The organism is Pseudomonas sp. BN414, from assembly GCF_029871275.1.
Lineage (GTDB): Bacteria > Pseudomonadota > Gammaproteobacteria > Pseudomonadales > Pseudomonadaceae > Metapseudomonas > Metapseudomonas resinovorans_C.
In genome coordinates this window covers 170,308-282,130 of the sequence record NZ_SSOL01000073.1, presented here as the reverse complement: position 1 = coordinate 282,130, position 111,823 = coordinate 170,308, and the positions used below count along the sequence as shown (strand labels likewise).

Genomic DNA, 111,823 nt, shown 5'->3' with positions numbered 1-111,823 from the left:
CAGGGACGGCGACTTTGGGCAGAGTGCGCGCTTTTTTTTGCGGCAGAAGCCTTGGCTGGCAAGGCTCGCAGGACCGAGGAGCGGCGATGAATGCGGTAGTGGCGGCGGTGGGGATCATGCTGGTCCTCAGCCTGTGCCGGGTACATGTGGTGGTGGCCCTGATCATTGGTGCGCTGGCAGGCGGCATGTTCGGGGGACTGGGAATCGACGGTGCCCTGGCGGCCTTCAACAAGGGGCTCGGTGGTGGTGCCACAGTGGCGCTGTCCTACGCGCTGCTGGGCGCTTTCGCCGTGGCCATCGCGCGTTCCGGCCTGGCCCACGCACTGGCCGACAAGGCCCTGACGCTGGTGGGCAGGCAGGAGGCCAATGGGGGCAACGCACTGAAATGGGTGCTGGTGGCACTGCTGCTGTGCGTGGCGATTTCCTCGCAGAACATCCTGCCGATCCATATCGCGTTCATTCCGCTGTTGGTACCGCCTCTTCTATATGTACTGACACGCCTGGCCATCGACCGCCGGCTGATCGCCTGCGTGATCACGTTTGGTCTGATCACGCCCTACATGTTCTTGCCGGTGGGGTTCGGGAACATCTTCCTGAATGAAATTCTGCTGGCGAATGTGGTGAAAAGTGGCGTGGACGTTACCGGTGTGAATGTCACCGAGGCGATGTTGATACCGGCCCTGGGTATGGTCGCCGGTTTGCTCATCGCGGTGTTCATCAGCTATCGCGGCAAGCGCACCTATGACCTGGAGCGTATCGCCCAGGCCGAGCAGGTGAGCGTCGCCTACAACCCGTTGAGCCTGGGTGTCGCCGGCGTGGCGATCGTGGCTGCCTTCGTGGTGCAGCTGCTGCTGGACTCGATGATCATCGGCGCGCTGCTGGGCTTCGTGATCTTCTCGCTGTCCGGTGTGGTGCGCTGGAAGGAGACGGACGACCTGTTCACCGAAGGCATGAAGATGATGGCGATGATCGGCTTCATCATGATTGCCGCCTCGGGCTTCGCCGAGGTGATGCGTGAGACCGGCCACGTCGCGACCCTGGTGGACACCTCGGCGGCCTGGATCGGCCACAGCAAGGCGCTCGGTGCGCTGCTGATGCTGTTGGTGGGCCTGCTGGTGACCATGGGCATTGGATCGTCCTTCTCCACGGTGCCGATCATCGCGGCCATCTTCGTGCCGCTGTGCGTGCAACTGGGCTTCAGCCCGCTGGCCATCGTCAGCATCGTCGGTACTGCGGGTGCGCTGGGCGATGCGGGTTCTCCCGCTTCCGATTCCACCTTGGGGCCCACCGCTGGCCTGAACGTCGACGGCCAGCACAACCACATCTGGGACACCGTGGTGCCGACGTTCCTGCACTACAACCTGCCGCTGCTTGCCTTCGGCTGGGTCGCGGCGATGGTGCTGTAGGGTCGCTGGACGCCATTGCCGGTGTGATCTTCCCCGTAGGAGCGAGCTTCCTCGCGAAGAGTCCGCGCGCTATTTCGCGAGCAAGCTCGCTCCTACACACCCTGCAGTTGCCTAAAAACACTTAGCACTTTCCCCGATTCGCCGCGGACTAACCAGTAGGTCCTCTACACCCCGTGGCATTGCTATGGCTTCTCAGCGGCAACTGCACAACCGCACGCTGATCCTCCTCCTGGTGGTGGTATCGCTCGCGTTCTGCTGGATTCTGGTGCCGTTCTATGGAGCCGTATTCTGGGCTGTGGTGCTGGCGGTGATCTTCAGTCCCCTGCAGCGTGACCTGGCATTGCGTCTGGGCGGGCGGGGCAATCTGTCGGCGATGATCACGCTGTCGATCTGCCTGCTCGTTGCAGTGATGCCGGTGCTGCTCATTGCCCTGATGCTGGTGCAGGAGGGCGCCGATTTCTACCACCGGCTCGAATCCGGCGAGCTGGACATCGGCGGCTATGTCGAACAGTTCAAGAACCTGTTGCCGAATTTTATCCAGCGCCAACTCGATCGCCTCGGCATGGGCAACCTGAACGGCCTGCGCGATCGCATCGTCAGCGGCATGCTGCAAGGCAGCCAGTTCCTCGCCACCAAGGCGTTCGCCATCGGACAGAACACCTTCGAGGTCCTGGTCGGTTTCTTCGTCATGATCTACCTGCTGTACTTCTTCCTCCGCGACGGCTACGAAGTGGCGCGCAACGTGCGCATGGCGTTCCCTCTCGGCGAGCAGCACAAGCGCCGGTTGCAGATCAAGTTCACCCGCGTGGTACGCGCAACGGTCAAGGGAAACATCGTTGTCGCCATCGTCCAGGGGGCGTTGGGCGGGGCGGTGTTCTGGTTCCTGGGCATTCCCAGTCCGGTGTTCTGGGGGGTGATGATGGCGTTCCTTTCGCTGCTGCCCCTGGTGGGGGCAGGCATGATCTGGGGACCGGTCGCGCTGTTCTTCATGATCAACGACGAGCTCTGGAAGGGTGTTGGGCTGGCGCTGTTCGGCATTCTGGTGATTGGGCTGGTGGACAATCTTCTCCGGCCCATGCTGGTGGGCAAGGACACGCGGATGCCGGACTACCTGGTGCTGATTTCCACCCTGGGCGGGCTGTCGCTGTTCGGTCTCAACGGCTTCGTCATCGGTCCGTTGATCGCGGCGCTGTTCGTGGCGAGTTGGGACCTGTTCACCGAGACGGGCAAGAAGGTGATGCTGCCCTAGACGCACACTCTCCCCAAAAAGAAAAACCCGGCACATGGCCGGGTTTTCGTTTCTCGGGTTCCGCTTAGTGGGCGAGGGCCACCAGACCGGAGTGCTGGACCAGGTCCAGCAGCGGCTGCGGGTAGACGCCGAGGAAGAACGCCAGCAGGGCGACGAACAGCAGCATGATGCCGCCGGCGCGTTGCGCCCAGTGCAGGTCGGCGTCGTGGCGACGCAGGTTCGGCTCGACCAGGAACAGGGTGACCATGACGCGCAGGTAGTAGAACACGCCGATGGCGCTACCCAGGACCATGGCGCCCAGCAGCCACCAGAGGCCGGATTCGACACCGGCGGCGATCACGAAGAACTTGCCGATGAAGCCTGCGGTGAGCGGAATGCCGGCCAGGGACAGCATCATCACGGTGAGCACGGCGGTCAGGTACGGACGGCGCCAGAACAGGCCGCGGTACTCGTACAGGGCATCGCAGTCACGGCCGCTGTAGGGGGTGGACATCAGCGTCACAACACCGAAGGCGCCCAGGCTGGTGAGCACGTAGGTGGCCAGGTAGACACCGATGGCTTCCACGGCCAGACCCTTGCTCGCGATCAGGGCCACCAGCAGGTAGCCGAAGTGCGCGATGGAGGAGTAGCCCAGCAGACGCTTGATGTTGTTCTGCACCAGGGCCAGCAGGTTGCCGAAGAGGATGGAGGCGATGGCGATGACGGTCAGCAGGTCGTTCAGCCAGCCGCCGGCGGTGGCCGGAGACAGCTGATAGAGACGCAGCAGCACGGCGAACACGGCAACCTTGCTGGCGGTGGCCAGGAAGGCGGCCACCGGCGCCGGGGCGCCTTCGTACACGTCCGGGGTCCAGAGGTGGAATGGAACCAGGGACAGCTTGAACGCAAGGCCGATCAGCATCATGCCGATGCCGAGCTGGGACAGCACGCTGGAGGTCCCGGCGGCGGCCAGTTGGCTGAAGCTCAGGCTGCCGGCGTCGGCATAGAGCAGCGCCATGCCGAACAGCAGGAAGGCGGAGCCGGCGGCGGACAGCACCATGTACTTGATGCCGGCTTCCAGGGAGCGCTTGTTGAAGAAGGCGTACGCCACCAGGCCGTAGACCGGCACGGACAGCAGCTCCAGGCCGATGAACAGGCCGGCCAGGTGCTGCGCGGTGACCAGCACCAGACCGCCAGCGGCGGACAGGAGGATCAGCAGGTACATCTCTTCGCGGTTGCCCGGGTAGCCCTTGCCCGATTCACCGCCCAGGTAGGCGTGGATCAGAGTGACGCAGGCGAGGGTGCCGGCCAGTACCAGCGCCATGTAATAGGCACCGAAGTTGTCGATCACCATCAGCGGGGTCACTTCCAGGGGAGCGACCTTGAGTGCCGGGATGATAGAGAGCAGGGCGAGGTTCAGACCGATGACCGACAGGCCGAAGGTCCAGGAGTGGTGCCGCTTCCAGGCGATGGCCAGCATGACCACGACGATGGTGGCGCAGGTGACCAGCAGCGGTAGCAGGGCAATCAGGTGTTGAGTCGTGAATTCCATAACCTACTTACCGGGCAACGAGTTGATTGACGGCGGAATCCAGCCACTGGTGCACGCCATGCATGGTCGCAGCGGAGGTATCCAGTACCGGTTGCGGGTAAACGCCGAGCAGGATCAGCAGGGCAGCGAGGCCCAGGACCATGGTCAGCTCGCGATAGCGCAGGCCTTCGTAGGCGTTTTCGTTCTTCGCCGGACCGAAGTAGGCGCGGTGGATCATGATCAGCGAGTAGACCGAACCGAACACCAGGCCGGTAGACGCCAGGACGGCGATCCACGGTACTTGCTGGAAGGAGCCGACCAGGATCAGGAACTCGCCGACGAAGTTGCCGGTGCCTGGCAGGCCCAGTGCGGCGGCAGCGAAGAACAGGCTGATGGCCGGCAGGTAGGGCATGCGGTTCCAGATACCGCCCATCTCGCGCATGTCACGGGTGTGCAGGCGCTCGTACAGCTGGCCGCACAGGATGAAGAGCGCGGCGGCGGAGAGGCCGTGGGCGATCATCTGCACGATGGCGCCCTGCAGGGCGATCTGGCTGCTGGAGTAGATGGCGATCAGTACGAAGCCCATGTGGGACACGCTGGAGTAGGCCACCAGGCGCTTGATGTCAGTCTGGGCGAAGGACAGGAAGGCACCGTAGACGATGGCGAACACACCGAGCCACTGGGCGATCGGTGCGAACTCGGCCGAGGCATTGGGGAACAGCGGCAGGGCGAAGCGGATCATGCCGTAGGCGGCGGTCTTCAGCAGGATGCCGGCGAGGTCCACGGAACCCGCGGTCGGGGCCTGGGCGTGGGCATCGGGCAGCCAGGAGTGGAACGGCACCACCGGGAACTTCACCGCGAAGGCGATGAAGAAGCCGAGCATCAGCAGGTACTCGGTGCCCGGGGCGAGCTGGGCCTTCAGCAGGTCGGCGTAGTTGAAGGTCAGCACGCCGGTATTGCTGTAGTTCACCAGCACCAGGCCGAGGATGGCCACCAGCATGATCAGGCCGCTGGCCTGGGTGTAGATGAAGAACTTGGTGGCGGCGGTGATACGGGTCTTGCCCTTGCTGCCGCTATGACCCCAGAGCGCGATGAGGAAGTACATCGGCACCAGCATCATTTCCCAGAAGAAGAAGAACAGGAACAGGTCGATGGCGAGGAACACGCCGACCACGCCGCCAAGGATCCACATCAGGTTGAGGTGGAAGAAGCCGACGCGGTTCTGGATTTCACGCCAGGAGCAGAGCACGGACAGCACACCGAGCAGGCCGGTGAGGACGATCATCAGGATGGAGATGCCGTCCAGGGCCAGGTGGATGGTGACGCCGAAACGCTCGATCCACTGCACCTTGAACTCTTGCGCCCATACCGGATCGGTGCCGGGAGCGGGTGCCAGGGTGAAGTCGCCGGTCGCCCACAGCCAGAGGCCGAGACCGAACAGCAGGGTCATGGTGAGCAGGGCGATCCAGCGGGGCAGGGTGGCGCCGAAGCGCTCACCTTGCCAGCAGAGCAGGCCGCCGATGAAGGGAATCAGGATTAGCCAGGGCAGAATCATGACGGGCTCAATTCCTTAATAAGATTCAGGTCAGCAGCACGGCGCCGAGCACGAGCACGGCTCCGCCGACGATGGATACGGCGTACCAGCGCAGCTGGCCGGTCTGGCTACGGCTGAGGGCGAAGTTGCCACCCTTCACTACACGCGGGACCAGGCCGATGGTGCCGTCGATGGGATCGCGACGGAGCAGGCGGCAGACCAGCAGGTAGGGTTTGACGAACAGCAGGTCATAGAGCCAGTCGAAGCCCCAGGCGGCGAACCACCAGGCACCGAGGAAGCGGCCAGGAGCGCTCTGGGCAACGGCGCTGACGAAGCGGCGCTTGCCGAGGAAGAGCAGGGCGGCCAGCAGGATACCTGCCAGGGCGATGGCGCCCGAGGCGATTTCCAGGCTGTGCTTCGCTTCGCCACCGGCATGGCCGACGCTTTCCGGCAGCACGCCGGCCAGCGGCGGGGTGATCAGTGCGCCGACGAAGGTGGAGAGGACGATCAGCACGCTCAGCGGCAGCCAGTGGGCAACGCCATGGCCAGCGTGGGCTTCGGTCTGCGCTTCACCGTGGAAGGCGATGAAGATCAGGCGGAAGGTGTAGATCGAGGTCAGGAAGGCACCCGCCAGGCCCGCGTAGAGCAGACCGGCGTGACCGCTGGCGAAGGCTTCCCAGAGGATCTCGTCCTTGGAGTAGAAGCCCGCGGTAACCAGCGGCAGGGCCGCCAGGGCCGCACCACCGACGATGAAGCTCGCGTAGGCCAGCGGCAGCTTCTTCCACAGACCGCCCATCTTGAAGATGTTCTGCTCGTGGTGGCAGGCGTTGATCACCGCACCGGAGGCAAGGAACAGCAGGGCCTTGAAGAAGGCGTGGGTCATCAGGTGGAAGATCGCCGCGTCCCAGGCACCCACGCCAAGGGCGAGGAACATGTAGCCGATCTGGCTCATGGTGGAGTAGGCGAGGATACGCTTGATGTCGGTCTGCACCAGGGCGGCGAAGCCGGCCAGGACCAGGGTCACGCCGCCGACGATGCCGACCAGCTCGAGGATTTCCGGGGTCAGCAGGAACAGGCCGTGGGTACGGGCGATCAGGTAGACGCCCGCGGTCACCATGGTCGCCGCGTGGATCAGCGCGGAGACCGGAGTCGGACCCGCCATCGCGTCCGCCAGCCAGGTCTGCAGCGGCAGCTGGGCGGATTTGCCCACGGCGCCGCCGAGCAGCATCAGGGTCGCGACCCAGAGCCAGGCGTCACCGGCCACGTACTTCTCAGGGGCCAGCTTCATCAGCTCCTGGATGTTCAGGGTGCCCAGGTGGAAGAACAGGATGAACAGGCCGATGGCCATGAACACGTCGCCCACGCGGGTAACGATGAAGGCCTTGAGCGCTGCGTTGCCGTTGGGCGTGTGCTTGAAGTAGAAGCCGATCAGGAGGTACGAGCACAGACCCACGCCTTCCCAACCGAAGTAGAGGAACAGCAGGTTATCGCCCAGCACCAGGAACAGCATGCTGGCGATGAACAGGTTGGTGTAGGCGAAGAAGCGGGAGTAACCCTCTTCACCGCGCATGTACCAGGAGGCGAACAGGTGGATCAGGAAGCCGACGCCAGTGACCACGCCAAGCATGGTCAGCGACAGGCCGTCCAGGTAGAGGGTGAAGCTGGGCGCGAAGCCCGCCACGCTCATCCACTGCCAGAGCACCTGGGTGTACACGCCGCCTTCCGGCGGGGCCACGTTGAATTGCCAGATGATCGAGGCGGCTACCAGGGCCGAGAGGCCCACGGAGCCAACGCCGATGACGGCGGAGGTGTTTTCGGAGAGACGCCCGCGGGAGAAGGCCAGGATGAACCAGCCAAGCAGCGGGAACAGGCAAGTGAGGAATAGAAGGTTCATCCGCGCATCTCGCTGGCAGCGTCGATATCGAGGGTATGGAAGCGGCGGTACAGCTGCAGCAGGATCGCCAGGCCGATGGAGGCTTCGGCGGCCGCAAGGCTGATCACCAGAATGAACATGATCTGGCCGTCAGGCTGGGCCCAACGGGCGCCGGCGACCACGAAGGCCAGCGCGGCGGCGTTCATCATGACTTCCAGGCTCATGAGCACGAAGAGGATGTTGCGGCGCACCATCAGGCCGGTGAGGCCCAGGCAGAAGAGCACGCCGGCGACCGCGAGGCCATGTTCCAGTGGGATTGCATTCATGGCTTATTCCTTAGCTTCGTGGCGGCCGAGGTGGAAGGCGGCGACCAGGGCTGCGAGCAGCAGCATGGACGCCAGTTCCACGGCCAGCAGGTACGGGCCGAAGAGGGCGATGCCGACTGCCTTGGAGTCCACCGTGGTGTGACCGATGGTGGCGCCAGTGGTGTTGCCGAACAGCACGTACAGCAGCTCGGCCAGCAGAACCAGGGAGAGCAGGGCAGGGCCGGTCCAGATACCGGGCTTGAGCCACTTCTTCTCCTGCTCGGCAATCGCCGGTCCGAGGTTCAGCATCATCACCACGAAGACGAACAGCACCATGATGGCGCCGGCGTAGACGATGATTTCCAGGGCGCCGGCGAAGGGTGCACCGAGGGCGAAGAAGCACATCGACACCGCCAGCAGCGAGACGATGAGGTACAGCAGGGCATGCACCGGATTGGTGTTGGTGACCACACGCAGGGTGGAGACAACGGCCACACCGGCGGCGAAATAGAAGGCGAATTCCACGCGCGTCTCCTTAGGGCAGCAGGCTCTTCACGTTGATCGGCTCGGCCTCGTTCTGCGCGGCGCCTTTCGGCTTGCCGGCAATGGCCATACCCGCCACGCGATAGAAGTTGTAGTCCGGGTTTTTGCCGGGACCGGAGATCAGCAGGTCTTCCTTCTCGTACACCAGGTCCTGGCGCTTGAACTCGCCCATCTCGAAATCCGGGGTCAGCTGGATCGCGGTGGTGGGGCAGGCTTCCTCGCACAGGCCGCAGAAGATGCAGCGGGAGAAGTTGATGCGGAAGAACTCGGGGTACCAGCGGCCATCGTCGGTCTCGGCCTTCTGCAGGGAGATGCAGCCGACCGGGCAGGCAACGGCGCACAGGTTGCAGGCTACGCAACGCTCTTCGCCGTCGGGATCGCGGGTGAGGACGATGCGGCCACGGTAGCGCGGCGGCAGGTATACGGGCTCTTCCGGGTACTGCAGGGTGTCACGCTTGCGGAAGGCATGGCCGAAGATCATCACCAGGCTGCGAAGCTGGGTGAAGGTGCCATGCACGACGTGGATGATTTCTTTGATCATGGCATTACTCCTTACTGGGCCGAGGCCAGCACCAGGGCGCCGGTCACCAGCAGGTTGATCAGGGTCAGCGGCAGGCACACCTTCCAGCTGAAGGCCATCACCTGGTCATAGCGCGGGCGCGGGATGGATGCGCGCAGCAGGATGAACAGCATGATGAAGAAGCCGGTCTTCAGTGCGAACCAGATGAAGGGGATCTGCGGCAGGATGCCGAACGGGCCGTGCCAGCCGCCGAAGAACAGGGTCACGAGCAGGGCGGAGATCAGCACGATGCCGATGTACTCGCCCACGAAGAACATGCCCCATTTCATGCCGGCGTATTCGATGTGGTAACCGTCGGCCAGTTCCTGTTCCGCTTCCGGCTGGTCGAACGGGTGACGGTGAGTCACGGCGACGCCAGCGATGAAGAAGGTACAGAAGCCGAAGAACTGCGGAATGATGAACCACAGGTGCTGGGCCTGGTATTCAACGATGTCGCGCATGTTGAACGAACCCACCTGCGCCACGATGCCCATCAGCGACAGGGCCAGGAACACCTCGTAGGAGATGGTCTGGGCCGAGGCGCGCAGGCTGCCGAGCAGGGCGAACTTGTTGTTGCTCGACCAGCCGGCGAAGAGCACCGCGTACACCGCGATGCCCGCCATGGCAAAGAAGAACAGCACGCCGATGTTCAGGTCGGCCACGCCCCAGGTGGGGGTGACCGGGACCACGGCAAACGCGATCAACAGGGCGCTCATCGCGATGATGGGCGCCAGGGTGAAGATCAGTTTGTCGGCGAACGGCGGAGTCCAGTCTTCCTTGAAGAACATCTTGATCATGTCGGCGCCCAGCTGGAAGGCGCCGAACGGACCTACGCGGTTCGGACCGTAGCGGTCCTGCCACAGGCCGAGCAGACGACGTTCCACCCAGGAGAGCAGCGCACCAGTCACGACCACACCGAGCAGGATGACGATGGACTTGAGGACGGTGACGACGATGTCGATCAGTTCGGGCGTCAGCCAGCTCATTGCGCGGACTCCTGTACGGCAGTGACGACAGCACCGGCGAAGACGGCCGGGATGCCCGGCAGGCCGGCGGGCAGACCGACCAGGCCGATGCCCATTTCTTCCTTGATGGCCAGCGGCAGACGCAGGGTCTGGCCGTTGACGGTCAGGGCGAGCAGGGCACCGTCGTTGACGCCGAGGCGGTCAGCTTCGTCCTTGGCCAGGGCCACGTAAGGCTGCGGAATGCGCTCTTGCACTGGCGCGGCGCGGGAGCTGTTCTCCTCGCTGCCGAACAGGTGGTGCAGCGGCACCGCCTGCCAGGTGCCCTGGGTCGGGTTGAAGGCAGCGTTGATGCCGAACCAGGGCAGGGCCTGGCCCTTGGCCTCGATCAGGCGCACGCCCGGGTCGCCGGCGCGCAGGTGGCCACCGACTTCGTCCTGGAACTTGTTCCAGGCCTGCGGGGAGTTCCAGCCCGGGGACCAGGCGAACGGAATCTGCTGACGGTCTTCCTTGGAGCCGGCATAGCCTTCCATGGAGAAGGCGAATGCGGAGTCCTTGTCCTGGGGCTGACGCGGTTCGTGCACGCTGATATTGGCGCGCATGGCGGTACGACCGCTGTAGCGGTGCGGCTCGCGAGCGAGCTTCATGCCCTTGATGCGGAAGGAGGCAGTCGGCGCGGCATCGCGGATGCCAGCCAGCAGCGGGCTGCTGTCGGCACAGGCGGAAGTCACCTGGTCCAGCTGGGTCCAGTCGACGGTCTTGCCCAGCAGGGTGCTGTGCAGCGCATGCAGCCAGCGCCAGCCTTCGCGAACGAGGATGTTGGCGTCGTAGTAGGTTGGGTCGAAGACCTGGAAGAAGCGCTGGGCGCGGCCTTCCAGGCTGACCAGGGTGCCATCGCCTTCGGCGAAGCTGGCAGCCGGCAGCACCAGGTGGGCGCGCTCGACAGTAGCGGTCTGCTGGTGGTCGGCGACGATCACGACCTTGGCGGCTGCCAGGGCGGCATCGACCTTGGCGGCGTCGGCGCGGCGGTACAGGTCGTTCTCGAGAACGACGACGGCATCGGCCTTGCCTGCGGTCAGGGCTTCCAGGGCGGCATCGACGGACTCGCCACCGAACAGGGCCAGGCCCATGCTGTTGGCTTCCGGCACCACCAGGCTGAGGGAACCGTTCTTCTCACGGTTCTTCAGCGCGCTGGCGATGTTCGCGGCGGCTTCGATCAGGGCCTTCTCGCCCAGGGAGGCGCCGGAGATGACCAGCGGACGCTTGGCAGCGAGCAGGGCATCGGCGATGCGCTTGACCAGCTCAGCAGCTTCGCTTTCCAGGCCTTCCACGGCCGGGGCGCTCGGGTCGATGGCGTGGGCCACGGCGAAACCGATGCGGGCGAGGTCGGCCGGTGCGGCATGGACGCTTTCGGCGGCGACGTCATCCAGGCGGGTGGCGGCGACGCTGGCGATGAACAGCGGATTCAGCGCGTCCTGGGCGACGTTCTGCACGGCGGCCATGTGCCAATCCTGGATCTTCATCGAGGCGGCAATTTCGGTGGCCTTGCCTTTGACCGCCTGACGCAGGGCCAGGGCCATGCGGGCTGCAGTCTGGGTCAGGTCTTCGCCGAGGACGAAGATGGCGTCGTGCTTCTCGACGTCGCGCAGGGTGGGCACGGGCAGCGGGCCGTTCTGCAGGATGTCGCGGATCAGGCGCAGGTTTGCGAGTTCCTGGGCGGCGATACCGGAGTAGTAGTTCTCGGCGCCGACCAGCTCACGCAGGGCGAAGTTGCCTTCGAGGCTGGCGCGGGGCGAGCCGATGCCGATGACGCGCTTGCCTTTGAGCAGCTCGGCGGCTTTGTCCAGCGCAGCGTCCAGACCAAGGTGCTGGTTGCCCAGCAGCGGCTGGCGCGGACGGTCTTCGCGGTTGACGTAGCCATAGCCGAAGCGGCCACGGTCGCACAGGAAGTACTGGTTCACCGAGCCGTTGAAGCGGTTCTCGATGCGGCGAATCTCGCCGTAGCGTTCGCCGGGGCTGATGTTGCAGCCACTGGAGCAGCCTTGGCAGATGCTCGGGGCGAACTGCATGTCCCACTTGCGGTTGTAGCGCTCGGAGTGGGTCTTGTCGGTGAACACGCCGGTCGGGCAGACCTCGACCAGGTTGCCGGAGAACTCGCTCTCCAGCACGCCGTCTTCGACGCGGCCGAAGTAGACGTTGTCGTGGGCGCCATAGACACCGAGGTCGGTGCCGCCCGCGTAGTCCTTGTAGTAGCGCACGCAGCGATAGCAGGCGATGCAGCGGTTCATCTCGTGGGAAATGAACGGGCCGAGCTGCTGGTTCTGGTGGGTACGCTTGGTGAAGCGGTAGCGACGGGCGTTGTGGCCGGTCATTACCGTCATGTCCTGCAGGTGGCAGTGACCGCCTTCCTCGCACACCGGGCAGTCGTGCGGGTGGTTGGTCATCAGCCATTCGACGACGCTGGCGCGGAACTGCTTGGCCTCTTCGTCGTCGATGGAAATCCAGCTGTTATCGGTGGCGGGAGTCATGCAGGACATGACGAGGCGACCACGCTTGTCGTTCTCGTCGGTGTACTGCTTGACCGCGCACTGGCGGCAGGCGCCGACGCTACCGAGCGCCGGGTGCCAGCAGAAGTAGGGGATGTCGAGTCCGAGGGACAGACAGGCCTGCAGGAGGTTGTCTGCACCATCGACTTCGAGCGTCTTGCCGTCTACGTGGATAGTGGCCATGGTTCAGTCTTCATCTGCCCGTGTGACCGGGCTTTGGCTAATGGAATCAGCGTGCGCGCGGGGCCGGGTGAGCGGCCGCCGCTGCGCGAATTCTTCTGTTCAGGCGCCGACGGGAATCGGACGCGCTGCCGGAATCTGGCTGGCGATGCCTGCCTCGAACTCCGGACGGAAATACTTCATCGCACTGCCCAGTGGCTCGACGGCGCCCGGTGCGTGGGCGCAGAAGGTCTTGCCTGGGCCGAGGAAGCTGACGAGCTGCTCCAGTGTCTCCAGGTCACCCGCCTGGCCTTCGCCGCGCTCCAGGGCACGGAGGACTTTGACGCTCCAGGGCAGGCCGTCGCGGCAAGGTGTGCACCAGCCGCACGACTCGCGGGCGAAGAACTCCTCCATGTTGCGGAGCAGGGAGACCATGTTGATGCTGTCGTCCACGGCCAACGCGAGGCCGGTACCCATACGGGTGCCCACCTTGGCGATGCCTGCGGCGTACATGGGTGCATCCAGGTGCTCGGGGAGCAGGAAGCCGGTACCGGCACCGCCGGGTTGCCAAGCTTTCAGCTTGAAGCCGTCGCGCATCCCACCAGCGTAGTCTTCGAACAGCTCGCGAGCGGGAACGCCGAAGGGCAGTTCCCAGAGGCCGGGGTTCTTCACCTTGCCGGAGAAGCCCATGAGCTTGGTGCCCATGTCTTCGCTGCCTGGGCGGGCGAGGGTCTTGTACCAGTCCACACCGTTGGCGACGATCGCCGGCACGTTGCACAGGGTCTCGACGTTGTTGACGCAGGTGGGCTTGCCCCAGACGCCGACGGCGGCAGGGAAGGGCGGCTTGGAACGCGGGTTGGCGCGACGGCCTTCCAGCGAGTTGATCAGGGCGGTCTCTTCACCACAGATGTAGCGACCGGCGCCGGTGTGGACGAACAGCTCGAAATCGAAACCGCTGCCGAGGATGTTCTTGCCCAGCAGGCCGGCGGCCTTGGCTTCATCGATGGCGCGATTGAGATTGCGCGCCGCGTCGACGTACTCGCCGCGCAGGAAGATGTAGCCGCGATAGGCCTTGAGGGCGCGCGCGGAAATCAGCATGCCTTCCACCAGCAGGTGCGGCAGCTGCTCCATCAGCATGCGGTCCTTCCAGGTGTTGGGCTCCATTTCGTCCGCGTTGCACAGCAGGTAGCGGATGTTCATGGATTCGTCGGCCGGCATCAGGCCCCATTTCACGCCGGTGGGGAAGCCCGCACCGCCACGACCCTTGAGGCCGGAGTCCTTGACCTGCTGAACGATGTCGGCCTGGGCCATCTCGGTCAGGGCCTTGCGAGCAGCTGCGTAGCCGTTCTTCTGCTGGTATTCGTCGAGCCATACCGGCTGCGCGTCTTCACGCAGGCGCCAGGTCAGCGGATGGGTTTCTTCGCTGCGGGCGATGCGGTTGGCCGGGCCAATGGAGGTGAGGGTCTTCATTGGTAGGCCTCCAGCAGCTTGGCAACGCCATCAGGTTGTACGTCGCCGAAGGTGTCGTCGTCGATCATCACGGCCGGGGCCTTGTCGCAGTTGCCGAGGCAGCAGACCGGCAGCAGGGTGAAGCGGCTGTCGGTGGTGGTCTGGCCGAGGCCGATGCCGAGCTGCTTTTGCATTTCGGCAACGACGGACTCATGGCCGCCGACGTAGCAGGTCATGCTGTCGCACACGCGGATGACGTGGCGGCCGACCGGCTGGCGGAAGATCTGGCTATAGAAGGTGGCCACGCCTTCGACGTCGCTGGCGGGAATGCCGAGGATCGCGCCGATGGCGTCAGCGGCGCCATCCGGCACCCAGCCACGCTCTTTCTGGACGATCTTCAGGGCTTCGATGGACGCCGCGCGCGGGTCCTCGTAGTGATGCATTTCGTGCTCGATGGCCGAGCGCTCGGTTTCGCTGAGTACGAAACGGTCGGTCTGGATAAGGGTGCTCATGATCAGCGGTCCACGTCAGCCATTACGAAGTCGATACTGCCCAGGTAGGCGATCAGGTCTGCCACCATGCTGCCGCGGATCACCGAGGGGATCTGCTGCAGGTGGGGGAAGCTGGGCGTCCGGATCCGGGTGCGGTAGCTCATGGTGCTGCCGTCGCTGGTCAGGTAGTAACTGTTGATGCCCTTGGTCGCCTCGATCATCTGGAAGGCTTCGTTGGCCGGCATGACCGGGCCCCAGGAAACCTGCAGGAAGTGGGTGATCAGGGTCTCGATGTGCTGCAGCGTGCGCTCTTTCGGCGGCGGCGTGGTCAGCGGGTGGTCCGCCTTGTACGGGCCTTCCGGCATGTTCTTGAGGCACTGGTCGATGATGCGGATGCTCTGGCGCATCTCTTCGACGCGGACCATGCAGCGATCGTAGGCGTCACCGTTGTGGGCCAGCGGCACTTCGAACTCGAAGTTTTCGTAGCCGGAGTACGGGCGTGCCTTGCGCAGGTCGAAGTCACAACCGGTGGAGCGCAGACCAGCACCGGTGACGCCCCATTCGAGGGCTTCCTTGGTGTTGTACTGGGCGACGCCGACGGTACGGCCACGCAGAATGCTGTTTTTCAGGGCAGCCTTTTCGTACTCGTCGAGGCGCTTGGGCAGCCATTCGACGAATTCCTTGACCAAGCCATCCCAGCCGCGCGGCAGGTCGTGGGCGACGCCACCGATGCGGTACCAGGCCGGGTGCAGGCGGAAGCCGGTCACGGCCTCGATCACCTTGTAGGCACGCTGGCGGTCGGTGAAGGTGAAGAACACCGGAGTCATGGCACCCACGTCCTGGATGTAGGTACCCAGGAACAGCAGGTGGCTGGTGATCCGGAAGAACTCGGCCATCATCACGCGGATGACGTCGACGCGCTGCGGCACCTTGATGCCGGCGAGCTTCTCGACCGCGAGGACGTACGGCAGGTTGTTCATCACGCCACCGAGGTAGTCGATACGGTCGGTGTACGGAATGAAGCTGTGCCAGGACTGGCGCTCGGCCATTTTCTCGGCGCCGCGGTGGTGGTAACCGACTTCCGGCACGCAGTCGACGATCTCTTCGCCGTCCAGTTGCAGGATGATGCGGAAGGCACCGTGAGCGGAGGGGTGGTTCGGGCCGAGGTTGAGGAACATGTAGTCCTCGTTCTCGCCGTGGCGTTTCATGCCCCAGTCTTCCGGGCGGAAGCGCGCAGCTTCTTCTTCAAGCTGGTGCTTGGCCAGGGTCAGGCTGAAGGGGTCGAATTCGGTGGCGCGCGCCGGATAGTCCTTGCGCAGCGGGTGACCTTCCCAGGTGTTGGGCATCATGATCCGCGACAGGTGCGGATGGCCGGCGAAGGTGATGCCGTACATGTCCCAGACTTCCCGCTCGTACCAGTTGGCGTTCGGCCAGATACCGGTGACGGTAGGCAGGTTGAGGTCGCCCTCGGACAAGGCCACCTTGATCATCACGTCACTATTACGCTCCAGCGACATGAGGTGGTAGAACACCGTGAAGTCGGCGTTCGGCAGGCCGCGGCGCTGGGTGCGCAGGCGCTCGTCGACGCCATGCAGGTCGTACAGCATGACGTAGGGGCGCGGCAGGTTGCGCAGGAACTTGAGGACGTCGATCAGCTTGTCACGGGTGACCCAGATCACCGGCATGCCGGTACGGGTCGACTGGATGGTCAGGCTTTCGGCGCCAAAGCGGGAATTCAGCTCTACGACGACGTCTTGGTCGTCTGCCTTGTAAGGCGGAATAGACAGAACGGTGTCTGCAGTCATGGTCTCGGTCGCTATCGGTCAACGTAAAGAATGAGCCTGGGGTCTTCCGGGGAAGAACAGGCTCAGACTTCGTCGGGGCTGCGCAGGTTGGTGACCTGAATACGCTGTTCGCGGCGCTTTTCTCGCTCGGAGGGCATATCGGCACGATAGACGCCTTGGTCCCCCACGACCCAGGATAGCGGGCGGCGCTCCTGGCCGATGGATTCCTGCAGCAGCATCAGGCCTTGCAGGAACGCCTCCGGACGGGGCGGGCAGCCGGGAATGTAGACGTCCACGGGAAGGAACTTGTCCACGCCCTGAACGACCGAGTAAATATCGTACATGCCGCCGGAGTTCGCGCACGAACCCATGGAAATTACCCACTTCGGCTCCAGCATCTGCTCATAGAGGCGCTGGATGACCGGCGCCATCTTGATGAAGCAGGTGCCGGCGATGACCATGAAGTCGGCCTGGCGTGGTGATGCACGAATGACCTCCGCACCGAATCGCGCGATATCGTGCGGTGCGGTGAAGGCAGTGGTCATTTCCACGTAGCAGCAGGAGAGACCGAAGTTATACGGCCACAGGGAGTTCTTGCGACCCCAGTTGACTGCTCCGTTGAGAACATCCTCGAGCTTGCCCAGGAAGATGTTCTTGTGCACCTGATCTTCTAGCAGCGGGTCGGAAACGGTCTCCCGTTCGCCGATCGGATACTGCTCGTAAGTGGCATCCGGATCGATCCGAGTAAGTTTGTATTGCATTGCCAAAGCCTCATTGTTTTAGCTTCGCCTGCCGCTTGCGACGACCTTCGGGAGCCCAATCGAGCGCCCCGATGCGCCAAAGGTAGACAAGACCTGCCAACAGAATTGCTATGAAAATGGTTGCTTCGATAAAACCGGCCCAACCGCTTTCACGGACGGAGACGGACCAAGCGAAGAGAAAGAGGGCTTCGACGTCGAAGATCACGAAGAGCATCGCGACCAGATAGAACTTTGCGGAGAGGCGGAGGCGGGCCGTGCCGGTGGGGAGCATGCCGGATTCGAAGGGGTCGTTCTTGCTACGACCGATGGCCTTGCTGCCGAGCAGGCTGGAGACACCGATCATGAAGGCACAGAGGCCGACGACACCCAACAGGAAAACAGCGAAACCCCAGTTGTGGGAGATGATGGCAGTAGCTTCCGACATGCCGGAACTCCTTAGTCAAGGAACGGCGTTCACTTGCGTTTAATAGGTTTAGTGCCGGGTTTCATTGAGACCCTGGCAATCGATTCGGACAATTTTATGCCCGACCGGGTGTGCAAGTAAATTTTTCACGTCAAAAAATTGCCCGCGCAGCCGGATTTTTGACCGTCTGCTGCTCTGCAGGCCACTGTTCATCAATGTTTCAGCGTTTTCTTAGGCCTTGGTCGGATTGCGGCCTTATGTCGCAGCGGGGGGTGCTTTTGGTGGGCAAATGATAGTCATTAGCGTTTGATTGGTGGTTAATTAATCACTACACGAGAGTTGCTCCGGAGAACTTGTAAATGGCCTCGGAAAATATGCTGAGAACGTTCGTAAGTTGCTCTTCCAGCAGTTTTCATATTGCGACAATTCCATTTGTTTTTGTTCATATTGAATTGCAGAAGAGGAAAAAGAGGCCGGCCCAGATGAGCCGGCCGAAATCCTTGAGGGGATTCAGAGCAGTCGACGGCCGTCTTCGCGCGTGATGATCACGGTGGAGGAGCGCGGCCGCTTGCCCGGGCCGTCTGGCCAGGTGCTGAGCAGGTTGGTGGCGGTAGAGCCTTCGCCGGGGTGCTGAATGTTGATGAACAAGGTGCGGAAGTCGGGCGTCGCGCTTATGCCGGTCACTTCGGCGCCCAGGGGGCCGACCAGGAAGCGTTTGAACTCACCACTGCGCGGGTCCGCCACCAGCATCTGGTTGTTGCCGAAGGGGCCGGCGCTGAGCTGGCTGCCACTCATGTCGGTCTGGATCCACAGACGTCCCTCGTCGTCGAACCAGAGCCCGTCCGGGCTGGCCAGGATGTTCTGCGCGCCGAGCGGCTTGCCGTCCGGGCCACGGCTGTCCGCCTCGGGACCGGCGAGCAGGAAGATGTTCCAGTCGAAACGGCGTCCGGCATGGTCGCGACTGTCTTCGCGCCAGCGAATGATATGCCCGTAGGCGTTGGCTGGGCGCGGGTTGGCGGCGTCGGCCGCAGTGCGGGCGGTGTTGTTGGTGAGGGTGAAGTAGACCTCGCCATTGTCCGGGTTGACTGCGCCCCACTCCGGTCGGTCCATTCGGGTCGCGCCAACAGCGTCGGCAGCCAGGCGCGTGTTGATCAGCACTTCGCCCTGGTCGGCAAAGGTGACGCCCGCTGCCAGGCAGGCCTTGAGGAAGTTGCGGTCGTTGATGTCCAGTGGCAGCCAGTCGCCACTGCCGTCGGCGTTGAAGCGGCCGACGTAGAGCGTGCCGTCGTCCAGCAGGCGGCCGTTGGCCTGGCCGGGGCGGTACTTGTCGCGGCTGACGTACTTGTAGATGTATTCGTTCTGCGAGTCGTCACCGGAGTAGCAGACTACCGGGCGACCGGGTTTCACCGGGGCGAAGATCAGGCCTTCGTGAGCGAAGCGGCCCAGAGCGGTGTGTTTCACCGGGGTGGAATCCGGGTCGAAGGGATCGATCTCGACGATCCAGCCGAAGTGGTTCGGCTCGTTGCGGTAGTCGCCCTTGGCATCGGCCGACTTGCGAGTGGCATCGAAGCGTTCGAACTCGTCGCCCGGTAGGGTCTCCCAACCGAAGCGGCTGCTACTGCGCAGGCCATAGCGCTTGAGTTCGCGCGGGAGGTCGGTGTCGCGGGTGGCGAAGTAGCCGGCCCAGTTCTCTTCGCAGGTCAGATAGGTGCCCCAGGGGGTGAAGCCGTTGGAGCAGTTGTTCTGGGTGCCGCGAGTGGCGGTGCCCTGAGGGCTGTGACGGGTTTTCAGCAAGGTGTGGCCGCGCGCCGGCCCGGTGATCTGCATCGGCGTGGCGGCAGTGATACGGCGGTTGCGGCGGCTCGGCACCACTTCCCATTCGCCATTTACATTGCGGCGGATCTCGACCACGGAAACGCCGTGGGCATTGATCTCCTTGCGAACCTCGTCGGCAACGGTGCGCTTGCCGTCGACGATGGTCGGGCCATTGGGGTGCAGCAGCGGGGCGTCTATGTATTCGTGGTTGAGAACCAGCAGACCGTGGTCGGAACGCTTGCCTGGACCGCGACGGGCGTCGATGGGGAAGAAGTGCATGCCGTCATGGTGCATGCCGATCTGCTCGGCCTGATCCTGGGCGCTGTTGCTGGCATCCTCTGCGAAGGCCGGGTAGCGGCCCGTGATTGGCGTGCCCCACGGAATGAACGGTGTGGCCTTGTAGCCCGGCGGCACGCTGATGGTGTCGGCGCGGCCGGTGGGGATGGCATCGAAGGGCAGGCGCGAGCGCGGCTTGAAGGGGAAGCCCTTTGCCTGCGAGTCGGCAGCCATCGCATCACCTGGAATAGCTGCGCCAAGGAAGGCCAGGGCACTCGCGGCGGCGCCACCGATCAGCACCTGGCGGCGATTGAGGCCACCGATCAGGTCGTTGATGTGCGGGTTGTTGGAGGTGTTGCTGGGTAGTTCGTCGCCGCTACCAAAGAGCACGGCGTTGTCGTTGTGTTCGTTCAAGGCGGGTCTCCACGCAGGCGAATCGACGGAGACCTGACGCTAAATGTCGAAGGCGACGGAACGGTTACAGCGAGATGGTAATACTGTTGCGCGGGATTTGGCGCACGTTTTCAGTTGCGCGCCATGGCCCGCTCTTTCTGCTGGATGGCGAAGATCAGCGCGCCACCTGCGAGTTGTTGGATCACCTGATCGCGATCGGCGCTGGACAGGACCAGGCAGCCGAAGCTCCGTCCCGGTACGCCGTGCTGGCGGATGAAGTCTTCTTCCATGTAGGCGTTGGCGTGGATGACGATGGCGCGCTCTTCAGCGTTGCTGTTGCTTGGCGAAAGTCCCATCAGGCGCATCGAGCGACCGTGACCGGGCTCCTCACTGTCGAATACCTGGGCTGTGCGGAACAGGCCAAGGGACGTGGCGCGGCTGCCTGGATCGTTGGAGAAGTAGTCGGCATTGCCGTCATGGTCCATGTCCGAACCTTTGCCGTGGGCGACCCGGAAACTGCCGAGCAGTGCATGACTGCGGCTGTCGAAAAGGTAGAAGCGTGGCAGTGTGGAGGAGCGGCCGTAGTCGACTACCGCGAAGCGCGGGTGCTGGCTGCTTTTCAATTCATCGAGAATGTCGCCCAGGGAGGGCTGGGAGATCAGCGTCTCCAGGTCGCCTGCGCGCAGGGCGGGGGAGAGCAGTAGCAGGATCAGTAAGAGAGCTCTCGGCACGGCCAATTCTCCGAGGGGGGTATGCCGATTCTATGCGGCCAGGGCGGGGAGGCAAATTCTTGTCGATCGAATCGCAGATCCCGAATCCATGCATTAATTTTTGGGCCGGTACGACCGGTCGAAGTTCAGATTGCTGCACCAAAGAAAAACCCCGGTGCAAGCACCGGGGTTCTTTGACTCGCCATGTCCGGTCGATGCGTGGTCGACCGGTGGCAGTTCCTCTTAGTGGAACTGGTTCATGGTGTTGTCTTTACCGCTCGCTTTCAGAGCCGCTTCGCCAGCGAAGTACTCTTTGTGGTTGTCGCCGATGTCGGAGCCAGCCATGTTCTGGTGCTTGACGCAGGCGATACCCTGACGCAGTTCCTGACGCTGAACACCCTTCACGTAGGCCAGCATGCCCTGGTCAGCGAAGTAACCTTTGGCCAGGTTGTCGGTGGACAGGGCCGCGGTGTGGTAGGTCGGCAGGGTGATCAGGTGGTGGAAGATGCCGGCGTGGGCCGAACCGTCGCGCTGGAAGGTGCGGATCTTCTCATCTGCAACCTGGGCCAGCTCGGTCTCGTCGTACTCGACGCTCATCAGCTTGGCGCGGTCGTAGGCGGAAACATCCTTGCCTTCAGCAACGAACGCATCGAACACTTGCTGACGGAAGTTCAGGGTCCAGTTGAAGGACGGGCTGTTGTTGTAAACCAGCTTGGCGTTCGGGATGACCTGACGGATGCGGTCAACCATGCCTTTGATCTGGCCAACGTGGGGCTTCTCGGTTTCGATCCACAGCAGGTCGGCACCGTTCTGCAGCGAGGTGATGCAGTCCAGGACGCAGCGATCTTCGCCGGTGCCCTTGCGGAACTGGAACAGGTTGCTCGGCAGACGCTTCGGACGCAGCAGTTTGCCACCGCGGTTGATCACCACGTCGCCGTTCTGCAGGTCAGATGCGTTGATCTCGTCGCAATCCAGGAAGGAGTTGTACTGGTCGCCCAGGTCGCCCGGTTGCTTGGTCACGGCGATCTGCTTGGTCAGGCCGGCACCCAGGGAGTCGGTACGGGCAACGATCACACCGTCGTCAACGCCCAGCTCGAGGAAGGCGTAGCGAACAGCGTTGATCTTGGCGAGGAAGTCTTCGTGCGGAACGGTCACTTTGCCGTCCTGGTGGCCGCACTGCTTCTCGTCGGAAACCTGGTTCTCGATCTGGATGCAGCAGGCACCGGCTTCGATCATTTTCTTGGCCAGCAGGTAGGTGGCTTCCGGGTTACCGAAACCAGCGTCGATGTCGGCAATGATCGGTACTACGTGAGTTTCGTAGCCGTCGATCTGAGCCTGGATTTCGTCCTGCTTGACCTTGTCGCCAGCGGCGCGGGCGGCATCCAGCGCGGTGAACAGCAGGTCCAGTTCGCGGGCGTCAGCCTGGCGCAGGAAGGTGTAGAGCTCTTCGATCAGGCCGGAAACGGCAGTCTTCTCGTGCATGGACTGGTCGGGCAGCGGGCCGAAATCGGAACGCAGCGCGGCAACCATCCAGCCGGACAGGTAGAGGTAGCGCTTGTTGGTGGTCTTCAGGTGCTTCTTGATGGAGATCAGCTTCTGCTGACCGATGAAGCCGTGCCAGCAGCCCAGGGACTGGGTGTAGACGGAAGCGTCGGCGTCGTACTCGGCCATGTCCTTGCGCATGATGGCCGCGGTGTACTTGGCGATATCCAGACCGGTCTTGAAGCGGTTCTGGGCGCGCATACGGGCAACCGACTCGGGGTTGATAGCGCTCCAGCTGTTACCGTTCGCTTCTTTCAGAGCGGCAATGGCCTTGATGTCGTTTTGATAAGCGGACATGGTCAATCCTTCAAAGTGTGTATGTGGTTGAGCACCGACTTTCCCACTCAAAAACCTGCGTTCTGAAGGTTATTGCGGGTAGCTCACCGCAGCGCGTCGAAGGACCGACTGGAGGGAGATGTAGCTGGAGGCGGGGTGAATGACTGCAGACGCTCGCGAAATCGATGGGTGGTTTTGCGCTCTTCGATCACTTGCCGGTTCGTGGAAACCGTTGGGCGATCTGCCGGGCACTGCCTTCGATCTTGCGATTGTTGCGGGTGCTTCCCCGTCCCTCAGGACAACCTCGTTCCAGTCGCAACCTCGTCGCACTGCCTTATGGGCTGTTACAACACGGGTCGGCTCGGCTGGTTGGCTGGAGCGCGACCCGGAGGCCCTTTTCAGAGCCCCTGGCTAGCGGGAGCGAGGCTATCTTGCTCTTTCAAACAAGTGTTCGTCAATCGTTTTGTAGTGTTTTTTTTGGACTACTACATAAGACCTTCGGATGAGACCGGGTGGTCTGAAAAGAGGCTGTCAGTCGACTGCGTCGACCTTGAGGCGCAGGGTCATGTCTTCACGTCCCTGGGTGGTGCGGTGGCGCAGGAAGCCACTCTGGTCGGACTGGCTGTCCTCGTTCACGGCGCCGATGGTGATCCACTCGCCAAGGCGTCCGCTGACCTTGGTGTCGGTGCTCTGCACGTCGATCACGCCGGGCTGGCTGCTGTTAAGGCGATCCCGGTTGCTGCTGATGCTGACGTGCACCAGCTCGCCGGAAAGGGTGGCGGTGACGTAGAAACCCTGGGTCACATTGCGGTACTCGGTGTTGCTGTAGACCTCGCCGTAGGGGCCGCTGCTGGTGGTGGTGAGGGGGACGCTCTGGCCCACCTGGATCAGCGCCGGGTAGCCCTCGGTGGTCTGCACTTGCTGCACGCCCGCGCCACGACTGTCGGTAGTGCGGCGAATGATGCGCACCTGGTCACGCCCATGGACTTCGCCGCGCCCTGCCTGGACATCGACGCCGCCCACACTGGCCGAACCGTTGACCGCATAGCCGCGGTCACTCTGGAAGTTGCTGTCGCTGGTGTCGACGCTGATCAGCAGGCGGCGGGGGCGGGTGTCGAGTTGGTCGAGCAGATTGCGCAGTTCGTTGATCTTCGCCGGTTCGGCGTTGACGATCAGTTGATTGCCGTAAGCGCTGACACGTCCTTCGTTGCCCAGCACCGACTGCGCCATCGGCAGCAGCTCATCCGCTGTGCGATAGCGCAACTGGATAAGCTCCGTCGCCGCCTGCAGGGGCAGGCAGACGAGCAGCAGGAGGGCAGCGAACAGGGCGCGTGGGGTCATATCAGGAAGCTCCGCAAATCGGCATCGGTAATGCTCAGGTCCCAGGCCTGGTCGAAGCGGGTCTGCTGCAGCCGGGTCCTTCCGGGGTCGTTGTAGAGCGCGTAGCCGGCGTACTGCTCGGGCTCAGGGCGAACAAGGAGTCCGCGATCATCGGCTATCAGGTACGCCAGGTCCTCCGAAGGGTGGTCGGGGTTGATGCGGCGAATCTGGAAATTGCTGGAAATGCGCCGACTGAGGCTGAGCAGGCGATGGCCTTCTTTCACTGCGCGGCTCAAGTCGCGCACGAGAATGCGCACCTGGCATTTCGGATCGCTGACCAGGAGGCGGGTGCAGGCCTGCTGGATAGCACTGTTGTGATAAAGCCAGGGCTCCAGGTCCGGGGTGTAGAGGCAGAGCCGGCGGCGCGCCTGTTGCATGAGTGCGAGGGCATGGGCGCGGGCGTCGTCCGGAGTGCTGAAGCGCTCGAGGCGATCATGACTGCCGAGGCTGAACGGGGCGGGTTCCCATTCGGGCGCCTCGGCTTGCAGCGAGGAGGGGTTGTGAACACTGAAACGCCCCGGCGACTGGAACTCAATGGCCGGTAGTTCGACATCGTTCTCAGTACTTTCCGGGGTGTTTTCGTTCATCTCGGCCTCTACTGGCTTTCGCGCACCATGTCCACGTGGGGGATGCCAGCTTCGAGGAACTCGCTGCTGACGATCTTGAAGCCGTGACGCTCATAGAACGCGGTGGCATGGACCTGGGCGGAAAGCATCTGGCGCTTCAGGCCGCGACGTTCGGCTTCGGCGATAGCGGCCTGCAGCAGGCGATCACCAACCTTCAGCCCGCGCCAGTCCTTGAGCACCGAAACACGGCCGATGTGGCCGTCGGGAAGCAGGCGGGCGGTGCCGATAGCATAGTCCCGCTCGAAGGCGAGAAAGTGCACGGCGTCCGCATCTTCGGTGTCCCATTCCAGTTCCGGTGCGACGGACTGTTCGGCGATGAATACAGCCTCACGGATACGGCGCAGGTCGGCATTGTCCTTCTGCCAGTCGGCAACGCGGACGTGTATCTCACTCATCGGCAAACTCCAGACTTCCTTGCTTGACCAGTTCCAGAAGAAGCTTACGCCCCTCGTCATCGGCCAGCCATTGGCCGAGATTCTCCAGATGCAACGCTTCGGCGGCGCAGATGAGCTTCAGCAGTTCACGCAGGCTGGCTGGCAGCAGGCGGCTCTGGCCGCTGGCAAAGAGCACGAGGCCAACGTCGACTTCGGACCAGGCCAGGCGCGCACTGGGGTTGCGAATCAGTACCGCGCCATCCTCGATCGCGCCGAGGAAATCCTCTTCTTCCACTTCGGCGCCAGCCACCAGTTCCGGGTAGCGCGGCTCGGTCATGAACTGGCCGAACCAGGTGAGCAGCAGGCGCTCGTCGCTCATGTGCTCGTTGAGCAGCGATTTCAGGCGATCGAGTGCGTCGCGCTGGATCTCGTGCGGATCGCTGGTGGGGGCCGTGCCTGCATCGCTGTAGCGCTCTTCGTCCGGCATGAACTGGGCGAGGAAGTCGGTGAAGTGGGTCAGCACTTCGGCCGCGCTTGGGGCGCGGAAGCCGACGGAGTAGGTCATGCAGTCGTCTTCGGCGATACCGAAATGCGCCAGGCGTGGTGGCAGGTAGAGCATGTCGCCGGGCTCCAGGACCCATTCTTCACTCTGCTGGAAGTCGGCGAGGATGCGCAGGTCTGCGTGGGGCAGCAGGGCGCTTTCGGCATCGCACATCTGGCCGAGCTTCCAGTGGCGGCGGCCGTGGCCCTGAAGCAGGAACACGTCGTAGTTGTCGAAGTGCGGGCCTACACCACCGCCGGGCGCGGCATAGCTGATCATCACATCATCGATGCGCCAGCTCGGCAGGAAGCGGAAGTGTTCCAGCAATTCGGCAACTTCCGGAACGAACTGGTCGACCGCCTGGACCAGCAGGGTCCAGTCGCGCTCGGGCAGGTTCTGATAGGTGTCTTCGGCGAATGGGCCGCGGCGCAGCTCCCAGGGACGCTCGCCATGTTCGAGTACCAGGCGCGACTCCACTTCCTCTTCCAGGGAAAGGCCAGCGAGCTCGTCGGGGGAGATGGGGCTTTCGAATCCGGGAATCGCCTGACGGATCAGGAGCGGCTTCTGTTGCCAGTAATCGCGCAGGAATTCGCGCGCGGTAAGTCCGCCCAAAAGTTGAAGAGGAGTATCAGGATTCATGTCTAAGCCTTTGAAATAAAAACGCCCGGCACAGCCGGGCGTGCACTGGTTCAAAACCAATCAGATGCGCTTGGCCTGGGCTACAGCGTTACCGATGTAGCTGGCGGGGGTCATTTTGCGCAGTTCGGCCTTGGCCTCGGCCGGAATATCCAGGCCGTCGATGAAAGTCTGCAGCGCTTCCGGGCTGATGCCCTTGCCGCGAGTCAGTTCCTTGAGCTTCTCGTACGGATTTTCGATCGCGTAGCGACGCATCACGGTCTGGATCGGCTCGGCGAGGACTTCCCAGCAGGCGTCCAGGTCTTCAGCAATACGTTGAGCATTCAGCTCCAACTTGCTGATTCCTTTGAGGGTTGCTTCATAGGCGATGACGCTGTGAGCGAAGCCGACACCGAGGTTGCGCAGCACGGTGGAGTCAGTCAGGTCGCGCTGCCAGCGGGAGATCGGCAGTTTGCTGGCCAGGTGCTGGAGCAGGGCGTTGGCGATGCCCAGGTTGCCTTCGGAGTTCTCGAAGTCAATCGGGTTGACCTTGTGCGGCATGGTCGAGGAGCCGATCTCGCCGGCGATGGTCTTCTGCTTGAAGTAGCCGAGCGAAATGTAGCCCCAGACGTCGCGGTCGAAGTCGATGAGGATGGTGTTGAAGCGGGCGACTGCGTCGAACAGTTCGGCGATGTAGTCGTGCGGCTCGATCTGGGTGGTGTAGGGGTTGAAGGTCAGCCCCAGGTCACCTTCGATGAACTCGCGGGCGTTGGCTTCCCAGTCGACGTCCGGATAGGCGGACAGGTGGGCGTTGTAGTTGCCCACGGCGCCGTTGATCTTGCCCAGCAGCGGTACGGCGGCTACCTGGGCAATCTGACGCTCCAGGCGGTACACGACGTTAGCCATTTCCTTGCCGAGGGTGGTCGGCGAGGCCGGCTGGCCGTGGGTACGGGAGAGCATCGGTACGTCGGCGAAGCGCACGGCCAGATCGCGGATAGCGTTGGCCAGTTGGCGCATCAGCGGCAGCACGACCTGGTCGCGGCCTTCGCGCAGCATCAGGGCGTGGGACAGGTTGTTGATGTCCTCGCTGGTGCAGGCGAAGTGGATGAATTCGCTGACCTTGGCCAGTTCGGGAAGCTTGGCGGCCTGCTCCTTGAGCAGGTACTCCACGGCTTTCACGTCGTGGTTGGTGGTGCGCTCGATTTCCTTGATGCGCTCGGCGTGCTCCAGCTGGAAGTCTTCGGCCAGCTTGTCGAGCAGGGCGTTGGCTTCAGCGGAGAAGGGCGCGACTTCCGGAATCCCGGCGTGGGCGGCGAGGCGCTGCAGCCAGCGGACCTCTACCTGGACGCGAAAACGGATCAGGCCGTATTCGCTGAAGATCGGGCGCAGTGCGCTGGTTTTGCCGGCGTAGCGGCCATCTACGGGGGAAACCGCGGTGAGCGAGGAAAGCTGCATGAGTGCGTTCTCGGACAATCGGTCAACGAAAAGGGGCGCACATCATACATGGTTTTCGTCGCGCTCGCTGCCTGTGCGCCATGGTCGACGACACATGGCGCAGGCGAGTCAGCCGCGCAGGAGCGGGTAGAGCTCGTTGAGCAGCTTGCGGCGGCTGAAAAGCAGCTGCCAGCGATTGCCGCCGAGCTGGCGCCAGAGGCGCGCGGCGCGGATACCGGTGAGGAGGAGGGCGCGGATCTTCGCGGCGTTGCTGGACTGCTGCAGGTGGCGCATGTCGCCGTGTACCTGGATGCGCTGGCGGAAGGTGCTCAGCGTGTCCTGGTAGAGGCTGGCGCAAGCGGCGATGACGTTGTCGTGCACCAGGCCGAAGTGCTGCACCTGCTGCTGGATCTGGTCCAGGCGAGTGCCGATCACGTCGAGCATATCGCCGCGCTTCGCCAGCTGGCGCTCCAGGGTCAGTAGCGCCAGGGCGTAACGCAGGGGCTCGCGCTGCAGACTGGAGGGCTCGCGCTCCAGGGCGCTGACCAGGGCCTTGTAGCCGTCGCGCAGGTTGAGGTCGTCACCGCCGTAGACGTCCAGCGTGTCTTTCGGATCTCGGACCAGCAGGCTGCCGAGCATGCAGCCGAGCGGCGGTTCGCTGATCTGGCCGGTCTTGGCGATGCGGTCCACTAGCGCGGCCGCTTCGAAGACGGCGCCGAGGGCGACCAGTTGCTCACGGGTCTGGTTCATGGGCGTTTCACTCCGGCATCCGAAGGCTCGGCGCTTTCGATCACGCCGCCGCCGAGGCAGATTTCACCGTCGTAGAAGACCACGGATTGTCCCGGCGTGACGGCCCGTTGGGCTTCGTCGAACACCGCAACATAACCGTCTGCAGTCGCTTCCAGGGTGCAGGGCTGGTCGCTTTGGCGATAGCGCACCTTGGCCTTGAGTTGGCGCGGCTGGCTGAGGTCGATAGGGTTCACCCAGTAGATTTCCGACACGTTCAGCGAGCGGGAGTATAGCCAGGGGTTCTCGTTGCCCTGGCCGACGATCAGTACGTTGCGCGACAGGTCCTTCGCGAGGACGTACCAGGGCTCATCGCTAGCGTCTTTCATGCCGCCGATGCCCAAGCCCTGGCGCTGGCCGATGGTGTGGTACATCAGGCCGTGGTGGCGGCCGATGACGTCGCCTTCGGTGGTTTCGATATCGCCGGGTTGTGCGGGCAGGTACTGCTTGAGGAAATCGGTGAAGCGGCGCTCGCCAATGAAGCAGATACCGGTAGAGTCTTTCTTGCGCGCGGTGGCCAGGCCGTATTTTTCGGCGATGGCGCGTACTTCGGGCTTCTCCAGCTCACCCACGGGGAACAGGGTGCGGGCGATCTGTTCGCCGCCAACCGCGTGGAGGAAGTAGCTCTGGTCCTTGTTCGGGTCCAGGCCCTTGAGCAGCTCGGTGCGTCCGTCGATATCGCGGCGGCGTACGTAGTGGCCGGTGGCGATCAGGTCGGCGCCCAGGGAGAGGGCGTAGTCGAGGAAGGCTTTGAACTTGATCTCGCGGTTGCAGAGGATGTCCGGATTGGGCGTGCGGCCGGCCTTGTATTCCTCAAGGAAGTGCTCGAACACATGGTCCCAATACTCCGCGGCGAAGTTCGCGGTATGCAGCTTGATACCGATGCGGTCGCACACGGCCTGTGCATCGGCCAGGTCTACCTTGGCGGTGCAGTACTCGGTGCCGTCGTCTTCGTCCCAGTTCTTCATGAACAGGCCTTCAACCTGATAGCCCTGTTCGAGCAGGAGGAGGGCGGAAACCGAGGAGTCGACGCCGCCGGACATGCCGACTATGACGCGGGTATTGGCTGGATCACGCATGGGAATCTGCACTTTAAGCAAAAGCGGAATTCTATCAGAACCGGCTCGCGATCAGCTGCGCGTCGGCCCTGCTGCGTTGAAAGCAGGTTCGGAAAGCCGCTTGCGGCTAACGCGCTTTAGCGCGGCCCGAAGGGCGAGCGAGGCGAGTAATGCTCATTTACAGCCGTAAACTCCGCTTCCTCACCTACTTTCGCCTTGCATAGCTCTAGCTCGCAAGATCGTAAGCGGGTTCTTTGGGCTGGGGTGGTCAGGCGACGCGGATCAAACTCAGGGGGAATCGCTCGCCTGCCAGGTAGTCATCGATGCAGCGCATGACCAGATGACTGCGCCAGCGATTCTTCTCGGCCAGGAGCTCGTCGCGGGTCAGCCAGCGCGGGCCGATGATGCCGTCGTCCAGCTGCTGGTCCGGATGGTGACGTAGCGGCTTGGCGGCGAAGCAGACTCGCTGGTAGGTCACGCCGTTGCTCGGGGCGGTGTAGAGATAGATGCCGGTGACTGCGGTCAGCTCGATCTCCCAGCCGGTTTCCTCGAAGGTTTCGCGCAGCGCAGCTTCAAGGAGGGTCTCGTTGGCTTCCAGGTGGCCGGCAGGCTGGTTGAACACGGCGCGGCCATCGGCTTCCTCCTCCACCAGAAGGAAGCGGCCCTGGTCCTCGACAATGGTCGCGACGGTGATGTGGGGTTGCCAGGTCATCGGCAAGGCTCCGGAAAAGGGGGCGACATCATAAGTCGCTGGTGGCGGAAAAAAGAAACCCCGGGCAATGCCCGGGGTTTCCTGTGTCGCCCTGTGGCTTAAGCCAGCAGGCCGTCAATCGCAGCGTTGAAGGTGCTGCTGGGGCGCATCACCTGGCTGGTCAGCTCGGGGTTCGAGCGGTAGTAGCCGCCGATTTCCACGGCCTTGCCCTGGGCGCCGTTCAGTTCGGCGACGATGGTCGCTTCCTGCTCGGTCAGAGCCTTCGCCAGCGGGGCGAAGTGGGCCTTCAGTTCGCTATCTTCGTCCTGGGCGGCCAGGGACTGGGCCCAGTACATTGCCAGGTAGAAGTGGCTGCCACGGTTGTCGATCTCGCCAACCTTGCGCGACGGCGACTTGTTGTTGTCCAGCAGTTTGCCGGTGGCTTCGTCCAGCGCCTTGCCAAGCAGCTTGGCCTTGGCATTGCCGGTCTTGATCCCGGTTTCTTCCAGGGAGACCGCCAGGGCCAGGAACTCGCCGAGGGAATCCCAGCGCAGGTAGTTCTCTTCCACCAGCTGCTGTACGTGCTTCGGAGCCGAACCGCCGGCACCGGTCTCGTACATGCCGCCGCCCGCCATCAGCGGAACGATGGACAGCATCTTGGCCGAGGTACCCAGTTCCATGATCGGGAACAGGTCGGTCAGGTAGTCGCGCAGTACGTTGCCGGTCACCGAAATGGTGTCCTGACCACGCAGTTGACGCTCCATGCTGGTACGGATGGCTTCGTTGTAGCCCTTGATGCTGATGTCCAGGCCGGTCAGGTCGTGATCCTGCAGGTACAGCTCGACCTTCTTGCGCAGTTCGCGGTCGTGGGCGCGCTCCGGGTCCAGCCAGAAGATGGCCGGGGTGTTGGACTGGCGAGCGCGAGTCACGGCCAGCTTCACCCAGTCACGGATCGGGGCGTCCTTGGTCTGGCAGGCGCGCCAGATGTCGCCGGCTTCCACTTGGTGCTGCATCAGCACGGTGCCATCGGCGGCCACGACGCGCATGGTGCCGTCGGCGGTCATCTCGAAGGTCTTGTCGTGGGAACCGTATTCTTCCGCTTTCTGTGCCATCAGGCCGACGTTCGGCACGGTGCCCATGGTGGTCGGGTCGAAGGCGCCGTTGGTTTTGCAGAAGTTGATCATTTCCTGGTAGATGCGAGCGTAGGTGCTCTCAGGCATGACCGCCTTGGTGTCTTTCTGCTTGCCATCCTTGCCCCACATCTGGCCGGAGTTGCGGATCATCGCCGGCATGGAGGCGTCGACGATCACGTCACTCGGGATGTGCAGGTTGGTGATGCCCTTCACGGAGTCGACCATCGCCATTTCCGGACGGTGGCTGTACACCTCGTGGATGTCGTGGAGGATTTCTTCCTGTTGGGAAGCCGGCAGCACCTTGATCTTGTCGTAGACGCTGCTGATGCCGTTGTTCGGGTTGACGCCCAGTTCCTTGAACAGCTCGCCGTACTTGTCGAACACGTCCTTGTAGTAAACGCTGACGGCGTGGCCGAAGACGATCGGGTGGGAGACCTTCATCATGGTCGCCTTGACGTGCAGGGACCACATGACGCCGCTTTCCTTGCAGTCCTGCAGGGTCTGCTCGAAGAAGGTGCGCAGTTTCTTGCAGCTCATGAACATGCTGTCGAGGACTTCGCCGTCCTGCAGGGGGAGCTGCTTCTTGACTTCGACCTTGCCGTCCTTGCCGACGAACTCGATGCGCACGTCACCGGCCTTGGCCATGGTGATGGACTGTTCGCTGGAGAAGAAGTCGCCGCCACGCATGTAATCGGCGTGGGAGCGGGAGGCCATGCTCCATTTGCCCATGGAGTGCGGGTGCTTGCGGGCATAGGCCTTGACGGCGGCGGGGGCGCGGCGGTCGGAGTTGCCTTCGCGCAGGACCGGGTTCACGGCGCTGCCCAGGACCTTGGCGTAGCGGGTGCGGGTGTCTTTTTCGTCGTCGGTCTGCGGATCTTCCGGGAAGTCCGGGATGCCGTAGCCCAGTGCCTGCAGTTCGGCGATGGCGCCCTTGAGCTGCGGCACCGAGGCGCTGATGTTCGGAAGTTTTACGATGTTGGCGTCTGGCGAAGTGGCCAGGACTGCCAGGTAGGCCAGATCGTCTTCGATGCGCTTGTCAGCGGGGAGCTTGTCAGCGAAGGAGGCCAGGATACGGCCTGAAAGAGAGATGTCGCGGGTCTCGACGTCGATGCCAGCCGAGGCGGCGAAGGCTTTGACGATGGGGAGGAGCGAGTAGGTGGCGAGCGCAGGGGCTTCGTCGGTGAAGGTGTATGTAATCTTCGGACGGTTGGACATTAACGTTTAACTCTCTTCTTTTCTGGGCGCGCACAGAGTCTCGAAGCGCATTGGTAGGCACATTCGCTCAATGTCGAAGTTGAGCTGTGTCGAGATTTGCCGCGGGGGTAATGAAGCGCCAGTAGAGCGTTGTACGGCTTTGCCATGGTGGTGGTTAGGCCGCTGCGAGGACAGTGAGTCTGGTCCCAGACTGCTCGACCCCGATGACTGTCAAGTCACGGCGCGCAGTATATCACTCCTTTAGGCGGGCTGACGCGAGGGGCTGTTTCGACTAAGGAAGATATGGTCGATGACCGGCCAACTGGAGTAGGCTCACGAGCTGCAAGAGCGTTCTCAACCACAATACGGAGCTCAGCATGGGATACCAAAAGATCCAGGTGCCGGCAGTCGGTGACAAAATCACCGTCAATGCAGATATGTCCCTGAATGTACCGAATAACCCGATCATCCCGTTCATCGAGGGTGACGGCATCGGCGTTGATATCAGCCCTGTCATGATCAAGGTGGTGGATGCCGCGGTGGCCAAGGCCTACAGCGGTGCCCGCAAGATATCGTGGATGGAAGTCTATGCCGGTGAGAAGGCCACCCAGGTCTACGACCAGGACACCTGGCTGCCGAAAGAAACCCTGGAAGCCGTTCGCGATTACGTCGTTTCCATCAAGGGGCCGCTGACCACGCCTGTCGGTGGCGGCATCCGCTCGCTCAACGTGGCCCTGCGCCAGGAGCTGGACCTCTACGTTTGCCAGCGCCCGGTTCGCTGGTTCGAGGGCGTTCCGAGCCCGGTGAAGAAGCCTGGCGACGTTGACATGGTAATCTTCCGCGAGAACTCCGAAGACATCTATGCAGGCGTCGAATGGAAAGCCGGCAGCCCCGAGGCCGAGAAGGTCATCAAGTTCCTCACCGAGGAAATGGGCGTCAAGAAGATCCGCTTCACCGAGAATTGCGGCATCGGCATCAAGCCGGTATCCCAGGATGGCACCAAGCGTCTGGTGCGCAAGGCCCTGCAGTACGCCGTGGACAATGATCGCAGCTCCGTGACCATCGTTCACAAGGGCAACATCATGAAGTTCACCGAAGGTGCCTTCAAAGAGTGGGGCTACGAAATCGCCCGTGACGAATTCGGTGCCGAGCTGCTGGATGGCGGCCCGTGGATGCAGTTCAAGAATCCGCGCACCGGCAAGAACGTCGTGGTCAAGGACGTGATCGCCGACGCCATGCTGCAGCAGATCCTCCTGCGTCCGGCCGAGTACGACGTCATCGCCACCCTGAACCTGAACGGTGACTACCTGTCGGACGCCCTGGCAGCCGAGGTAGGCGGTATCGGTATCGCTCCCGGTGCCAACCTGTCCGACACCGTTGCCATGTTCGAAGCCACCCACGGCACCGCGCCGAAGTATGCGGGTCAGGACAAGGTCAACCCGGGCTCGGTCATCCTTTCCGCGGAGATGATGCTGCGCCACATGGGCTGGACCGAAGCGGCCGACCTGATCATCGATGGCACCAACGGAGCCATTGCGGCGAAGACCGTTACCTACGACTTCGAGCGTCTGATGGATGGCGCCAAGCTGCTGTCCTGCTCCGAGTTCGGTGACGCGATCATCGCTCACATGTGAGTTTGAAGGCGGATACAAAAAGGCCGGTCATCTGACCGGCCTTTTTTTGCCCAAATATTTCGGGGGCTCAAACTTCTACCGTGCTGCCCTGGGGTTGGCTGATTGCGGCAGGCGCTTCGGTGGTGGCCGTGACCGGACGAATATTCACGGCATGCAGGCCTTTCGGTCCCTGGATGATATCGAAGCTTACCGGCTGTCCAGCCTTTAGCGTCTTGTAGCCGTCCATCTGGATGGCCGAGTAGTGGGCGAACAGGTCCTCATCTCGGCCTTCGGCGAGGATGAATCCATAGCCTTTGGCGTTGTTGAACCACTTGACCTTACCGCTAAGCATGCTGATATCCCTCTGCAAAGGACTCCATCACTGGAGTATCATCCACTTCGACTCCACGCCCTTAGGGCCGCCTTGGCCACGCACGTGGAACCCCTGATACCCGAAGACGGGTATCCACTGGTTGTAACACCGTTTTGCCGTTAGTCAAGGCGTTGCCAGCATCGCCTGAGAAACGGATCAAAGTCTTTCCAGCGGCCGTTTTTCACTCACCTATGACCTTTAATTCCAGCATGCATGCAAGCAGCCAGATTCGACTAACATTCAATCAGGACAGTCCGCAGCATCATGAGGACGACTCCACGGGCCTGGCGGTGCAGGAAGCCAAGCCAGCCCTGCAGGCGCCACCTATGTATAAGGTGGTCATGTTTAACGATGACTACACCCCAATGGATTTCGTGGTCGAGGTGCTCGAAACGTTCTTCGGTATGAACCGGGAACTCGCCACCAAGATCATGCTGACCGTGCATACGGAAGGTCGGGCGGTTTGCGGCTTGTTCACGCGTGACATAGCCGAAACCAAGGCCATGCAGGTCAATCAATATGCGAGAGAGAGCCAGCATCCGCTGCTCTGTGAGATCGAGAAGGACGGTTAATGCCGCCCCTTGGGTATGAGGTGAAGCCATGTTGAACCGCGAGCTCGAAGTCACCCTCAATCTTGCCTTCAAGGAGGCCCGCGCCAAGCGCCATGAATTCATGACGGTCGAGCATCTGTTGCTCGCCCTGCTGGATAACGAGGCTGCCGCAACGGTGTTGCGTGCATGCGGCGCGAATATGGACAAGTTGCGGCACGACCTGCAGGAGTTCATTGATTCCACCACTCCGCTGATTCCCCAGCACGACGAGGACCGTGAAACCCAGCCTACGCTCGGTTTCCAGCGTGTTCTGCAGCGCGCGGTGTTCCACGTACAGAGTTCCGGCAAGCGCGAAGTCACCGGCGCCAACGTGCTGGTTGCGATCTTCAGTGAGCAGGAGAGCCAGGCTGTGTTCCTGCTGAAACAGCAGAGCGTGGCCCGTATCGACGTCGTCAACTACATCGCCCACGGTATTTCCAAGGTGCCGGGACATGGCGAGCAGCACGACCACGAGCAGGAAATGCAAGACGAGGAGGGTGGTGAGGCCGCTGCTTCCGGACATCCTCTCGATGCCTACGCCAGCAACCTAAACGAACTGGCACGGATGGGGCGCATCGACCCGTTGGTGGGGCGTGAGAACGAAGTCGAGCGCGTCGCCCAGATCCTGGCGCGTCGTCGCAAGAACAATCCGTTGCTGGTGGGTGAGGCGGGTGTCGGCAAGACTGCGATCGCCGAAGGCCTGGCGAAGCGTATTGTCGACAACCAGGTGCCCGACCTGCTGGCCGATAGCGTGGTTTATTCCCTTGATCTGGGCGCGCTACTGGCGGGCACCAAATATCGCGGTGACTTCGAGAAGCGCTTCAAGGCGCTCCTCAATGAGCTGCGCAAGCGCCCGCACGCCATCCTCTTCATTGACGAGATCCATACCATCATCGGCGCCGGTGCGGCGTCCGGCGGCGTAATGGATGCGTCCAACCTGCTCAAGCCGCTGCTTTCCTCGGGTGAGATCCGTTGCATTGGTTCCACTACCTTCCAGGAGTTCCGCGGCATCTTCGAGAAGGATCGGGCCCTGGCGCGGCGGTTCCAGAAGGTCGATGTCACCGAGCCTTCCGTCGAGGACACCGTGGGCATCCTCAGGGGGCTCAAGGCGCGCTTCGAACAGCACCACCATATCGAGTACAGCGACGAGGCGTTGCGTGCCGCTGCTGAGCTGGCTGCGCGTTACATCAATGATCGGCACATGCCTGACAAGGCGATCGACGTGATCGATGAAGCGGGTGCGTACCAGCGCCTGCAGCCGGAAGAAAAGCGTGCCAAGCGAATCGAAGTGGCGCAGGTCGAAGATATCGTCGCCAAGATCGCGCGGATTCCTCCCAAGCACGTCACCAGTTCCGACAAGGAGCTGCTGCGTAACCTGGAGCGTGACCTGAAGCTGACCGTGTTCGGTCAGGACGCGGCAATCGACTCCCTGTCCACCGCGATCAAGCTGTCGCGTGCTGGCCTCAAGTCGCCGGACAAGCCTGTGGGCTCTTTCCTGTTTGCCGGCCCCACCGGGGTAGGCAAGACCGAGGTTGCTCGTCAGCTGGCCAAGGCAATGGGGATTGAGCTGCTTCGCTTCGACATGTCCGAGTACATGGAGCGGCACACCGTTTCGCGTCTGATCGGTGCGCCTCCGGGCTACGTTGGTTTCGATCAGGGTGGCCTGCTGACCGAGGCGATCACCAAGATGCCGCACTGCGTGCTGCTGCTGGACGAGATCGAGAAGGCTCACCCGGAAGTCTTCAACCTGCTGCTGCAGGTGATGGATCACGGCACCCTGACGGACAACAATGGTCGCAAGGCGGATTTCCGCAACGTGATCCTGATCATGACCACCAACGCCGGCGCCGAAACCGCTGCACGGGCGTCCATCGGCTTCACTCTGCAGGATCACTCCTCGGACGCCATGGAAGTCATTCGCAAGAGCTTCACGCCGGAGTTCCGCAACCGCCTGGACACCATCATCCAGTTCGGCCGCCTGAGCCACGAAGTCATCAAGAATGTCGTGGACAAGTTCCTCACCGAACTGCAGGCGCAGCTGGAGGACAAGCGTGTGCAGCTGGTGGTCAGCGATGAGGCGCGTGGCTGGCTGGCAGAGCGGGGCTACGATGCCCAGATGGGCGCGCGTCCGATGGCGCGGCTGATCCAGGACAAGATCAAACGGCCGTTGGCCGAGGAGATCCTGTTTGGCGAACTGGCCGAGCACGGCGGCGTGGTGCACGTCGACGTCAAGGACGAGGAGCTCAGCTTCGAGTTCGAGACCACAGCAGAGATGGCCTGACGGCCATCCACAAAAAAGCCCGGCAATTGCCGGGCTTTTTCATGACTATCCGATCAGCGGGCGCGGTAGGTGATGCGGCCTTTGCTCAGATCGTACGGCGTCAGCTCGACGCGAACCTTGTCGCCGGTGAGGATGCGGATGTAATTCTTGCGCATCTTGCCGGAAATGTGCGCGGTGACGACGTGCCCATTTTCCAACTCCACACGGAACATGGTGTTGGGCAGGGTGTCGATGACAGTGCCTTCCATTTCGAAGCTGTCTTCTTTCGACATGCAGTAAAGCCCTCGGTATTCAGAGATGGGCCCGGCCGCAACGCGCGGCGGGCAAAAACGGCGTGCATTGTGCCCGAAAACAGCACTGCTCGCCAAGGGCTTCAGCTGAGCGTCACCCAGCGCTGATTGACGAAGAGTTCGATTGGGCGGTACTGGGTCTTGTAGTTCATCTTCCTGCAGTTCTTGATCCAGTAGCCGAGGTACACGGCCTGCAGGCCGAGGCGGGCGCTTTCGCCGATCTGCCAGAGGATGGCATAGCGACCGAGGCTGCGTCGCTCTTCGTCGGGGTCGTAGAAGGTGTAGACCGCAGAAAGCCCGTTCGGCAGTACATCCGTTACCGCCACGGCCTTGAGTTCGCCCTTGAGGCGGAATTCGTAAAAGCGCGAAAACGGCAGGTCGCGAACCAGGAAAGTGGAGAACTGGTCACGGCTGGGCGGATACATGTCGCCATCGGAGTGGCGCTGTTCGATGTAGCGGACGTAGAGCGCGTAATACTCCTCGGTGAAGGAGGGGCGTACGGCGGTCACGGTCAGGTCGCTGTTGCGCTTGAGGATGCGCTTCTGCTGGCGGCTCGGAATGAACTGGTCAGCGGGGATGCGCGCAGGCACGCAGGCATTGCAGCGCTGGCAATGCGGGCGATAGAGATGGTCGCCACTGCGGCGGAAGCCCATTTCCGACAATTCGGCATAGACCTCCACGTCCATGGGCTGGCTGGGATCGAGGAACAGGGTAGTGGCCTGCTCCTCGGGCAGGTAGCTGCATGGATGCGGCTGAGTGGCGTAAAACTTGAGACGAGCCAGCTCGGTCATGATCAACCCCCGGGAAATCCCTTCAGCAAGTGTATGTCAGGCTGCGGGGCTCGCCTAGGCGATCCAGTCTGCGGCGTTCGGTTGATCGAGGTAGAGCTGCAGGTAGCGGGAAAACTTCTCCCGGCTGATGGTGCGGGCGCCAAAGCTTTGCAGGTGCTGCGTGGGCATCTGGCAGTCGATCAGAACGAAGCCCCATTGGTCGAGGTGTTGCACCAGGGTGGCGAAACCGACTTTCGAGGCGTTGTCGGTCCGGCTGAACATCGACTCGCCAAAAAACAGCTTGCCGATGGCCAGTCCGTAGAGGCCGCCGACAAGTTCATCGTCCTTCCAGACTTCCACCGAGTGTGCGACGTTGCGGCGGTGCAGTTCGATATAAGCCGCCTGCATTGCCGGGGTGATCCAGGTGCCGTCGGTATAGCTGCGTGGTCCGGCACAGCCCTCTACGACAGCGTCGAACGCCTGGTTGAAGGTCACGCGAAAGCGTCCTTGGCGAAGCAGCTTCGCAAGGCTGCGGGAAATGTGAATTTCCTGGGGCTGCAGTACGGTGCGGGGATTAGGAGACCACCAGAGAATGGGTTGGCCTTCCTGGTACCAAGGGAAGCATCCGTGGCGATAGGCCTGAATCAGGCGCTCGGGCGAGAGATCGCCACCGGCAGCCAGTAGGCCATTGGGCTCACGCATCGCTCGGCCGAGCGGCGGGAATTCGAGGGAGTCACGATGTAGCCAGGTCAGCATGGAGGAGGGGAGGGCGGGCCGAAGCCCGCCATTCCTGTCAGTTGGCGTCGAGGAACTTTTCGGCGTCCAGCGCAGCCATGCAGCCCGAGCCGGCGGAAGTGATGGCCTGGCGGTAGACGTGGTCAGCCACGTCGCCGGCGGCGAATACGCCCGGAATGCTGGTGGCGGTGGCGTTGCCTTCGAGGCCGCCCTGAACGATCAGGTAGCCGTCACGCATCTCCAGCTGGCCTTTGAACAGGTCAGTGTTCGGCTTGTGGCCGATGGCAATGAACACGCCTGCCAGGGAGAGCTCCTTGGTGGTGCCGTCCACGGTGTTCTGCAGGCGCACGCCGGTTACGCCGGTGTTGTCGCCCAGGACTTCGTCCAGGGTGTGGTTCCAGTGCAGGCGCACGTTGCCGTTGGCGGCCTTCTCGAACAGCTTGTCCTGAAGAATCTTCTCCGAGCGCAGCTTGTCGCGGCGATGGATCAGGTGGACTTCCTTGGCAATGTTGGCCAGGTACAGGGCTTCCTCGACTGCGGTATTACCGCCGCCAACAACGCAGACCACCTGGTTGCGATAGAAGAAACCGTCACAGGTCGCGCAGGCGGAGACGCCTTTGCCGGCGAAGGCTTCTTCGGAGGGCAGACCGAGGTACTGGGCAGAGGCGCCGGTAGCCAGGATCAGTGCGTCGCAGCTGTAGGTGCCGCTGTCGCCCTTGAGGATGAAGGGGCGCTTCTGCAACTCGGCGGTGTGAATGTGGTCGTAGACAATCTCGGTATCGAAACGCTCGGCGTGCTTCTGCATGCGCTCCATCAGGGCTGGACCGGTCAGGCCTTCGACGTCGCCCGGCCAGTTGTCCACTTCAGTGGTGGTGGTCAGTTGGCCACCGGGCTGGATACCGGTGATCACCACCGGCTTGAGGTTGGCGCGAGCGGCATAGACAGCCGCGGTGTAGCCCGCCGGGCCGGAGCCCAGGACGATCAATCGGGAATGCTTGACTTCGCTCATAAAAAGGCTCCATAAGTCTTTGTCACGAAAGAGAATGCATGCTCCAATTGAGCATTGCGCAAATTGTTGGCGGCTATGCTACACCGAAGCGCGAGACGTCGCCAAAACGCTGGAGCGACAATCAGCTCCCTCATGGCGTCGCGCAGGCAAATCCGTACAATGGGCCGCGTTCCGAATGGGTTGGAGCCCGTGATGGCACAGTGCCTGCGGACTTTTCACCCTCGACCGACTCTTGAACGCGCCACGGGCGCAGGAAAAGACGCGTTTTGAAGAATTCCACGACCAGAGCCCAGATTCCTGTCTGGCGCCAGCAATTGCATTATCGCCTCAAGGAAGGTGCGTTGATCGCGCTGGGTGCGGTCTGCCTCTACCTGTGGATGGCATTGCTCACCTACGACTCCTCCGATCCGGGCTGGACCCATACCAGCAACGTCGAGCAAGTGCAGAACGCGGCCGGCCGCCTGGGGGCCTGGTTCGCTGACATCCTGTTCATGGCCCTGGGCTACTTCGCCTATGTCTTCCCGCTGTTGTTGGCGATCAAGACCCTGCAGGTCTTCCGTCACCGACACGAACCCATCGACTGGAGCGGCTGGCTGTTTTCCTGGCGCCTGATCGGCCTGGTCTTCCTCGTGCTTTCCGGCGCCGCACTGGCCGATATCCATTTCCAGGACCATGCCGGGCTGCCGGCCTCCGCGGGCGGCGCCTTGGGGGAGAGCCTCAGCCATCTGGCGGTCAATGCCCTCAATGTGCAGGGCAGCACCCTGCTGTTCTTCGCACTCTTCCTCTTCGGCCTGACGGTGTTCACCGATCTTTCCTGGTTCAAGGTCATGGACCTGACCGGCAAGATCACCCTCGACCTTTTCGAACTCATTCAGAGCGCCGTCAACCGTTGGTGGAGCGCGCGCCTCGAGCGCAAGCAACTGGTGGCCAAGCTGCGTGAAGTGGATGTGCGTGTGAACGAGGTTGCCGCGCCAGTGGTGCCGGATCGCCGCGAGCAGGCCAAGGTCAAGGAACGCCTGATCGAGCGCGAAGAGGCCCTGACCAAGCACATGACCGAACGTGAGAAGCGCCCGGCGCCGGTCATTGCGCCGCCACCGCCGCCCAAGCCGGCAGAGTCGAGCAAGCGCGTGCAGAAGGAGAAACAGGCGCCTCTGTTCGTCGACACGGCCGTCGAAGGGACCTTGCCCCCCATTTCCATCCTCGATGTCGCCGAGAAGAAGCAGAAGAGCTTCTCGCCGGAATCCCTGGAGGCCATGTCGCGCCTTCTGGAGATCAAGCTGAAGGAGTTCGGCGTCGAGGTGATCGTGGAATCCGTACATCCAGGCCCCGTGATCACCCGCTTCGAGATCCAGCCGGCCGCGGGTGTGAAGGTCAGTCGTATCTCCAACCTGGCGAAGGACCTTGCTCGTTCATTGGCAGTGATCAGCGTTCGCGTGGTGGAAGTCATTCCCGGCAAGACCACTGTCGGCATCGAGATTCCCAACGAAGACCGCCAGATGGTGCGCTTCTCCGAAGTACTGTCCTCGTCCGAATACGACGAGGCCAAGTCGCCGGTCACCCTTGCCCTGGGGCATGACATCGGTGGCAAACCGATCATTACCGACCTCGCCAAGATGCCTCACCTGCTGGTGGCAGGTACCACCGGTTCCGGTAAGTCGGTCGGTGTGAACGCCATGATCCTGTCGATCCTGTTCAAGTCCACGCCCGAGCAGGCGCGGATGATCATGATCGACCCGAAGATGCTGGAACTCTCCATCTACGAAGGCATTCCTCACCTGCTGTGCCCCGTGGTCACTGACATGAAGGAAGCGGCCAACGCCTTGCGCTGGAGCGTTGCCGAGATGGAGCGGCGCTACAAGCTGATGGCGGCCATGGGCGTGCGGAACCTTGCCGGTTTCAACCGCAAGGTGAAGGATGCCGAGGAAGCCGGCACGCCGCTGACTGATCCGCTCTATCGCCGCGAGAGCATGGAAGACGAAGCGCCGCTGCTGAAGACGCTGCCGACCATCGTGGTCGTCGTCGACGAATTCGCTGACATGATGATGATCGTCGGCAAGAAGGTGGAAGAACTGATTGCCCGTATTGCGCAGAAGGCGCGGGCGGCCGGTATCCACTTGATACTCGCGACCCAGCGTCCCTCGGTTGACGTGATCACCGGCCTGATCAAGGCCAACATCCCGACTCGGATGGCGTTCCAGGTATCCAGCAAGATCGACTCCCGCACCATCCTCGACCAGGGAGGGGCGGAGCAATTGCTCGGCCACGGCGACATGCTTTACCTGCCCCCGGGCACCGGCCTGCCAATCCGTGTCCATGGCGCTTTCGTGTCTGACGACGAAGTACACCGTGTGGTGGAAGCCTGGAAGCTGCGCGGTGCGCCGGACTACATCGAAGACATCCTGGCGGGCGCGGATGAGGGCGGTGGCAGCTTCTCCGGCGGCGACGGCGGTGAAGGTGGCAGCGAAGGCAGCGAGGACGATCCGCTGTATGACGAGGCGGTACGCTTCGTGACCGAAAGTCGTCGCGCTTCGATTTCCGCAGTGCAGCGCAAGCTGAAGATTGGCTACAACCGCGCCGCGCGCATGATCGAGGCGATGGAAATGGCTGGGGTGGTAAGCCCCATGAACGGCAACGGTTCGCGCGAGGTGATCGCGCCGTCACCGGTGCGAGACTGATCCGAAACGGATTTTTGACGAGGAATTCCATGCGACTCATCCGCATGCTCATGGTCGCTGTACTCGGGCTGACCGCCTTGACCGCCCAGGCTGACGACAAGCTGGCCATCGGCCGCCTGACTGAAATGCTGAACAAGGCCCAGACCATTACTGGCCGTTTTTCCCAATTGACCCTCGATGGTTCCGGTACTCAACTGCAGGAAACTTCTGGTGAACTGTCGCTGAAGCGTCCAGGCCTGTTCCGCTGGCATACCGACGCGCCGATGGAGCAGTTGCTGGTTTCCAATGGCGAGAAGGTCTGGCTCTACGACCCGGACCTGCAACAGGTGACCATCCAGACCCTCGATCAACGCCTGACCCACACTCCGGCGCTGCTGCTGTCCGGTGATATTTCGAAGATCAGCGAGAACTTCGAGATCACTCACAAGGAAGGCGGCGATGTCGTGGACTTCATTCTCAAGCCCAAGGCCAAGGACACCCTGTTCGATACCCTGCGCCTGTCGTTCCGCAATGGCGTGATCAACGACATGCAACTGATCGACAGCGTCGGCCAGCGCACCAACATCCTCTTCCTCGGGGTCAAGATGAACCAGGCGATCGATACCGCGCAGTTCAACTTCAAGATCCCGGAAGGCGCCGACGTCATCCAGGAATAAGCTGTAACGCCCATGGACCTTTTCCGCTCCGAACCCATCGCCCAACCGCTGGCTGCGCGTTTACGTGCCGCCAGCCTGGACGAATACGTCGGCCAGGAGCACCTGCTGGCACCCGGCAAGCCGTTGCGTGAGGCCCTGGAGCAGGGCGCGCTGCATTCGATGATCTTCTGGGGCCCGCCCGGCGTCGGCAAAACGACCTTGGCCAAGCTGCTGGCCCAGGTCACCGATGCTCACTTCGAGACCATCTCCGCGGTCCTTTCGGGCGTGAAGGAGATTCGTCAGTCTGTGGAAATGGCCAAGCAGCAGGCCGCGCAGTACGGTCGCCGCACCATTCTTTTCGTGGATGAGGTGCATCGCTTCAACAAATCCCAGCAGGACGCCTTCCTGCCTTACGTGGAAGACGGCACCCTGATTTTCATCGGTGCGACCACCGAAAACCCTTCCTTCGAACTCAACAATGCGCTGCTATCGCGTGCACGCGTCTATGTGCTGAAGAGCCTCGACGAACCGGCCTTGCGCAAGCTGGTAGCGCGGGCGCTGAACGAGGAGAAGGGGCTGGGTAAGCGCAAGCTGAGCTTGCCGGACGAGAGTTTCGCCATGCTCATGGCTGCTGCCGACGGCGATGGTCGCCGCCTGCTCAACCTGCTGGAAAACGCTGCCGACCTTGCCGAAGACGGTGGCGAGATCGGCTCTGAGCTGCTGCAGAATCTCCTGGGCGACAGCCGTCGCCGTTTCGACAAGGGCGGCGAAGCCTTCTACGACCAGATTTCCGCCTTGCATAAATCAGTGCGTGGCTCGGACCCGGATGCGGCGCTGTACTGGTACGCGCGAATGCTCGACGGCGGTTGCGACCCGCTCTATATCGCCCGTCGTGTCGTGCGCATGGCCAGTGAGGACATCGGCAACGCCGATCCCCGCGCGCTGAGCCTGTGCTTGTCGGCGTGGGATGTGCAGGAACGGCTTGGCAGTCCCGAAGGCGAACTGGCCGTAGCGCAGGCTATTACCTATCTCGCCTGCGCGCCGAAGAGTAACGCGGTCTACATGGCCTTCAAGGCCGTCATGCGCGATGTGACCGAGAGCGGTTCGCTCGAGGTGCCACTGCATCTGCGTAATGCCCCCACCAAGCTGATGAAGCAACTGGGTTATGGCGAGGAATACCGCTATGCCCATGACGAGCCCGATGCTTATGCGGCGGGGGAGGATTACTTCCCTGAGCAGCTTGAGCCGCGCCAGTACTACCAACCGGTGCCGCGCGGTCTGGAGCTGAAGATTCGCGACAAGCTGCAACATCTGAAGAATCTTGATCGCAACAGCCCGTGGCAGCGGAGAAAACCATGATCGGACTGATCCTGGCGGTCTCTGCTGGTGGCGTGGCGGGCACCTTGCTGCGATTCGCCACCGGCAATCTGATTACTGCCTACTGGCCACGCTACTTCTACGCCGGTACCCTTGCGGTCAATATCGTCGGCTGCCTGCTGATTGGCTATTTGTACGGCCTGTTTCTCCTGCGACCCGAAATTCCGGTGGAAATCCGTGCCGGGCTCATGGTGGGATTCCTGGGTGGCCTGACGACTTTTTCATCCTTTTCCCTCGACACGCTGCGCCTGCTTGAGAATGGCCAGCTGCCAATGGCCTTGGGCTATGGGCTGCTGAGCGTGTTGGGTGGCCTGCTCGCCACCTGGGCGGGCCTGATACTGACGAAAATCTGAGAGACGAGAACCTGACATGCTCGACGCCAAACTGGTCCGCACCCAGCCCCGGGAAATCGCGGAACGCCTTGCCACCCGAGGCTTTGAACTTGACGTAGCGCGCCTGGAAGCGCTGGAGAACCAGCGCAAGTCGGTGCAGACCCGCACTGAACAATTGCAGGCCGAGCGCAACGCCCGTTCCAAATCCATTGGCCAGGCGAAACAGCGCGGCGAAGACATTGCGCCGCTGCTGGCCGAAGTCGATCGGATGGGTAACGAGCTCGAAGAGGGCAAGCGCGAGCTGGAAAGCATCCAGGTAGAACTCGACAACCTGCTCCTGAACATCCCGAACCTGCCCCATGAGTCCGTGCCGGTAGGTGCGGACGAAGAGAGCAACGTTGAGGTGCGTCGCTGGGGTGCTCCGCGCAGCTTCGACTTCGACGTCAAGGACCACGTCGCCCTGGGCGAGCAACATGGCTGGCTCGATTTCGAAACCGCCGCCAAGCTCTCCGGTGCGCGTTTTGCCCTGCTGCGCGGCCCCATTGCCCGCCTGCACCGTGCTCTGGCGCAGTTCATGATCAACCTGCATGTGACTGACCACGGCTACGAAGAGGCCTATACGCCTTATCTGGTCCAGGCTCCGGCCTTGCAGGGTACCGGCCAGCTGCCCAAGTTTGAGGAGGATCTGTTCAAGATCACTCGTGAGAATGAGGCGGACTTCTACCTGATTCCGACCGCAGAAGTTTCCCTGACCAATATCGTTGCTGGCGAGATCGTCGACGCCAAGCAACTGCCGATCAAGTTCGTTGCCCACACGCCGTGCTTCCGCAGCGAGGCCGGTGCCTCGGGTCGTGATACTCGCGGGATGATCCGTCAGCATCAGTTCGACAAGGTCGAGATGGTACAGATCGTCGAGCCGTCCAAGTCCTTCGAGGCCCTGGAAGGCATGACCGCCAACGCCGAGCGCGTACTGCAGCTGCTCGAACTGCCTTACCGCGTTCTGGCCCTCTGCACCGGCGACATGGGCTTCAGCGCCACCAAGACCTACGACCTCGAAGTCTGGGTCCCTAGCCAGGACAAGTACCGCGAGATTTCTTCCTGCTCCAACTGCGGTGACTTCCAGGCTCGCCGCATGCAGGCGCGCTACCGCAATCCGGAAACCGGCAAGCCTGAGCTGGTGCACACGCTGAATGGCTCCGGCCTGGCTGTCGGCCGCACACTCGTCGCCGTTCTCGAGAACTATCAGCAGGCTGACGGCAGCATCCGCGTGCCTGAAGTGCTGAAGCCATACATGGGCGGCATCGACGTCATCGGCTGATCGCCGGCCCCTGCATCGCCAGGGGATGTGGAAAGCCCCACCGCCCGCGTCGTAGCCTGGCTGCACGCGGGCGGTGACCGTTCAAGCTCTACCTCCACCCGTTACTGCTAAAAGGCGCTGCTATGGATTTCCTCCCGCTGTTCCACAATCTTCAAGGGCGTAACGTGCTCGTGGTCGGTGGGGGCGAGGTGGCCCTGCGCAAGGCGCGCCTGCTCGCCGACGCGGGGGCTCGGCTGCGAGTAGTGGCGCCGGAAATCGATGCGCAGCTGCTCGATATGGTCGAACAGAGCGCCGGCGAGTCGCATCTGCGCGGTTATCAGGAGGCGGACCTGCACGCCTGTGTGCTGGTTATCGCTGCCAGCGACGACACGGCGCTGAACGCGGAAGTGTCGGCGCAGGCCCAGGCGCGTGGCATTCCCGTCAACGTGGTGGACGCTCCCAAGCTTTGTAGCGTGATCTTTCCCGCCATCGTCGATCGCTCTCCGCTGATCGTTGCCGTATCAAGTGCCGGTGATGCCCCTGTTCTGGCTCGATTGATTCGCGCGAAGATCGAAACCTGGATTCCTGCTGCCTACGGCCAGTTGGCTGGCCTGGCGAAGAAGTTTCGCGACCAGGTAAAGGCGCTTCTCCCGGATGTTCAGCAGCGGCGCGTGTTCTGGGAAGAAGTTTTCCAAGGGCCGGTGGCCGAACGCATGCTGGCCGGGCAGGGCGCCGAAGCTGAGCGTCTGCTGGCCGAGCGAGTGGCTGGCGGCGCGCCCAAGGCATTGGGTGAGGTGTATCTGGTGGGCGCTGGACCGGGCGATCCTGACCTGCTGACCTTCCGTGCCTTGCGCCTCATGCAGCAGGCTGATGTCGTGCTTTACGACCGCCTGGTTGCCTCGCCCATCATCGAGCTCTGCCGTCGGGACGCCGAACGCATCTATGTTGGCAAGCGTCGCGCCGACCATGCGCTGCCGCAGGACGAGATCAATCGCCTGCTGATCGAACAGGCCAAGCTGGGTAAGCGGGTGCTACGCCTCAAGGGCGGTGACCCCTTCATCTTCGGTCGCGGCGGTGAGGAGATCGAAGAGCTTGCGACCGAGGGAATTCCGTTCCAGGTCGTGCCGGGCATTACCGCGGCGTCCGGCTGCGCCGCCTACGCCGGTATCCCGCTCACCCACCGGGACTATGCGCAGTCGGTGCGTTTCGTCACTGGTCACCTCAAGGATGGAAGCTGCGACCTGCCTTGGGGTGACCTCGTCTCTCCGGGCCAGACCCTGGTGTTCTACATGGGGCTGGTTGGCCTTCCGCTGATTTGCGAGCAACTGGTCGCGCATGGCCGCGCAGCCGATACCCCGGCTGCCTTGGTGCAGCAGGGCACTACCAGCCGCCAGCGCGTCTTCACCGGCACTCTGGCCAACCTGCCGCAACTGGTGGCGGAGCACGAGGTCCATGCGCCTACCCTTGTCATCGTGGGTGAAGTCGTGACCCTGCGCGACAAGCTGGCCTGGTTCGAAGGGGCTCAGGCGGGCGTCTGAGCCGTCGTTGCTACAGGCAGTGCCTTCAGGTGCCCACGACCATGTGGGCGGCTGAAATCCTGCGCTGGACCTAGCGGCACTACGCCCGTGGGATTGATGGTGCGATGGCTGGCGTAATAGTGGTGCTTGATGTGGGTGAAGTTCACCGTTTCGGCAACGCCAGGCCACTGATACAGCTCACGCAGCCAGCCTGAGAGGTTCGGGTAATCCTCGAGGCGCCGCAGGTTGCACTTGAAGTGCCCGTGGTAGACGGCGTCGAAACGAATCAACGTGGTGAAGAGTCGCCAGTCCGCTTCGGTGATCCGCTCCCCAGTCAGATAACGTCGTGTTTCCAGTAGCGCGTCCAGTTGGTCCAACTCATCGAACAGCACCTGAAAGGCTTCTTCGTAGGCGGATTGGGTCGTGGCGAAGCCTGCCCGATAGACGCCGTTGTTGATCGCCGGGTAGATGCGCTCGTTGAGCGCGTCGATCTCGTTGCGCAGTGCTTCCGGATAGAAGTCCAGCGTATTGCCGGTGAGATGGTCAAAGGCGCTGTTGAACATCCGGATGATTTCGGAGGATTCGTTGCTGACGATGCGTCCGGTGCGCTTGTCCCAGAGCAGTGGCACCGTAACCCGGCCGCTGTAGTCGGGAGTGTCCTGTGTGTAGCGCTGGTGCAGGAATTCGAATCCGTCCAGTTTGTCGCCGGTAGAGCCGAATTCCGGGTCGAAGGTCCAGCCCTGTTCCAGCATCAGCCAACTGACTACTGAGACGTCGATCAACGACTCCAGGCCCTTCAGCTTGCGGAAGATCAGAGTCCGATGCGCCCACGGGCAGGCGAGGGATACATAGAGGTGATAGCGGCCGGATTCTGCCGGGAAGCCCCCGACACCTGACGGGCCTGGCGATCCATCGGTTGTGATCCAGTTTCGCCGGCGTGCGCTCTCGCGCTGGAAACGCCCATCCTTGGCGGTGTCGTACCACTTGTCATGCCACTTTCCATCGATCAGCAAGCCCATGATCGGTCTCCGAAGTTGAGTTCGGATTCCAGTCTATCGACAAGCTATCGATGGAAAAGCGCAAATTGATGGGATTGGTTATCGACTAAATCGATATTTGGCGAGTCGCCCAGATTCGATCGGCTTCTTCGAAGGCCTGTTCGCGTTCCATGCCCATGCCTCGCAAGGCAAGCGCCATGGTGGAGCGTATTGCCAGGAGGCCGTATTCATCGCCGCTCTTGCCCTGCCAGACGGCAACCATGTGGTTGGGGTCCAGGCTTTCCGGTTTCACGTGTCGGAGAGGGGAGAGTGCTGGCCATTCCTCATCCCATGCTTCGCCGTTGGCGGTGCCGTAGAGATGGCAGGCAGCGTCCGGATTGACCTCGATCTCGCCACCTTCCCCCTTGATCACAATCGCGTGGTCGTTGAGTAGGCGGCTGGCTTCACGGTGTTCCGCCTGATAGCCGGGATGGAAGATGCTCTGCAGGCCGCAGCGAGCATTGAGTGGGTTGAGGATGCGTGCCAGGGAGTGGATGGGAGAGCGCAGGCCAAGGGTGTTGCGCAGATCGATCATTCGCTGCAGTTGCGGCGCCCATGATCCAAGGGGAATGAAAGCCAGGCGGCGTTCGTCGAGGGCTGCCGCGACCTGCTCCCAGTTCCGGCACAGCGGTATGTCCAACAGATCGAGCAATTGTTCGCTGTACATGCGACCGGCCGTATGAGCGCCACCGCCGTGCAGGAGAATGCGCACGCCGCTGTCGGCCAGCGCCTTGGCTGCCAGTAGGTACCAAGGCAAGTGACGTTTCTTGCCGGCGTAGCTCGGCCAGTCGAGGTCCACCGCAATAGGTGGCGCCTGATTGCGTTGGCGGAAAGCTTCGGTGAAGCCCGCCAGTTCTTCGGCGTTCTCTTCCTTGTGTCGCAGCAGCATGAGGAAGGCACCGAGTTGGGTGTCTTCAACTTCGCCGTCGAGAAGCATGCCCATGGCTTCGCGGGCTTCCTCTCGAGTCATATTGCGGGCGCCGCGCTTGCCTTTTCCGAGGATGCGCACGAACTGGGCAAAGGGATGTTCCGGTGGAGTGACGAGATTCATAGGCAATTGGTCGGCTTGGGTAGTCCGGCGAGCTTGGCGGCAAGCTTGGCAGGGGCGCCCTTGAACAGGCGATTCAGGTGCAGGCTGTTGCCCTTTTCCGGGCCCAGTTTCTGCGCAACGTACTTGACCAGGGGACGGTTCGCGGGAGACAGCTGGAACTCGGCATAGAAGCCGCGCAGCAAATCGAGAATCTCCCAGTGTTCCGGCTGCAGGGCCAGCTCCTCAAGATCGGCCAGTGCATTGGCCACGGCAGGGCTCCAGTCGCTCAGCTCCTGGAGATAGCCGTCCTTGTCCAGCGGGATGCTGCGCCCCTCTATCACCAAGTCACTCATAGCCAGCTGTTCACCTTGTCGTAGTGGCAGCAGAGCTCCACGAATGCCGGATAGTCCACGGCATTCAAGCGCGCTGGTAGGCCGGTCAGGGCTCGAGCTTGCAAGTCTTCCGCAAGCGCGTGCAGGGCGATCGAGTCCGGCATCAGGTCCAGCGCCTGGCGAGTCAGGCTGCCAGGTTGCAGCGCGTAAACAGCATCGCCACTGAGCAGTAGACCGTCACCGGGTCCCAGCAGGCGCAGGCAACTTCCGAGGCGGCTGTCGGAAAAAGGGGAGTGGGAAAGAACGTGCAGGGTGGCCATCAGAGTGTGAGCACCTGGTCATAACGGTCGATAAGGGAAGTCAGCGCGCTATCGTCGAGGACCTCCACAGCCAGGTTCAGGGCAGCGCCGTCCAGGCCGCGCTCCTGAAGGCTGCGCGCGGAGGCGAAGAGCGATTCGACGCCGAACAGCGGTAGGGCCTGGAGATTGGCGGTCAGGTCCTTCTGCTGGAGTGTTGCCGGCTGCTGGCTGGATGCGAGCTGGAACACCCCGTCATCAAGAAACAGCAGTCCAAGTGGCAGGTCGAACGCGCCTCCCGCTAGCGCGATATCCAAAGCCTCGCGCGCTCCGGGACCACTCCAGGGCGCCTGGCGACTGATGATGAGCATGGACTTCATTTCAGTTGCCTCCGAAGCTGACCAGTCGATCGGCTATCTGCGCGGCTTCATGCAGTTGTCCCAGACCGGATAGGTCCCAGCCTTCGGCCAAATTGGCTGCAGGTCTTTCATAGCGCTGCGCTTCTTCCGCATTCAGCACTCCACGGCGGAGTGCCGCGGCGATACAGACCACGCCATCTAGCTGGTGCTTGCGCACGAAGGCGCTCCATTCGGCGGCGAGGTTCGGCTCATCCTGGGGGGCAACGGCGTTGGCGGAAGCGCTGTGTACACCCTCCTGATAGAAGAACAGCCGGACGATTTCATGGCCCCCGTCAAGGCAGGCCTCAGCGAAGCGGAGGGCACGCCGGGAGGAGGGCGAATGGGGCGGGGCGAACAGGGCAATGGCGAATTTCATGGTCGCTCGGGCGAATGGAAAACTGCTGGAATGATACGGCCAGACGCGTCCTTTTGCCCGTCCGGACAGAAAAAAGCCCGCCGAAGCGGGCTAGTCCGAGGAGTTGGCGAGCATCAATCGTTGCTGCTGAATACGCCAATCAATTGCAGCAGGCTGATGAACAGGTTGTAGATCGATACGTACAGGCTGATGGTGGCCATGATGTAGTTGCGCTCGCCGCCGTGAATGATGGCGCTGGTCTGGAACAGGATGCAGACCGACGAGAACACTACGAAGCCGGCGCTGATCGCCAGTTGCAGGCCGCTGATATTGAAGAAGATGCTTACCAGCGTGGCGCCGATCAGGACGAAGAAGCCGGCAGTGATGAAGCCACCGAGGAAGCTCATGTCCTTGCGGGTGGTCAGCACATAGGCGGATAGACCGAAGAACACCAGGGCGGTCATGGCGAACGCCGAACTCACCACTTCACCGCCGTTGGGCATCCCGAGATACATGTTGAGGATCGGACCCAGCGTGTAGCCCATGAAGCCGGTGAGGGCAAAAGTGGATACCAGGCCCCAGGCAGAGTTACGCAGTTTCACGGTAAGGAAGAACAGACCGTAGAAACCAATCAGCACCACGAAGATGCTGGGATATGGCACACGCATCTGTTGGGCTGCGTAGGCGACCAGGCCGCTGAACGCCAGCGTCAGGGCCAGCAGCCCGTACGTATTGCGCAGCACGCGGCTGACTTCAAGCTGCTCAGCCTGCGCAGGGTTGAGGGCATAATTCTGTTCGTTCATCGCGACACTCCCGATTTGGTTTCCGTGACCTTGGTCAGAGCTGGATATTAACAGAGGCGTGGAAGGCGCCTATTGCAAGAGTTTGACAGCGTGTTGCGTTCCGGTACTATGGCGCCCCGCGCAAGCGGAGGTGTGGCCGAGTGGTTTAAGGCAGCGGTCTTGAAAACCGCCGAAGGGGAGACTCTTCCGTGAGTTCGAATCTCACCGCCTCCGCCATCTATATAGCTGAAAGCCCCGTATATCGGGGCTTTCGCTTTTCTGGATGGTCGAAAATCTGACCGGACGGCTGTCGTCCTTTGCGAAGAGTTCCGAAACTATTCGGGAAGAGTTCTAAAACTCCGCCTATTTTGACGGTTTGGTGATGGCGCCAATGCGCCGATAAACTCGCTCCGTCAACTCCTCTTCCGTGTGCCCCAACAGCCGACTGGCGTCCTCAGGTCGGTTACTTCCGACGCAGCTTTAGGCGAATGTCCCGGAACTGGAATTGTGCTCTGACTTCGAGAGCCTTCCACTGCCGGCTGTGACTCCTGTCTCTCCGAAATTGGCCACTGTCGAGTAAAGTCGAGCGAATCCCTGGAGCGACTCGCCAAGTTCTTGCATGTCTAGTTCATGGCGTTCGTATCGAATCTTGATTTGCTCAGCGTCGAACATCGACTCGTCGCCCCTGTCCACGGTTATCTTTCCTGTGCTCGGGAAGCTCAGTCACTGCCCACAATCTCCCGATACCGTCGCTGGTACTCCTCGTAGCTCAGGCCAGTTTCTTGGTCGAGCTTCTCGAGCTGCTTCTGCTTCCATTGGTGGCGTGAGAGGGCCCCGGATGAAGTGTCAGTAACCTGGGGCGTGGCTGGCGCGAGCGAGCTGGAAGCAACTGGACGATCTGCTGTGCCGATGCACTGGTACTTCACCACGATCTGGCCGGCGACACAGGAACCATAACCGTTGAACTGGTGACAGTTCTGCTGTTGGCCTCCGAACGCTTCGGCTTCCTGATAGCCCCATACCTGGCACTTCGACTTGGCGATACTCTGGGCCTGGCTAACGTTTACGACGGGTTGCTCGAATGGGGCGAAGTCGTATGCCAAATCAACTGTGCCGTCTGCGCGACTGCCGCCCATGGCGTAGAAATCTTTTTTGGTAGCGCAGCCGCTTACAGTCAGGGCTGCGGCGAGGGAGAGAAGTGCGAGAGGGGTGGCGCGCACGGCGACCTCCTTGTCGTGATGTGAGGCGGCCATCATATCCATTAGCCGCGTCTGCTGGCTATTGGCCAGTGGTCGTGTCGATTAAGTACAACTTCACTTTCAATGCCTCCGCCATATAGATGTTAGTTTCTAAGGCATCTATCTCCTGGAAATCTCCGAATGGAGCGTTTTGGGAGCCCTTGGAAACAGAAGGTACTGGGGGTCGCCTCGAAAGAGGGGCCCCCAGTTTCGTTTCGGGCGCTTCACGTCCTGGTGTTCAGCCTCTGGCATTCGCCCAACGCCATGGCCTCTTCCTGATGCTTGCCGCCGACATAGTCTCCGGTGGCCCGGTCGATAATCCGGTACCAATAGGCATCCAGCGCTGTTCCTCCGAGAACTTCACCATTTCTGATCCCTCTGGCCTGAACATTCGGGACCCTTTTCACCGAGAAGCGTGCACTCATGGTGGAACTCCTTGTGTAGGTAGAAGTGGAACATTTTTGATAGCTGGACCTTGCCGACCCCGCAACCTGGATCTCGATACGGATCGTTTCAAGGGTCGCTTTCATGTCGCCAAGCATTCGTCATGCGACTCTTTCCCGGGCTTGTATGCGCGCGAGTTTTCTCGATTTCGTTACATTTCCAGCCCTTCAGCGTAAGCGTTTGACCGCTCATCCCTGAGTGGCGGCCTGGCTGTCCCCCTCCCTACCTCTCCAGTCGCTCTATCTCGGACGTTTCAGCGCTGTCAGACAGGCGCGTCAATCGGATGACCATTGGCATTTACATTTTGAAACATCTGCACTTTAGTCAGGTTATTGACGTTATGCGGCGCTAAACAAAAACGAGCAAACGCTCAAACAGCCCGGACCTTCACTGGTGCAGTTCCTCTAGAGACGCCATAAGGCGTCCATCCAGTGTCGAGGGCCAGCAACTGGAGAGAGTCATGAAACGCCCTGACTGCGAGCACGCGACAGGTCGGTCTGAGGAACAGGCTGACGGCGAGGGGAGAAGGAAATTTCTGAAACTGACAGCAGTGACGATGGCGGCGCCACTGCTGATGACGGGTACGAAGGCGCGGGCTGAAACTGCGCCACCGGTATTCCCGCCAAGTCCACCCACTGTTCCCTGGGCCCATGAACTGCCCACGCAGATCACTCCGGCGGGCCCGGTATCGTCACTGAGTCCGCCACCTACCGAGGTTGCCAACGTTGCCGGAGGCGAGGCGGGGCGCAATCCTCACCAGCGCTGGGCGCAGTTCGGGCCGGGTGCATTGCTTTACGAGATCAGTGCCACGGAGCGAAATGACTGGGTCTACAGCCCGTCCTACCCACCCCAGCGGATCTGGGGCTATCAGGCCAATAGCAATCCGGACCACAGCATGCCAAGCGCGACGTTCTTTGCGCGCTATGGGCGGCCGCTGATCTGTCGCATCCATAACAAGCTGCCGCAGGACCATGTGGGCTTCGGTACGCCGGAGATATCGACTCACTTGCACAACCTGCACTGTGGGTCGGAAAGCGATGGTTTCCCGGGCGACTACTACAGCCCCACCAAACATGGTCCGACGCTCTCGGCCAACGGCAGATTCAAGGATCACCTGTACTCGAACGTGAAGGCGGGGTTCGAAGCACGCCAGGACCTGGTCGGAGACCCTACCGAAGCCCTCGGCACGCTGTTCTATCACGATCACACGCTGGACTTCACCGCACCCAACCTCTACCTCGGGTTGGCGGGGTTCTACTGCATGTTCGATGAGCTGGATTCGGGAAATGAGGCCGATCCGAATCCCAATGCGCTGCGCCTGCCGAGCTATCCGTACGACTACCCGCTGAACTTCAACGATCGGCGTTTCGATGCGAACGGCAGGCTGTTCTACGACCAGGTCAATCCGGAAGGGGTCCTAGGCGACAAGGTGGCAGTGAATGGCCGAATCGAACCGGTTCTGCGGGTGGCCGCCCGCAAGTACCGTTTCCGGTTGCTGAACACCGGCCCGAGTCGTTTCTATAACTTCGCTCTGGTATCACCGACCAATGTGATGCAGAAGTTCACGCACATCTCCAATGACGGAAACCTGTTCCCGGCACCACTGCTCAATCAGACCAACGTGACGCTGGGCGTTGCCGAGCGCGCGGACATAGTGGTCGATTTCTCGAAGTATGTGATCGGTACGCAGCTCTATCTGGTCAACCGCATGCGTCAGATCGAAACCCGTCGTCCCAAGGACATCAAGGATCCGGGCGATCGCGTGCTGAAGATAGTCGTTGATCGTTATCCGCCAGCCCAGGATCTGAGTCGGGTGCCGGCAACTCTGCGACCGTTGCCAGTGATTACCCAGGCCGAGATCGACACGGCACCGGTTCGTCGCTGGATCTTCGAGCGCGACAGGGGCATGTGGGCGATCAACAAGCTGTTCGTCGATGTGAATGTGGCGAGGGCACAGATACCCAAGGGTGGCTATGAGATCTGGGAGCTGTCGAACGTCGATGATGGCTGGAGCCACCCCATTCACATCCATTTCGAAGAAGGACGAATCCTGCAGAAGATCGTCAAGGGTGTCAGCGTGCCCATCCCGCCTCACGAGCAAGGGCGCAAGGATGTCTATGTGGTCGAGCCGTTCACCACGTTGCGGATATTCCTGCGTTTCCGTGACTACAAGGGCAAGTACCCCATGCACTGCCACAACCTGATCCACGAGGACCACGCCATGATGCTGCGCTGGGACATCGTCTGAGGCCAATTGCAGAGCATTTTCGAGGTGGGAGGAATCATGATGAACACGCGAAGAAAGATGCTGGCTGGAATGGGCGGAGCGGCTGCTTTGCTGGCCGGTTGGGCAGCGATGCGCGGAGGCGATGGAATGGTCGAAACCGCCTACGCAAAAGGTGCCGGGGCAGTTCCTTTTCCCAATGTCACGCTATACACCCACGAGGGCCGCAGAGTTCGGTTCTATGACGACCTCATTCGCGGCAAGGTCGTCACCTTCAACATGATGTACACGCAATGCACGGGCAAATGCCCGACCATGACGGCAAACCTGCGCCAGTTCCAGCAGCTGTTGGGTGACCGGGTGGGGCGCAGTGTGTTCATGCATTCCATTACCCTGCAGCCGTTGCTTGATACGCCCGATGTACTGAAGGCCTATGTCGAGAAGTACCACGTCGGTCGGGGTTGGGAATTCCTTACCGGAGCGCCTGAAGACATCGAGGCCATTCGCTTCAGCTTGGGTTTCTATGACGTCGACCCCGATATCGATCGCAATCTGACCAGTCACACCGGGCTCGTGCGTATGGGGAACGACAGCTACGAACGCTGGACCATGGCGCCTGCGCTGACCGGACCGCAGCACATCCTTGCCACGCTGAACCATGTCGATCGCGAATGGGTAGCAACCTCGTGACGGGTTCGAGGGTGTCCCTGGCTTTACAGGGACACCCTCGCATTCCGTACCCGCTTTTCTTTATCATCCACATCCTGAATAGCGCGCAATCATCTGTATTTATTCGGATTCTTCCCACATTCAGTATCTGATTCGATCTCTGTCCGGTATTTCTCGGTGGAGAAATTGGCGCTGCTCCTTTGACGTGTGTTGTAACTGGAGCTAGGTCAATCTCTGGTCATTTGCTAATGTGAGCTTCATTTGAACAAGCTTGCTGCCCCAGGCAGCGCGCGATGCACTGAAGAGGTGTCGCTTGATTAGGGTGCTGGTGGTCGATGACCACGATCTAGTAAGAACGGGGATTACCCGCATGCTGGCCGATATCGATGGCCTGCAGGTGGTAGGGCAGGCCGATAGCGGTGAGGAAGCACTCAAGAAAGCACGGGAACTCAAGCCCGATGTCGTCCTCATGGACGTCAAGATGCCAGGCATCGGCGGTCTGGAGGCCACTCGCAAGCTTCTGCGCAGCCACACCGACATCAAGGTGGTCGCGGTGACTGCCTGTGAGGAAGATCCCTTCCCGACTCGTCTGCTACAGGCCGGCGCGGCCGGTTACCTGACGAAGGGCGCGGCCCTGGAAGAGATGATCCAGGCGATTCGCCAGGTCTTCGCAGGGCATCGGTTCATCAGCCCACAGATCGCCCAGCAATTGGCGCTCAAGTCCTTCCAGCCCCAGGCCAGTGGCTCTCCGTTCGATCTGCTCTCAGAGCGCGAAATCCAGATCGCCCTGATGATCGCCAACTGCCAGAAGGTGCAAAGCATTTCGGACAAGCTCTGCCTGTCGCCGAAGACGGTGAATACGTACCGCTATCGAATCTTCGACAAGCTTTCGATTTCCAGCGATGTCGAGTTGGCGTTGCTGGCCGTGCGGCACGGCATGGTAGACGCCGTCAGCTAAGATGTCCGACTCCTTCGACGCAAGTGCTTTCCTAGCCGCCTGCAGCGGTCGTCCGGGGGTTTACCGGATGCTCGATGCGGGCGGCAAGCTGCTTTATGTGGGCAAGGCGAAGAACCTGAAGAAGCGTCTCGCCAGCTACTTCCGCAAGACCGGGCTGGCGCCCAAGACCGCAGCCCTGGTAGCGCGGATCGTTCAGGTCGAGACCACCATTACCTCCAATGAGACTGAAGCGCTGCTGCTGGAGCAGACGCTCATCAAGGAATGGCGGCCGCCTTACAACATTCTGTTGCGGGACGATAAGTCCTATCCCTACGTGCACCTGAGCGATGGCGACTTTCCGAGGCTCAGCATCCACCGGGGCGCGAAAAAGAAGAAGGGTCGCTATTTCGGCCCCTATCCCAGCGCCGGCGCCATCCGCGAAAGCCTCAACCTGCTGCAGAAGGCTTTCCTGGTCCGTCAGTGTGAAGACAGCTACTACAAGAACCGCACCCGGCCCTGCCTGCAGTACCAGATCAAGCGCTGCAAGGCACCCTGCGTTGCACTGGTGGACCCGGCGGAATACGCCGAAGACGTGCGGCACTCCGTGATGTTCCTGGAAGGGCGTAGTAATGCGCTGACCCAGGAACTGTCCACGGCAATGGAAGGGGCAGCACAGAAACTCGATTTCGAGCGCGCGGCCGAGCTTCGCGACCAGATTGCCATCCTGCGGCGGGTCCAGGACCAGCAGAGCATGGAAGGCGGCACCGGCGATATCGACGTAGTCGCTGCCATCGCGACGCCGGGTGGTGCTTGTGTCCACCTGATCAGCGTTCGGGGTGGACGTGTGCTGGGCAGCAAGAATTTCTTCCCCCAGGTGGGCATCGAAGAAGAGTCTGCGGATGTGCTGGTGGCGTTCATCGCCCAGTACTACCTGGGCAACCAGGAGCGGGATCTGCCCAGCGAACTCATCGTCAATGCAACCCATGAGGACTTCCCGACACTGATCGCAGCATTGGCCGAGTTACGTGGTCGGGAGCTGGACATCAGTCATCGGGTGCGTAGCACGCGCGCACGCTGGCAACAGCTGGCAGTCACCAACGCGGAGCAAGCGTTGGCCGCGCGACTGGCTAACCGGCAACACACTGCCGCTCGTTTCGAGGCCCTGGCCGAAGCCCTTGGCCTGGATGAAGCGCCGCAGCGCCTGGAGTGCTACGACATCAGCCATTCCAGTGGTGAGGCCACTGTCGCGTCATGCGTGGTGTTCGGGCCCGAGGGCGCGCTGAAGTCGGACTATCGCCGCTACAACATCGAGGGCGTCACCGCGGGTGACGACTACGCCGCCATGCACCAGGCGCTCTCGCGCCGCTTCGGCAAGCTCAAGGACGGGGAGGGCAAGCTGCCCGATATCCTCCTGGTGGATGGTGGCAAGGGTCAGTTGGCCATGGCCCAGGAAGTATTGAAGGAACTGGCCGTGCCGGAGCTGATTCTGCTCGGCGTCGCCAAGGGCGTGACTCGCAAGCCCGGTTTCGAAACGCTCTACCTGAACGATGCTGCGCACGAGTTCACCCTGCCAGCGGACTCTCCCGCTTTGCACCTGATCCAGCAGATTCGCGACGAGGCTCACCGCTTTGCCATTACCGGACACCGAGCCCGGCGTGGCAAAGCGCGGCGTACCTCGAGCCTGGAAGACGTGGCTGGAGTAGGGCCCAAGCGACGCCGCGAGCTGCTCAAGCACTTTGGCGGGCTGCAGGAACTCAGCCGCGCGAGCATCGAAGAAATCGCCAAGGCACCGGGCATCAGCAAAAAGCTTGCTGAGTCGATTTATGCCGCTCTGCACAGCGAGTAGAATGCGGCCTTCCTTCAGAACCAGCCGTAACGATGAATATTCCTAACCTGCTCACCGTTCTGCGCGTACTGCTCATTCCCGTCTTCATCCTGCTTTTCTATCTGCCGTTCTCCTGGAGCTATCTGGCGGCCAGTGCAGTCTTTGCCATCGCGGCGGTCACCGACTGGTTCGATGGCTATCTGGCACGGCGCTGGCAACAAAGCACGCCCTTTGGTGCCTTCCTCGATCCGGTGGCTGACAAGCTGATGGTGGCGGTAGCGCTGGTGCTGCTGGTGGAGGAGCACCATAACCTCTGGCTGACGCTACCTGCTGCCACCATCATCGGTCGTGAGATCGTGGTGTCGGCCCTACGTGAGTGGATGGCGGAGCTGGGTGCGCGTGCCCATGTGGCGGTGTCCAACCTGGGCAAGTGGAAGACTGCGGCGCAAATGGTGGCGCTGGTCATTCTTCTGGCCAATCCGCCGCTGCTCACCTTCTGGGTCGGCGTCGGATATTTCCTGCTGATTCTCGCTGCGGCACTTACCCTGTGGTCCATGCTGCACTACCTGCTGGCCGCTTTGCCGCACCTCAGCACCGACCCGAAGGAAAAATAAAAGTTTTTTGAATCAAGGGGTTGACGGCTGTTCATGAATCTATAGAATGGCGCCCGTCAACACGACAAAGCGGGAATAGCTCAGTTGGTAGAGCACGACCTTGCCAAGGTCGGGGTCGCGAGTTCGAGTCTCGTTTCCCGCTCCAGTTTCACGCGATGACGCCGCCGCAAGCGGCGTTATTGTTAGGCCGGATGGCAGAGTGGTCATGCAGCGGATTGCAAATCCGTGTACGCCGGTTCGATTCCGACTTCGGCCTCCATCTAAAAAGCCCCGTAGATCAAAAATCTACGGGGCTTTTTTCATGGGTTCGAAAAAGCTGCAGGCTTTCCCGGGTCTAGCCCTCGGGGAGTGGAACCTGGTTGCTCACAAGTTGGCTGTTGGACACGTAAGTGATTGATTCGAAATTTTATTTGGGCTTAAATCAGCGCCCTGCACCAATGCCCCTCCTGCCCGGATGGCGAAATCGGTATACGCAGAGCACTTAAAATGCTTCGCCCTTTGGGCTTGCGGGTTCGAGTCCCGCTCCGGGCACCAATAAAATCAGTCTCTTATCGCCCTCTGCTCAAGTAATTTCTACGCACTCTGCTGGTTCCTGCAACCCTGTGCGGGATGTTGAGTCCGTTCGGTTCCAGTCCATTCCTGCTCCGAAAGAAATCGATCTAAAAACTCGCTTTCGGAAGTGGAGGGCTTTGCTAGATTCAATATCAGTAGGTGGATACGCAGACTGATGCGCAAGCGGATAGCAAGGAAACGTGGGGCGCGTTCCGAAGGGTACACGGTTAGAAAGATCTCCCAGATGAGATCCAGCCCTTACGCCGTGTGAAGCAGAAGAGTTACTGGCTTCTGTGAGATGCCTGATAAACCTTGCAAGCCGGAAACCAGCGCCGGCCACCTACTACGAATTCCAGGCCCGCCACGTGCGGGCCTGTTCGTGTCTGACGATATCTCCTTCCCAACTCCTGGTTTATGATCGCCCGGCCTGCCGCGGATGAGGGGTCATCTGCGGCATTGCAGAACCTTTGAACCCACGAGCGGACTAAGGCTGAAGCTGCACAGCGCCTTCATGGCGAAGTAGTGGCGCAATTTCGGCTAGCTTTAGGGGGACCTGAATGGATCAGGCGCAGGAGAGGAATCGAATGGAATCGAAAGAGCAGCATCTGGTGCGTTTGCTCAGCCTGACGACCCGCAGCCTCACCCATCTCACGGCGGCAATGAGCGAAATGTCGTTCGAGATGATGCGTAGCGAGGACCCAGCGGTAAAAAGCGCAGGACGGCGCATGATCGACCACCTGGCTGCCATCGGGGCTGGGCTGGATCAGCATTGGGAAGCACTCGCCAGCTACAGTGGCGTGCCTGTCGCCCACGAGGGTAACGAGACCCTCGTGGAGCTTGAACTGAACGAACTTCCACAGGAATCCTGAACAGTCGGTCCGACACGGACCATTTCTGTTTCTCCGATCTGTCACGCCCTCGTCACGGCCTTGCCATCAGCCTTGGATGGAATCCGCCTATCACAGGTGGAGGACTATCCATGCGGCTATGCGTGATTGGGGCGGGATATGTGGGTTTGGTGACGGCAACCTGCTTTGCCGAAATGGGCAACCAGGTCAGTTGCGTGGAGCGAGATCCGTTCCGTCTGGCGCGCTTGTCCCAGGGCCAGGTGCCGATCTACGAACCTGGTCTGGAACCCATGCTCCAGGCACATCTCGCCAGTGGCCAGTTGAGCTTCGCCGAGCGGCTGGAAGAGGGCGTCCTGCAGGCCGACATCATCTTCATCGCCGTGGGTACTCCCAGCGGTGAGGATGGCTCCGCTGATTTGTCCCATGTGCTGGCCGTGGCCGACGAACTCGGTGCGGTGCTCCGGCGTCCGTGCATCGTGGTCGACAAATCCACCGTACCCGTCGGAACGGCGGAGCGGGTTTCCCGGCGTATCCATGCGGGTCTGGCATCGCGCGGCCTTGGCTTTCGGGTGCAGGTGGCGAGCAACCCTGAGTTCCTCAAGGAAGGCTCGGCGATTGACGATTTCATGCGTCCGGACCGGGTCATCATCGGTTGCGATGATCCGGGTTCCAGCGAGCAGCTGCGCCGGCTCTATGCGCCGTTCCTGCGCAATCACGAGCGTGTGATCACCATGGGTGTGCGTGCGGCGGAGTTCACCAAGTACGCTGCCAATGCCTTTCTCGCGACAAAGATCTCCTTCATGAACGAAATGGCGGGCATCTGCACGCGACTCGGCGTGGACATCGAGGATGTCCGGCGAGGCATTGGCAGCGACAAGCGCATCGGTACCCACTTCATTTATGCGGGCTGCGGCTACGGCGGCTCCTGCTTCCCCAAAGATGTGCGCGCGCTGATCCGTACGGCGGAACAGGAAGGCATGGAGCCGGGCATTCTGCGCGCCGTGGAGGCACGCAACGCGCTACAGAAAACGTTGCTGTTCCAGACGGTGCGCGAGCACTTCAGCGGATTCCTACAGGGGAGGGTGGTTACGCTCTGGGGGCTGGCCTTCAAACCGGGCACCGACGACCTGCGCGAAGCGCCCAGCCTCGTGTTGCTGGAGGCCCTGCTACAGGCCGGTGCGCGAGTGCAGGCTCATGACCCAGTGGCCAATGCCGGCGTCGCCGCGCGCTATCCGAAAGCGCTGGAAACCGGGCAACTGCGGTTGCTGGACTCTCCCTACAGCGCAGTGGAAGGCGCCGATGCTTTGGTGCTGGTCACTGAATGGAAGCAGTTCCGCCAACCGAACTTCGAGCGAGTTCGTGGTCTTATGCGCATGCCCGTGATCTTTGATGGACGAAACCTCTACGAGCCAGCGCAGCTGGTCGAAGCAGGGTTTCTCTATCGCGGCATAGGACGGCCCGCAAGCGGGCATTGTAAGGCGAGTGCCGCGTGATTAGACTGCGCGGCAATTCGCCATAACACCCACCGCAAAGGATCGAAATGATCAAGAAATGCCTGTTCCCCGCCGCCGGTTACGGTACCCGCTTCCTGCCGGCCACCAAGGCGATGCCCAAGGAAATGCTGCCAGTGGTGAACAAGCCACTGATCCAGTACGGCGTTGAAGAGGCCTTGGACGCTGGTCTGAGCGAAATCTCCATCGTGACTGGCCGTGGCAAGCGCGCCCTCGAAGACCATTTCGACATCAGCTACGAGCTGGAGCACCAGATCAAGGGTACCGACAAGGAGAAATACCTGGTCGGCATCCGTCGCCTGATCGACGAGTGCAGCTTCGCCTACACCCGCCAGGTGGAGATGAAAGGTCTGGGGCACGCCATCCTCAGCGGTCGTCCGCTGATCGGCGACGAGCCCTTCGCCGTGGTCCTGGCCGACGACCTGTGCCTGAACCTCGAAGGCGACGGCGTCCTGACCCAGATGGTCAAGCTGTACAACCAGTTCCGCTGCTCCATCGTCGCCATCCAGGAGGTGCCGCGCGAGGAAACCTCCAAGTACGGGGTGATCGCCGGCGAGATGATCCGTGACGACATCTTCCGTGTGAACAGCATGGTGGAGAAACCCAAGCCGGAAGATGCCCCGTCCAACCTGGCGATCATCGGCCGCTACATCCTGACCCCGGACATCTTCGATCTCATCGAGCAGACCGAGCCGGGCAAGGGTGGTGAAATCCAGATCACCGACGCCCTGATGAAACAGGCCCAGGACGGCTGCGTGCTGGCCTACAAATTCAAGGGCAAGCGTTTCGACTGCGGTGGTGCGGAAGGCTACATCGAAGCCACCAACTACTGCTTCGAAAACCTGTACAAGACCGGCAAGGCCTACTGATCAGGCCGCGTCAACAAAGAGGCCGCCTTCGGGCGGCCTTTTTCATTTCAGACACCGGGCGCGTGAGTAGCTGGTTTCCTGTAGGGGCGAATTCATTCGCCAAGGGCAGCGCAGCTGCCTCCGAACAATCGAAAGGCGAACCTGCAGTCCGCATAGCGATTGAAATCGCCCCCACAACACAAGCGCCGAGTTCCCCTAGGGTATCGGCATCGCCTCCGACCCCGGCCCCAACGGCTGGCCGTAGCTGAATTCCACATAGTTGCCCGCCGGGTCGCGCAGGCCGCAGTAATAACCGACGGGATAGGGCTCGTCACGCGGCGGCCAGATCAGGCAGCCCGCCGCTTCGGCCTGGGCCGCGATGGCGTCCACTCTTTCGCGGCTGTCCACGGCGAAGCCGAGGTGGCTGTAATCGTCAGCGGCAAGATGGCGGTCCTGGCCGCCGGGCATTATCACGAAGATGAACTGGTGTTCCTTGCCAGGCTCGGCCATCCAGACGATCTTCGAGCCCTTACCCGCGCGCTCGTGTATCACGCGCATCCCGCAGAAGTCCGCATAGAAGCGGACGCAGGCCTCCAGTTCCGGTACATGCAGGGCCACATGGGTGAGGGTGGGGCGCATGGCAACCTCCTTCTCGATGCTTCAAGAATAGGCCCGGCAACTGGTCAGAGACAGATCTTCCGGTATGCTGGCGGCTTGTTTCTGGAGATTTGCCATGGCTTACGACTTCGACCTCTTCGTCATAGGTGCCGGTTCCGGCGGCGTGCGTGCCGCCCGCTTCGCGGCAGGCTTCGGGGCCCGTGTGGCCATAGCCGAGAGCCGCTATCTGGGCGGTACTTGCGTCAACGTCGGCTGCGTGCCGAAGAAGCTGCTGGTCTACGGTGCCCACTTCGCCGAGGACTTCGAGCAGGCCAAGGGATTCGGCTGGAGGCTCGATGAGGCCGACTTCGACTGGCAAACCCTGATCACCAACAAGAATCGCGAGATCCATCGTCTCAACGGCATCTACCGCAACCTGCTGGTCAACAGTGGCGTCACCTTGCTGGAAGGCCACGCCCGACTGGTGGACCCGCACACCGTGGAAGTGGACGGCCAGCGATGCACGGCGAAAAACATCCTTGTCGCCACCGGCGGCTGGCCGCAGATTCCCGACATTCCCGGACGTGAACTGGCCATCAGCTCGAATGAAGCCTTCTTCCTCGAGAAACTGCCCAAGCGCGTGCTGGTGGTGGGCGGCGGCTATATCGCAGTCGAGTTCGCGTCGATCTTCCACGGCATGGGTGCGCAGACGTCCTTGCTCTATCGCGGCGAACTTTTCCTGCGCGGCTTCGACGACTCCGTGCGCAATCACCTGCGTGAAGAGCTGGGCAGGAAGGGGATGAACCTGCAGTTCAATTCCGATATCGCCCGGATCGAGCGGCAGTCCGACGGCAGCCTCCTGGCGACCCTCAAGGACGGCCGCCACCTGGAAGCCGACTGCGTCTTCTATGCCACCGGCCGCCGCGCGATGCTCGACAACCTGGGCCTGGAGAACACCGGCGTCGAAGTGGACGCGCGCGGCTTCATCAAGGTGGATGAGCAGTTCCAGACCACAGAGCCCTCCATCCTGGCTCTGGGCGATGTGATCGGCCGCGTGCAACTCACGCCGGTCGCACTGGCCGAAGGCATGGCCGTGGCCCGCCGCCTGTTCAAGCCGGAGGAATACCGGCCGGTGGACTACGACCACATTCCAACCGCCGTATTCAGCCTGCCGAATATCGGCACCGTTGGCCTGACCGAGCAGCAAGCGCGCACCAAGGGCCACAAGATCAAGGTCTTCGAGAGCCGCTTCCGGCCCATGAAACTGACCCTGACGGAAAGCCAGGAACGCACGCTGATGAAGTTGGTGGTGGATGCCGAGTCTGATCGCGTCCTCGGTTGCCATATGGTCGGCCCGGAAGCGGGCGAGATCGTCCAGGGCCTGGCCGTGGCACTCAAGGCCGGTGCTACCAAGCGCATCTTCGACGAAACCATCGGTGTGCACCCGACTGCCGCTGAAGAGTTCGTGACCATGCGCACCCCGGTCGGCGCCTGACGCTGAATGGAGCAACTCTTCTACCTGTCCGACCTGTTCGGCGTTGCGGTCTTCGCCATTACCGGCGCTCTGATGGCGGGGCGCAAATCCATGGACCTGTTTGGCGTACTGGTGATTGCGATCATCACTGCCCTGGGTGGCGGCACCTTGCGTGACGTCATCCTCGGCAACCACCCGGTAAGCTGGATTCGCGACGACACTTACATCCTGGTGGCGTCCCTGGCAGCGCTCGGCACGGTGATCTGGGTGCGCCTGACGCAGCCAATCAATGAAACCGGCCTGCTGGTTGCGGACGCCTTCGGCCTGGCGGTGTTCACCGTGTATGGCACCGAGGTTGCCCTGCAGCACAACCTGCAGCCCGGTACGGCGGTGATCATGGGCGTGATCACCGGTGTAGGTGGTGGCGTACTGCGCGACATCATCTGCAACGAGGTGCCGCTGATCTTCCAGAAGGAAATCTACGCAATCGCCTGCATCGCCGGTTCCCTTGTCTTCCTCGGTCTGCGCGAAGTGGCGTTGCCGGGTTGGCTGGTCACCGCGGCGGCCATGCTGGTGGTGCTGCTGATTCGCCTGGCGGCCATCCACTGGAAACTTTCGTTGCCGCGCTTCCATCTGCTCGACCGCGACTGATCTCGTCGCCCTGGATCGCCTTGCTTTGTGGGGGCGAATTCATTCGCTTAGGGCAGCGCAGCTGCCCTCTGACGAGTGGATAGGCGCACCTGCGGTCCGCATAGCGATTGAAATCGCCCCCACAATCGACGCTCCGCGCGGGTCTTTGCAGGGATCGCTGGCGAAATCCGGTAAACCCGCGACACTGGATGCAGTTGTTTCTCACCACTTCAGGTTGGAGGAATGCTGCATGTCCAGAATCGCGCTCCTGTGTGCGCTGCTCCTCGGTGCCGGCCTCGCCCAGGCCGAAATCAAAGCCACTGAAATTCCCTACAAGGGCCCGGACGGCACATCGCTGATCGGCTACTACGCCTATGACGACGCCGTCGTCGGCAAGCGGCCAGGGGTGATCGTGGTTCACGAATGGTGGGGCCTGAACGACTACGCTAAACGTCGAGCTCGCGATCTCGCCGCGCTCGGTTACAGCGCCCTCGCCATCGATATGTATGGCGAGGGCAAGAACACCGAACACCCAGCCGATGCCCAGGCCTTCATGCAGGCCGCCCTGGCCAGCGCTCCGGCGGCCAAGGCGCGCTTCCTCGCCGGGCTCGACCTGCTGAAGGCGCAACCGCAGACCGACCCCGACAAGCTGGCCGCCATTGGCTACTGCTTCGGCGGCAAGGTAGTCCTGGACATGGCTCGTGAAGGCCTGCCGCTGGCCGCAGTCGTCAGTTTCCATGGCGTCCTGGCCGCCACTTCTGCCGCCAAGCCGGGCGCGGTCAAGGCCAAGGTGCTGGTGGAGCATGGCGAGAAGGACACACTGGTGCCCATGGCCTCGGTCACCACGCTCAAGGAAGAGTTCGACAACGCCAAGGCCGACTACCGTGTGGTGATCCAGCCGAAGGCCAAGCACAGCTTCACCAATCCTGATGCCGACCGCTTGAGCCATGCCGGGCACGGCAGCGAGAAAGGACCGGACCTGGGCTACAACGAGGTGGCGGACGAGAACTCCTGGGCCGACATGCAGGCGCTGTTCAAGGAAACCCTCGGCCAGTAGTGCGTTGGCTAGGCTTGAAAGGAAGGCAACCAAGGGAGCTGTCCCATGAGCAAGCTGCTGCAGACCCGCTCACCCATCGACGGTTCGATCTACGTCGAGCGGCCTTGGGCCTCATCGACGGAGATCGCGGCGGCGCTGGAGCGTGCCGAGCTCGCACGGGCAGCCTGGAAAGGAACGCCCGTGGCCGAGCGGGTCGCGATCACCCGACGCGCCATCGCTGCATTCGCTGCGCGTGAGGCGCAACTGGCCGAAGAGCTCTGCTGGATGATGGGACGGCCGATTCGCTATGCACCAGGGGAAATTCGTGGCTTCGTGGAGCGGGCCACCTACATGGCGGATATCGCCGAAGAGGCCCTGGCTGATATCCGCCTGCCGGATAAACCTGGCTTCACCCGGTTGATCCGCCGCGAACCGCTGGGGCTGGCGTTGGTCATCGCGCCCTGGAACTACCCCTACCTGACGGCCGTGAACGCGGTGGTACCGGCCTTGCTGGCGGGTAACTGCGTACTGCTCAAACACTCCGCGCAGACACCGCTCTGCGCCGAGCGGATGGCAGAGGAATTCGTCGAAGCCGGCCTGCCGCCGGGCGTGCTGCAATACCTGCACCTGACCCACAGCGACACGGAACAGCTGATCCAGGCCGAGCCGGTTCGTCATGTGGCCTTCACCGGCTCGGTGGAAGGCGGTGCCATGGTCGAGCGCGCGGCGGCCGGGCGCTTTATCAGCTCCGGTCTGGAGCTGGGCGGCAAGGACCCAGCCTATGTGCGCGCGGATGCCGACCTCGGCCATGCCGTGGAAACCACCATCGATGGTGCCTTCTTCAATTCCGGCCAGTCCTGTTGTGGCATCGAGCGCATCTATGTGCATGCCGATCTCTACGACGCCTTCGTCGAGAAGGCCGTGGCGCTGGTGGGGCAATACCGGCTGGGCCGTTCCGACGATCCGGAAACCACCCTCGGACCACTGGTGCGCAGCGAAGCGGCGGAGTTCGTCCGGGCGCAGATACGCGAAGCCGTGGGGCAGGGCGCGAAAGTCCATCTCGATCCGAACTCCTTCGCCCTGGACCAGCCCGGCAGCGCCTACCTCGCACCCCAGGTACTCACCGATGTCCACCACGGCATGCGGGTAATGAACGAGGAATCCTTCGGCCCGGTGGTGGGCATCCAGAAGGTGCGCGACGACGACGAGGCCGTGGCATTGATGAACGACAGCCCTTATGGCCTGACCGCCGCGATCTTCAGCCGGGATGAAAACAGTGCCCTGGCGCTGGGGGACCGGGTCGAGGCGGGCACCGTGTTCCTCAACCGCTGCGATTACCTGGACCCGGCCCTGGCCTGGACCGGCGTCAAGCAGTCCGGGCGCGGCTGCACCCTGTCAAAGGTGGGCTATGAACACCTGACCCGGCCGAAGTCATTCCATTTCAAGAACACTTTGTGAGGCGCGACATGGACCCGAGCCACTTCCGCATGAACTGGAACTACCCGACATCGGTGCGCGTCGGTGTCGGTCGCATCAAGGAACTCGATTCCGCTTGCCGGGAACTGGGCATGCAGGCGCCGCTGCTGGTCACCGACCCGGGGCTCGCGGCGTTGCCGATGATCGATTCGGCATTGCGCCAATGCCGCGATGCGGGACTCACAGCGGGGCTGTTCCACCAGATCAAGGGCAACCCGACTGGACCGAACGTGATGGATGGCGTGGCTGCATTCAAGGCGGGTCGCCATGACGGGGTGATCGCTTTTGGCGGCGGCTCGGCGTTGGATGCGGGCAAGGCCATTGCCCTGATGGTGGGGCAGGATCGTCCGCTCTGGGACTTCGAGGACATCGGTGACAACGCCTCGCGCGTCAACGTGGCTGGCATGGCTCCGGTGGTTGCCGTACCCACCACGGCCGGCACCGGCTCCGAAGTCGGTCGCGCCGCGGTCATCACCGACGACCAGGCGCATATCAAGCGCATCATCTTCCACGCCCGCATGCTGCCCGCGATCGTCATCCTCGACCCGGAACTCACCGTCGGCCTGCCGCCGAAAATCACCGCAGCCACGGGTATGGACGCGCTGTCCCACAGCCTGGAGGCCTATTGCTCACCGCTCTATCACCCCATGGCTGCCGGCATCGCGCTGGAGGGCATGCGTCTGGTCAAGGACTATCTCCCCCGGGCAACCGCAAAGGGTGGCGATGTAGAAGCCCGGCTGCAGATGCTCGTGGCTTCCAGCATGGGCGCCACCGCATTCCAGCGCGGCCTGGGCGCCATGCATGCGCTGGCTCATCCCCTGGGCGCGCTGTACGACGCCCACCACGGTTTGCTGAATGCCGTGCTGATGCCCTACGTGCTGCAGGCCAACCGCGCCCACATCGAAGGTCCCATGGCAAGGCTGGCGCGTTACCTCGGCCTGCCGAAGGCGGGTTTTGCCGGCGTGCTCGACTGGGTAGTGGATCTGCGCAGCGAACTGGATATCCCCCACAGCCTGAGCGACATCGGCATCGACGATGGGCGAGTGGAGCAGGTCGGACGCATGGCCGAAGTCGATCCGTCGGCCGGCACCAACCCGGTCCAGTACGACGCCCAGGCGTACAGCCGCATCTTCGAGAAGGCGCTGCACGGCCGGCTCTGAACTAATCTGATCAATGCAGCGGTGAGGTCCACCTGATCCGTGCCCACGCGGGCCCAGGCCCGCTCCGGGGTACTTTGCCGGCGTTCTCCCCACGTCCACGAACAGACCCTTGCCGGTGCACGCCGGCACGGTGCGGCGCCGTGCGGATTCAACCTCGATGGGAGAACTGACATGACCGAGTCATTCAGGGCGGTCGGTGGCTGCCGGTGCGACGACAACCCGGTGCGCTACGAGTACAACACCAGACCCGCGGAGGTGCATTACTGCTTGTGCACCGACTGCACTGATATCTGCGGCGGCGCCATGGCGATCATCGCGGTCGTGGACCGCAACGCCTTCAGGATCACTGCCAATGCCGACAAGCTGAAGTGCTATCACTCCAAGTCCACCTGTCACCGTTACTTCTGCTCCGAATGCGGCTGCCACATGTACCTCCACGTCGACAGCTTCCCCGACTTCGAGCTGGTGCACATACCGACGCTGGACCGTGACTCCGATGCCGGCGGCAAGCCGGACCGCTACGTGTTCGTACGCTCCAAGCATCCGCTCCTGACCCTGCCCGACGATGGCCTGCCGCGTCACCAGGGCTGGGGCGACAGTGGGGCGCCCGTGGAGGCCTGATCGCCGGGGGCTCAGTCGTTGCTGGACAGCACCTGGCGAAACGCCTCGAACGCGGCCGTGGAGTAGCCCTGGCGCCAGACCAGCAAGGTTTCTACCTGCATGAGTGGCACTTGCTGGAGCGGCGGAGGTTCGCGCTGCAACTCCAGCACCGAGCGCGGCAGGATGCCGACGCAGGAGCCAGCCGACACGCAGGCGAGGATGGTGTGGTAGGAACCCACCTGCTGGACCGTGGGCAACGGGCGACTTTCGCCGGACAACCAATTCTCGGCGATCTGCCGATAGGTGCAGCCCTCGGCGAATCCCGCCAGCCCGCGTACCTGGACATCGGACGGTTCCTTTACCAGTGGGTGGCCGGCTGGCAGTACCAGCAGCAATTCCTCCAGGAACACCGGCTGCGCCTCCAGTCCCATCGCAGCGACTTCCTCCTGGCCTTTGGGCCAGGCCACCAAGGCGCAATCGAGGCGGCGCGCCAGAACACCTTCCAGCAGAGCCTGGCTGGTGCCGGTGCTCACCTCCAGTTCCACGTCAGGGCACTGGCCGTGGAAGCGCGCGAGGGGTACGGGCAGACGACTGGCTGCGGTACTTTCCATGCTGCCCAGGCGCAGGCGACCACCGGGTTGCAGGGGGTGCATGGCCTGGCGCGCTTCGTCAGCCAATGCCAGCAGCCGCTCGCTGTATTCGAGGAAGGCCTGGCCGCGATCGGTCAGAGTCATGCGCTTGCCCTCACGGAGGAAGAGGGGCGTGCCCAGCTCTTCCTCGAGCTGGCGAATCCGCGTGGTGACGTTGGACTGCGCCCGCTGCAGGCGCTGGGCCGCGCGGGTCACGCTGTGCTCCAGGGCCACGGCACGGAATATCTCCAGGCTGGATAGATCCATGGCTAATAATCTCTATTGGAGAATGAATGCTTAAAATTATTCTTCATTTGAGATAGATTGGCCAGGATTTCACGTACAGCGGAGTTGCTGCGTCATGTCCATCACCCAACTGCTCGGTATCGAATTCCCCATCATCCAGGCCCCCATGGTGGGTGTTTCCACGCCGGCCCTCGCGGCTGCCGTGTCCAATGCCGGCGCCCTGGGCTCAATCGGCATTGGCGCCAGCACACCGGCCCAGGCCCGCACCATGCTGGCGGAAACCCGAGCCCTGACCAGCCGCCCCTTCAACGTCAATCTCTTCTGCCACCGGCCGGCAGTCTCCGATCCGCAGCGTGAGGGTGCATGGCTGGAACACCTGCGACCGCTATTCGCCGAGTTCGGCGCTGAGCCGCCAGCCAGCATTCGCGAGATCTACAAGAGCTTCCTCGCCGATCCGGAAATGGTGCAGATGCTGCTGGATGAGCGTCCGGCCGTGGTCAGCTTCCATTTCGGCCTGCCTTCCCGCGACTGGATCGATGCGCTCAAGGCGGCCGGTATTCGCCTGCTGGCCAGTGCCACGACCCTGGAGGAGGCTCGCCTGGTGGAAGCCGCAGGCGTCGACGCCATCGTGGCCCAGGGCATCGAAGCTGGCGGCCACCGTGGTGTGTTCGAGCCCGAGAAGGGCGATGCCGGCATCGGCACCCTGGCACTGGTGAGGCTGATCGCCCGCAACTGCCGCCTGCCGGTCATTGCCGCCGGCGGCATCATGGACGGGCAGGGCATCCGCGCCGCGTTGGCGCTGGGTGCCGGGGGTGCGCAACTGGGCACCGCCTTCGTGCCTTGCCCGGAATCCGCCGCCAACGCTGCCTACCGCGCGGCCCTGAAAGGCGAGCGCGCCCACCAGACGCGCATCACCGCCGCCATTTCCGGCCGCGCCGCCCGTGGCATGGTTAATCGCCTCTGGACCGATCTCGACACTGCCGATGCCCCGGCCCTGCCGGACTACCCGAATACCTACGACGCCGCCAAGTCCCTGCATGCCGCCGCCAGCGCCAGGGGCTGCAACGACTTTGCCGTGCAATGGGCGGGGCAGGGCGCTCCCCTGGCGCGGGAGATGCCTGCGGCAGACCTGGTGAAAGTGCTGGTGGAGGAAATGAACGCCTGAGTCTTCGGCTCCCTGGCGCACCACGTCGCCTTTGCATTGCTTTCCTGTGGGGGCGAATTCATTCGCGAAGGGCAGCGCAGCTGCCCCCTGAAATCCTTTAGGGCGAACCTGCGGTCCGCATCGCGATTGAAATCGCCCCCACAACAAGGCGACGAAGGGAGACGCCCGGATGTCGATCCGACAGCCCGTCCATCGACAAAGGGATGATTAGCTATCGTCATCCCACCCACCAGGAGGTGCACCATGAGCAAGCGGATTCATACCATCGTCCCGTGTCTATGGTTCGACGAACAGGCAGAGGCTGCTGCCAACTTCTACGTCGGCATCTTTCCCAACTCAAAGATCACGGCCATGAGTCGCTACGGTGAGGCGGGCCGGGACGTCCATGGCCGGGAGCCGGGATCGGTACTCACCGTGGACTTCGAGCTGGACGGCCAGCGCTTCACCGCGCTCAACGGCGGTCCGGTATTCAAGTTCAACGAGGCCGTGTCCTTCCAGATCCATTGCGACGACCAGGAGGAACTGGACTACTACTGGGACCGGCTTTCCGTCGGTGGTGACCCGAATGCCCAGCAGTGCGGGTGGCTCAAGGACCGCTTCGGCCTGTCCTGGCAGGTTGTGCCCATCGCGATGATAAAGATGCTTGAAGACTCGCTGTCGGCGCCGTCCCAGCGCGCATTCGCGGCGATGATGCAGATGAAGAAGCTGGATATCGCGACTTTGAAGAAAGCCTTCGACGGTTGAGGCCGCTGCGGCCCGGAACGGATTCGGTAGCAAGATACACATCCGTTCGATAACCGCACGAATAGTCGATTATCGGATTGTCCAGGGTGGGGCCGGGGAGTACTTTTTCCTCACCCGGCGCCCCAAACGCCCTGGATAACAACACGAGATCGACCATGGCTGAAATCATTTCCCTCCGCGAAGCCGTCGAACGTTTCATCAACGACGGCGACAAAGTAGCCCTCGAGGGCTTCACCCACCTGATTCCTACTGCCGCTTCCCACGAAATCATTCGCCAGGGCAAGAAAGACCTGCACGTGGTGCGCATGACCCCCGACCTGGTCTATGACCTGCTGATCGGCGCTGGCTGCACCCGCAAGTTGACCTTCTCCTGGGGCGGCAACCCCGGCGTGGGTTCGCTGCACCGCCTGCGTGACGCCGTCGAGAAGCAGTGGCCGAATGCCCTGGAAATCGACGAGCACAGCCATGCCGACCTGGCCAACTCCTATGTCGCCGGCGCCTCGGGCCTGCCGTTCGCCGTGCTGCGCGCCTACGTCGGTTCCGACCTGCCCAAGGTCAACCCGAACATCAAGTTCATCCAGTGCCCGTTCACCGGTGAGCAACTGGCTGCCGTGCCTTCGGTCCGCCCGGACGTGACCGTGATCCATGCCCAGAAAGCCGACCGCAAGGGCAACGTGCTGCTCTGGGGCATCCTTGGCGTGCAGAAGGAAGCGGCCCTGGCAGCCAAGCGCTGCATCGTCACCGTCGAAGAAATCGTCGACGACCTGAACGCGCCGATGAACGCCTGCGTCCTGCCCACCTGGGCTCTGACCGCTGTTTGCCACGTTCCCGGTGGCGCCCATCCGTCCTACGCCCACGGCTACTACGAGCGCGACAACCGCTTCTACCAGGCCTGGGACCCGATCGCCCGCAACCGCGAAACCTTCACTGCCTGGATCGATGAGTACATCCGCGGCACCAAGGATTTCAGCGAATTCCAAGCCAAGATTGCGGAGGCCAAGTGATGAGCTCCTATACCACCAATGAAATGATGACCGTGGCGGCTGCCCGCCGCCTGAAGAATGGCGCCGTCTGCTTCGTCGGCATCGGCCTGCCGTCCAAGGCCGCCAACCTGGCGCGCCTGACCTCGTCCCCGGACGTGGTGCTGATCTATGAATCCGGCCCCATCGGCGCCAAGCCGAGCGTGCTGCCGCTGTCCATCGGCGACGGCGAACTGGCCGAAACTGCCGACACCGTAGTGCCCACCGGCGAAATTTTCCGCTACTGGCTGCAAGGTGGTCGCATCGACGTCGGCTTCCTCGGTGCCGCCCAGGTGGACCGCTTCGGCAACATCAACACCACCGTGATCGGCGACTACAACAGCCCGAAAGTGCGCCTGCCGGGCGCGGGCGGTGCCCCGGAAATCGCCGGTTCCGCCAAGGAAGTGCTGATCATCCTCAAGCAGTCCCATCGCACCTTCGTCGACAAGCTGGCCTTCATCACCTCCGTCGGCCACGGCGAAGGCGGTGACCACCGCAAGCAGCTGGGCCTGCCCGGCAAAGGCCCGGTCGCGCTGATCACCGACCTCTGCATCATGGAGCCGGAAGCCGGCACCAACGAATTCATCGTCACCTCGCTGCATCCGGGCGTAACCCGCGAGCAGGTGATCGAGAACACCGGCTGGGCCATCCGCTTCGCTGCCGATGTGTCCGAGACCCAGGCTCCGAACGAGACCGAGCTGACCGCGCTGCGCGCCCTTGAGGAACGCACCGCCGCTGCCCACGGCCAGCAAGGGGGGGAGGAATGAGTCACGAGGTCTACATCTGCGACGCCATCCGCACGCCCATCGGCCGCTTTGGCGGTTCGCTGGCACCGGTTCGCGCCGACGACCTGGCCGCCGTGCCGATCAAGGCCCTGGTGGAGCGCAATCCCCAGGTCAAATGGGAACAGCTGGATGAGGTCTTCCTCGGCTGCGCCAACCAGGCCGGCGAGGACAACCGCAACGTCGCGCGCATGGCGCTGCTGCTGGCCGGCTTGCCGGACAGCATTCCGGGCGTGACCCTGAACCGCCTGTGCGCTTCGGGCATGGACGCAGTGGGCACCGCCTTCCGCGCCATCGCGTCGGGCGAAATGGAACTGGCTATCGCTGGCGGCGTGGAATCCATGTCCCGCGCGCCCTATGTGATGGGCAAGGCCGACAGCGCCTTCGGCCGCACCCAGAAGATCGAAGACACCACCATCGGCTGGCGCTTCATCAACCCGCTGATGAAGGCCCAGTACGGCGTCGATGCCATGCCGCAAACCGCGGACAACGTGGCTGATGACTACCAGGTTTCCCGTGAAGACCAGGACCTGTTCTCCCTGCGCAGCCAGCAGCGTGCCGGTCGCGCTCAGGCCGAAGGCTTCTTCGCCGAGGAAATCGTTCCGGTGGTGATCAAGGGCAAGAAGAGCGAGACCGTGGTCGACCAGGACGAACACCTGCGTCCGGACACCACCCTCGAAGCCCTGGCCAAGCTGAAGCCGGTCAATGGTGAAGGCAAGACCGTCACCGCTGGCAACGCCTCTGGCGTGAACGACGGTGCCGTGGCGCTGATCCTGGCTTCCGCCGAAGCGGTGAAGAAGCACGGCCTGACCCCGCGCGCGAAAGTGCTCGGCATGGCCAGCGCCGGCGTTGCGCCGCGCGTGATGGGCATCGGCCCGGTTCCTGCCGTGCGCAAGCTGATGGAGCGCCTGAACCTGGCCATCGGCGACTTCGACGTGATCGAGCTGAACGAAGCCTTCGCCGCACAGGGCCTGGCCGTGATGCGTGAACTCGGCATCGCCGACGACAGCGACAAGGTCAACCCCAACGGCGGCGCCATCGCCCTCGGTCACCCGCTGGGCGCCAGCGGCGCGCGTCTGGTCCAGACCGCCCTGCACCAGCTGGAGAAATCCGGCGGCAAGCTCGGCCTCGCGACCATGTGCGTAGGCGTCGGCCAAGGCCTGGCCATCGCCATCGAGAAGGTCTGACAGGCTACTGCGCTTGCCGGAAATGGCTGACCTGTAGGATGGGTAGAGCCTGCGAAACCCATCAATGCGACACCGCATGGGTTTCGCTCCGCTCGCGGATCGCCGCCCGACCCATCCTACGGCTAGATCTCGCACCACTGGCTCGCAAGGGCCAGCTGCTATAAAACGAAACACCATCCCGATTTCTGGAGCACTGGCTTGAATAGCCCGAGCAACCAACTCTTCGACGCCTACTTCACCCAGCCTGCCATGCGTGCGGTGTTCTCCGACCAGGGCCGGGTGCAGGGCATGCTGGACTTCGAGGCCGCGCTGGCCCGTGCAGAGGCGTGCGTCGGCCTGATCCCCGGCGACACCGTCGCGCCCATCGAGGCAGCCTGCAAGGCCGAACACTACGACTACTCCGCCTTGGCCCAAGCCATTGCCACGGCTGGCAATTCCGCCATTCCGCTGGTCAAGGCCCTCGGCAAGCGGGTCGCGGCCAAGAGCACGGACGCCGAACGCTATGTGCATCTGGGCGCCACCAGCCAGGACGCCATGGACAGCGGCCTGGTACTGCAATTGCGTGCTGCCACCGAGCTGCTGGAGCAGGACCTTGCTGGTCTGGCCGAAGCCCTGGCGGTCCAGGCCGAACGCTTTGCCGATACGCCGCTGGCCGGTCGCACCTGGCTGCAGCAGGCTACGCCCGTCACCCTCGGCATGAAGCTGGCCGGGGTGCTGGGCGCCGTCACCCGTCATCGCCAACGCCTGGCCGAACTCAAGCCGCGCCTGTTCTGCCTGCAGTTCGGCGGCGCGTCCGGTAGCCTGGCTGCACTGGGCGATCAGGCCTGGCCGGTGGCCGAAGCGCTGGCCCGCGAACTGGACCTGAATCTGCCGGACCAGCCCTGGCACACCCAGCGCGACCGCCTGGTGGAGTTCGCCAGCCTGCTCGGCTTGATCGCCGGCAGCCTCGGCAAACTGGGGCGGGACCTGAGTCTGCTGATGCAGACCGAAGCCGGTGAAGTCTTCGAACCGTCCGCGCCCGGCAAGGGTGGTTCGTCCACCATGCCGCACAAGCGCAATCCGGTGAGTGCCGCCGTGCTGATCGGCGCCGCCACTCGTGCGCCGGGCCTGGTGTCCACGATGTTCGCCGCCATGCCCCAGGAGCACGAGCGCAGCCTCGGCCTGTGGCACGCCGAATGGGAAACCCTGCCGGAGCTCTGCTGCCTGGTATCCGGTGCCCTGCAGCAGGCGTTGTTGGTGGTGCCCGGCCTGGAAGTGGACGCCGCGCGCATGCGCCGCAACCTCGACCTGACCCAGGGCCTGGTGCTGGCCGAAGCGGTGAGCATCGCCCTTGCCCAGCGCATCGGCCGTGACGCCGCCCATCACCTGGTGGAGCAGTGCTGCCGCCAGGCGGTGAAGGAGGGCGCTCACCTGCGAGCCGTGCTCGGCGCCAATGCCGAAGTCAGCGCACAACTTTCCGCCGCCGAGCTAGACCGTCTGCTCGATCCGGCCCATTACCTCGGACAGGCGCGTCGCTGGGTCGAACGCGCTGTTACCGATCACAAGCATTTTTCGCGTTAGGAGATTTACATGCCTGCCGTACGTCTCGCCGATGGCGACCTGAACTACCTCCTCGAAGGCCCGGCCGGTGCGCCGGTGCTGGTGCTGTCCAACTCCCTGGGCACCGACCTGCATATGTGGGATGTCCAGATCCCGGCCTTCACCCAGCACTTCCAGGTGCTGCGCTACGACACCCGTGGCCACGGCAAGTCTCTGGTCAGCGAAGGTCCCTACAGCATCGAGCAACTGGGCGGTGACGTGCTGGCCCTGCTGGATGCGCTGGACATCGAGAAGGCGTACTTCTGCGGCCTGTCCATGGGCGGCCTGATCGGCCAGTGGCTGGCCATCAACGCCCCCGCGCGCATCGAGCGCCTGGTGCTGTGCAACACCGCCGCCAAGATCGGCGCCCCCGAAGTCTGGAACCCGCGCATCGACACTGTGCTGTCCGGCGGTGCCCAGGCCATGCGTGATCTGCGCGATGCCTCGATCTCCCGCTGGTTCACCCCGGATTTCGCCGAGGCCGAGCCGGCCAAGGTCGAGCCCATCGTCGGCATGTTGGCGCAAACCTCGCCCGAGGGTTACGCCGCCAACTGCGCCGCCGTACGTGATGCCGACTACCGCGAGCAGCTTGGCCGCATCAGCGCGCCGACCCTGATCGTATGCGGCAGCGGCGACCCGGTGACCACCACCGAGCACGGCCGCTTCATGCAGGAGCGCATCGCCGGTGCCGAGCTGGTGGAGTTCCATGCCGCGCACCTGTCCAACGTGCAGGCTGGCGATGCCTTCAGCCAGCGCGTGCTGGCGTTCCTCACTGCCTGACTATTGATGTAGGAGCGAGCTTGCTCGCGAAGCGGTTCGCGAGCAGAGCCCGCTCCTACGAGGACTTCGAGATGGACGAGAAAGAACGCTACGAAGCCGGCATGAAGGTGCGCCGCGCAGTGCTGGGCGACGCCCACGTTGACCGCAGCCTGCAGAACCTGACGCCGTTCAACGAAGAGTTCCAGGAAATGATCACCCGCCACGCCTGGGGTGATATCTGGACCCGCCCCGGACTGCCGCGCCATACCCGCAGCCTGGTCACCATCGCCATGCTCATCGGCATGAACCGCGAAGGCGAGCTGAAGCTGCACCTGCGCGCCGCAAAGAACAACGGCGTGACCCGCGACGAGATCAAGGAAGTGATCATGCAGAGCGCCATTTACTGCGGCATCCCCGCCGCCAATGCCACCTTCCACCTGGCCGAAGCCGTGTGGGATGAGCTGGGCGTGGAATCGCTGCAAGGCTGATCTGCGCAACACCCGAACGCCGCCCGGACCACGCATCCGGGCGGCGTTTTTTGTTGGGAGTGGTGTGTGTTTCGCTCTCTCTCTATGTAGGGGCGAATTCATTCGCCAAGGGCAACGCAGTTGCCCCAAATTGGGCAGACCTTCGGCCTGCATCGCGATTGAAATCGCCCCCACAGGTTAGGTACCGGACCGCACATCGGAACAGGCATCCACCTTGTGGGGGCGAATTCATTCGCTAAGGGACGCGCAGCGTCCTCATCAAGCATCCCACTCCGGCGCAAACTCCGGGCTGACCACACGCTTATCCTTCGGCAGGGCGGCGATCAGGGCGCGGTCCTCATCATCGAGCTGCACCTTGAGGGCATCCAGGTTCGACTGCTGGTTCGCGATGCTGGAAGCCTTTGGAATGGCGGCGACGCCGTCCTGCTCCAGCAGCCACTTCAATGCCACCTGGCTGGGCAGGGCGCCGTGCTTTTCGGCGATCTGCCGAATCGCGGCCTGCTCCGCCGCCAGCCCACGGGCAAGTGGGGTGTAGGCGGTCAGGGCCAGGCCTTTGCTGCGGGCATAGTCCAGCAGGCGCTGCTGGTCGAGCAGGACGTGGTACTCGACCTGAATGGCGGACAGCGGCGCGCCAAGGTCATCCACCACCTGGCGCAGCAGGCCCAGGGGGAAATTGGCGACACCGATGCAGCGCGCCTTGCCTTCATCGCGCAGGGCCACCAGGGTTTCGATGCTGCGCGGAAGGTCCCAGTCCCTGGCCGGCCAATGGATCAGGAACAGGTCCACCTGCTCGGTGCCCAGGGCACGCAGGCTGTCCTCCAGCGACTGGCGCATGGCGGCCGGCTGCAGCTTGTCCCACCAGACCTTGGTAGTCAGATGGATGGATTCGCGAGCCACATCACTCTGGCGCAGGGCTTCACCCACGGCTGCCTCGTTCTCGTAGGCGGGCGCGGTATCGATGTGGCGGTAGCCCAGCTCCAGGGCCTGGCGCACGGCACGGGTGCATTCCTCGCCCGTCATGGGCCAGGTGCCGAGGCCGAGCTGGGGCATGTTCAGTCCCTGGGCGGTGGTGAGATTCCGCATGGATGACTCCTTGTTTGTGGATAGAAGCTTGCTCATTGGGGGATGCCTGCCGCATGGCGGCCGGCGATGTAGCCGAAGGTCATGGCCGGGCCCAGGTTGATGCCGCCGGAGGGGTAGTGCCCGCCCAGCACGCTGGCCATGTCGGTACCTGCTGCATAGAGCCCGGGAATCGGTTGGCCGTTCCCGTCCAGTACCCGCGCCTGTCCATCGGTGCGCAGGCCGGCGAAGGTTCCGAAGCAGCCTGGCTGGACCTTCACCGCATAGAACGGGCCGTGCTCGATCGGCGCCACGCAGGGGTTGGAACCCTTATGCAAGGCGTCCCCATTGCGGCGATTGAAGGCGGTGCTGCCACGCCCGAACTCCGGGTCTTCGCCGTGGCGGGCATGGTGGTTGAACGCAGCGACGCTGGTGGTCAGCCCTGCTGGGTCGATGCCACAGGCTTGCGCCAGTTCGACCAGGGTTCTGCCGCGCTTGAGGTAGCCATTGCGCAGGTGCGGCCAGAGCGGCACAGGTGCGGGGCGGGCGAAGCCCAGGCCGTAGCGGCGCTGGAAGCGATGGTCACAGATCAGCCAGGAGCAGCTTTCCTCGCCTTCCGGAATAGCCTTGTTCATGGCGTCCACATAGTCGTAGTAGCCGCCGGCTTCGTTGACGAAGCGCTTGCCGTTGCTGAGAACGCCGATGATCCCGGGCTTGCCGCGATCGATGATGTGGGGGAAGTGGCCAAAGGTGCCGTTGGGGTAGGGCACTCGGGATACCGGCGCCCAGGCCACGGGAGAACGCAGGTCGTCGGCCACTACACCGCCGACGGATTCACCCAGACGCAGGCCGTCGCCGGAACAGGACGCCGGGGGTAGGGCAAGATTGTCGTGACCACTGCGGTCGCGAGGGAACATAGCCTTGCGTCGAACCGGGTCGTTGGGGAAGCCGCCGGCTGCCAGCACCACGGCCCTGGCATGGATGGTGACCTCTATGCCGTCCCGCTCGATCACCGCGCCACGAACGCTGCCGCCTTCGACGATCAGTCGCCGCGCCGGCGACGATTCCACCAGTTGCACGCCGAGGTCGTTGGCCGACCGGGCCAGGCGTGCCACCAGTGCAACGCCGTTCACGAGGTGCATGGCGCGTCCATAGCGGGCCAGGTGGTAGAGATGGGTGAGGAAGCGCCGCGTCACATGGACGAAGGCACGTGGTGAGCGGGTCATGCCGAGGAAGGCGGCCAGGTCGGCCCCGGCCATGATCGGCATGCCCATGAAGGACGTTTCACGCATGGTCTTGCGCAGGCGTGGCAGCAGGTTGCCGACTTCGCGACCGTCATAGGGCGCGGCGATCACCTGGTGACCACCGCTGGCGGCGCCGGGCGTGTCTCCGTGCATGTCGGGAATGCCGTTGCCATCGACGAACTGCAGCGCGGTGTGCTGCTCGAAGAAGCTCACCATGTCCGGGCAGGTTTCGAGGAAGGCATCCACCAGTTCCGGTCGGAATTGCTCGCCCAGCTCATTGCGCAGGTAGGCGCGCGGCTGCTCGATGTCTTCCTCGATACCGGCACGCCGGGCCAAGGGATTGCGCGGCACCCACATCCAGCCGCCGGACCAGGCCGTGGCGCCGCCGAACACCGGTTCCTTCTCGACGAGGATTACCTTCTGGCCGTGATGGGCGGCGGTGACGGCGGCGGCAAGACCCGCGGCGCCAGAGCCGATGACCAGCAGATCGCAGTCGAGGTGGTTGGGAACAGAGCGTGCGGCAGGCATGTCGGATTAACCTCAAATACTGGAACCATGTTCCGTATTCTATTGATGGTATCTCCGGTGACCAAGGCCGGGGTGGTGCAAGTGGCCGGTCAGCGAACATAAAAAAGCCCGCCAGATGGCGGGCCGAGGGAGGTGAAGCACGCTTACCCAAAGGATCAGAGGATCGACAGCGGATAGCTGATGATCAGGCGGTTCTCGTCGAATTCGTTGTTGCTGAAATCACGGCGGATGCTCGCGTTGCGCCAGCGCACATTGAGCGCTTTGAACGCACCGCTCTGCACCGTGTAGCCGAGTTCAGTCTCGCGCACCCATTCCTTGCCGTCGGTCACTGTGCCCACCTGCGCGTCCTCGCCGCTGATGTAGCGGTTCATCAGGGTCAGGCCGGGCACGCCGAGTGCGGCGAAGTTGTAGTCGTGACGGACCTGCCAGGACTTCTCCTTGGCGTTGTCAAAGCTGGAGTTGTAGCTATCGTTGGCCAGGGTGCCGCCGCTGGTGCCGTTGACGCGCATCCAGGCATCGTCGCCGCTGACTTTCTGCAGGCCGACGTAGAAGGTGTTGCCACCGTACTTGGCCGACAGCAGCGCGGACCAGGTGCGGTTGTCGAGGTCGCCGGCCAGGGCGTTGCCGTTCTCCTTGCCGTTGAAGTAGCCGAGGTTGGCGCCCAGGGTCCAGTCGCCGACGGGCTGGCTGTGCATCACCTGCAGGTACTGCTGCTGGTAGATGTCTTCCAGTTCGGCGTACCACAGGCCGACCAGGGTGCGCTTCTCGTTGAAGGCGTATTCGCCGCCGGCGAAGTTGAAGCGGTCGGAAGTGAAGGCCGCGCGGCCGTTCATCGACATGTCTTCCATGCTCGCGTCATTGCGCGGGCTGTTCTGACGGAACTGGCCACCGTAGAGCGTCAGGCCGTCGATCTCCTGGGAGGTGACCTGGCCGCCCTGGAAGGTCTGCGGCAGGGAGCGACCATCGTCCGAACGCAGGATCGGCAGCACCGGCATCCACTCGCCGACCTTCAGCTCGGTCTTCGACACGCGCATCTTGCCGGCCACTGCCAGGCGGCCGAAGTCGTCGGCGGGACGGCCGTCGTCATGCACCGGGAGCAGTTGGGTGCCACGGGTGCCCTTGCCACCATCGAGCTTCACCGAGAGCAGGCCGAGCATGTCGACACCAAAGCCCACCGGCCCTTCGGTGAACCCTGACTTGGCATCGAGGATGAAGTTCTGCGTCCATTCCTCGGCCTTTCCTTGCGGGTAGGTCGGGTTCACGAAGTTGCGGTTGATGTAGAAGTTGCGCAGGTTCAGCGTGGCCGTGGCGTCCTCCACGAAACCGTGCTCATCGGCAGCCAGTGCGGGCAGGGCTGCCAGGGAAACGGCGGCGGCGAGGATGCACGGGATAAAGGATCGGGCCTGGCGGCGGGTGGAATTCATGCTCGTTCTTGCCTCTGTGATTGTTGTTTTCGGGTGCGCAAAAGCCCCTTCGCGGCGCTTGCGCGAATACAGCTCAGGGTTGGATTTGCGGCTGGCGTCAGCGGGCTTTGCGGCGCTCGATCAGGCGTGCGACGCAGCGTTGCAGCCGATCGCCCAGGCCTTCACCGCTGGCCAGCTGGACCAGGGCAACGGAGGCGAAAGGGGAAGCGCAATCGAAGGACGGCCCGGGAATGGGCGACGAGGCATTGGGTGTGGATGACTGGAGCATCGTGGTCGACCTTTCTTGTATTTATGTCGGTAGAAGGCGAGGCGTTGCTGGGGATCGCAGGCTGGTTGCGGCAACGCCTCGCACCTGGGATCGATAGTGAAATCCACCAGCCTTGCGTTCAATCGGTCGAAAGCGCTTTTGTTCGATCATCGAACGAAAACTAACCGTTCCGTACATTTATTGCGTCGACTTACGTGAAACCACGGTCGAGGTTCCAGGTTTCTTAAGGACGGCGTTGTCTTCTAGAATCGGCGGATATTCCAGAGGACCCTCTCCCATGGCCGGTAGCCAGATCGAACGCGCCTTCAGCCTCATCGAACGTCTTACCAGCGACCCACGCGGTCTGCCGATGCAGACCCTGGCCGACGAGTTGCAGATTCCCAAGAGCGCCACCCACCGCATGCTGGCTGAGCTGATCCGCCTCGGTTACGTGCGCCAGAACGAGGAAAACAGCCGCTACCAGCTGTCCACTCGCCTGGTGGCCATGGCGTTCCGTTACCTCGCCAGCAGCGGCGCCGACATCGTCCAGCCGATCCTCGATCGCCTGGCCCAGGAGACCGGTGAACTGGTGCGCCTCGGGGTCATCGACGGTGATCGCCTGACCTGGATCGTCAAATCCCAGGGTGCGCGTTCCGGCCTGCGTTACGACCCTGACATGGGGCGCGATGCACCGCTGTTCTACACCGCCTCCGGGCATGCCTGGCTGGCCAGCCTGAGCGATGCCGAAGCGCTGGTCCTGGTGGAACGTCAGGGCGTGGCTGACCGCCAGGACTTCGGGCCCAACGCCCCGCGCTCCAACATCGAACTGCTGGAGCATCTGCGCCTTGCACGCGAGCATGGCTACGCCTGGGTGGTGGAAAGCTCCTCGGTTGGCATGTCGGCCCTGGCCGCAGTGGTGCGCGATCCGCGTACCGCCAGGCCCATCGGCGTACTCAGCGTCGCCGGCCCCACCGCACGCCTTCCAGAGGCGCGCATGCATGAGGTTGCGCCGCAGCTCCTGGCGGCGGTGGAAGAGCTCACTGCAGCGAGCCAGGCATCCGAGTTCTTCGTCTGAGCACGGGCACCCATTTCGGTTCCGCGTGCTGTCTTGTGGGAGCGAATTCATTCGCGATTGGCAGCGCAGCTGCCACGGGCCCAGAAGGGCAGACCTGCGGCCTGCTTCGCGATTGAAATCGCTCCCACATAGCCCTCCAGCACTCCCAGCTCCGCAACGGCGAATCAGCCTCGTCGACTAGTCGAATTTTCTTCTTGAGATTATTTGGAACTAGGTTCTAAATATTGCAAATCCAATTGTGGAACTGGATTCCGAGAAGAACATGACTGACCGAATTTTCTCCCTCGCCGCGCTCACCGTCCTCGAACTCTCTCCGCCTGAAATGGTGGAAGTGGCCGCCCGTGCCGGCTACAGCCATGTCGGTCTGCGGCTGGTGCCCGCCACACCCGAGGAGTATCACTTCCCGCTGGTGGCCGACGCAGGACTGCGCCGCCAGACCCTGGATCGCTTGCGTGATACCGGCGTGCGGGTAATGGACATCGAAATACTCCGGCTCAAGGCGGAAACCCGCGTGGCCGACTTCGAGGCCGTGCTTGCAGCGGGCGCCGAGTTCGGCGCCACGGAGGTGCTGGTGGCCGGTAACGACGGTGACGAGGCGCGCCTCACCGACAACTTCGCGGCTTTCTGCGACCTGGCTGCGCGCTTTGGTGTTCATCCGAGCCTGGAGTTCATGCCCTGGACCGACGCGCGTGATCTGACCCAGGCACTGCGCATCGTGGAGTCGGCCGGGCGGGAAAACGGTGCAGTGCTGGTGGATGCGTTTCACTTCAATCGCTCGGCCTCGCGCCTTGAAGACCTCGCCAGGGTCGCGCCGGAGCGCCTGCGCTATGCGCAGCTCTGCGACGTGGCCGGCCCGCGCCCGGACGACATGGACGAAATCCTTCGCCAGGCGCGCAATGAGCGGCGTTTCCCCGGCGACGGCGACAGCGATCTCCTCGGCCTGCTGCGGACTTTGCCGGCGAACATTCCCCTCAGCCTGGAAATCCCCACGCGCCAGCTCATGGAGCAGGGCGTGAGCGCCCAGGTGCGTGCGCAGATGGCGCTGGACAAGGCGCGCACGCTGCTCGAACGCATCTGAGATTTCACCCCTTCACGCGGCCGGCTGGGCCGCGTCTTTTTTTGAGTGACCCATGAGTACGAATGCCCCTTTATCCGGAGCCAACCAACCGCTGCGGGGCATCCTGCTGGTGGTGTTGGCCACCTTCCTCTTCGCCGGGCATGACGCCCTATCCAAGTTCCTCGGCGGCCTGTACCCGGTCGTCATGGTCGTCTGGGCTCGTTACCTGGTGCACACGCTGCTGATGGCCGGCATTTTCCTGCCCCAGTCCGGCCTGCGCGTCCTGCGAACCAGGCGCCCGGTATTGCAGGTGATGCGCGCGTTGAGCCTGCTCAGCACCAGCCTGCTGTTCACCGCCGGGCTGCAATACATTCCCCTGGCCGAGGCGACGGCGGTCAACTTCCTCGCGCCAGTGCTGGTCACCGCGCTGTCGGTGCCGCTGCTCAAGGAGAAGGTAACCCTGGGGCAGTGGCTGGCGGTGGTGATGGGGTTCGCCGGTGTGCTGGTCGTGGTGCATCCCGGCGGCGAGCTGTTCACGCTGGCCATCCTGTTCCCGTTCTGTTCGGCGCTGGGGTTCTGCTTCTATCAGGTGCTCACGCGCAAGGTTGCGGCCCACGACAGCCCGACCACCAGCAACTTCTTCGCCGGCCTGTGCAACACCCTGGCGATGAGTGCGCTGGTGCCATTCTTCTGGCAGGTGCCGACCCTGGGCCACGGCCTGCTGATGCTCGCGCTGGGCGGAGCTGGGATGACGGCGCACCTTCTGTTAACCCAGGCTTTCCGTGTCGCTGCACCGGCGCTGCTGGCACCGTTCGGCTACTGCCAGATCGTGTTCGCCGGCTTGCTGGGGTTCCTGATCTTCTCGCAGATGCCTGACACGACCAGCCTGGTGGGAATCGCCATTATCTGCCTGAGCGGATTGGGCGCGGGGTGGATGCAGCGGGGTAGGTGAGGGCTGCGTGCCAGTTGTGGGAGCGGTTTCAACCACGATGAGTTTGCTCCTACAGGGCAGGGCTGCGCCCTGCTTAGCGATTGAAATCGCCCCCACAGGACTGTGCCAAAGGTGAGCCGTGAGCCACCCCACGCCCGCGTGCGGGAGAGGGGCTGTGGGGGTGAGGGTTGCCACCGGCTGGCACGGTGCCTGGTCAATCTCGCGAATAAATTCGCTCCTACAAAAAAGGGCAGGACTACGCCAGAGGTGAGCCGAAAGTCACCCCTCGCCCGCGTGCGGGAGAGGGGCCGGGGGAGAGGGCTGCCACCGGCTTGCTTGGTGCCCAGTCTTTTCGCGAATGAATTCGCCCCTACAGCACTGTGCTAACGGTGAGCCAACAGTCACCTCTATCGGATCGGTATAAACAGAAAAGGCCCCTACGGGGCCTTCTCTCTTTAGCAGCGGGCGCAATCAGTGGCTGACGGCGCGCATGCTGTTCTGGCGGCTGGACTCGTACTGGTTCTTGTCCATCGGCTTGGCATTCGGGTTGCCGAGGTCTTCCATGGCCAGGCGGTGGGTTTCCGGTGCCACGTAGGCGGCCAGGGCGCACACGCAGGTGATGAGGAAGGCGAGGCTGCCGACCACCACCGGGATGTTGTCCGAGCCGGGCGGGGCGACGGTGGCGAACAGCGCCGGCAGCATGGCGGTCAGCATGGTGCCGATGTTCTGTGCGATGGCCATGGCCGACACGCGGTAGCGGGTCTGGAACAGCTCCGGGTAGAAGCTCGGGAAGACCGCGTTGTAGCCCTGGTAGACCATGCCCCACATCAGGATCGAGGTGGCGAAGGCCAGCGGCACGTTCTGGATGCTGATGGCGTAGAGGTAGACGAAGGCCAGGATCCCGGAGCCCAGGCAGCCGGCGATCATGGTCGGGCGACGGCCGATCTTGTCGGAGAGGTTGCCGACGAAGGGGATGACCAGCACGGCGACGATGTTGCCCACCACCGGAATCCACAGGTAGACGCTCTTGTCGAAGCCGATGCCGTAGGCCGGCTGCACCGCGTAGGCGGCACCGAAGATGGTGGCCACGACCGGGATCACGTTCATCAGGGCCATGAACATCACCAGGACCATGCACTTCCAGCTGTGGCGGAAGGCTTCGGTTACCGGCGACTTGGCGACTTTCTGCTGGTTCTCTTCATTGACGAAGGCCGGGGTCTCATGGACTTCGCGACGGATGATGAAGCCGGCCACCAGGACGAAGGCGCTCAGCAGGAACGGAATCCGCCAGCCCCACTCGTTGAAGGCTTCGCTCGGCATGAAGTAGGCCAGAGGCAGGAACACGGCAGCTGCCAACACCTGACCGGCCTGGACGCCTTGCAGGGTGAAGCTGGCGTAGTAGCCGCGTCGTCCGAATGGCGCGTGTTCGAGGATCATCGAACTGGCCCCGGAAATCTCACCGGCCACAGCGAAGCCCTGGACCAGGCGCAGCAGCACCAGCAGTACCGGCGCGAGCATGCCGATGTCGTGGTAGGTCGGCAGCAGGCCGACGGCCATGGTGGAGATACCCATCAGGAACATGCACAGCAGCAGCACATTCTTGCGGCCGCGGGTGTCACCCCAGTGGCCCAGCACGAAGGCGCCTACCGGGCGGGCCAGGTAGCCGACGCCGTAAGTGGCCAGCGACGCGATGATGGCCATTTTCGGATCGGTGTTGGGGAAGAAGATCTGCGGGAAGATCAGGGCTGCCGCCTGGGCATAGATGAAGAAGTCGTAGTACTCCAGGGCGGAGCCTATCCATCCGCTGGCGGTTGCTTTCTTGGCTTGGGAGCTGGAGGTGGTAGCCATCGATGTCTCCATTGTTTTTGTTAGGTAGCCGGACTCACGTTCCGTTGGCGTGGAGCCATGCTGGAACGCGTGCACGCTGGCGTATCGGTGCTCGTCGGGAGCGGGCCGGTTATCGCCGTCCGAGTTCTGTCAGGGAGTCAGTTCAAAGTGGCGACCTGGGTGTCGCACTCGATCTGGGTGCCGTGGCAAGCCGGCTGGGAGAGGGGATTTCGATCAGGTAGCTGGTAGTGAGCATGAGCTGTTACCCGTTTCTTGAAATTGTTATGGCGTGGTGCTGGTTGCAATCGCAGGGCCGTCCAGATGACTGGGCTGGGCAGTGATGCCACCCGGTGGGTTGCCTGCAACATGGGGTTCATGTTGCGCAGTGATCGAAAAAGCGTCAATTCGATAACCGGCCTTCTGTTCGCTGATCGAACACAAAACTAACTGGTTCGTACATATTGAATTGATGGGCTGACTTTACGCGCGAATAATCAATCCAGCTACGAAAACAAGCCGTGCGGGTGGCTTTTGTGTGATCTGCCACCCTGCCTGATCTCGCCGCTGACCGCAGAGCCGGCGCCCACCCACCAGGAGCTGAAGCATGCAGCGTTCCATTGCCACCGTCTCCCTGAGCGGTACCCTGCCGGAAAAACTCGAGGCCATCGCCGCCGCCGGATTCGACGGCGTTGAAATCTTCGAGAACGACCTCCTGTACTACGCCGGCAGCCCGCGGGAAATCCGTCAGATGTGCGCCGATCTCGGAATCGCTATCACGCTGTTCCAGCCGTTCCGTGATTTCGAAGGCTGCCGCCGCGACCGTCTGCAGAAGAACCTCGACCGTGCCGAGCGCAAGTTCGACCTGATGCAGGAACTGGGTACCGACCTGGTGCTGGTGTGCAGCAACGTCCAGCCCGACTCGTTGCCCGATGAGGAGATCCTCGTCGATGACCTGCGCCTGCTGGCCGAGCGCGCCGGCGCGCGTAATCTGCGTATCGGTTACGAGGCCCTGGCCTGGGGCCGTCATGTGAACAGCTGGCAACAGGTCTGGAACCTGGTGCGCCAGGCTGACCATCCGGCGCTCGGCGTGCTGCTGGACAGCTTCCACACCTTGTCGATCAAGGGCGACCCGAGCGGCATCGCCGAAATTCCCGGCGACAAGATCTTCTTCGTGCAGATGGCCGACGCGCCCCTGCTGGCCATGGACGTGCTGGAGTGGAGCCGGCACTTCCGCTGCTTCCCCGGGCAGGGCGAGTTCGACCTGGCGGGCTTCCTCGCGCCGATCATCCGCAGCGGCTACACCGGCCCGCTGTCCCTGGAAATCTTCAACGACGGCTTCCGCGCTGCGCCGCCCCGTGCGAATGCCGCCGATGGCCTGCGTTCCTTGCTCTACCTCGAAGAGAAGACCCGCAAGCTGCTGGAAAAAGACGCAACTCCCCCAGCCAACCGGGACATCCTCTTCGCGCCACCGCCGGCCAGCCGCTACGACGGCGTGGAGTTCCTCGAGTTCGCCGTGGACGAGTCCCAGGGTGCCAAGCTCGCCAACTGGCTGGAGCGCCTGGGCTTCGCCCGCGCGGGCAAGCATCGCTCCAAGGCCGTGAGCCTGCTGCGCCAGGGCGACATCAATATCGTGCTCAATGCCGAACCCTATTCCTTCGCCCACGGCTACTTCGAGGCCCACGGCCCGTCGCTGTGCGCCACTGCCTTGCGGGTCAAGGACAGCAGCAGCGCGCTGGAGCGCGCCCGCGAATTCAAGGGACAGCCATTCCGAGGCCTCGTAGGGCCGAACGAGCGCGAGATTCCCGCCGTGCGGGCGCCGGATGGCAGCCTCATCTATTTGGTGGAACAGGCCCAGGCCGGGCAGACCATCTACGACAGCGACTTCGTCCTCGATACCGGCGCCAGCCAGACCGGCCAGCTCGACCGCATCGACCACATGGCCCTGGCCCTGCCGGCCGATGGGCTGGACAGCTGGGTGCTGTTCTACAAGAGCGTGCTGGATTTCGAGGCCGACGACGAAGTGGTGCTGCCGGACCCTTACGGCCTGGTGAAGAGCCGCGCCATCCGCAGTCGTTGCAGCAGCGTGCGCCTGCCGCTGAACATATCGGAGAACCGCAACACCGCCATCTCCCACGCGTTGTCCAGCTATGGGGGGTCGGGCGCGCACCACATCGCCTTCTCCTGCGAGGACATCTTTGCCGAGGTGAGCCGTGCCAAGGACGCTGGCGTGCCGCTGCTGGATATCCCGCTCAACTACTACGACGACCTCGCGGCGCGCTTCGATTTCGACGACGAGTTCCTCAGCGAACTGGCCTACTACAACGTGCTCTACGACCGTGACGCCCAGGGTGGCGAGCTGTTCCACGTCTATACCGAGCCGTTCGAGGGGCGTTTCTTCTTCGAAATCCTGCAGCGCAAGAACGGTTACGCCGGCTATGGCGCGGCCAACGTCGCGGTGCGTCTCGCGGCCATGGCCAAGGCGCGTAGCGGCGCCATCGCCAAGGCCAAGCTGTAGACCCTGTGGAAGCCTCCGCGCCAGGCTTCCTTACGGCCGCTGCCAAGCCCATAATCCACCCAGTTTCCGCTGGCCGTGAGCCCAAGATGACAACAACTGCCGAACTCCAAGACCTGCCCGTAGAGGCCCCTCGCAAAGGGCGCAAGAACAATCCGGAGAAAACCCGCGAGAACATCCTCCAGGCGGCCATCGCCGAGTTCGTCCAGCAGGGCCTTTCCGGCGCCCGGGTCGACGCCATCGCCGAGCGCATGCACACCTCCAAGCGGATGATCTACTACTACTTCGGCAGCAAGGAGCAGCTCTACGTCGAAGTGCTGGAGAAGCTCTACGGCGATATCCGCCGCACCGAAGGCAAGCTGCACCTGGCCGAACTCGAGCCGCGCGAGGCCATCCGCCGATTGGTGGAGTTCACCTTCGACCACCACGACCGCAATGTCGATTTTGTCCGCATCGTCTCCATCGAGAACATCCACTACGGCGAGTACGTCAAGCAGTCCAACACCATTCGTTCCATGAGCACCAACATCCTCGATGCCATGGGTGAGATCCTCCAGCGCGGCCAGGCCGAAGGGCTGTTCCGTCCCGGCATCCAGCCCCTGGACCTGCACCTGCTGATCAGCTCCTTCTGCTTCTATCGCGTCTCCAACCGCAATACGTTCGGTCAGATCTTCCAGATCGAACTGGCGGATGACGAGGTCAAGGCGCGGCACAAGGAGATGATCTGCGAGTCGGTTCTGCGCTACTTGCAAGCGTGACCGGCTCGCTTGCGAGCGCTAGCCCCGCCAGATAGCCGAAGGTCATTCCCGGCCCCAGGGTTATGCCACCGCTGGGGTAGTGCCCGCCCATCACACTGGTCATGTCATTACCTACCGCATAGAGGCCGTGGATGGTCGTTCCCTGACTGTCCAGTACGCGCGCCGAAGCATCGGTGTGCAAGCCGGCGAAGGTGCCGAGGCTGCCCGGCACCAGCTTCACTGCATGGAACGGACCGTTCTCCAGCGCGCCCAACGACGGGTTCGGGCCATGCATCGGTTCACCCTGAGCCTGGTTGTAAGCGGAGGCTCCGCGCTGGAACTCCGGGTCCATCCCGCGAGCGGCGTTGGCGTTGAACGCTGCCACCGTCGCTTGCAGTTGCTTCCGGTCGATTCCACACAGCGTCGCCAGTTCGGCGAGGCTGGCGGCCGTCTTCAGGTAGCCATTGCGCACATGGTGTCCGGTGGGGAACGGGAAGGGCCGTACGCAGCCGATTCCGTAACGGCGCTGCGCGCGCTGGTCGCAGATCAGCCAGGCGGCTGGCTCTTCTCCGGTCGGTGTGGCGCGGAACAAGGCATTCATGAAGTCGTGGTAGGAGTCGGCCTCATTGGTGAAGCGTCGACCATCGCTGCGAACGGCGATGAAACCCGGCTTGGCCCGTTCCATCAGGTGCGGGAAGCCGCTGAAACTGCCGTCGTTGCGCGGTACCCGTGACACGGGTGCCCAGGCGGCGGGGCTGGCCAGTTGATCGGCGACTTGCGCACCCACGCTTTCACCCAGGCGCAGACCGTCGCCGGTATTGGTTTTCGGGGCTGCCGAGAGATGTTCGTGGCCAAACAACGCCTTGATGCGTTGCCGGTCGTGGGGGAAGCCCCCACAGGCCAGCACGACGCCTCGGCGTGCCAGCACCTTCATCGTCCGGCCATCCTGTAGCAGCTCCGCCCCGGTCACGCGTTCGCCGTCCTTCAGCAGCCGTTGCGCAGCGGTACCGGTTTCGAGGCTCACTCCCAGGTCGAGGGCGCTGCGCAGCAGGCGCGCCACCAGGGCGTTGCCGTTGACCAGGTGCAGGCCACGTCCGTGCAGCAGGCGATCTCGCCAATGCCGCAGCAGGCGTCCGGCGACATACCAGGCGGAGCGCGGTGAGCGGCGGGCGTTGAGAAAGTGCGCAAGGTCTGCACCGCCGGCGATGCCCATGCCGCCCAGGCTGATCAGGTCCAGTGGCGGACGCAGGGCGTGGAGCCAGGGGCCGAGTTGGCGACCGTCGTAGGGCAGGGCGCAGAGGGAGCGTCCTCCGCGCACCGCTCCGGGGGAATCGTGCATGTCCGGCATGCGGCTGCCGGATTGGAACTGCACCTGGGTATTGCGCTGGAAGAACGCGACCATCTCCGGACCGTGCTGGAGAAACGCTCGCTGGCGCGCATCCAGTTCCTCGGTGCCGAGTTCGGCGCGCAGGTAGCGCTCGACGGCCTGCGCGCTGTCATCCACGCCTTCCGCCTGCGCCAGTGGGTTGCGCGGAATCCACAGCCAGCCGCCGGACCAGGCACTGGTGCCGCCGAGCTGGTTGGCCTTTTCCACCACCAGCACATCCAGCCCGCAATGTGCCGCGGTGACTGCCGCTGCCAGGCCCGAGGCGCCGGAACCGATCACCAGCACATCGCAGTGGCGCTCGCTCATGGCATTCATTGCAGCGGAGAGAAGCCGGTGGGGCGCATCAGGCGCGAGTCCAGATGCACCACGGCATCCAGCTCCTTGTTCAACCGGCCGAACTCGGCCCAGCGCGGGTCGGCGGCCATCTTCGCCCGGCGTGCGATGCGGTCGTCCAGGCTCTCGTACGCCCAGATGTGCACCACCTGGTTGGCCTCGCCGAACTCGGTGGTAAAGAACCCAACCAGCTTGCCAAGGTGCTCGGTCTGCACTTCAAGGCAATGGCTGCGGTAGAGCGCCAGCCAGTCGGCGAGCTTGGTGGGTTTGATGGTGTAAGTGCGCAGTTCGTAATACATGGTGTTGTCCTCAATTTCTGGGTTACAGGTGAGCGGCGATATGGCTGGCAGCGAGGTAGCCAAAGGTCAGCGCCGGGCCAAGGGTGATGCCGGGGCCGGGGTAGGTGCCGTCCATGATCGAGTTCATGTCGTTACCGGCGGCGTACAGCCCGGGGATGGGGCATCCTTCGCGGTCCAGCACATTGGCGTTGGCGTCGGTGACCAGGCCGCGTGCCGAGCCAAGGTCCCCGGTGTGCACGCGCACGGCGTACCAGGGGGCGCGGGTCAGCGGTGCCAGGCAGGGGTTGGGCCTGTGGTGCGGGTCGCCGAGGGACTGGTTGTAGCTGGTGGCGCCCTTGCCGAACTGCCGATCCATACCGGCTCGCGCGTCCTCGTTGTGGCGCGCCAGTGTCGTGGCCAGGCCCTGCGGGTCGACGCCAATCGTACTGGCGAGGGCTTCCGACGAGTCGGCGCGGAACAGGTAGCCAGCTTTCTCCAGTGTGCTGTTGTCCACCGGACTCGGCCGCGCCAGGCCCATGCCGTAGCGGCTCATGGCTTCTGCGTCGCAGATCAGCCAGCACGTCGCCAGGCCTTCCCGGTGCATCGCCTGGACGAAGCTGTGGTAGGAGTCCGCCTCGTTGGTGAAGCGCTGTCCCTGGTCGTTCACTGCAATGATTCCGGGCTTGGCACGGTCGGTGACCAGGTGCGGGAATCGCTCCAGTTCACCGTTCGGTCGGCGCAACTTCGATACCGGCGCCCAGAAGAAATTGGCCGCCATGCTCGCTCCGGTTGCGGCATTCACTTCGGCGCCCAGGCGTAGCGCAGCGCCGTCGTTGGTGGCGGGGGACATGGTCAGGTGTTCGCTGCCGGCATCCGGGCGAAAGCGGGCGGCCAACTCTCCGGCAGCGAAGCCGCCCATGGCGCAGACCACACCGCCACGGGCGCGGACGACAACCTGCTGGCTATCCTTACGTGCGCGCACACCGACGACCCGCTCGCCTTCGACTACCAGCGATTCGGCGGCGCTCTGCAACCAGAGGTCCACGCCTTTTTCGAAGGCCGTGGTAGCCAGTCGCGCGATCATCGCGTTGCCCACGGTCAGCCGGGTGCCCCGCTCATGGCTGAGGCGGTCCAGGCCGTAGCGGGCCATCAGTTTCAGGCAATGCCAGAGGGAGCGAGGCGAGCGGCGGAAACTGAGGAAGTGCTGGATATCGACGCGGTTCACCATCATGCCGCCGAACAGCAACATGCCTTCCGGCGGGCGACGCAGGTCCTTGAAGCGCGCGCCTAGGTGGCGCCCGTCGTACTCGAGCATCTCCAGGGCGCGTCCCCGGTCGGTTGCGCCGTCTTCCAGCGGGTAATAGTCCGGCGAGAAAGGGCGCAGGGCGTAGGCCAGCTCGGTGTGCTGTTCGAGAAAGCGCAACGCCTCACGACCGTTGCTGATGAAGGCGTCCACCAGTTCGGGCCGGTAGCCGGAGCCGATGGTCTTCTTCAGGTAGGTGCGGATCGCTTCCGGGCTGTCCTGGATGCCGGCGGCCCTTGCCTGGTCGCTATCGAAGATCCACACGGCGCCGCCGGAGATGGCCGAGGTGCCGCCGAACTGCGGCGACTTTTCCAGCATCAGCACGCTGAGTCCCTTGCAGGCCGCGGTCGTTGCGGCGGCGAAGGCGCCGGCACCGCTGCCCAGTACCACCAGGTCCCAGGTGCCGGCCAGGTTCTCGGCTGGATGTGCTTTCAAGGCGGTGTTCATGACGATCTCCTCAGGCGTGCTGGGGCATCACGCCCATGTGCGCGCCCAGGTTGCCCATTTGCGCACGCGCCATTTCCGGGCCGGTCTGGATGCGGCAGCCGCGTTTGCGCGCCAGCTCAAGCAACGGCGTCACCACCGGGCTGGTCACCACGTCCGCGACCAATGCAGAGGGGGAGAGGGTTTCCAGCAAAATGCCAGGCAGCGGCATCTCTCCGGTGCCGCCCATGCCCACGGGCGTGGCATTGGCCACCAGGTCGAAGGCTTTCAGGCTTTCGTACTGGTTGCCGATGTCGATCTGCGGGAACGCCTGGCTCAGGCGTTCGGCCAGGGCCTCGGCGCGGGGCTGGTCGAGGTCGGCGATGACCAGTTGGTGCACCCCGCCTTCGCACAACGAATAGGCGATGGCGGCGCCGACACCGCCGGAACCCACCACCAGCGCACGTCGCCCGGCGGGCTGGAAGCCATGGCTGCGGGCGGCCTTGAGGAAGCCCTCGCCATCGACGTTGTCTCCCAGCAGGCGTCCGTCGGCCTCACGACGAATCACATTCACCGAGCCCAGGGCTGCGGCACGTGGGCTGAGCTGGTCGAGCTGTCCGGCCAGGACCTGCTTGTAAGGCACGGTCACGACGCAGCCGCGCAAGTTCTTCCAGCCACGCAAGGCCTGGATGAAGGCGGCGAGATTTTGCTCGGCCATGTCCACGGCGATCATCGCCAGGTCCTGGCCGTTCTCGCTGAACCAGGCGTTGAAGTTTTCCGGCGATTTCACCTGGGCAATGGGGCTGCCGATGATGGCCACTAGTTCGGTCGAACCACGGATCATGCTGATCTCCTGGGTTTGTTGTTGTGCCGGCAGTATTGCCAGCACCCCAGGAGCGGCCAATGAAACAGAAGGGCGTTTTGGTTGTTTATCGCAATGGCACAGCGAAAATCGCACTGGTGGGCGAAATCAGTTGGCCCGGTTGCTTGTAGGGTGCGCTGCGCGCACCGCATCTTCTGCACGGGCTTCTGGTGCACACGGCGCACCCTACGGAATGGCCAATCAACCGGACGGGGAGTGGGAATGAAGACACCGGTAATCCACCAGCGGGATTTGATCGCCGGGCTGCAGAAAGGCCTGGCGCTGATGCAGCTGTTCAGCGTCGACAACCCGCGTCTCAGCGTCCCGGAAGCGGCGGCGATGTCCGGGATGACGTCCAGCGCCGCGCGGCGTTTCCTGCTGACCCTGGTGCACGAAGGTTTCGCGGAAACTGATGGGCGCCATTACTGGCTGACCGCCAAGGCCTTGCGCATCGGCCAGGCCTATGTGGACTCGGCGCAATTGCCACGCATGCTGCGGCCCATCGTCGAGCAGGTGGCGCGGACGACTCAGGAGCACGTATCAGTGGGGTTGCGTGACGGCGACGACATCGTGCACATCGTGCGCAGCCGCTACAGCCATATCGCCTCGCTGTCGATCCGCCCCGGCTCGCGGATGCCGATGTACTGCACGGCCAGCGGACGTATCTGGCTGGCAGCGTTTTCCGAAGGGGAACTGGAGGCGTATTTCTCGCGGGTCGCGCTTCGCCAACTGACACCTTTCACGCGCACCGCCATCGACGAGCTAAAGGCGGAACTGCAGAAGGTCGCGGCTCAGGGCTTCGCCGTGGTGGACCAGGAATACGAGGCGGGCATGTGCGTGCTGGGCGTGCCCCTGACCAATCGCAAGGGTGAACTGAAGGCCAGTCTCACCATCACCACCCACGCTTCACGGATGAGTGGCGACGAGATGCGACAGCGTTACCTGACGCCGCTGTACGAGGCGCAGGCATTGTTGAAACCGGTGCTGGATTAAAAGGAGGCATTTGTAGGAGCGAATTTATTCGCGAATGAATTCGCTCCCACAGGGAACAGAGAGATCAGCTATTCATGCTGGCGAAGTGCGCCATCATCCGATCGGCGTCGGCGCTGCGGCCGCTGATCAGTTCGAAGGCTTTCACGGCCTGGAATACCGCCATGGTGCCGCCGTCCAGGGTGCGGCAACCGATGGCGCGGGCATCGCGCAGCAGTTCGGTTTCCAGCGGGAAGTAGATGATCTCCGCCACCCACAGTTCGGGGCGCAGCAGTTCGGCCGGAACAGGGGTGCCGGGCAGCTTGGCCATACCGATAGGCGTCGTGTTCACCAGGCCATCGGCTTCCGCCATCGCGTTGGGCAGGTCTGTACCCAAGGCTGCACGACCAGCGCCGAAGTGGGCGTTGAGGCTGTCCACCAGGGTCTGGCCACGGGCGGCGTCCACTTCGAAGAGGGTCAGCCGTTCGACACCTTCGGCCAGCAGCGCATGGGCCACGGCGGAACCCGCGCCACCGGCGCCCATTTGCACCACCTGGCGGCGTTGCACCTCAGGCAGGCCACGGCGGAAACCTTCGCCGAAACCCAGGCAGTCAGTGTTGTGGCCGACGCGCTTGCCGTCCTTCAGCACCACGGTATTCACCGCCCCGATGCCGGCAGCCTCGGGCGAGAGTTCGTCGAGCAGCGGGATGATCGCCTGCTTGCAGGGGAACGTGATGTTCAAGCCGGTGTAGCCCATGCGCTGGGCGGCATCGAGCAGGTCGGGGAGGGCGCTGCTGTCCAGTTTCAACTGATCCAGGTCGATCAGGCGATAGAGGTAACGAATGCCCTGGGCGTCGCCTTCATGCTCGTGCAGAGCAGGCGTGCGGGAGGCCTGGATACCTGCGCCGATCAGGCCGGCGAGAACGGATTGATTGTGCTGGGACATGGTGCTCAACCTTTGGAGAACAGTTGGCCGAAGTGCTGGAGTGCCAGGGAGTAGCCCTGGCTGCCGAGGCCGCAGATCACGCCGACGGCGATGGCGGAAACGAAGGAGTGATGACGGAATTCCTCGCGCTTGTGCACGTTGGAAAGGTGCACCTCGATGACCGGCAGCTCGCTGGCCACAAGGGCATCGCGCAGGGCGACGGAGGTGTGAGTCCAGGCGGCGGGGTTGATGACGATGCCGGCGCAGCGGCCCCGGGCCTGGTGGATCCAGTCGATCAGCTCGCCTTCATGGTTGGTCTGGCGGAAGTCCACCTCGAAACCCAGTCCGGCGGCAGTGCGGCTGCACTGGGCGGCGATATCGGCGAGGGTTTCATGGCCGTAGGTGGCGGGCTCACGGGTGCCGAGCATGTTCAGGTTGGGGCCGTTGAGCACGAGGACGGTGCGGGTCATTGCAGCGATTCTCCGTTGTTGTTCTGGTCCGGCAGGCGAGCCGGAAAAGGCTGTAAATGAAAATGTACTAACCAGTTAATTCCGTCAATTTTCCGCAATCTGTTTCGTGCGGTTATCGGACGGGAAAGCGGCTAACATCGCTCCTCCAGACTGAAGTGCTGGACCTGACGACCCCTCTGCAAGGAGCACAAGGCCGTGTTCGAGAGATACCTGACCCAATGGAACCTGCAGCCTGACGGCGAACCCATCCACACACCCGGCAGCGACCTGTTGCCCGTGCGTTTCGAGGGATCGCCGGCGATGTTGAAAGTCGCCCGGGACAGTGAAGAGAAAGTGGGCGCGCAGGTGATGCGCTGGTGGGATGGCGAGGGCGCGGCGCAGGTCTATCGGCTCGAGGGCGATACGCTGTTGATGGAGCGGGCAACCGGCCCCGGATCGCTGATGCGCATGGCCCTGGAGGGGCATGACGACGCGGCCAGCCAGATCGCCTGCGCCACCATCGCCCGCCTGCATGCGCCCAGACCCACTCCAGCGCCTGAGCTGGTGCCCCTGGAAGCGTGGTTCCGCTCACTGTGGCCAGCAGCGCGGCAACGGGGCGGATTGTTTGCGGCGGCGGCCGGCGTTGCCCGCGAGCTACTGGGTTCCCAGCGCGAAGTGGTGGTACTGCATGGCGATGTGCATCACGACAACGTGCTGGATTTCGGCGAGCGCGGCTGGCTGGCCATCGACCCCAAGCGAGTCATCGGCGATCGTGGTTACGACTACGCCAACCTGATCTGCAACCCCGAACTGGCCACGGTCGTCCAGCCTGTGCGCTTCGCTCGCCAGATCGAAGTGATCGCCGAGGCTTCAGGCCTGGGCCGGCAGCGACTGCTGCGCTGGGTGCTGGCCTACGCGGGACTCTCCGCCGCCTGGTTCCTGGAGGACGGCGATGCTGAATCAGCCGAGTCGGACCTGCGTGTGGCGCGGCTGGCGATCGAGGCGCTCGGTGGTTGAACGCGTATTTCGCGAATGAATTCGCTCCCACAGAAAAGCCGGCACTCCACCCTGTGGGGGCGATTTCAATCGCCGAGCGGACCGCAGGTTCGCCCTTTGATTCTGCAGGGGGCAGCTTCGCCGCCCTTGGCGAATGAATTCGCCCCCACAAAAAAACCGACACCCCATAAACAGTTATCGCCGCTCCAGCATGTCCTGAATCTCCTGGGTGGCGACTCGGGTGCGGCGGGCCAGGTTCTTCACTTCGTCCGCCACCACCGAGAAGCCCCGCCCGACTTCCCCGGCACGGGCCGCTTCGATGGCTGCGTTCAGGGCCAGCAGGTTGGTCTGGTCGGCGATGGCCTTGATCACGCCCACGACCTGGGCGATCTGGTCGTAGGTGGCTTGCATCGCCGCCTGTTCCCGCAGGCGCGCGGCTTCGGCCTGCTTTTCATCGCTGATGTCGCGTACCGCTCCGGTTACACGCAGCAGGAGGCCGCGCTCGTCCCGCAGGCAGCGGGCCCGTTCACGGAACCAGATATCGCCACGGGTCTTGTGGCGCATGCGGTACTCGGCCACGTAGGAAGCATCGGGCGAAGGATCGCGGACCAGTTCGCCGAAGCGCCGCATCACCACCTTCAGGTCGTCCGGGTTGGTGATCTGGTTGTAGCTGTCCCAGCCATCGGGCAGTTCGCTGCGGCTGTGACCGACCAGCGCGCAGAACTGCTCTGACCAGCGGATGCGGCTTTGCGGATGGTCCGGGTCGCCATTGGCCACCAGCAGGTCCCAGCTGCCTTCGGTCAGCGTCTGGCGGGTCAGCTCCCAGGCGCGCTGCTCCTGGTCCCATTGCGCTAGGCGCAACTGTTGTTCCCCCAGCAGTTGGCGCGCGGTGTCCAGCTGGGCCTGGAGCAGCGCCTGCTGGTCGATGCCGTCATCGAGCTGGCGCTGCAGGGTGGTGAATTCTTCTTCCGTGCAGGGCGGCGGTTCGTGGTTGTCGAGCGCCGCGCGCTGTTGCCGCCAGGCCAGTTGCAGGCGCTCCAGGGACTGGCGCAACGAGGGGTGGACGGCCAGTTGCCCGCTGGGCTCGACGGGCTGGCCGTTGAGCAGGCGGGCGATCCACTCGGAGAGTTGCGGCACCAGCCGCGCGGATTCGTTGTTGAACCACATGATGGGAACTCCGGGCGTGCGCCGCACACGACGCACGCCGCCACTCAGAAGGTCTTGCCGACGCCGGCCACTAGCGTGGCGGAGCACAGGTCGTCGAAGCCCAGGTAGTTGCTGCACTCGGCCTGGGAAAGATCGGTGTCGATATAGCTCACGGACCAGTCGAGACCGAACAGGCTCTTGCCGAGCTTCACTTCCCACTCGTTGTAGCTGTCTCGGGCGCTGCCACTGGCGGAAATCCACACCGGGTCCTTGTAGTCCACCCAGCCATAGCGGGCTTCCAGACTCACGTCACCGGGCAGGCTGAAGCCGTAGCCGAGGTAGCTGTAGAGCATGCTCTGGTCGCCGTAGAGGTCGTCGGAGTAGTAGCCCCCCAGCTTGGCGCCGTAGGCCTTCAGTTCGGCGAAGTACTCGCTGTAGTTGAGGCCGCCTTCCTTGGGGTAGACGTACTTGTACCAGGCGACATCCAGGCTCACGTCATCGGTGGCCTGCCAGTAGTAGCCGGCGTAGCCATCCAGTTCCTGGCAGGTATTGCTGTCCCCACCGAAGTCGACATTCGAACTCCAGACCCCGGCGTAGAGCCCGCTGGAGTGGAGCAGGGTGGCCGAGCCCTGGATCGCCGGGTCGCCGAGGGTCTGGGACAGGCCCCGCATGCGGTAATCGCTGAACAGGCCCGCCTCCAGGGCCACACTGAAGTCGTCGTTGAGGGTAATGGCCTGGCTGAGAGTGCAGTTGGCCAGCAGGGAGCTGGCCACGGCCATTTTCAGGGCGTGGTTCAAGGGACTTTCTCCTTTTTTCTTCTTTTAGTGGTGGGTGGTTCAGATCCAGCGGCGATCGCGGGTGAAAGCAATCGCCAGCCAGCGGTTGGGACCTTCGCGGCCAATCGCGGCGGCGATCTCCGCGCGCACGGCATCCAGTTCGGAAACCCGCCAGCGGTCCATCGCTTCGGGCAGCACGATCTGGATTTCCACGAACAGCCCCCGGCCGATCTCGGCGACTGAGTGGGAACTGCACTCGAAGCCGTAGCGTCGGGTCATGCCTGCCATCAGTCCGCTGATCTCATGGTCCAGCGCCTCGGGGGTGATGCGCAGGACCTGCTTCAATGCCTTGATCACAGTGCGCAGTGGGCCGGGAATCAACAGCAACGAGAGCAGGGCAAGGATGGCCGGGTCTATGTAGGGCGCGAGCCATTGCCAGCGCGTGCCTTGCAAAAGGAAACCCGCGACGAAGGCCAGCAGCAGTGCGGCGGTGATCAGGGTGGAAATCAGCCAGCTCTGGATATCGAGTTGGATCAGCTCGGACTTCAGGCTGCGGTTGCGCCGTCGCTGGTAGCCGAGCATCAGCGCTGAGCATGTCAGCGTGACCAATGCGTAGATCAGTGCCGTGTCGAACGCCAGGGCGTGACCACCGCGCATCAGGCCACTGACCGAGTTGATCAGTGCATAGACGCAGAGCAGCACGAGTACGCTGCCGTTGAGCGCCAGCACCAGCGGCTCGAAATGCCAGTAACCCTGCTGGAAACGCCGGCCCGGCTGCTTCACCAGAAGCCGCGAGACCATCAGCGAAAGCGCTGCCATGCAGGAGTCGATGGCATTGAACAGCCCATCGAAGACGATGGACTGCGAGCCGGCCCAGAGGCCGAAGGCGATGCCGCCACAGGCCACCAGTGCGGTGGCCAGGATCGACACCTTGAGGATGTGCTGTTCGATCCCGGCCATACCGAGTTGCCTCCTTCAAAGGTCCAGGGTCAGGGTCGGGGTCCGCGCGCGGGAGACGCAGACCATCATGACGTTGTTGCGCTCGCGCTCGGCATCGGTCAGCAGCATGTCGCGGTGATCGACTTCACCGGCCAGCACGCGCGTCTCGCACATACCGCACACACCCTGCTCACATGAGGACGAGACGTTGCAGCCGGCTTCGCGCAGGGCCTGCATGACCGAAAGCTCGTCCGGCACCACGACTTCGCGACCGCTGCGGGCGAGGATCAACGTCAGGCCCTGGCCGTTGCCGGCGCAGGGCGCGGGCGCTGCCGGGGCGAAGCGCTCCAGGTGCAGGCGGTCGGCCAGGCCGTCCACCTTGAAGCGTTCGGTCAGGGCATCCAGCAGCGGCGCCGGGCCACAGCTGTAGACATGACGACCGTCGGCGGCGCGGGCGGCAATTTCTTCCAGGTCCAGCAGACCGGTTTCATCCGCCGGCTGGATGGATACCCGATCACCGCCGAGGGCCAGCAGCTCATCGATGAATGCCATGGAGCGCCGCGAACGGCCGCCATAGATGAGCTGCCAGTCGGCACCGGCGCGCTGGACCTCGCGGGCCATGGCGAGGATCGGCGTGATGCCGATCCCCCCTGCAACGAAGAGGTAGCGCTGGCCAGCGGCGAGCGGGAAAGCATTGCGCGGACCGCGAATGGCGATGCGCTGGCCCACCCGCAGGTTCTCGTGTACCTCCCGCGAGCCGCCACGCCCCTTGGCCTCCAGCAGGACGCCGATGGACAGGCGCGAGCGGTCGCGCGGGTCGCCATGCAACGAGTACTGGCGCACCAGGCCGGACGGCAGCAGCAGGTCGATGTGTGAGCCCGCGCTCCAATCCGGGAACGGTGTGCGCTCCGGTGTTTGCAGTTCGAGGGAGATCACGCCTTCGGCCTCCAGCCGCATGCAGGTGATCAGGACCTCGATCTGCCCGTTCACGACGCCACCTGCGGTGCCACCGGCTGGTTGGCGCGTTCGATGAACTCGCGGAAGGCGCGGCGGTAGTTGAGGGTGAAAAGGTCTGCCGGCACCGAGTGCTCGACGAAGACGCCGTCCCAATCGATCTCGCGCGGCCAGATGCCGGCGGCGATGGGCATGTCTTCCAGGTAGACCATCTCCTCGATGCGCAGGCATTCCTCAAGGCCCAGGCCCTTGTAGTCGCGCTCGTTGGCCACGCCCCAGAAAATCTTCACTTCGTCATAGGCCACCGGGCTGGGGAAGCCGGCGACGATGCGCTTGCCGAGGCGCTCGTAGTCATAGGTGATGCTGGCCAGGCCCGGCGCGACGCAGTGGTAGAACATCATGCAGTCGCCATCGTTGGCCCAGTCGCCGTCGCCGGCATCCAGCGGCCGCTGCATCCAGATATCCAGGCCTTCGCGCTTGACGTTCAGCGGCTCCACTACGTGCTTGCTGGGGCCCATGGAGACTTCGTGGACGAAGGGGAAGTGGGCCACGTCGCGGAAGTTCTCGATGGCCACGGCCACGCCGGTAGGGGATTCCAGCGGCGTGGCGGCCAGCCAGTCCAGCTCCAGATTGCTCCATTGCTCGGGGGCGTAGAGCTCGGTGGCGGGCTCTTCCAGCACGGTCCAGACATGGGCGTAGCGCTCGATGGCCGGGTAAGTCTTGATGGCCGCCTGCGGGGGGATCTTGCACTGGTCTTCCAGGGAAGGGATGTGGCTGCACTTGCCGCTCTCGGCGCTGAATTGCCAGCCGTGGTAGGGGCAGGCGATGTTCTCGCCGTGCACCTTGCCCAGGGCGAAGTCGGCTCCACGGTGCGGGCAGCGGGCGTCCTGCACCACGGCCTTGCCGGACTCGGTGCGGTACACCACCAGACGCTGGCCCAGCAGGGTGGCGGATTGCGGGGTGGCCAAGTCGGCCGAACGGGCGACCGGGAACCATTGGCGGCGCATGGCCTGTTCGGCGCGTTGACGCTGGGGAAGTGCAGTAGTCATGGATAAGTCCTCACAGCTAACTTTCTTGTTCTTTGCGTTGGTCAGATACCGACGACCAGGGCACCACCGTTCACCGGCAAGGCCTGGCCGGCGATGAACGCGGCTTCGTCGGAGGCGAGGAAAGCCACGGCGGCGGCGATTTCCTCGGGGTGAACCAGGCGGCCCAGCGGGATGTTGGCCTTCTCGCCTTCCACGTATTCCTCCGGAACCATGCGGGTGAGGATGGCGCCGGGGGTGATGGCGTTGACCAGGATTCCCTCGCTGACGAACTCCTTGGCCATGGTCTTCATCAGGCCCAGCTGCGCGGCCTTGCCCACCATGTAGCCGTAGGAGTGGCCATCCGGTACCTGGCCCCATTGCGAATTGATGAAGATCACGCGCGGGGCACGGCTCTTGCGCAGGTGCGGCAGGGCGGCGCGGGTGAGGTAGAGCGGGGCGTGGACGTTGATCGCCAGCAGGCGGTCAAAGTTGGCGTCGTCGGTATCGGCGAGCCCTTTGAGCGAGTACATCATCCCGGCGTTGTGCACGAGGATGTCGATCCCGCCGAGGGTTTCGGCCACCTCGGCCACCAGGCGCTCGGCCAGGTTGCGCTCGGTGATATCGGCCACCAGGGCGATGGCGCGGCCACCGGCGGCTTCGATTTCAGCAGCGGTGGCGCGCGCCACGTCTTCATCGATATCGACAATGGCCACCGCCGCGCCACGGGACGCCAGCAGGCGGGCGTGGGCACGGCCGGCGCCACGGCCGGCTCCGGTGATGAGGGCGACACGGCCTTCCAGGCGTTGGGCGGCTGGCGACAGGGCGAGCACCGCCTCGGGCGCCTGGGTAGCCAGGGCCCCTTGGGTTGCAGCAGTCATGGGGTTTCTCCGGTGGTTGAGGCGGTCAGACGGTCTTGTGCGGTTCGGTGACGTAGAGCATGTTGCCGTCCGGGTCGAACATCGGGCGGTAGCGGTAGTGGGTGCCGTTGGGGTGCTGCCACTCGATGGGCTCGGCGGTGACCCATTCCACTTTGCCGTGGAGGTAGTCGAGGGCGGCGTCGAGACTCTCCACCTCGAAGGCGAAGGAGTCGAAGCCCGGTTTGTCTTCCAGGTTCACGGCGGTGCGACGTTCCACAGGCGTGGTGTCGGTGGTGTGGAAGATGTACAGGGTGACGTTGCCCATCTCGATGGCGGCCCACTTCTCTTCGGCCACGTAGGGCAGGAAGAAACCGAGGCCCAGGGTGCCGTGGTAGAAGTCCACCAGGCGCTGAACGTCGTTGGTGAGGATGTCCATGTTGTCGAGGCGTTTGAGCTTGAGCATGGGATGGCTCCTTTGTTGTTGTCTGGGTTCAGTGGTTGTCGAGCCAGTCCGGATGGCCGCAGGGGCCGCCGGGCAGGGCGGTGAGGGTGCCGTTGGCGACATCGATGACGATGCTCGCCAGGGTGGCGTACTGGCCCGCGGCCGGTTGCGCCGGGTCCGGATGGCAGCACAGGGCGGCACCGCCACCGAGGTGGCTGTTCAGTGCGGCCAGCAGCTTCTGCGGCGTCAGGCCCTGGCGGCCGGACAGGCGTCGCACCAGCAGGTCGTGGCGCACCAGGGTGTCCGGGTAGGCGGCGGGTTCGGTGTCGAACTCCCGCGCCGGGCTGGAAAGGAAATGGTTGGTGTGTACCAGCAGGCCATCGGCATCGGGGAACACCAGGCCCGGACCGCCGGGGTGGAGTTCCACCGAAACGGCAGCGCTGGACTGGTCCTTCGCGGCGATCAACGTCAGGGAACTGGACGCCGATACCTTTGCTGAGCTCAGCAGTTGCAGGGCCTGGTTGATGTCGTTGCAGCTGTCCAGCATCCAGCGCGAGGCCACGTGCACCGGCACGCCGATTCCCTGGCCGTCGCGGGCGTGGTGAAGGATGTTGAAGTGCACGCCCAGGCCACGGCTGTTGACCCCCGCCTTGCCGACGATGCCGAACTCGGTGACCGTGGTGGTCAGGCTGCCGTCGGCATGGGGGATTTCCCAGGTCAGCCAGTGATCGGCGAACTCCGCGTACCAGTCCCAGGTCTGCGCTGTTGCCGGTGTGCCGCTGAACGGCTCCAGGTGGACCACGGTAGAGCATTCGCCACGCAGCTGGGCACCCAGGAAGGCAAGTATCTCGGTGCGCGCATTGATGGCACCCAGGTACGACGGTTCGATTGCGGCCCCTTCGGCCATGGCGAGGATTTCGTCGTACAGCGGCGGGGCGAACGCGGCGATGCGTACCAGGGCCTGACTACCGAGGGCGAGCAGGTCGTAGGGACGGGTCCCCACGCGCTGGAACAGGGCACTGTAGCGCTCGACCGTCGCGTGGATTTTCTCGGCATGCACACGGCCGAATTCCAGGCCACGGGCAGCCGGTTCGACGGCGGTGGAACGGAAGCGAATGCTCATCAGGCCACCTTCTTCAGTTGCGGGACCACCTGCTTCGCCACGTCGTCCAGGCGGGCGAACCAGACGTCGCCGTCGCTCACCAGTCGCTCGACGAAACGCTCCAGTTGCTCGAAGCGCGCGGCGCGGCCGATCACTTCCGGGTGCATGGTGAAGGTGGTGTGGCGGCCGTCGCGGCGAGCCGACTCGTACTCGGCCAGCCAGGTGTCGGCGAGGGTGCGCGGATGGGTGAAATTACCGCCGTTGTCGATGCCCCAGCCAAACATGGGCCAGTCGTCCAGGGACCAATGCACCGGCAGTTCGAGGATGGAGGCGCCGTTCCAGGTTTCGTAGTAGGGGCGGTCGTCGCCCATGCAGCTAGAGTCGTAGGCGAAGCCCTTGGCCAGGACCAGCTCGAAGGTTTCCGGGGTCAGTTCCCAGGACGAGGAACGGTAGCCGGCGGGTTTCGGCGCGCCGGCACGGGCCAGGGCTTCCAGGCCTCGCTCCATTTCTTCTTCCTGCTCGGCGCTGGAGATGCGGTCGCTGCGCAGGTGCATGTGGCCGTGGTGGCCGACTTCGTGACCGTCTTCGAGCAACTGCTCGATCAGCCCGGGGTGAAGGTCGGCGGTATGACCGGGCACGAAAAAGGACGCCGGAATCTTGTGGCGGCGCAGCAGTTCGAGGATGCGCGGCACGCCACGGGTGACGCCGAAGCGGCCCTCGGAAAGGCTGGTCAGGCGCCGGGCGAAATTCGGACTGTCACCCAGCAGGCCGGCTTCCGCGTCCACGTCGAAAGTCAGTGAAACGGCAACAGGACTCTTGTTCGGCCACGCAAGGCGGGCCTTGTTATCGATGCTCATCAGGGCGGTTCCTTCTGGCGTTATCAGGATCAGTGAAAGGGCGCGGTGGCGGGCAGGGTGCGGTCCTGCAGGCGGCGCAGGCGGAACAGCACCTGGGAAATGGCGAGCACGGCGATGGCGATGCCGACTTCCTTCAGGCCGCCGTAGCCGGTGATGGACGCGCTGGTGGTGCCGACCACGAGGATCAGTCCATCGAACAGGGCGAGACCGGCGGCGATGGCGATCCAGCCACGGCCCAGGCGAATCGGGCGGTTGGCATCCGGACGGTCCTTGCGCAGCACCACGAAGCCAGCCACCGCCAGCAGGTGGGCCAGTACGTAGCCGACGTTGCCAGCGACAATCACGGCCAGGGCATTACCGACGAAGAGCACCAGGGCGATGTTGATCAGCAACTGCACGGTGACGGCGCGGGCCGGTACGCCGGAGCGGTTGAGGGTGCCGAACTGGCGGATGGTCAGGCCGTCCAGCGAACTCTGGTACAGGGCGCGGCCAGCGTCGGCGGTACCCATCACCGAGAGCACCAGGATGCCGGCGATCAGCACCAGGGTGATCAGCGCGGCGCCGCCACCCAGGAGTGCTTGTGCGCCGATCTGGAGGAAGCCGTAGGGATGGTCGGCCAGCGCCTGCTCGCCCAGCAGTCCGGCCAGGCCCAGCGGTGTCAGGGTGAACACCAGCAGCAGGATCAGCGCGGAAATGCGCAACGCCTTGCGGGTATCACGGACGGTGTCGCGGAACTCGGGAATAAAGGACGCGGCGGCTTCCACGGCGTAGGCCGACCAGGCCATCACGAACAGCCAGGCGAGCACGGTGCGCAGGCCAGCGGCGTCAGCGCTGATGCGCCAGGTGAAGCTGCTGGTGCTCCAGTCGCTGGCCAGGAAGCTGCCGCTGAAGATCAGTACTGGCACCATCAGCAGCACGCCGGCGGCAGTGATGATGATCATGGTGAAACGCAGGTTGACCATGCTCAGCGCCCAGGAGAACAGCGCCACGCCCAGGGCGATCAGCTGCGGCAGGTCGAGTTGCATCACGCCCAGGTCCAGGCTGTAGCTGGCATTGGGGAAGAACTGCTCGGTGAGGATCTGCGCGACTGCCAGGCCCCAGATGGCGGGAGCTGTGGCCCAGGCGAACCAGTAGGCGTAGGTGGCCAGCGGGCCGAGGCAGGGGATGCGCTGGCTCCAGGCTTCGTTGGCGTAGAGCGCGATGCCACCGGATTTCTCGGTGAACATGGCGCCCATTTCCGAATAGACCCAGTTATGCAGAACGGCCACGGCAGCGATGGCCGCCCAGAGTGCCAGTGCCGCCCAGGCACCGATGGCGCCGATGGAATAGCCGAGGCCGACGAACAGAGCGGCTGGCAGGCTCAGGGTGATGGCCACCCCGTCCCACCAGCGAATGGATTTTGCGAGTACTGCCGATGGCTCGGAGCCTGGATTGGCCTGGTGCATTGCATCGCCCTCATCTGTGTTGTGTTTGTAGGAAGGTCGCGCGATGAGTTGATGCTATGCCGTTTAATTGCGCATGTACACGTTTAAGTCGATTGAAAATACGCATTGCGCAATCATGACTTAATAAAAATACGCATTGCGCCATAATGGCACGCCTGATGCACCAAGGCGGAAAGCAGCCGGAAAGGCCCGTGCTAAAGCGGGTGGCGGCGAGAGAGGGGGCGGATCAGTGGATGCGATGCGCGAAAATGGCGCGGAGAAAAATGCGCAATGCGCGAAGGGTTGCAGCGTGAAATGCGCAAAGCGCGGACGAATGGTGGTGGGGATTGCGGCGTTGCGGAGGGGGTTCAACCCGTAGAGTGCGTAGTGCGCACCTTAGTGGGAAATTCACCCCAAACGGAAAAGCCGAGCCTCGGCACGAACCCTGTGGGGGCGATTTCAATCGCTGGGCGGACCGAAGGTTCGCCCTTCGGTCTTGAAGGGGGCGGCTGCGCCACCCTTAGCGAATGAATTCGCCCCCACAACAAGGCACCGCGATCCGATGGGAGACTTCGTCGTTCAGCCCAGGAAGACGGTGCGCTGTGCGCACCCAACGAGTCCAGATTCAGCTCATTCTTCGGTCGGTTGCGCCGACGGAATGGTGAAGCGGATCTTGTGCACCTTCACTTCCTGCATCATCCGCACGTCCTGCACGCCGGGCAGGCTGCGCACTTTCTGTTGCAGGCCCCAGAGGGTCTCGTCATCGCGACAGAGGACCTGCACGCAAATGTCGGCGGTGCCGAGGGTGGTGGACAGGTAGCTGACTTCACTCCAGCGGCCGAGGGTGTCGACCACCCGATCGTGATCCTGCGGGGCGACGGAGACGAAGAACAGCGCAAGTTTGGCCTGGCCCAGCTTGGAGGGATTGGTGAAGGCGAGGATCTGCAGGATGCCCTGGTCCTGCAGCCGCTTCACTCGGGTACGGACCGTGGCTTCGGGGACCGACAGGTTGCGCGCGACTTCGCGGAAGGCACGGCGTCCGTCCTCCTGGAGTTCGCGAACGATTTCATAGTCCAGTGGGTCGAGAATCGAAGTGGGCATGGGTCCTGGGCTTCCCTGGCTGGGCCGTACGGCGGAAAGCCCCGAGGCTACCAGATTTGCGGAATTTCAGAAGCGGGTCCCGCTTCGCGAGCTCGCATGATCGTGGGGGCGAATTCATTCGCTAGCCGGACCGAAGGGACGGCCCTCGTAATCTCAGGGGGACGCTGCGCGTCCCCTTGCGAATGAATCCGCCCCCACAGGAGCCAATACGACCTTCACCTCAACGCCGGGTGATCACCACCTCCACGTATTCGCTGGGCACGATCAGCGACTCGGGGCCGGCACGGTTGTAGCGTTCGAGCAGCTCCATCAGGTCACGTTCCAGGGCGGCTGCGCCATCTTCGGGGAGGGCGGCGAAAGCCTTGTGCACTGGGCCGTACCAGGTACGGAAAACTTCCAGGAAGTGGGCGGCCGACTGGTAGCGGAAGTTGTGCAGTCGCCGCGCCACCGAAATCTCGCGGGCGCTGTCGTCGAACAGTTCGCGCAGGTGGCTCTCCACGCCCCAGAGAGACGGAGGCTGCACGCCGGGTGGCGGCGGCAGGTGGCGGCCGAGGGTCTTGAACACCTGGCCGATGAAGCCATCCGGGGTCCAGTTGGCCAGGCCGATGCGCCCACCGGGTCGGCAGACCCTGGCCAGCTCGGAGGCGGCCTTGGCCTGGTCGGGGGTGAACATCACGCCGAAGGTCGACAGCACGACGTCGAAGCTGGCGTCAGGGAAGGGCAGGTTCTCGGCATCGGCCGCCTGGAAGGTCACATCCAGCCGCTCGGCGCGGGCGCGTTCCTGGCCGCGCTCAAGCAGGGCCGCTACATAGTCGGTCGAGGTCACCCGTCCGCCTCGACGCGCGGCGGCCAGGGTGGCGTTGCCATTGCCAGCCGCGACGTCCAGCACGGACTCGCCATGGCGCAGGTCGCAGGCTTCGGCGAGCAGTTCGCCGACCAGCTGCAGGGTGGTTCCGATGACGGCGTAGTCGCCGCTGGCCCAGGAGGCCATTTGCTTGTTTTTCAATGCATTCAGGTCAAGTGCGGAAGTCATTTCGGGGCTCATTCTGCTGTAGTCGGATCGATGGTCGAGCTGATGCGGGAAATGCGGCTGACGGGGAATCCGCCACGCTGGGCGTGTTCGCGGATCAGCTCCTCGTCGTTGGCGATGTAGACGCAGTACAGCTTGTCGTCGGTGACGTAGCTCTGGACCCACTGCACCTCTGGTCCGATTTCTTTGAGTACCCGGCAGGACTTCTGCGATATGGCTTTG

The 111,823-nt window shown here is 63.1% G+C and carries 105 protein-coding genes, 4 tRNA genes and 1 pseudogene (1 of these 110 cut by a window edge); 44 read left to right on the top strand and 66 right to left on the bottom strand.

Going from position 1 to position 111,823, the window contains the following annotated elements; translation table 11 throughout:
* Nucleotides 1-86: 86 nt before the first annotated feature.
* Both E8E95_RS21345 and E8E95_RS21340 read left to right on the top strand, forming a co-directional pair.
* Nucleotides 87-1,406, top strand: a complete 1,320-nt coding sequence (locus tag E8E95_RS21345; RefSeq protein WP_280353691.1) for a Na+/H+ antiporter family protein — start codon at nucleotides 87-89, stop codon at nucleotides 1,404-1,406.
* Nucleotides 1,407-1,590: 184 nt separating this feature from the next.
* The gene (locus tag E8E95_RS21340) at nucleotides 1,591-2,655 is read left to right on the top strand and encodes an AI-2E family transporter (RefSeq protein ID WP_280353690.1); all 1,065 of its coding nucleotides are present in this window, start codon (nucleotides 1,591-1,593) and stop codon (nucleotides 2,653-2,655) included.
* A gap of 64 nt (nucleotides 2,656-2,719) precedes the next feature.
* On the opposite strand, the gene nuoN is transcribed toward E8E95_RS21340, so the two are convergent.
* The 25 genes from nuoN to E8E95_RS21215 form a co-directional block, all read right to left on the bottom strand.
* On the bottom strand, nucleotides 2,720-4,183 hold the full coding sequence (gene nuoN / locus E8E95_RS21335; protein ID WP_280353688.1) for an NADH-quinone oxidoreductase subunit NuoN: 1,464 nt from the start codon (nucleotides 4,181-4,183) through the stop codon (nucleotides 2,720-2,722).
* Between the two features lie 7 nt (nucleotides 4,184-4,190).
* Nucleotides 4,191-5,717, bottom strand: coding sequence for an NADH-quinone oxidoreductase subunit M (nuoM, locus tag E8E95_RS21330; protein ID WP_280353686.1), 1,527 nt, complete (start codon nucleotides 5,715-5,717; stop codon nucleotides 4,191-4,193).
* A gap of 25 nt (nucleotides 5,718-5,742) precedes the next feature.
* Nucleotides 5,743-7,590, bottom strand: a complete 1,848-nt coding sequence (nuoL, locus tag E8E95_RS21325) for an NADH-quinone oxidoreductase subunit L (protein ID WP_280353684.1) — start codon at nucleotides 7,588-7,590, stop codon at nucleotides 5,743-5,745.
* Nucleotides 7,587-7,895 carry an NADH-quinone oxidoreductase subunit NuoK gene (gene nuoK / locus E8E95_RS21320; RefSeq protein ID WP_077524442.1) on the bottom strand — a complete coding sequence of 103 codons (309 nt, stop codon included), beginning with the start codon at nucleotides 7,893-7,895 and terminating at the stop codon, nucleotides 7,587-7,589. The genes nuoL and nuoK overlap by 4 nt, the downstream gene beginning before the upstream one ends.
* 3 nt (nucleotides 7,896-7,898) lie before the next feature.
* The gene (gene nuoJ, locus E8E95_RS21315; protein ID WP_280353682.1) at nucleotides 7,899-8,399 is read right to left on the bottom strand and encodes an NADH-quinone oxidoreductase subunit J; all 501 of its coding nucleotides are present in this window, start codon (nucleotides 8,397-8,399) and stop codon (nucleotides 7,899-7,901) included.
* 10 nt (nucleotides 8,400-8,409) lie between these two features.
* Complete coding sequence (nuoI, locus tag E8E95_RS21310; RefSeq protein WP_077524440.1) at nucleotides 8,410-8,958, bottom strand: NADH-quinone oxidoreductase subunit NuoI; 549 nt, start codon at nucleotides 8,956-8,958, stop codon at nucleotides 8,410-8,412.
* An 11-nt stretch (nucleotides 8,959-8,969) separates the two neighbouring features.
* Entirely contained in the window at nucleotides 8,970-9,962 is a 993-nt protein-coding gene (gene nuoH, locus E8E95_RS21305) for an NADH-quinone oxidoreductase subunit NuoH (RefSeq protein WP_077524439.1), read from the bottom strand.
* Nucleotides 9,959-12,667 carry an NADH-quinone oxidoreductase subunit NuoG gene (gene nuoG / locus E8E95_RS21300; RefSeq protein WP_280353680.1) on the bottom strand — a complete coding sequence of 903 codons (2,709 nt, stop codon included), beginning with the start codon at nucleotides 12,665-12,667 and terminating at the stop codon, nucleotides 9,959-9,961. The genes nuoH and nuoG overlap by 4 nt, the downstream gene beginning before the upstream one ends.
* Before the next feature lie 99 nt (nucleotides 12,668-12,766).
* Nucleotides 12,767-14,113, bottom strand: a complete 1,347-nt coding sequence (gene nuoF, locus E8E95_RS21295) for an NADH-quinone oxidoreductase subunit NuoF (RefSeq protein ID WP_179058399.1) — start codon at nucleotides 14,111-14,113, stop codon at nucleotides 12,767-12,769.
* Nucleotides 14,110-14,610 carry an NADH-quinone oxidoreductase subunit NuoE gene (nuoE, locus tag E8E95_RS21290; RefSeq protein WP_107504067.1) on the bottom strand — a complete coding sequence of 167 codons (501 nt, stop codon included), beginning with the start codon at nucleotides 14,608-14,610 and terminating at the stop codon, nucleotides 14,110-14,112. The genes nuoF and nuoE overlap by 4 nt, the downstream gene beginning before the upstream one ends.
* Complete coding sequence (gene nuoC, locus E8E95_RS21285) at nucleotides 14,607-16,388, bottom strand: NADH-quinone oxidoreductase subunit C/D (RefSeq protein WP_280353678.1); 1,782 nt, start codon at nucleotides 16,386-16,388, stop codon at nucleotides 14,607-14,609. Before nuoC ends, nuoE begins: the two co-directional genes overlap by 4 nt.
* Before the next feature lie 62 nt (nucleotides 16,389-16,450).
* Nucleotides 16,451-17,128 (bottom strand): NADH-quinone oxidoreductase subunit B, encoded by a 678-nt coding sequence (locus E8E95_RS21280; protein WP_077524434.1) that lies wholly within the window; start codon nucleotides 17,126-17,128, stop codon nucleotides 16,451-16,453.
* 10 nt (nucleotides 17,129-17,138) lie between these two features.
* Nucleotides 17,139-17,552, bottom strand: a complete 414-nt coding sequence (locus tag E8E95_RS21275; RefSeq protein WP_077524433.1) for an NADH-quinone oxidoreductase subunit A — start codon at nucleotides 17,550-17,552, stop codon at nucleotides 17,139-17,141.
* Between the two features lie 489 nt (nucleotides 17,553-18,041).
* Nucleotides 18,042-20,036, bottom strand: a complete 1,995-nt coding sequence (locus E8E95_RS21270) for a PhoX family phosphatase (RefSeq protein WP_280353677.1) — start codon at nucleotides 20,034-20,036, stop codon at nucleotides 18,042-18,044.
* A gap of 110 nt (nucleotides 20,037-20,146) precedes the next feature.
* Nucleotides 20,147-20,746: a murein L,D-transpeptidase catalytic domain family protein gene (locus tag E8E95_RS21265; protein WP_280353675.1), complete on the bottom strand. Its 600-nt coding sequence runs from the start codon at nucleotides 20,744-20,746 to the stop codon at nucleotides 20,147-20,149.
* 222 nt (nucleotides 20,747-20,968) lie between these two features.
* The gene (locus E8E95_RS21260; protein ID WP_120651293.1) at nucleotides 20,969-22,564 is read right to left on the bottom strand and encodes an isocitrate lyase; all 1,596 of its coding nucleotides are present in this window, start codon (nucleotides 22,562-22,564) and stop codon (nucleotides 20,969-20,971) included.
* Between the two features lie 510 nt (nucleotides 22,565-23,074).
* Nucleotides 23,075-23,884 carry a secretin N-terminal domain-containing protein gene (locus E8E95_RS21255; protein ID WP_280353674.1) on the bottom strand — a complete coding sequence of 270 codons (810 nt, stop codon included), beginning with the start codon at nucleotides 23,882-23,884 and terminating at the stop codon, nucleotides 23,075-23,077.
* A complete protein-coding gene (locus E8E95_RS21250) occupies nucleotides 23,881-24,510 on the bottom strand; it encodes a histone acetyltransferase HPA2 (RefSeq protein ID WP_280353672.1) in 630 nt (209 codons plus the stop codon). The genes E8E95_RS21255 and E8E95_RS21250 overlap by 4 nt, the downstream gene beginning before the upstream one ends.
* An 8-nt stretch (nucleotides 24,511-24,518) precedes the next feature.
* The gene (locus E8E95_RS21245; RefSeq protein ID WP_028628738.1) at nucleotides 24,519-24,944 is read right to left on the bottom strand and encodes a GNAT family N-acetyltransferase; all 426 of its coding nucleotides are present in this window, start codon (nucleotides 24,942-24,944) and stop codon (nucleotides 24,519-24,521) included.
* Entirely contained in the window at nucleotides 24,937-26,103 is a 1,167-nt protein-coding gene (locus E8E95_RS21240) for a cupin domain-containing protein (protein ID WP_179058394.1), read from the bottom strand. The genes E8E95_RS21245 and E8E95_RS21240 overlap by 8 nt, the downstream gene beginning before the upstream one ends.
* Nucleotides 26,104-26,163: 60 nt before the next feature.
* Nucleotides 26,164-27,534: an adenylosuccinate lyase gene (purB, locus tag E8E95_RS21235; RefSeq protein WP_153922512.1), complete on the bottom strand. Its 1,371-nt coding sequence runs from the start codon at nucleotides 27,532-27,534 to the stop codon at nucleotides 26,164-26,166.
* A 108-nt stretch (nucleotides 27,535-27,642) separates the two neighbouring features.
* Nucleotides 27,643-28,263, bottom strand: coding sequence for a high frequency lysogenization protein HflD (gene hflD, locus E8E95_RS21230; RefSeq protein ID WP_077524424.1), 621 nt, complete (start codon nucleotides 28,261-28,263; stop codon nucleotides 27,643-27,645).
* Nucleotides 28,260-29,378, bottom strand: a complete 1,119-nt coding sequence (mnmA, locus tag E8E95_RS21225; protein WP_179058392.1) for a tRNA 2-thiouridine(34) synthase MnmA — start codon at nucleotides 29,376-29,378, stop codon at nucleotides 28,260-28,262. Before mnmA ends, hflD begins: the two co-directional genes overlap by 4 nt.
* Nucleotides 29,379-29,625: 247 nt before the next feature.
* Nucleotides 29,626-30,069 (bottom strand): NUDIX hydrolase, encoded by a 444-nt coding sequence (locus E8E95_RS21220; protein ID WP_280353667.1) that lies wholly within the window; start codon nucleotides 30,067-30,069, stop codon nucleotides 29,626-29,628.
* Nucleotides 30,070-30,167: 98 nt separating this feature from the next.
* Nucleotides 30,168-32,396 (bottom strand): NADP-dependent isocitrate dehydrogenase, encoded by a 2,229-nt coding sequence (locus E8E95_RS21215; protein ID WP_280353665.1) that lies wholly within the window; start codon nucleotides 32,394-32,396, stop codon nucleotides 30,168-30,170.
* Between the two features lie 356 nt (nucleotides 32,397-32,752).
* Here E8E95_RS21215 and icd point away from each other — a divergent pair, with 356 nt between their 5' ends.
* A complete protein-coding gene (icd, locus tag E8E95_RS21210) occupies nucleotides 32,753-34,009 on the top strand; it encodes an NADP-dependent isocitrate dehydrogenase (protein WP_280353663.1) in 1,257 nt (418 codons plus the stop codon).
* Between the two features lie 67 nt (nucleotides 34,010-34,076).
* Here icd and cspD read toward each other — a convergent pair whose 3' ends face one another.
* Nucleotides 34,077-34,340 (bottom strand): cold shock domain-containing protein CspD, encoded by a 264-nt coding sequence (gene cspD / locus E8E95_RS21205; RefSeq protein ID WP_179058388.1) that lies wholly within the window; start codon nucleotides 34,338-34,340, stop codon nucleotides 34,077-34,079.
* A 230-nt stretch (nucleotides 34,341-34,570) separates the two neighbouring features.
* Between cspD and clpS the strand changes: the two genes are divergently transcribed.
* Nucleotides 34,571-34,933 (top strand): ATP-dependent Clp protease adapter ClpS, encoded by a 363-nt coding sequence (gene clpS / locus E8E95_RS21200; RefSeq protein WP_077526649.1) that lies wholly within the window; start codon nucleotides 34,571-34,573, stop codon nucleotides 34,931-34,933.
* 28 nt (nucleotides 34,934-34,961) lie between these two features.
* The gene (gene clpA / locus E8E95_RS21195; protein WP_179058386.1) at nucleotides 34,962-37,232 is read left to right on the top strand and encodes an ATP-dependent Clp protease ATP-binding subunit ClpA; all 2,271 of its coding nucleotides are present in this window, start codon (nucleotides 34,962-34,964) and stop codon (nucleotides 37,230-37,232) included.
* 53 nt (nucleotides 37,233-37,285) lie between these two features.
* Here clpA and infA read toward each other — a convergent pair whose 3' ends face one another.
* The 4 genes from infA to trxB form a co-directional block, all read right to left on the bottom strand.
* The gene (gene infA, locus E8E95_RS21190) at nucleotides 37,286-37,504 is read right to left on the bottom strand and encodes a translation initiation factor IF-1 (protein ID WP_016492441.1); all 219 of its coding nucleotides are present in this window, start codon (nucleotides 37,502-37,504) and stop codon (nucleotides 37,286-37,288) included.
* 101 nt (nucleotides 37,505-37,605) lie between these two features.
* On the bottom strand, nucleotides 37,606-38,313 hold the full coding sequence (locus E8E95_RS21185; RefSeq protein ID WP_077526651.1) for an arginyltransferase: 708 nt from the start codon (nucleotides 38,311-38,313) through the stop codon (nucleotides 37,606-37,608).
* 54 nt (nucleotides 38,314-38,367) lie between these two features.
* Nucleotides 38,368-39,048: a leucyl/phenylalanyl-tRNA--protein transferase gene (gene aat / locus E8E95_RS21180; protein ID WP_280353661.1), complete on the bottom strand. Its 681-nt coding sequence runs from the start codon at nucleotides 39,046-39,048 to the stop codon at nucleotides 38,368-38,370.
* A 37-nt stretch (nucleotides 39,049-39,085) separates the two neighbouring features.
* On the bottom strand, nucleotides 39,086-40,036 hold the full coding sequence (gene trxB / locus E8E95_RS21175) for a thioredoxin-disulfide reductase (RefSeq protein ID WP_179058384.1): 951 nt from the start codon (nucleotides 40,034-40,036) through the stop codon (nucleotides 39,086-39,088).
* A 266-nt stretch (nucleotides 40,037-40,302) separates the two neighbouring features.
* Between trxB and ftsK the strand changes: the two genes are divergently transcribed.
* From ftsK to cysG, 6 genes are all read left to right on the top strand, one after another.
* Complete coding sequence (ftsK, locus tag E8E95_RS21170) at nucleotides 40,303-42,711, top strand: DNA translocase FtsK (protein WP_280353659.1); 2,409 nt, start codon at nucleotides 40,303-40,305, stop codon at nucleotides 42,709-42,711.
* A 29-nt stretch (nucleotides 42,712-42,740) separates the two neighbouring features.
* Nucleotides 42,741-43,367, top strand: coding sequence for an outer membrane lipoprotein chaperone LolA (lolA, locus tag E8E95_RS21165; RefSeq protein WP_179058382.1), 627 nt, complete (start codon nucleotides 42,741-42,743; stop codon nucleotides 43,365-43,367).
* 12 nt (nucleotides 43,368-43,379) lie between these two features.
* Complete coding sequence (locus tag E8E95_RS21160; RefSeq protein WP_280353657.1) at nucleotides 43,380-44,705, top strand: replication-associated recombination protein A; 1,326 nt, start codon at nucleotides 43,380-43,382, stop codon at nucleotides 44,703-44,705.
* Entirely contained in the window at nucleotides 44,702-45,076 is a 375-nt protein-coding gene (gene crcB, locus E8E95_RS21155; RefSeq protein WP_280353656.1) for a fluoride efflux transporter CrcB, read from the top strand. The genes E8E95_RS21160 and crcB overlap by 4 nt, the downstream gene beginning before the upstream one ends.
* A gap of 16 nt (nucleotides 45,077-45,092) precedes the next feature.
* Nucleotides 45,093-46,373: a serine--tRNA ligase gene (gene serS, locus E8E95_RS21150; protein ID WP_280353655.1), complete on the top strand. Its 1,281-nt coding sequence runs from the start codon at nucleotides 45,093-45,095 to the stop codon at nucleotides 46,371-46,373.
* Between the two features lie 122 nt (nucleotides 46,374-46,495).
* Nucleotides 46,496-47,890 (top strand): siroheme synthase CysG, encoded by a 1,395-nt coding sequence (gene cysG, locus E8E95_RS21145; RefSeq protein ID WP_280353654.1) that lies wholly within the window; start codon nucleotides 46,496-46,498, stop codon nucleotides 47,888-47,890.
* Here cysG and E8E95_RS21140 read toward each other — a convergent pair.
* The 7 genes from E8E95_RS21140 to E8E95_RS21110 form a co-directional block, all read right to left on the bottom strand.
* On the bottom strand, nucleotides 47,875-48,888 hold the full coding sequence (locus E8E95_RS21140) for a glutathione S-transferase family protein (protein WP_280353652.1): 1,014 nt from the start codon (nucleotides 48,886-48,888) through the stop codon (nucleotides 47,875-47,877). The genes cysG and E8E95_RS21140 overlap by 16 nt on opposite strands.
* An 85-nt stretch (nucleotides 48,889-48,973) precedes the next feature.
* Nucleotides 48,974-49,957 (bottom strand): glycosyl transferase family protein, encoded by a 984-nt coding sequence (locus tag E8E95_RS21135; protein ID WP_280353650.1) that lies wholly within the window; start codon nucleotides 49,955-49,957, stop codon nucleotides 48,974-48,976.
* Entirely contained in the window at nucleotides 49,954-50,289 is a 336-nt protein-coding gene (locus tag E8E95_RS21130) for a TusE/DsrC/DsvC family sulfur relay protein (RefSeq protein ID WP_280353649.1), read from the bottom strand. Before E8E95_RS21130 ends, E8E95_RS21135 begins: the two co-directional genes overlap by 4 nt.
* Nucleotides 50,286-50,588: a sulfurtransferase complex subunit TusB gene (tusB, locus tag E8E95_RS21125; protein WP_280353648.1), complete on the bottom strand. Its 303-nt coding sequence runs from the start codon at nucleotides 50,586-50,588 to the stop codon at nucleotides 50,286-50,288. Before tusB ends, E8E95_RS21130 begins: the two co-directional genes overlap by 4 nt.
* The gene (gene tusC / locus E8E95_RS21120; protein WP_280353646.1) at nucleotides 50,588-50,944 is read right to left on the bottom strand and encodes a sulfurtransferase complex subunit TusC; all 357 of its coding nucleotides are present in this window, start codon (nucleotides 50,942-50,944) and stop codon (nucleotides 50,588-50,590) included. Before tusC ends, tusB begins: the two co-directional genes overlap by 1 nt.
* Before the next feature lies 1 nt (nucleotide 50,945).
* The gene (gene tusD, locus E8E95_RS21115; protein ID WP_280353644.1) at nucleotides 50,946-51,338 is read right to left on the bottom strand and encodes a sulfurtransferase complex subunit TusD; all 393 of its coding nucleotides are present in this window, start codon (nucleotides 51,336-51,338) and stop codon (nucleotides 50,946-50,948) included.
* 113 nt (nucleotides 51,339-51,451) lie between these two features.
* Nucleotides 51,452-52,120 carry a Bax inhibitor-1/YccA family protein gene (locus E8E95_RS21110; RefSeq protein ID WP_280353642.1) on the bottom strand — a complete coding sequence of 223 codons (669 nt, stop codon included), beginning with the start codon at nucleotides 52,118-52,120 and terminating at the stop codon, nucleotides 51,452-51,454.
* 126 nt (nucleotides 52,121-52,246) lie between these two features.
* Between E8E95_RS21110 and E8E95_RS21105 the strand changes: the two genes are divergently transcribed.
* Nucleotides 52,247-52,336, top strand: a tRNA-Ser gene (locus tag E8E95_RS21105).
* A gap of 126 nt (nucleotides 52,337-52,462) precedes the next feature.
* On the opposite strand, the pseudogene E8E95_RS21100 reads toward E8E95_RS21105, so the two are convergent.
* The 3 genes and pseudogenes from E8E95_RS21100 to E8E95_RS21090 all read right to left on the bottom strand — a co-directional run.
* Nucleotides 52,463-52,613 (bottom strand): annotated as a pseudogene (locus E8E95_RS21100) (integrase); the annotation flags it as partial.
* 205 nt (nucleotides 52,614-52,818) lie between these two features.
* A complete protein-coding gene (gene yecR, locus E8E95_RS21095; RefSeq protein WP_280353640.1) occupies nucleotides 52,819-53,361 on the bottom strand; it encodes a YecR family lipoprotein in 543 nt (180 codons plus the stop codon).
* A 200-nt stretch (nucleotides 53,362-53,561) separates the two neighbouring features.
* Nucleotides 53,562-53,762 (bottom strand): hypothetical protein, encoded by a 201-nt coding sequence (locus tag E8E95_RS21090; RefSeq protein ID WP_280353638.1) that lies wholly within the window; start codon nucleotides 53,760-53,762, stop codon nucleotides 53,562-53,564.
* A gap of 593 nt (nucleotides 53,763-54,355) precedes the next feature.
* On the opposite strand from E8E95_RS21090, the gene E8E95_RS21085 reads away from it, so the two are divergent.
* From E8E95_RS21085 to galU, 11 genes are all read left to right on the top strand, one after another.
* Nucleotides 54,356-56,029, top strand: a complete 1,674-nt coding sequence (locus E8E95_RS21085; RefSeq protein ID WP_280353636.1) for a multicopper oxidase domain-containing protein — start codon at nucleotides 54,356-54,358, stop codon at nucleotides 56,027-56,029.
* Nucleotides 56,030-56,068: 39 nt separating this feature from the next.
* Nucleotides 56,069-56,695 carry an SCO family protein gene (locus tag E8E95_RS21080; RefSeq protein WP_280353706.1) on the top strand — a complete coding sequence of 209 codons (627 nt, stop codon included), beginning with the start codon at nucleotides 56,069-56,071 and terminating at the stop codon, nucleotides 56,693-56,695.
* Between the two features lie 292 nt (nucleotides 56,696-56,987).
* Nucleotides 56,988-57,632, top strand: coding sequence for a UvrY/SirA/GacA family response regulator transcription factor (gene uvrY / locus E8E95_RS21075; protein ID WP_077526547.1), 645 nt, complete (start codon nucleotides 56,988-56,990; stop codon nucleotides 57,630-57,632).
* Between the two features lies 1 nt (nucleotide 57,633).
* Nucleotides 57,634-59,457, top strand: a complete 1,824-nt coding sequence (gene uvrC, locus E8E95_RS21070; protein WP_280353634.1) for an excinuclease ABC subunit UvrC — start codon at nucleotides 57,634-57,636, stop codon at nucleotides 59,455-59,457.
* 32 nt (nucleotides 59,458-59,489) lie between these two features.
* Nucleotides 59,490-60,050, top strand: a complete 561-nt coding sequence (gene pgsA / locus E8E95_RS21065) for a CDP-diacylglycerol--glycerol-3-phosphate 3-phosphatidyltransferase (RefSeq protein WP_077526549.1) — start codon at nucleotides 59,490-59,492, stop codon at nucleotides 60,048-60,050.
* Between the two features lie 69 nt (nucleotides 60,051-60,119).
* Nucleotides 60,120-60,195 (top strand) — tRNA-Gly (locus E8E95_RS21060).
* Between the two features lie 40 nt (nucleotides 60,196-60,235).
* Nucleotides 60,236-60,309: transfer RNA gene (locus E8E95_RS21055), tRNA-Cys, on the top strand.
* A 189-nt stretch (nucleotides 60,310-60,498) separates the two neighbouring features.
* A tRNA-Leu gene (locus E8E95_RS21050) sits at nucleotides 60,499-60,584 on the top strand.
* Nucleotides 60,585-61,186: 602 nt separating this feature from the next.
* On the top strand, nucleotides 61,187-61,471 hold the full coding sequence (locus E8E95_RS21045; RefSeq protein ID WP_077526556.1) for a hypothetical protein: 285 nt from the start codon (nucleotides 61,187-61,189) through the stop codon (nucleotides 61,469-61,471).
* A gap of 110 nt (nucleotides 61,472-61,581) precedes the next feature.
* Nucleotides 61,582-62,943: a UDP-glucose/GDP-mannose dehydrogenase family protein gene (locus E8E95_RS21040; protein ID WP_280353633.1), complete on the top strand. Its 1,362-nt coding sequence runs from the start codon at nucleotides 61,582-61,584 to the stop codon at nucleotides 62,941-62,943.
* Between the two features lie 47 nt (nucleotides 62,944-62,990).
* Entirely contained in the window at nucleotides 62,991-63,830 is an 840-nt protein-coding gene (gene galU, locus E8E95_RS21035) for a UTP--glucose-1-phosphate uridylyltransferase GalU (protein WP_077526560.1), read from the top strand.
* A 195-nt stretch (nucleotides 63,831-64,025) separates the two neighbouring features.
* On the opposite strand, the gene E8E95_RS21030 is transcribed toward galU, so the two are convergent.
* Nucleotides 64,026-64,448, bottom strand: coding sequence for a VOC family protein (locus tag E8E95_RS21030; protein ID WP_280353632.1), 423 nt, complete (start codon nucleotides 64,446-64,448; stop codon nucleotides 64,026-64,028).
* Between the two features lie 94 nt (nucleotides 64,449-64,542).
* On the opposite strand from E8E95_RS21030, the gene gorA reads away from it, so the two are divergent.
* The 6 genes from gorA (at nucleotide 64,543) to E8E95_RS21000 (ending at nucleotide 70,803) form a co-directional block, all read left to right on the top strand.
* Nucleotides 64,543-65,901 (top strand): glutathione-disulfide reductase, encoded by a 1,359-nt coding sequence (gene gorA, locus E8E95_RS21025; protein WP_280353631.1) that lies wholly within the window; start codon nucleotides 64,543-64,545, stop codon nucleotides 65,899-65,901.
* Between the two features lie 6 nt (nucleotides 65,902-65,907).
* On the top strand, nucleotides 65,908-66,531 hold the full coding sequence (locus tag E8E95_RS21020) for a trimeric intracellular cation channel family protein (RefSeq protein WP_077526565.1): 624 nt from the start codon (nucleotides 65,908-65,910) through the stop codon (nucleotides 66,529-66,531).
* Between the two features lie 229 nt (nucleotides 66,532-66,760).
* Nucleotides 66,761-67,567: a dienelactone hydrolase family protein gene (locus E8E95_RS21015; RefSeq protein WP_280353630.1), complete on the top strand. Its 807-nt coding sequence runs from the start codon at nucleotides 66,761-66,763 to the stop codon at nucleotides 67,565-67,567.
* 45 nt (nucleotides 67,568-67,612) lie between these two features.
* The gene (locus tag E8E95_RS21010) at nucleotides 67,613-69,004 is read left to right on the top strand and encodes an aldehyde dehydrogenase family protein (RefSeq protein WP_280353628.1); all 1,392 of its coding nucleotides are present in this window, start codon (nucleotides 67,613-67,615) and stop codon (nucleotides 69,002-69,004) included.
* An 8-nt stretch (nucleotides 69,005-69,012) separates the two neighbouring features.
* Entirely contained in the window at nucleotides 69,013-70,182 is a 1,170-nt protein-coding gene (locus E8E95_RS21005) for an iron-containing alcohol dehydrogenase (protein WP_280353704.1), read from the top strand.
* A 171-nt stretch (nucleotides 70,183-70,353) separates the two neighbouring features.
* Nucleotides 70,354-70,803: a GFA family protein gene (locus E8E95_RS21000; RefSeq protein WP_280353626.1), complete on the top strand. Its 450-nt coding sequence runs from the start codon at nucleotides 70,354-70,356 to the stop codon at nucleotides 70,801-70,803.
* 11 nt (nucleotides 70,804-70,814) lie between these two features.
* Here E8E95_RS21000 and E8E95_RS20995 read toward each other — a convergent pair whose 3' ends face one another.
* Nucleotides 70,815-71,678, bottom strand: a complete 864-nt coding sequence (locus tag E8E95_RS20995; protein ID WP_280353625.1) for a LysR family transcriptional regulator — start codon at nucleotides 71,676-71,678, stop codon at nucleotides 70,815-70,817.
* Nucleotides 71,679-71,772: 94 nt separating this feature from the next.
* On the opposite strand from E8E95_RS20995, the gene E8E95_RS20990 reads away from it, so the two are divergent.
* From E8E95_RS20990 to pcaC, 8 genes are all read left to right on the top strand, one after another.
* Nucleotides 71,773-72,822: a nitronate monooxygenase gene (locus E8E95_RS20990; RefSeq protein ID WP_280353624.1), complete on the top strand. Its 1,050-nt coding sequence runs from the start codon at nucleotides 71,773-71,775 to the stop codon at nucleotides 72,820-72,822.
* A 243-nt stretch (nucleotides 72,823-73,065) separates the two neighbouring features.
* Nucleotides 73,066-73,566 (top strand): VOC family protein, encoded by a 501-nt coding sequence (locus E8E95_RS20985; RefSeq protein WP_280353622.1) that lies wholly within the window; start codon nucleotides 73,066-73,068, stop codon nucleotides 73,564-73,566.
* A gap of 155 nt (nucleotides 73,567-73,721) precedes the next feature.
* Nucleotides 73,722-74,570 (top strand): CoA transferase subunit A, encoded by an 849-nt coding sequence (locus tag E8E95_RS20980; RefSeq protein ID WP_179058349.1) that lies wholly within the window; start codon nucleotides 73,722-73,724, stop codon nucleotides 74,568-74,570.
* Nucleotides 74,570-75,352: a CoA-transferase subunit beta gene (locus E8E95_RS20975; RefSeq protein WP_280353621.1), complete on the top strand. Its 783-nt coding sequence runs from the start codon at nucleotides 74,570-74,572 to the stop codon at nucleotides 75,350-75,352. Before E8E95_RS20980 ends, E8E95_RS20975 begins: the two co-directional genes overlap by 1 nt.
* The gene (gene pcaF / locus E8E95_RS20970; protein WP_280353619.1) at nucleotides 75,349-76,554 is read left to right on the top strand and encodes a 3-oxoadipyl-CoA thiolase; all 1,206 of its coding nucleotides are present in this window, start codon (nucleotides 75,349-75,351) and stop codon (nucleotides 76,552-76,554) included. The genes E8E95_RS20975 and pcaF overlap by 4 nt, the downstream gene beginning before the upstream one ends.
* A 198-nt stretch (nucleotides 76,555-76,752) precedes the next feature.
* Nucleotides 76,753-78,114 (top strand): 3-carboxy-cis,cis-muconate cycloisomerase, encoded by a 1,362-nt coding sequence (locus E8E95_RS20965; RefSeq protein ID WP_280353618.1) that lies wholly within the window; start codon nucleotides 76,753-76,755, stop codon nucleotides 78,112-78,114.
* A 9-nt stretch (nucleotides 78,115-78,123) separates the two neighbouring features.
* Entirely contained in the window at nucleotides 78,124-78,912 is a 789-nt protein-coding gene (gene pcaD / locus E8E95_RS20960) for a 3-oxoadipate enol-lactonase (RefSeq protein WP_280353617.1), read from the top strand.
* A 71-nt stretch (nucleotides 78,913-78,983) separates the two neighbouring features.
* Complete coding sequence (gene pcaC / locus E8E95_RS20955) at nucleotides 78,984-79,379, top strand: 4-carboxymuconolactone decarboxylase (protein ID WP_028628006.1); 396 nt, start codon at nucleotides 78,984-78,986, stop codon at nucleotides 79,377-79,379.
* 258 nt (nucleotides 79,380-79,637) lie between these two features.
* On the opposite strand, the gene E8E95_RS20950 is transcribed toward pcaC, so the two are convergent.
* The 4 genes from E8E95_RS20950 to E8E95_RS20935 form a co-directional block, all read right to left on the bottom strand.
* A complete protein-coding gene (locus E8E95_RS20950; RefSeq protein WP_280353615.1) occupies nucleotides 79,638-80,462 on the bottom strand; it encodes an aldo/keto reductase in 825 nt (274 codons plus the stop codon).
* 32 nt (nucleotides 80,463-80,494) lie between these two features.
* On the bottom strand, nucleotides 80,495-82,210 hold the full coding sequence (locus E8E95_RS20945; RefSeq protein ID WP_280353614.1) for an FAD-dependent oxidoreductase: 1,716 nt from the start codon (nucleotides 82,208-82,210) through the stop codon (nucleotides 80,495-80,497).
* Nucleotides 82,211-82,365: 155 nt separating this feature from the next.
* Nucleotides 82,366-83,634: an OprD family porin gene (locus E8E95_RS20940; RefSeq protein ID WP_280353612.1), complete on the bottom strand. Its 1,269-nt coding sequence runs from the start codon at nucleotides 83,632-83,634 to the stop codon at nucleotides 82,366-82,368.
* Between the two features lie 97 nt (nucleotides 83,635-83,731).
* Complete coding sequence (locus E8E95_RS20935) at nucleotides 83,732-83,902, bottom strand: hypothetical protein (protein WP_280353610.1); 171 nt, start codon at nucleotides 83,900-83,902, stop codon at nucleotides 83,732-83,734.
* 277 nt (nucleotides 83,903-84,179) lie between these two features.
* Here E8E95_RS20935 and E8E95_RS20930 point away from each other — a divergent pair, with 277 nt between their 5' ends.
* From E8E95_RS20930 to E8E95_RS20920, 3 genes are all read left to right on the top strand, one after another.
* Complete coding sequence (locus tag E8E95_RS20930) at nucleotides 84,180-84,956, top strand: IclR family transcriptional regulator (protein ID WP_280353608.1); 777 nt, start codon at nucleotides 84,180-84,182, stop codon at nucleotides 84,954-84,956.
* 262 nt (nucleotides 84,957-85,218) lie between these two features.
* Nucleotides 85,219-86,034 (top strand): sugar phosphate isomerase/epimerase, encoded by an 816-nt coding sequence (locus tag E8E95_RS20925; protein WP_280353607.1) that lies wholly within the window; start codon nucleotides 85,219-85,221, stop codon nucleotides 86,032-86,034.
* 52 nt (nucleotides 86,035-86,086) lie between these two features.
* Complete coding sequence (locus E8E95_RS20920) at nucleotides 86,087-86,965, top strand: DMT family transporter (protein ID WP_280353605.1); 879 nt, start codon at nucleotides 86,087-86,089, stop codon at nucleotides 86,963-86,965.
* A 450-nt stretch (nucleotides 86,966-87,415) separates the two neighbouring features.
* On the opposite strand, the gene E8E95_RS20915 is transcribed toward E8E95_RS20920, so the two are convergent.
* Nucleotides 87,416-88,792, bottom strand: coding sequence for an MFS transporter (locus tag E8E95_RS20915; protein WP_280353604.1), 1,377 nt, complete (start codon nucleotides 88,790-88,792; stop codon nucleotides 87,416-87,418).
* Nucleotides 88,793-89,375: 583 nt separating this feature from the next.
* Here E8E95_RS20915 and quiC point away from each other — a divergent pair.
* Together quiC and E8E95_RS20905 are read left to right on the top strand one after the other, a co-directional pair.
* Nucleotides 89,376-91,286: a 3-dehydroshikimate dehydratase QuiC gene (quiC, locus tag E8E95_RS20910; RefSeq protein ID WP_280353603.1), complete on the top strand. Its 1,911-nt coding sequence runs from the start codon at nucleotides 89,376-89,378 to the stop codon at nucleotides 91,284-91,286.
* An 86-nt stretch (nucleotides 91,287-91,372) separates the two neighbouring features.
* A complete protein-coding gene (locus E8E95_RS20905) occupies nucleotides 91,373-92,041 on the top strand; it encodes a TetR/AcrR family transcriptional regulator (RefSeq protein WP_179058888.1) in 669 nt (222 codons plus the stop codon).
* Here E8E95_RS20905 and E8E95_RS20900 read toward each other — a convergent pair.
* Genes E8E95_RS20900 through E8E95_RS20885 form a run of 4 tightly spaced genes read right to left on the bottom strand, consistent with a single transcriptional unit; the run spans nucleotide 91,983 to nucleotide 96,588 of the window.
* Nucleotides 91,983-93,722 (bottom strand): FAD-dependent oxidoreductase, encoded by a 1,740-nt coding sequence (locus E8E95_RS20900; protein ID WP_280353601.1) that lies wholly within the window; start codon nucleotides 93,720-93,722, stop codon nucleotides 91,983-91,985. The genes E8E95_RS20905 and E8E95_RS20900 overlap by 59 nt on opposite strands.
* A complete protein-coding gene (locus tag E8E95_RS20895) occupies nucleotides 93,719-94,039 on the bottom strand; it encodes an NIPSNAP family protein (RefSeq protein WP_280353599.1) in 321 nt (106 codons plus the stop codon). The genes E8E95_RS20900 and E8E95_RS20895 overlap by 4 nt, the downstream gene beginning before the upstream one ends.
* Before the next feature lie 22 nt (nucleotides 94,040-94,061).
* Nucleotides 94,062-95,768 (bottom strand): FAD-binding protein, encoded by a 1,707-nt coding sequence (locus E8E95_RS20890; RefSeq protein ID WP_280353597.1) that lies wholly within the window; start codon nucleotides 95,766-95,768, stop codon nucleotides 94,062-94,064.
* Between the two features lie 10 nt (nucleotides 95,769-95,778).
* Entirely contained in the window at nucleotides 95,779-96,588 is an 810-nt protein-coding gene (locus tag E8E95_RS20885; protein ID WP_280353595.1) for a shikimate dehydrogenase, read from the bottom strand.
* A 240-nt stretch (nucleotides 96,589-96,828) separates the two neighbouring features.
* Between E8E95_RS20885 and E8E95_RS20880 the strand changes: the two genes are divergently transcribed.
* Complete coding sequence (locus E8E95_RS20880; RefSeq protein WP_280353594.1) at nucleotides 96,829-97,599, top strand: IclR family transcriptional regulator C-terminal domain-containing protein; 771 nt, start codon at nucleotides 96,829-96,831, stop codon at nucleotides 97,597-97,599.
* Between the two features lie 64 nt (nucleotides 97,600-97,663).
* Here the strand turns inward: E8E95_RS20880 and E8E95_RS20875 are convergent, their stop codons facing one another.
* Together E8E95_RS20875 and aroQ are read right to left on the bottom strand one after the other, a co-directional pair.
* Entirely contained in the window at nucleotides 97,664-98,521 is an 858-nt protein-coding gene (locus tag E8E95_RS20875) for a shikimate dehydrogenase (protein WP_280353593.1), read from the bottom strand.
* Between the two features lie 5 nt (nucleotides 98,522-98,526).
* Nucleotides 98,527-98,970, bottom strand: a complete 444-nt coding sequence (gene aroQ, locus E8E95_RS20870; RefSeq protein ID WP_280353592.1) for a type II 3-dehydroquinate dehydratase — start codon at nucleotides 98,968-98,970, stop codon at nucleotides 98,527-98,529.
* A gap of 195 nt (nucleotides 98,971-99,165) precedes the next feature.
* Here aroQ and E8E95_RS20865 point away from each other — a divergent pair, with 195 nt between their 5' ends.
* Nucleotides 99,166-99,966 (top strand): aminoglycoside phosphotransferase family protein, encoded by an 801-nt coding sequence (locus E8E95_RS20865; protein WP_280353591.1) that lies wholly within the window; start codon nucleotides 99,166-99,168, stop codon nucleotides 99,964-99,966.
* A gap of 174 nt (nucleotides 99,967-100,140) precedes the next feature.
* On the opposite strand, the gene E8E95_RS20860 is transcribed toward E8E95_RS20865, so the two are convergent.
* The 13 genes from E8E95_RS20860 to E8E95_RS20800 all read right to left on the bottom strand — a co-directional run.
* Nucleotides 100,141-101,112 carry a methyl-accepting chemotaxis protein gene (locus E8E95_RS20860; protein WP_280353590.1) on the bottom strand — a complete coding sequence of 324 codons (972 nt, stop codon included), beginning with the start codon at nucleotides 101,110-101,112 and terminating at the stop codon, nucleotides 100,141-100,143.
* Between the two features lie 44 nt (nucleotides 101,113-101,156).
* Nucleotides 101,157-101,888, bottom strand: coding sequence for a TorF family putative porin (locus tag E8E95_RS20855; RefSeq protein ID WP_280353588.1), 732 nt, complete (start codon nucleotides 101,886-101,888; stop codon nucleotides 101,157-101,159).
* 39 nt (nucleotides 101,889-101,927) lie between these two features.
* A complete protein-coding gene (locus E8E95_RS20850) occupies nucleotides 101,928-102,827 on the bottom strand; it encodes a cation transporter (protein ID WP_280353587.1) in 900 nt (299 codons plus the stop codon).
* Between the two features lie 15 nt (nucleotides 102,828-102,842).
* Nucleotides 102,843-103,796, bottom strand: a complete 954-nt coding sequence (locus E8E95_RS20845; RefSeq protein WP_280353586.1) for a PDR/VanB family oxidoreductase — start codon at nucleotides 103,794-103,796, stop codon at nucleotides 102,843-102,845.
* Entirely contained in the window at nucleotides 103,793-104,809 is a 1,017-nt protein-coding gene (locus E8E95_RS20840) for a Rieske 2Fe-2S domain-containing protein (RefSeq protein ID WP_280353584.1), read from the bottom strand. Before E8E95_RS20840 ends, E8E95_RS20845 begins: the two co-directional genes overlap by 4 nt.
* 41 nt (nucleotides 104,810-104,850) lie before the next feature.
* Complete coding sequence (locus tag E8E95_RS20835) at nucleotides 104,851-105,666, bottom strand: SDR family NAD(P)-dependent oxidoreductase (protein WP_179058876.1); 816 nt, start codon at nucleotides 105,664-105,666, stop codon at nucleotides 104,851-104,853.
* Between the two features lie 25 nt (nucleotides 105,667-105,691).
* Nucleotides 105,692-106,108: a VOC family protein gene (locus E8E95_RS20830; protein WP_199824582.1), complete on the bottom strand. Its 417-nt coding sequence runs from the start codon at nucleotides 106,106-106,108 to the stop codon at nucleotides 105,692-105,694.
* 28 nt (nucleotides 106,109-106,136) lie between these two features.
* Entirely contained in the window at nucleotides 106,137-107,210 is a 1,074-nt protein-coding gene (locus E8E95_RS20825) for a C45 family autoproteolytic acyltransferase/hydolase (RefSeq protein ID WP_280353582.1), read from the bottom strand.
* Nucleotides 107,210-108,046 carry a polysaccharide deacetylase gene (locus E8E95_RS20820; protein ID WP_280353581.1) on the bottom strand — a complete coding sequence of 279 codons (837 nt, stop codon included), beginning with the start codon at nucleotides 108,044-108,046 and terminating at the stop codon, nucleotides 107,210-107,212. The genes E8E95_RS20825 and E8E95_RS20820 overlap by 1 nt, the downstream gene beginning before the upstream one ends.
* Before the next feature lie 29 nt (nucleotides 108,047-108,075).
* Nucleotides 108,076-109,491 (bottom strand): APC family permease, encoded by a 1,416-nt coding sequence (locus E8E95_RS20815; RefSeq protein WP_280353579.1) that lies wholly within the window; start codon nucleotides 109,489-109,491, stop codon nucleotides 108,076-108,078.
* A gap of 609 nt (nucleotides 109,492-110,100) precedes the next feature.
* Entirely contained in the window at nucleotides 110,101-110,571 is a 471-nt protein-coding gene (locus E8E95_RS20810; protein WP_179058873.1) for an Lrp/AsnC family transcriptional regulator, read from the bottom strand.
* Between the two features lie 220 nt (nucleotides 110,572-110,791).
* Nucleotides 110,792-111,604, bottom strand: a complete 813-nt coding sequence (locus tag E8E95_RS20805; protein ID WP_280353577.1) for a class I SAM-dependent methyltransferase — start codon at nucleotides 111,602-111,604, stop codon at nucleotides 110,792-110,794.
* A gap of 8 nt (nucleotides 111,605-111,612) precedes the next feature.
* Nucleotides 111,613-111,823 carry the 3' portion of a DUF4242 domain-containing protein gene (locus tag E8E95_RS20800; RefSeq protein WP_077526628.1) on the bottom strand. Its footprint extends 62 nt past the window's final position, so only the last 211 of its 273 coding nucleotides appear in the window; its start codon lies off the right edge, out of view — the gene reads right to left on this strand; its stop codon occupies nucleotides 111,613-111,615.

Excerpts from the sequence above, each read along its gene's own strand:
- gorA (WP_280353631.1), top strand. The coding sequence starts at position 64,543 with ATGGCTTACGACTTCGACCTCTTCGTCATAGGTGCCGGTTCCGGCGGC.
- E8E95_RS20890 (WP_280353597.1), bottom strand. The coding sequence starts at position 95,768 with ATGAACACCGCCTTGAAAGCACATCCAGCCGAGAACCTGGCCGGCACC.
- E8E95_RS20920 (WP_280353605.1), top strand. The coding sequence starts at position 86,087 with ATGAGTACGAATGCCCCTTTATCCGGAGCCAACCAACCGCTGCGGGGC.
- E8E95_RS20850 (WP_280353587.1), bottom strand. The coding sequence starts at position 102,827 with ATGGCCGGGATCGAACAGCACATCCTCAAGGTGTCGATCCTGGCCACC.
- mnmA (WP_179058392.1), bottom strand. The coding sequence starts at position 29,378 with ATGCGTGATCCAGCCAATACCCGCGTCATAGTCGGCATGTCCGGCGGC.
- E8E95_RS20950 (WP_280353615.1), bottom strand. The coding sequence starts at position 80,462 with ATGCGGAATCTCACCACCGCCCAGGGACTGAACATGCCCCAGCTCGGC.
- E8E95_RS20940 (WP_280353612.1), bottom strand. The coding sequence starts at position 83,634 with ATGAATTCCACCCGCCGCCAGGCCCGATCCTTTATCCCGTGCATCCTC.
- cspD (WP_179058388.1), bottom strand. The coding sequence starts at position 34,340 with ATGCTTAGCGGTAAGGTCAAGTGGTTCAACAACGCCAAAGGCTATGGA.
- E8E95_RS21260 (WP_120651293.1), bottom strand. The coding sequence starts at position 22,564 with ATGTCCGCTTATCAAAACGACATCAAGGCCATTGCCGCTCTGAAAGAA.
- E8E95_RS20985 (WP_280353622.1), top strand. The coding sequence starts at position 73,066 with ATGAGCAAGCGGATTCATACCATCGTCCCGTGTCTATGGTTCGACGAA.
- lolA (WP_179058382.1), top strand. The coding sequence starts at position 42,741 with ATGCGACTCATCCGCATGCTCATGGTCGCTGTACTCGGGCTGACCGCC.
- E8E95_RS20815 (WP_280353579.1), bottom strand. The coding sequence starts at position 109,491 with ATGCACCAGGCCAATCCAGGCTCCGAGCCATCGGCAGTACTCGCAAAA.
- E8E95_RS21160 (WP_280353657.1), top strand. The coding sequence starts at position 43,380 with ATGGACCTTTTCCGCTCCGAACCCATCGCCCAACCGCTGGCTGCGCGT.
- nuoH (WP_077524439.1), bottom strand. The coding sequence starts at position 9,962 with ATGAGCTGGCTGACGCCCGAACTGATCGACATCGTCGTCACCGTCCTC.
- tusC (WP_280353646.1), bottom strand. The coding sequence starts at position 50,944 with ATGAAGTCCATGCTCATCATCAGTCGCCAGGCGCCCTGGAGTGGTCCC.
- E8E95_RS21130 (WP_280353649.1), bottom strand. The coding sequence starts at position 50,289 with ATGAGTGACTTGGTGATAGAGGGGCGCAGCATCCCGCTGGACAAGGAC.
- pcaC (WP_028628006.1), top strand. The coding sequence starts at position 78,984 with ATGGACGAGAAAGAACGCTACGAAGCCGGCATGAAGGTGCGCCGCGCA.
- icd (WP_280353663.1), top strand. The coding sequence starts at position 32,753 with ATGGGATACCAAAAGATCCAGGTGCCGGCAGTCGGTGACAAAATCACC.
- E8E95_RS21000 (WP_280353626.1), top strand. The coding sequence starts at position 70,354 with ATGACCGAGTCATTCAGGGCGGTCGGTGGCTGCCGGTGCGACGACAAC.
- E8E95_RS20925 (WP_280353607.1), top strand. The coding sequence starts at position 85,219 with ATGACTGACCGAATTTTCTCCCTCGCCGCGCTCACCGTCCTCGAACTC.
- purB (WP_153922512.1), bottom strand. The coding sequence starts at position 27,534 with ATGCAGCTTTCCTCGCTCACCGCGGTTTCCCCCGTAGATGGCCGCTAC.
- E8E95_RS20935 (WP_280353610.1), bottom strand. The coding sequence starts at position 83,902 with ATGCTCCAGTCATCCACACCCAATGCCTCGTCGCCCATTCCCGGGCCG.
- E8E95_RS20900 (WP_280353601.1), bottom strand. The coding sequence starts at position 93,722 with ATGAATGCCATGAGCGAGCGCCACTGCGATGTGCTGGTGATCGGTTCC.
- E8E95_RS21090 (WP_280353638.1), bottom strand. The coding sequence starts at position 53,762 with ATGAGTGCACGCTTCTCGGTGAAAAGGGTCCCGAATGTTCAGGCCAGA.
- E8E95_RS21240 (WP_179058394.1), bottom strand. The coding sequence starts at position 26,103 with ATGAATCCTGATACTCCTCTTCAACTTTTGGGCGGACTTACCGCGCGC.
- E8E95_RS21010 (WP_280353628.1), top strand. The coding sequence starts at position 67,613 with ATGAGCAAGCTGCTGCAGACCCGCTCACCCATCGACGGTTCGATCTAC.
- clpA (WP_179058386.1), top strand. The coding sequence starts at position 34,962 with ATGTTGAACCGCGAGCTCGAAGTCACCCTCAATCTTGCCTTCAAGGAG.
- nuoG (WP_280353680.1), bottom strand. The coding sequence starts at position 12,667 with ATGGCCACTATCCACGTAGACGGCAAGACGCTCGAAGTCGATGGTGCA.
- pcaD (WP_280353617.1), top strand. The coding sequence starts at position 78,124 with ATGCCTGCCGTACGTCTCGCCGATGGCGACCTGAACTACCTCCTCGAA.
- E8E95_RS20810 (WP_179058873.1), bottom strand. The coding sequence starts at position 110,571 with ATGCCCACTTCGATTCTCGACCCACTGGACTATGAAATCGTTCGCGAA.
- E8E95_RS20860 (WP_280353590.1), bottom strand. The coding sequence starts at position 101,112 with ATGTGGTTCAACAACGAATCCGCGCGGCTGGTGCCGCAACTCTCCGAG.
- E8E95_RS20905 (WP_179058888.1), top strand. The coding sequence starts at position 91,373 with ATGACAACAACTGCCGAACTCCAAGACCTGCCCGTAGAGGCCCCTCGC.
- nuoL (WP_280353684.1), bottom strand. The coding sequence starts at position 7,590 with ATGAACCTTCTATTCCTCACTTGCCTGTTCCCGCTGCTTGGCTGGTTC.
- E8E95_RS20990 (WP_280353624.1), top strand. The coding sequence starts at position 71,773 with ATGTCCATCACCCAACTGCTCGGTATCGAATTCCCCATCATCCAGGCC.
- E8E95_RS21280 (WP_077524434.1), bottom strand. The coding sequence starts at position 17,128 with ATGCAATACAAACTTACTCGGATCGATCCGGATGCCACTTACGAGCAG.
- E8E95_RS20805 (WP_280353577.1), bottom strand. The coding sequence starts at position 111,604 with ATGACTTCCGCACTTGACCTGAATGCATTGAAAAACAAGCAAATGGCC.
- E8E95_RS20995 (WP_280353625.1), bottom strand. The coding sequence starts at position 71,678 with ATGGATCTATCCAGCCTGGAGATATTCCGTGCCGTGGCCCTGGAGCAC.
- yecR (WP_280353640.1), bottom strand. The coding sequence starts at position 53,361 with ATGGATATGATGGCCGCCTCACATCACGACAAGGAGGTCGCCGTGCGC.
- E8E95_RS21135 (WP_280353650.1), bottom strand. The coding sequence starts at position 49,957 with ATGAATCTCGTCACTCCACCGGAACATCCCTTTGCCCAGTTCGTGCGC.
- E8E95_RS20930 (WP_280353608.1), top strand. The coding sequence starts at position 84,180 with ATGGCCGGTAGCCAGATCGAACGCGCCTTCAGCCTCATCGAACGTCTT.
- crcB (WP_280353656.1), top strand. The coding sequence starts at position 44,702 with ATGATCGGACTGATCCTGGCGGTCTCTGCTGGTGGCGTGGCGGGCACC.
- E8E95_RS21020 (WP_077526565.1), top strand. The coding sequence starts at position 65,908 with ATGGAGCAACTCTTCTACCTGTCCGACCTGTTCGGCGTTGCGGTCTTC.
- E8E95_RS20830 (WP_199824582.1), bottom strand. The coding sequence starts at position 106,108 with ATGCTCAAGCTCAAACGCCTCGACAACATGGACATCCTCACCAACGAC.
- E8E95_RS21140 (WP_280353652.1), bottom strand. The coding sequence starts at position 48,888 with ATGGGCTTGCTGATCGATGGAAAGTGGCATGACAAGTGGTACGACACC.
- E8E95_RS20980 (WP_179058349.1), top strand. The coding sequence starts at position 73,722 with ATGGCTGAAATCATTTCCCTCCGCGAAGCCGTCGAACGTTTCATCAAC.
- E8E95_RS21015 (WP_280353630.1), top strand. The coding sequence starts at position 66,761 with ATGTCCAGAATCGCGCTCCTGTGTGCGCTGCTCCTCGGTGCCGGCCTC.
- E8E95_RS20895 (WP_280353599.1), bottom strand. The coding sequence starts at position 94,039 with ATGTATTACGAACTGCGCACTTACACCATCAAACCCACCAAGCTCGCC.
- cysG (WP_280353654.1), top strand. The coding sequence starts at position 46,496 with ATGGATTTCCTCCCGCTGTTCCACAATCTTCAAGGGCGTAACGTGCTC.
- tusB (WP_280353648.1), bottom strand. The coding sequence starts at position 50,588 with ATGGCCACCCTGCACGTTCTTTCCCACTCCCCTTTTTCCGACAGCCGC.
- E8E95_RS21250 (WP_280353672.1), bottom strand. The coding sequence starts at position 24,510 with ATGAACGAAAACACCCCGGAAAGTACTGAGAACGATGTCGAACTACCG.
- nuoF (WP_179058399.1), bottom strand. The coding sequence starts at position 14,113 with ATGAAGACCCTCACCTCCATTGGCCCGGCCAACCGCATCGCCCGCAGC.
- serS (WP_280353655.1), top strand. The coding sequence starts at position 45,093 with ATGCTCGACGCCAAACTGGTCCGCACCCAGCCCCGGGAAATCGCGGAA.
- E8E95_RS21085 (WP_280353636.1), top strand. The coding sequence starts at position 54,356 with ATGACGGGTACGAAGGCGCGGGCTGAAACTGCGCCACCGGTATTCCCG.
- clpS (WP_077526649.1), top strand. The coding sequence starts at position 34,571 with ATGCATGCAAGCAGCCAGATTCGACTAACATTCAATCAGGACAGTCCG.
- quiC (WP_280353603.1), top strand. The coding sequence starts at position 89,376 with ATGCAGCGTTCCATTGCCACCGTCTCCCTGAGCGGTACCCTGCCGGAA.
- E8E95_RS20880 (WP_280353594.1), top strand. The coding sequence starts at position 96,829 with ATGAAGACACCGGTAATCCACCAGCGGGATTTGATCGCCGGGCTGCAG.
- E8E95_RS21345 (WP_280353691.1), top strand. The coding sequence starts at position 87 with ATGAATGCGGTAGTGGCGGCGGTGGGGATCATGCTGGTCCTCAGCCTG.
- trxB (WP_179058384.1), bottom strand. The coding sequence starts at position 40,036 with ATGAGCGAAGTCAAGCATTCCCGATTGATCGTCCTGGGCTCCGGCCCG.
- E8E95_RS21040 (WP_280353633.1), top strand. The coding sequence starts at position 61,582 with ATGCGGCTATGCGTGATTGGGGCGGGATATGTGGGTTTGGTGACGGCA.
- aat (WP_280353661.1), bottom strand. The coding sequence starts at position 39,048 with ATGCTGACCTGGCTACATCGTGACTCCCTCGAATTCCCGCCGCTCGGC.
- E8E95_RS21220 (WP_280353667.1), bottom strand. The coding sequence starts at position 30,069 with ATGACCTGGCAACCCCACATCACCGTCGCGACCATTGTCGAGGACCAG.
- tusD (WP_280353644.1), bottom strand. The coding sequence starts at position 51,338 with ATGAAATTCGCCATTGCCCTGTTCGCCCCGCCCCATTCGCCCTCCTCC.
- E8E95_RS20840 (WP_280353584.1), bottom strand. The coding sequence starts at position 104,809 with ATGACTACTGCACTTCCCCAGCGTCAACGCGCCGAACAGGCCATGCGC.
- E8E95_RS21110 (WP_280353642.1), bottom strand. The coding sequence starts at position 52,120 with ATGAACGAACAGAATTATGCCCTCAACCCTGCGCAGGCTGAGCAGCTT.
- E8E95_RS21255 (WP_280353674.1), bottom strand. The coding sequence starts at position 23,884 with ATGACCCCACGCGCCCTGTTCGCTGCCCTCCTGCTGCTCGTCTGCCTG.
- E8E95_RS21275 (WP_077524433.1), bottom strand. The coding sequence starts at position 17,552 with ATGTCGGAAGCTACTGCCATCATCTCCCACAACTGGGGTTTCGCTGTT.
- nuoM (WP_280353686.1), bottom strand. The coding sequence starts at position 5,717 with ATGATTCTGCCCTGGCTAATCCTGATTCCCTTCATCGGCGGCCTGCTC.
- nuoK (WP_077524442.1), bottom strand. The coding sequence starts at position 7,895 with ATGAATGCAATCCCACTGGAACATGGCCTCGCGGTCGCCGGCGTGCTC.
- pcaF (WP_280353619.1), top strand. The coding sequence starts at position 75,349 with ATGAGTCACGAGGTCTACATCTGCGACGCCATCCGCACGCCCATCGGC.
- nuoN (WP_280353688.1), bottom strand. The coding sequence starts at position 4,183 with ATGGAATTCACGACTCAACACCTGATTGCCCTGCTACCGCTGCTGGTC.
- E8E95_RS20885 (WP_280353595.1), bottom strand. The coding sequence starts at position 96,588 with ATGATCCGTGGTTCGACCGAACTAGTGGCCATCATCGGCAGCCCCATT.
- E8E95_RS21045 (WP_077526556.1), top strand. The coding sequence starts at position 61,187 with ATGGAATCGAAAGAGCAGCATCTGGTGCGTTTGCTCAGCCTGACGACC.
- E8E95_RS21185 (WP_077526651.1), bottom strand. The coding sequence starts at position 38,313 with ATGACCGAGCTGGCTCGTCTCAAGTTTTACGCCACTCAGCCGCATCCA.
- E8E95_RS20835 (WP_179058876.1), bottom strand. The coding sequence starts at position 105,666 with ATGACTGCTGCAACCCAAGGGGCCCTGGCTACCCAGGCGCCCGAGGCG.
- E8E95_RS20875 (WP_280353593.1), bottom strand. The coding sequence starts at position 98,521 with ATGTCCCAGCACAATCAATCCGTTCTCGCCGGCCTGATCGGCGCAGGT.
- nuoC (WP_280353678.1), bottom strand. The coding sequence starts at position 16,388 with ATGACTGCAGACACCGTTCTGTCTATTCCGCCTTACAAGGCAGACGAC.
- E8E95_RS20915 (WP_280353604.1), bottom strand. The coding sequence starts at position 88,792 with ATGGCTACCACCTCCAGCTCCCAAGCCAAGAAAGCAACCGCCAGCGGA.
- uvrC (WP_280353634.1), top strand. The coding sequence starts at position 57,634 with ATGTCCGACTCCTTCGACGCAAGTGCTTTCCTAGCCGCCTGCAGCGGT.
- E8E95_RS20975 (WP_280353621.1), top strand. The coding sequence starts at position 74,570 with ATGAGCTCCTATACCACCAATGAAATGATGACCGTGGCGGCTGCCCGC.
- hflD (WP_077524424.1), bottom strand. The coding sequence starts at position 28,263 with ATGAACCAGACCCGTGAGCAACTGGTCGCCCTCGGCGCCGTCTTCGAA.
- pgsA (WP_077526549.1), top strand. The coding sequence starts at position 59,490 with ATGAATATTCCTAACCTGCTCACCGTTCTGCGCGTACTGCTCATTCCC.
- infA (WP_016492441.1), bottom strand. The coding sequence starts at position 37,504 with ATGTCGAAAGAAGACAGCTTCGAAATGGAAGGCACTGTCATCGACACC.
- E8E95_RS21080 (WP_280353706.1), top strand. The coding sequence starts at position 56,069 with ATGAACACGCGAAGAAAGATGCTGGCTGGAATGGGCGGAGCGGCTGCT.
- galU (WP_077526560.1), top strand. The coding sequence starts at position 62,991 with ATGATCAAGAAATGCCTGTTCCCCGCCGCCGGTTACGGTACCCGCTTC.
- E8E95_RS21215 (WP_280353665.1), bottom strand. The coding sequence starts at position 32,396 with ATGTCCAACCGTCCGAAGATTACATACACCTTCACCGACGAAGCCCCT.
- E8E95_RS20820 (WP_280353581.1), bottom strand. The coding sequence starts at position 108,046 with ATGAGCATCGATAACAAGGCCCGCCTTGCGTGGCCGAACAAGAGTCCT.
- E8E95_RS21340 (WP_280353690.1), top strand. The coding sequence starts at position 1,591 with ATGGCTTCTCAGCGGCAACTGCACAACCGCACGCTGATCCTCCTCCTG.
- E8E95_RS21245 (WP_028628738.1), bottom strand. The coding sequence starts at position 24,944 with ATGAGTGAGATACACGTCCGCGTTGCCGACTGGCAGAAGGACAATGCC.
- nuoI (WP_077524440.1), bottom strand. The coding sequence starts at position 8,958 with ATGATCAAAGAAATCATCCACGTCGTGCATGGCACCTTCACCCAGCTT.
- E8E95_RS21030 (WP_280353632.1), bottom strand. The coding sequence starts at position 64,448 with ATGCGCCCCACCCTCACCCATGTGGCCCTGCATGTACCGGAACTGGAG.
- aroQ (WP_280353592.1), bottom strand. The coding sequence starts at position 98,970 with ATGACCCGCACCGTCCTCGTGCTCAACGGCCCCAACCTGAACATGCTC.
- E8E95_RS21005 (WP_280353704.1), top strand. The coding sequence starts at position 69,013 with ATGGACCCGAGCCACTTCCGCATGAACTGGAACTACCCGACATCGGTG.
- E8E95_RS20945 (WP_280353614.1), bottom strand. The coding sequence starts at position 82,210 with ATGCCTGCCGCACGCTCTGTTCCCAACCACCTCGACTGCGATCTGCTG.
- E8E95_RS20825 (WP_280353582.1), bottom strand. The coding sequence starts at position 107,210 with ATGAGCATTCGCTTCCGTTCCACCGCCGTCGAACCGGCTGCCCGTGGC.